This is a genomic window from Pandoraea apista (genome assembly GCF_001465595.2).
GTDB classification, from domain to species: Bacteria; Pseudomonadota; Gammaproteobacteria; order Burkholderiales; family Burkholderiaceae; genus Pandoraea; species Pandoraea apista.
In genome coordinates, this window is the sequence record NZ_CP013481.2 from 919,326 (window position 1) to 1,031,024 (window position 111,699).

The following is a 111,699-nucleotide window of genomic DNA, read 5'->3' on the forward strand; positions in this document are numbered from 1 at the left end:
GGCGTCAGCACCTCGACGCGCACGCCGCGCAACGCGGCCGTGCTCAGCGCCGCGATCATCGGCTGATCGGGCACGAAGTAAGGTGTCCAGATGCGCACCGAATGCTTCGCCGCGCTCAAAGCGCCCATGAAGGTCCAGCGCATCCTGTCCAGGGCCTCATCGGGACCGGCCTCGATGCCGCGCGCCCAAGAGGTTCCTTGCTCATCAGCCGTTGCGGGCGGTTCGCCCCAGAAACCCTTGCTGAGCCGCTCGCCCGTGGTATCGCACCAATCATCGGTGAAGCACCGCATCAGATGCGCAACCACCGGCCCGCGCAGACGAAAGTGCAAATCGTGACAGGCCTGCTCCGGCGCATCGGGCCGCCAATACGGGCTGAAGATGTTCATGCCGCCGGTGAAACCCGTCTCGCCATCGATCACCAGCAGCTTGCGGTGATTGCGCAGATGCGCGGCATGCAGGCGCGCGGGAATCAACGTCGGGTTGAACGTCGCCGCCGGAACGCCGGCGCGTTGCAAGGCGCGGTAAGCGCTGCGGGGCCTCCAGCGGGCATAGACGTCGTCGATCAGCACCCGCACTTGCACGCCGCGCTCATGAGCCCGGCGCAGCGCATCGACGAACTGCGCCCCGATGCCTTGGCTGTCGAAGATGTACGAAGCCAGCGCGACGCTGTGCCGCGCCGACTCGATGGCAGCGAGCATGGCCGGGTAGGCCTGCTCGCCATCGACGAGCGGCTCGATGCGGTTGCCGCTGGTCAGCGACTGGCCGGTGGCACGTCCCACCAGGTGCGCCAGGCCGGCAAACGGCGCCGATACGGCCTGGGGCATCGTAGGCGCGAGGTCCTGCCGAACAGCAGGATCTGCCCCCGGAAACAGCCGCCGCGCCCGCCGCTGGTAACGGTTGATGCCGAACAGCCCATACAGCAGCGAACCGCCCAGCGGCAACAGCGCGATCAGCAGCACCCACAGCGTGGCCGATCGAGGGTCACGCTTGTAGATGACCGCGTGCCCCGCTGTGGGGATAGCGACCGCCAGCGACACGAGGGTGGCTGCCCATGTCAGCCCGTTGGGGTCGGACACGACAGCCTCCCCATGACTCAAGATTCGCCGCCCGCTGACTTCTTCTTGCGCGCAGGCTTGCTCGCGTCGCTCGGCGGCGTCTCGGCCACGTTCGCGGCATCGGGCTTCTCAGGCTCGGCCGGCTTCGCGGGTGGCTCCTGGCGCTCGAAGACCACCCGTTCGGCCTTGTCGTCCCAGCGGGCGCTGGCGTGATCGGCCTTGCCGATACCGCCACCCAGCATCTCGCGCGCCAGAGCAGTTTCCAGCTCGCTGCGGATCAGCCGCTTGAGCTCACGCGCGCCGAACTCGGGCTTGTAGCCTTCCTCCGCGAAGTGATCGATCAAGGTCTGATCGAAGGTCAGCGTCACGCCCTGGCTGGCGGCGTTGCGGGCCACACGATCGAGCTGCAGGCCGACGATATGGCGGATCTCCTCCTTGCCCAGCGCATGGAAGACGATGATCTCGTCGATGCGGTTGAGGAACTCGGGGCGGAAGTGTCCGCGCAGCACGTCCATCACCTCGCCCTTGGTCTTCTCGTATTCCTCGCCGGCGGCGCCACGGGCCTTCAGCCGACGCTGGATGATGTCCGAGCCCAAGTTCGAGGTGGCGATGATGATGGTATTGGTGAAATCCACCACCCGGCCCTTGCCGTCGGTGAGCCGCCCGTCGTCGAACACCTGCAGCAGGATGTTGTAGACGTCGGGGTGAGCCTTCTCGATCTCGTCCAGCAGCAACACGCTGTAGGGCTTGCGACGCACCTTCTCGGTGAGCTGGCCGCCCTCGTCATAGCCCACATAACCCGGAGGCGCGCCCACCAGGCGTGCCACGGTATGGCGTTCCCCGTACTCGGACATGTCGATGCGCAGCAGCGCACCTTCATCGCCATAGATGGACTCGGCCAGCGCCTTGGCGAGCTCGGTCTTGCCCACGCCGGTCGGCCCGAGGAACAGAAAAGTCGCCACCGGCTTGCTGCCCTCGCGCAGGCCCGCGCGCGACAACCGCACGGCATCGGCCACCGCGCGCACCGCTTCGTCCTGGCCCACCAGGCGCTCGTGCAGCCGCTGCTCCAGATGCAGCAGCTTCTCGCGTTCTTCCACCGTCAGCTCGTTGACCGGAATGCCGGTCAGGCGCGAGACGATCTGCGCGACATGCTCGGCTTTGACTTCGGCACTGCCCGAGGCGCGCTCGCGTTCCCATTCCTCGACAAGCTTCTTGAGTTCGGCCTCTTTGGCCTCGATGTGCTTGCCCAGCTCGGCGGCCTTGTCGTACTGCTTGCGCGAGGCCACATAGTCCTGCTCACGCCGCAGCTGGTGCAGTTCGGACTCCAGCTCTTGCACCGCCACCGGGCGGGCCGTGGCCGACAGCTTCACGCGTGCGGCCGCCTGGTCGAGCAGGTCGATGGCCTTGTCAGGCAAAAAGCGCGCGGTGATGTAGCGGTCCGACAACTCGGCGGCGGCGATGATCGCATCCTCGGTGATGCTGACCTTGTGGTGTGCCTCGAAGGTGTCGCGCAGGCCGCGCAGGATCATCATGGTCTGCGCTACCGTCGGCTCGGGCACCATCACCGGCTGGAAGCGACGCTCCAGCGCGGCGTCCTTCTCGATGTACTTCTGGTACTCGTTGAGCGTGGTGGCGCCGATCAGGTTCAGTTCGCCGCGCGCCATCATCGGCTTGAACACGTTGGCCACGTCCAGCCCGCCTTCGCCGCCACCCTGGCCTGCACCGACGATGGTGTGCACCTCGTCGATGAAGAGAATCAGCTCGCCCTGGTGCTCGGTCACTTCCTTGAGCACCTTCTGCACGCGCTCCTCGAACTCGCCCCGGTACTTGGCGCCAGCCACCATGGCATTGATGTTGAGTTCCACCAGGCGCTTGTCGCGCAGCGTCTCAGGCACTTCGCCGGCCACCATGCGCTGCGCCAACCCTTCGACGATGGCGGTCTTGCCGACGCCGGGCTCGCCGATCAGCACCGGGTTGTTCTTCTTGCGCCGGGCCAGCACTTCGATGGTCGTCTCGATCTCCTGCGCGCGGCCGATGACCGGATCGAGCTTGCCCTCGCGCGCCATCTTGGTGAGGTCGCGCGAATACTTGTCGAGTTCCGGCGTGTTGGTCGGCGTCTCGGCGCGGCCATCCTCGGCCCCTTTGCCGACCACCTTGCTTACCTGCTGGCGCAGCGCTTGCGGCGTGAGGCCGTAACGGCGCAGCAGGTTGGCCGCCAAACCTTCGCCTTCCTCGGCGAGCCCGATCAGGAAATGCTCCGGCCCGACATAAGAGTGGCCGAGTTCGTTGGAGGCCACGAAAGCACGGCTGAGCGCGTCCTTGACCCGGGGCGACACGCCGATCTCGCCCTCGAACGGCTTATCGCCGCGCTTGGCTTCGGATTCGATCTGGCGCTTGAGGTCATCGACCTTGATCTTGAACTGCCCCAGGATGGTCTTGACCACGTCGCTGTCGGATAGCGCCAGCAGCAGGTGTTCGGTATCGACTTCGGCGCGCCCGAACTCTGCAGCGTGTCGGGCGGCCTCCTGCAATAGGGCCTCGGACTGTTCGCTGATACGGCTGGCGAGCCCACTGCCGCGACGGCGCGCGGTGCCCGTACCGGCCGGGGCGGGTTCGCCGAACGAGGCATCGACGACCTCGTCGGTATCGGCCGCCATGGACGGTGCGTCGTCACCGATGCGGAAGAAGTCGCTGCCAAGGAAGTCTTCGAACAGCCCGCTGCGCGAGCCGAACAAGGCTTCCAGCGGTGAGACGGTGCGCTTTTGCTGGCGCACCAGTTGGCGATAGTGATCGTCACACAACAGCATGGTGCTGTGGCGACCATTGAGATTGGCTTCCACCCGCACCGTGGCGGGCTGGCCGCAGACTTGGCATTGTTTTCTGGCCATGCTGATGCTCCTGTAAAGATTGATCTGACGAGGCACCGCCGATCGCGGTGCCTCATCTCTTTGTGGTTTTTGAGAAAAACGCGCTGCCCCGCGTCAGCCGTTGATCGGGATCGAGCGCCCCTGCTTGGGCGTACTGGCCTCGCGCTTTTCCATCGTGATCGTGAGCACGCCGTTCTTGAAAGCGGCCTTGATCGTGTCCTGGTTGGCATCGGCCGGCAGGTTCAGAGCGCGCTGAAAGCTGCCGTAGGAGCGCTCCACCCGGTGGAAACCGCCGTCTTTCGTTTCCTGCTCCTGACGCTTTTCACCGCGCACCAGCAGCACGTCGTTGTCGAGCGTGATCTGGATGTCTTTTTCCTCGATGCCGGGTACTTCCAGGGCGATCTTGTACTGCTTGTCGGTCTCCTGGATGTCCAGCGCCGGCTTCAGCATGCCCGGCCAGTCCGACGGCCAGCGTGGCATGGCCAGCGTCGGGAAACCGAAGCCTCGAAACGCGCCGTCGAACAGGCGGTCGATCTCGCGATGCAATTGCAGGATGGGACTGACGGGCCCACCCGCCACAGGCAGGTCATTGCGCTGCACCGGCAGCGAGGCAGTGCTCTGTTGTTCTTCCTGCTCCTTTTTGAACCAGTTCCAGGGAGCCAATTTCTTGAAATCAATGTCCATGTCATACCTCCAGAAATCAATTGAAGACTCACTCAATCCGCTTGCCTGCGGCTATGGATAGCGCGCCCAGGCAACACGGGATGTTTCGCTGACTTCGGCTGCTCATCTGTGCGTATCACCTCCTTCTTTCTGCCTGCTTGGATCTGATCATTGATCCATTGATCGATTTCACTTTGACGAAACCGCCACGTCCCGCCGACCTTGAAGGCCGGAATTTCCCCGTGCGCGGCGAGCCGGTAAAGCGTCCGCTTGCCGACCTTTAAGTAGGTAGCCAACTCGTCGAGTGTGAAGATCGCCTGCTGGCGCGCTGTCATACCACCCCCACAAGTTCCGTCGTCACGCGGCCTCGCTCGAGGAAATTCTTGCAAGACTTTGCAAGATATTGCGCCTAACATGCCGAAAGTCAAGAGTCAACATCCAGCGACCTGCTGGCCGATTGATGTGACTCAATCGTAAGCAGCCAGGAAACAAATGTTGGCTGCCGCCGCGATGGTGCTCCCCAAGTCATCAATCTGCAGCCATGTGAAAGGGGAAGTCCATGAACGAGATTGCCCGAGTCGGGGTGGATCTGGTCAAGCGGGTTATCTAGGTGCATGCGGTGGATGCGCGCGTGGTGGTTGCCAAGGCGCTGGCCGCTGACAAGTTTGCGGCCTGGTGCGTGGAGCTGCCTCCCGGCTGCCTGGTGGCCCTGGAGGCCTGCGGCGGTGCGCATCACTGGGCACGCAAGCTGCGCGGCTATGGGCTGGATGCGCGGCTGATTGCAGGCCACTTCGTCACGCCCTACCGCATGGCCGGCAAGGGACGCAAGAACGGTGCGGCCGATGCCGCAGCGATCTGCGAGGCGGCAACCCGCCCGCACATGCGCTTTCGTGCCGGTGAAGCCGCCGGCGCAGACGCTGCTGGCCAGCCATCAGCTACGCAAACCTCCCGATTCACTCACGCAGCTTATTCCTGCTTGCCTAGGGACGACCGTGTAAGCGGCAGATGGTCGGAGTCCTTTGCGACCAGCACCTACGCGAGCAGCCCGGAGGTGGGGATGCCCTTGGCGATGATCTCCGCCGGGACCGGCGCCTGGGTCAGCGTTCGGCACCTATGCGCAGGTCCACTTGCCGCGGATGTGGCACTCGACCGTGAACACGCCCGGCGTGTAGTCCAGCTTCTCGCTGATGCGCTTGAGCGCACAGCCGCACGCGCAGCGGGTGTTCTCGGGCTCGTGGTGGCAGTCCACGCGCGGCAGGTCCGCCGGCAAGGCGGTGCGCTTAGGCATCGCGCCAGGCGTAGCCGGCGGCTTCTTCTTGCCCAGCAGTTCCTGGAGCTGCGCCTCAGCCGCGGCAAGGTCGGCGTCCAGAGCCTCGTCGAACAGCGCGCGTTGTTCGGCATCGAGCTGCTCGCTCTTCTTGCCGAACTTCAGGCGTCGCAGCTGGGCGATCTCGAACGAGAGCTTCGCCGTAGGCGCTGACATGGGCGAAAAGCATCCGAGCATCACCCCCCATGATGGCTCTCATCTCGATACAGAGGTGAATCCTCCGCACTATTCGGCTCCCTACGATGATATGGACTGATCACATCGGTAGGGAGAAAGCATGAACTTACGCCATCTTCGCTGCTTCATCGCCGTAGCCGAGGAACTGCACTTCGGCCGGGCTGCTCGACGGCTGCACATCGAACAGTCTCCACTGTCGCGCACGATCCGCCAGATGGAGGCGGATTTAGGGGTGCCGCTGCTCAACCGCTTGCCACGCAGTGTTCGTCTCACACCGGCGGGACAGGTCTTCCTCGAAGAAGCCCGGCGCGTACTGCTGGCCTTCGAGCAAGCGCAGACCAAGGCACGCGCCGCAGCGAACCAGCGGAACACGCTGCGCATCGCACTATCTGGTGACATGGGGCAGGCCCGCTTGTCGGCGTTGCTTGCGCTTTGCCGCGAGGAGGCACCACAGGTCGGCATTCGGATATTTGAAACGCCACTGGCGCAGTCGGTGACTGGACTGCGCAACGACTTGTATGACGCAGGTTTTGCATTGGCTGGTGAAATGGACGCCGGCATCGTCGCCATGCCGGTGTGGCGAGACCCGCTGGTGGTGGCTTTGCCCGCCAGGCATCCGCTGCTGGCTTTCAAGGAAGTGCCGCTGGAGGAAGTGGCGAGCTATCCGCTGGTGCTGTGCGATCCCCAGGTCTGCGAAGGTTGCAGCCGGCAGCGCGAACGGCTGCTCCGCACGGTGGATGCGCAGCCGACGGTAGCCGAGTACGTCAAGACCCATTCCCTGATGCTGGCCCTCGTGGCCGCCGGCTACGGCGTGGGCTTTTCGAGCGCGGCGCATCTGGCGGGTTGCCATCAGGCCGATGTCGTCGTGCGGCCGCTGGCCGACGAGACCGCTTCGCTGACGACCTATCTACTGCGACCCGAAGGCGAAATCATGGAGCCGCTGCGGCAGTTCATCGACCGCGTGGAGCGTGTCGGACGCCCGCAAGGCACCGATCAACGCCCGATGTGACGCGGGGATTTTGGACGGTACGATTCCCTTTCGGTCTGGACCTTGACCCGCATTGCATCGGCGGCCGACCTTTTGCGTCACGGGCATGGATGGCGAATCGGGCCTATCCACCCGGCATCAAGCAAGGCACCTTCAAGCTGTCGAGGTCACAGCAGTGACGCAGAACGCATGAGCCCTTGCTGGATGCAAACCGGCTCAGCCGGAAGTCGCATTGGCGCTTTACCCCGCCCGTATTCCTACGAAAACTTTGCCCTGGTTTTCCGGTAAAGCGCAGCATCCCTTCCTGATCGAACTTGGATGCGCGGCTTTTCAGACCGTTGCGCCGGTAACAAGATTTTTCGCAGGTGCATTATGGTTGAGGTGTAGCGGGCACCGCAAGGAGGTTTGCCCCCTGCGTAACGCTCGGCGACATCGCCGCACCCAACGTCCACCACGATGCCGACCGGCTCGCGCTTCATCGGGTTCTTTGGGCAATCGCTGCGCCCATGTGGGCCGCGCGCGCTTGCCATGTGTCGATCCGACGATGGGAAGAGCGCGATATGCCGAAATCGAGCAGCCACGCCTTTGGCGCAAAGACGTACTACCGACCGATCGAGGCGGCCGTCCGCTGGTGCGGTCTCCTGCGCTTCGAGCAGCGTATTCTGGAAGCGCTGGAGCAGCGTGCCATGCCGGAGCCCGGCGAATTCCCGCGCTGGCCGCTGCTGCGCCTGTATGCCGAGCGCATCTTCGACGCGCTGACGCATGGCGAATTGCCCGGTGGCAAGGCCGGCATCGTGCTGGACTCGCAGCGGCCGGCGCTCGACGACCCCGAGCTGACCGTGCGCCACGTGGACTTGAAAGCGTGGATGTCGCAGTTCTACCCCGGCGATCGGCCGGGGTTTTTGTTTGACGGCATCGAACGCGCGGTGCATCCGGCGGTGAGCGTGGACACGCTCAACATTCTGCTGGCCGATCGCGAAGCAGCGAAGTCGCAACTTGCCGAACTTGCCCTGGTGCATGAAACGCTGCGCACCGCGCACGAAGCACTGGCGAAGGAACATGCCACGCGCGCGGCCAACGACGAACAGGCGCGCGAGCCTGGCCTGCGCAGCGAGACGACTTACCTCAACATCATCGGCGGACTGCTGACGCTGCTGCTGGGCAATTCGCCGTCAGGCGCGGCCTATTCGTCGTTCCGCAGCATGGATGCCGTGGTCAGCGCGCTGATCGCACACCATGAGGGGCGGCCGGGTCTCAGCGAGCGGACGCTGTGGAGCAAGCTCGCGCAGGCGCGGCGCCACCTGGAGGCGTCGCGCTGACGACGCGGCCAGCATGATGCCGATGCGGCGCACTGCAATTGCAGTCGCTGCTTCTGCAATTGCAGTGATTTCGGCGACCGCGGTGTATTGAATACGAGGCACTTTCCGAACAGCGCCAGTGAGCGTCAAGGAGTGTCTCTCATGTCTTCGCAGACCACCGCGCCGGCAGTGCCGGCCGAGCACCGCATCCTGCGTCGCGCCGAAGTCGAGGCCAAAACCGGCTTCAAGCGCGCGCACATCTACAGCCTGATGAAAGAAGGCAAGTTCCCCAAGGCGCTGCGCTTGGGCGTGCGCGCCGTGGGCTGGGACTCGGCGGAGGTCGAGCAATGGATCGCCGATCGCCTCGATGAGCGCGCCTGACGCTTTTCCTCGGTACATGCCATTCAACCGGGAGAGGCCCATGCAGGTGGTGTCCATCATTTCGACCAAGGGCGGCGTCGGCAAGACCACGACGGCGGCCAACCTGGGCGGCTTCGCAGCCGACACCGGGCTGCGCGTGCTGCTGCTGGACCTGGACGTGCAGCCCACGCTGTCGAGCTACTTCACGCTGGCCGAGCGCGCGCCGGCCGGGATCTACGAGATGCTGGCCTACAACGAGCAGCGCGCCGAGCAACTGGTGTCGCGCACCGCGATCGAGCGGCTTGACCTGGTGCTCTCGAACGACGACCGCGGCGAGCTGAACACGCTGCTGCTGCACGCGCCCGATGGCAGATTGCGGCTGCGCCACCTGCTGCCCACGCTGGCGCCGCACTACGACCTGCTGCTGATCGACACCCAGGGCGCGCGCAGCGTGCTGCTGGAGATGGCGGTGCTGGCCTCGAACTTGGCGCTTTCGCCGGTGACGCCGGAAATCCTCGCGGCGCGCGAGCTGCGGCGCGGCACGCTGCAACTCATCGAGGACATCGCGCCGTACCGCCACCTCGGCATCGAGCCGCCGCCGCTGCACCTGCTCATCAACCGCGTGCATCCGGTGTCGTCGAATGCGCGGCTGATCCAGCAGGCGCTGCGTCAGGTATTCCAGGAGCAGCCTGGCGTGCGCGTGCTGGACACCGACGTGCCGGCGATTGAAGCCTATCCGCGCGCCGCGACGCGCGGACTGCCGGTGCATCGGGTGGAATACCGCCAGCCGGCGGGCCGCACGGCACCTGCCGCATTGGAGACCATGCGCGCGCTGGCCGGCGAGCTGTTCCCGGCGTGGCAGGAGCGCTTTGCGCTCGTCACCGGCCGAGGCGACGCGGGAGGGGCCGGCCATGGCCAGCGCACATGACCTGGCCCGCGGCCACAAGCGGCTGCGAGGGCTGATCGAGTTCGCCCTGGGAGAAGGTTGGAAGGTGGTGCGCACCCGCGGCGGGCACCTGCTGTTCACGAAGCAAGGCTGCGCGCCGATCTACACCAGCTCGACGGCGAGCGACCACCGCGCCGAGCGCAACGCCCGTGCGCAGCTTCGCCGCGCCGACCGACAGGCGGCCCAGGGTGTTGCAGCATCTCAGGAGAATGGCCGTGGCTGACCTGACGCCGCAGGACATGGCCGCCAATCTGCTGGCCTCGGGCTTCGAGCGCAACGGCCCTTCGGTCGCGGCCCTGAGCGACCCCATCGCCGACACGCCGATGGTGGTGACGCTGGACCAGTTGCGCCCCTACGACCACGACCCGCGCGTGACGCGCAACCCGGCCTACGAGGACATCAAGGCCTCGATCCGCGAACGCGGGCTCGATGCGCCGCCCGCGATCACGCGCCGGCCCGGCGAACCGCACTACATCATCCGCAACGGCGGCAACACGCGCCTGGCGATCCTGCGCGAGCTGTGGAGCGAGACGAAAGACGAACGGTTCTTCCGCATCCCCTGCCTGTTCCGCCCGTGGCCGCAGCGCGGCGAAGTGGTGATGCTGACCGGGCACCTGGCCGAGAACGAGTTGCGCGGCGGGCTCAGCTTCATCGAGCGGGCCTTGGGCGTGGAGAAGGCGCGCGAGTTCTACGAGCAGGAAATGGGGCGGGACAGCGGCCAGCCGCTGTCGCAGAGCGAGCTGGCGCGGCGGCTTACGGCCGATGGCTTCCCGCTGCCGCAGTCGCACATCAGCCGCATGCAGGACGCCGTGCACTACCTGCTCCCGGCGATCCCCACGCTGCTGTACGGCGGGCTCGGCCGGCATCAGGTGGAACGGCTCGCGGTGCTGCGCAAGGCCTGCGAACGCACCTGGGAGCGGCATGCCCTGAGGCGCAACCTGTCGATGGACTTCGCTACGCTGTTCCAGGACCTGCTGGCGCAGTTCGACACGCAGCCCGACAACTTCTCACCGCAGCGGGTGCAGGACGAGCTGGTCGGCCAGATGGCCGAGCTGCTGGAAGCGGACTACGACACGCTGAGCCTGGAAATCGACGACAGCGAGAGCCGGCAGCGCGCATTGACCAGCGATCCTGCGCCGCTGCAGGCGGCAAGACCTGCGGTGCCGGCCGGGCCACCGCGACCACCGTCACCGCCTTCGCTGCCGCCCGGCCCCTCGGTGCAGTCGTCGGAGCCTGGCCCTGGCCAGGCTGCGCAGGCCGGTTCCACGCGGGCCGCCAGCGACAAGGGCATGCAGCAGGATGACGAACGCCTGCAGGGTCACATCGTGTCCCCGGCCCCGACCACCGAACGCCTGCAATCCATCCAGCGCATGGTGGCCGATCAGATGGGCGACAAGCTGCCCGACTTCGAGGCCGACGCGCTGCGCGCGATCCCTGTGCAGGCGGGCGGGCTCTACCCCATCTCGGATGTCTGGTACATCGAGCCCGGCCTGGATGTGCCGGATCGGCTGCGGGTGCACATCGCACAGTTCGCGCGCGAGATCGCCGAGGAAGCCGACGTGGCCGGGCAGGTCGAACCCAGCGAAGGCGGCATGGGCTTCGTCTGCGTGGCGCCCCCGGCGGTGCGCGCATTGCCTCCGTTCGCGTGTGCGGTGCTGACCTTGCTGCATGCGCTGTGCGCCGCGCCCCGACCCGCCCCCGGCTTCGATGGCGCCCGGCTGGCCGACGACCTAGCGGCCTTGCTGCATGGCGGCGGCGCATATCCGCGCCTGAGCGATGCCGGGCTGGTAAAGCTGTTCCGGCTGCTGCGCATGGCGCGCCGGCTGCTGGATCTGGAGACCGGCGCGGCCTCCAGCAACCCCGGCCACGGCGCCTGAGCAGAGGCCATCATGTCGGCACCGCATCCGCTCAACCAGGCCGTCATCGCACAGGCGCTGCACGACCTGCGCAATGGGCAACTGCGGCGCTGCAAGGCGATGGGCTTCGGCGAGGAGGAGCTGGACGCGCTCAAGCACCCCGAACTCGTGAGCATGCTGGTGAACGCCACGGTGTCGTGGTGTTCGGTGTCGGTGAACCGCGATGTGCTGAAGCGGCTGCTGAGCCAAGTGCACGACGTGGAGCGAGAGATCGCGACGGTCGACCGCATGCTGCGCCTGGGCGCCAGCACGGAGATGGTCAGCCGCTTCTACGGGCTTACGCACCAGGAGGTGGCCCTGCGCCGCGACATCCTCGGCCTGCCCAAGCGCAAGGGGCGGCATCCGGTGCTGGACGAGGCGCAGGACACGGCGCTGTGGAAGCAGTGGAAGGCCGGCGTCATGGAGCGCGGCATCGCGCTGGACGATGAGGTGGCGATGCTGACGCTGACCATGGACCTGGCCGAGACCTTGAACCTGCCGATGTCGGTGATCTGGTCGGCGATACGCAACTGGATCGACCAGGGGCTGGTGTAGGCCATGGCGACCGGCGGCGCACCCCGGCGCGATGGCCCCGTGGCGCTGTCGGCACTGTTCGACGACGCGCTGCGGGAACTGGTGCCACGGGCACCACCGACACCGCCAGCCCCGCGCGGCGCTGCTGCTGCATTGCCGGCCGCGCCGGTCAGCGACGGCTTCCTCTACAGCGGCAACCGGCACGAGAGCGTGCCGCGTGCGCTGTTCCTCGACCGGCGCCTGACGCCGCTGGAGCGCAACGCCTGGCAGGTGCTCCGCCTGCAGCTCCAGAGCGACGGCGTGACGGCGTTCCCGACCTACGACCAGCTTCGCCCCTACCTCGCCTCGATGCCCTGCGCGGCGCAGGCCTCGCACGAGACCGTGGCGCGCGCCTTGACGCTGCTGCGGCTGACGCGCTGGCTGAGCCTGGTGCGACGGCGCCGCGACCCGAAGACCGGGCGCATCCTGAGCAACCTCTACGTGCTGCACGACGAACCGCTGACACCCTTCGAGGCGATGCAGCTCGACCCCGACTACCTCGGCCTGGTCAGCCAGGCGCTGACCCATGCGGCGAAGGCGGTGCAGATCGTCGGCATGAACACCCTGCGCGAGATCGCCGAAGACCCGATGCTCAACGGCCGCACGCTGCCCACGCGGCTGCAGGTGCTGGCACAGCGCATGGCGCGCAACGAATGGGCGGACGCGAGTTATCCACAAGCGCCTGTGGATCACGAATCCGAAGAAGGCCAGGACGGCCTGCTTCGGAATCTCGAAGGCCCGTCTTCGGAATCCGAAGCAGGGCTGAAATCCGCGCCAGACGGCTCACTTCGGAATCCGAAGGAGGACCGTACTGTACGTATGGATCGTATAAATCAAGTACGTACAGTACCGCGCGCGAAGTCGTTGCAGCACCTGCGCCTGCCCGAGCGCCTGCTGCGCTTGAAGGACGAGCAGCAAAGCGGCGCGATGGTGGCCTTGCAGCAGGTGGACGAGTCGCTGCGGCAGGCGGTGTTGGACGAATGGGATGCGCGCTGCCGCAAAAGCGCGGTACGCAACCCGGCCGGCTATCTGTTCGGCATCATCCAGAAGGCGATGCGCGGCGAGTTCAAGGCCTGGGCCGGCGAAGGCGGTTCGCCATCGACGCCGCCTGCGCCGCCGCCACGGCCAGCCGCACCGGCACCGTCTGCACCGCCACCGCCCGCGCCGAACGGCCCTGGCCGCGAGGCAGCGCGGGCCTACCTGGCGAAACTGCGTTCAACCCTGGGCGATTCCTGAGCAGCTATCCCCAGGGGATAGCTGGGACACGAAGCCTTCCAGGCATCGGCTTCGGTTCTGTCATGCGTCGCACGGTCGCAGCCCGGCGCGGACCTATCCCCTGGGGATAGACGGAACACGCGACCTTCCGGGGCGACAACCGGGAGCGCACCCGCTGCGGTTTGTTGACTGACGCCCTTCCGGGCGATGCCGATGCTGGCGGCTCGTTCCCGTACCGCGAGTCGTCACCATGGCCAATGAATCCCAGCCGCCCCTGCAGTTGAATCTCGGATCGCTGCGCAGCGCGATGTCGCTGACGCTGCACACCCACCACGCTTCACGCATCTGGCATGGCCGAGCGCCTGCCGAGGGCCGGCCCGGGATCATCGGCCTGAACGGCTACATCAGCGTGATGAACAAGATGAAGCGCGGCGCCGAGCAGGACGATCCCTACTCGGATTTCTGGATGCTGCGCATCGAGGACAAGCTGACGCAGACCAAGGACAGCTTGCAGGCGCTGCGTGAGCAGGTGGACCAGGCGCTGGCCGACGTGCCGCCCGCGCTGTCGCTGGGCGAGAACATGAACGTGCAGCCCGTGAAGCTGCCGCTGTTCGTCAATGCGCAGCTCGGCTTCATAGCGGTGTACCTGCTGGCCGACTACGACGACCTGGCCCGCAAGCTGATCCTCGCCCACCACACCGCGCTGATCGACCGCAGCACGCTGGAACGCTGGCTCAACGACGGTGCGCATGCGCTGCGCAGCCTGTTCTCGCTGGCACAGCAGTACCGCTACTCCGGCGCGACGCGCGACGACTTCGCCTCGAAGAACGCGGTGGCGCGGGCGGCGCTGGAGAAGTTCGGCGAGTTGCCGCAGGACGTGCTCGAAGGCACGCGCCGCTCGCGCTTTGCGCCACCGATCGCACGGCGGTCGGGCAAGCCTGGTAAAGCCGCGGATGCCGCACCCAGCGCTGGCGCAGCCGACGTGGCGGACGACGACCACGACCATGACGGCGAAGGCACGAAGGCATGACAGCATCGTCTTCCAACGGCCAACCGGCGCGCTTCCTGCCGCTGGAACAGGCGGACTTCCAGCGCCTGGAACACGGCTCCTACCTAAAAGGCCTTTTACAGCCTTTTTTTTAAAGGTAAGGGGAGTCTGGAGGCCTGGGCCAACCAGTGCACGGCGCTGCGCGACGACTTAATCGGGCTGGCGCAGCGGCGCGTGCTGCAACAGGCGCGGGCCTACCCCTTCTCGCTGCTCGACGTGCAACTGGCCCAGCAGACCACTGGCGCAGGCACGACCTTCCTGCGCTGGCGCAACCACGACCGTTCTTCCATGGGCGTGGCGCTGTGGGAATCGCTGCTCGACCGCCCGGCGACGCCGGCCTCGCTGATCGACGACCTGTACGCGATGGAGCTGCAGCGCATCGCTTTGAACATGCAGATCAGCCTCCTTCACACGCTGGGCCGCCAGGCCCAGGAGTGCGCCAGCAAGGCCGCGCAGGCCGAAGCGGCTTACCTGCGACGTGTCCACGGGCATGCCGCGTCGGTTCCATCCACCACCCCCAAGGAGTCTCCATGAGCACGCACTTCGTCGGCGAGGGCAACATCGGTTCCGCGCCGGACTATCGCGAATTCCCTAACGGCAACGACGAGCCGCGCCGGCTGCTGCGCCTGAACGTCTACTTCGACAACCCGATCCCAAAGAAGGACGGTGAATTCGAGGACCGCGGCGGCTTCTGGGCGCCGGTGGAGCTGTGGCACCGCGACGCCGACCACTGGAAAGACCTGTACCAGAAGGGCATGCGCGTGCTGGTAGAAGGCCGCACGGTGAAGGACGAGTGGGAGGACGCCGACGACAACGAGCGCACGACCTTCAAGATCGAGGCCCGCCGCATCGGCATTCTGCCGTACCGCATCCAGGCCGTGACCCTCAGCGCCAGGACGCTGGAACCCGAGGCCGCAGTACCGCCGCCGAAGGAGACCAAGGGGACGAAGGCGTCGAAGGAAACCAAGGCCAAGGGCTGATTCCCCGCAGGGGGCGGCTGTAGCAACCGTCAGACGCCCGCCATGCACCAGCTATCCCCAGGGGATAGCTCCAGGGTGTTCCACCGGGTTCCAGCCGCCCTCCCGAAACGACGCTCCCGCTGCGCCAGCCGTTGCGGCTTCGCGCATGCCGCTGCGGCAACGCATCGCCTGCCGATCACAAAGCGGTGTCTGCGCCAATCGGCTTCCTTGCTGCCGTCATCCGCTGGCCCGGCCAAGCTGGGGCCATCCGATGACCGCACACTTCCAAGGAGGCTTCATGCGCGTGTTCCTGTGCGAGAAGCCGTCCCAGGGCAAGGACATCGCCCGTGTGCTGGGCGCCGGCCAACGCGGCAACGGCTGCTACAGCGGTGCGGGTGTCGTCGTGACCTGGTGCATCGGTCATCTGGTCGAAGCGGTTCCGCCCGAAGGCTACGGCGAGCAGTACAAGCGCTGGGGCATCGAGCAACTGCCTATTCTTCCCGAGCGTTGGCGTGTCGAGCCCAAGGCGGCGACCGCGGCGCAGTTCAAGGTCGTGCAGCAGCTCGTCGCCAAGGCGGGCGAACTGGTGATCGCGACCGACGCCGACCGCGAGGGCGAGATGATTGCCCGCGAGATCATCGAGCTGTGCGGCTACCGCGGCCCGATCCAGCGCCTGTGGCTGTCGGCGCTCAACGATGCGTCGATCCGCAAGGCCCTGGGCACGCTCAAGCCGTCCGCCGAGACGCTGCCGCTTTACTTCTCCGCGCTCGCCCGATCGCGTGCCGACTGGCTGATCGGGATGAACCTGAGCCGCCTGTTCACGTTGCTCGGGCGCCAGGCCGGCTACACCGGCGTCCTGTCGGTCGGGCGCGTGCAGACACCGACGCTCAAGCTGGTGGTGGACCGTGACCGCGAGATCGCGCGTTTCGTTTCGGTGCCGTTCTGGGCCATCGAGGTTGCACTCTCACATGCGGGCCAGTCCTTCGTCGCAAGCTGGACGCCGCCGCAGGGCAGCACCGACGACGCCGGCCGCTGCCTGCAACAGCCGGTGGCGCAGCAGGCTGCCGAGCGCCTGCGCGCGGCCGGTGCCGCCCAGGTGCTGTCGGTGGAAACAGAGCGCGTGCGCGAAGGGCCGCCGCTGCCGTTCGACCTCGGCACGCTGCAGGAGGTGTGCTCGAAGCAGTTGGGTCTGGACGTGCAGGAGACGCTGGACATTGCCCAGGCGCTGTACGAGACGCACAAGGCGACCACCTATCCGCGCTCGGACTCAGGCTACCTGCCCGAGAGCATGTTGGCCGAGGTGCCCACCGTACTCGACAGCCTGCTCAAGACCGACCCCGGCCTGCGCCCGCTGATCGACCGCCTGGATCGCCAGCAGCGTTCGCGGGCCTGGAACGACGGCAAGGTCACGGCGCACCACGGCATCATTCCCACGCTGGAACCGGCGAACCTCTCGGCGATGAGCGACAAGGAGCTGGCCGTCTACAGGCTGATCCGCGCCCACTACCTCGCGCAGTTCCTGCCGCACCACGAATTCGACCGGACGGTGGCGCAGCTTACGTGCGGCGGGCAGTCGCTGGTCGCGGTCGGTAAGCAGATCGCGGTGGCCGGATGGCGCCAGGTACTGGCGGCGCCGGAGCCCGACGACGCGGACGGCGAGGAAGCGCAGCGCGGCCAGGTGCTGCCGGCGCTGCGTGCTGGAGCTTCCTGCCAGGTCGGCCAGGTCGATCTGAAGGCGTTGAAGACGCTGCCGCCCAAGCCCTACACGCAGGGCGAGCTGGTCAAAGCCATGAAGGGCGTCGCCAAGCTCGTGACCGACCCACGCCTGAAGCAGAAGCTCAAGGACACCACGGGCATCGGCACCGAGGCCACGCGCGCCAACGTCATCAGCGCCTTACTGGCACGCGGCTATCTTGTGAAGAAGGGCCGTGCCATCCGCGCATCGGATGCGGCTTTCACGCTGATCGACGCGGTGCCGGCGGCCATCGCCGATCCGGGCACGACGGCGGTGTGGGAGCAGGCGCTGGACATGATCGAGGCCGGCCAGATGACGCTGGACACCTTCATCGCCAAGCAATCGGCCTGGGTCGCCCAGCTCGTGCAGCAGTACCGCGGCGCAACGCTCCCCCTCAAGCTGCCGCCCGCGCCGAGCTGCCCGCAGTGCGGCGCCCCGATGCGCCAGCGCACTGGCAAGAACGGCGCGTTCTGGTCGTGCAGCCGCTACCCGGACTGCAAGGGCACGGAGCCGGTCGAAACCGCGACAGGCAAGCCCGCAGCGCCAAGCCCGCGGCGTCGGTCTCCGAAGGCGAGCTGACGCCCACGTTTCCCTCTGCCACGCCGGCTGCTGCCGACGGCGGGGCAAACCTCCCGCACCCCGCGGGACTCCCCAGCGCGCGTTCCCTTCTGCAACGGTGTGCGCGTCCTGCAGGCCCATCACGGCCTGCTGGGCGAGAAGGTCATTTCTCCCCGGATCGCGTTCGCCGCGGTTCCCCTGATCGAGGTGCTTCCGCCGATACGCGAGCGGTCTCCTGACGCCTTGGTGTGCAAAACTGCGAGGCGCCAGGAGACCGCTTGCGGTCGACGGTATTCGGTGCCGGTGCCCGCCGGCGGAACAACGGGCTCCCTTTGTGTGTGGATGCACGCCAGAGGATTCCGGCCCCCAGCCACGAAACGGGCCGGGTGAGATTGCTGACGCAGCGAATGGCTTTGACGATGGCCTGGCCTGCTTGCAGCCCACAGGTGGATTGATTTCTCTCCAGCCGAAGCCTTGCGAGGCTTCGGCGCCTTTGTCGTGGGCGAACGGAATCGTGCATCGCTGCTCTTGCCAGCGCTCGGCCCAAACTGGACGGCGTTCGGTTCCGTTTGATCAGCGACGGAGTGCCGCCGCGCTTTCATTCTTCCCGCATGTGTCGCTGACGGTCGTCAGCACCATGCCCTGGCAGCCCCGGTCCTCAAGGCTGCAACGCGGTTCGCCGCGTTGACCGATCCAGTCCGCTTCGCACCGACCACCGCGGACGCGCGTCGCCACGACGCGGGTGCTTTTCATGTTCAACCCTTCGGGAGGTATCCGCTCCCGTCAGGGCGTGGTGCTCCCGGTCTTCAACCAACAGGAGAAAACCATGTCCCTTGCGCTCGCATCGGCACCTTTGAGTGCTGAACAGGCCCGAGCCGAATCCATCGGCTACCAGGCCCTGGCCTGCGTCGGCAAGCGCCTGCCCCTGCAAGTGCTGTGCAGCGCAGCCGGCCACTACATCGGCACCGCCGATGCGGACGGCCCGGTCTCGCGGGAGTCGGTCAGCTACTTCCGCTCGCACCACGCCGCCGAGCACGCCCTGCAAACGGGCCGCTGGCAGCAGCGCCTCCACCCGTGATGTCCAACCACCAGGAGCCCATGTCATGAACCGTGCCCTGCCTCAAGAGGTACTTGATCAGATCGAGCTGGAACACCAGCACTTCGCCGCCGCGCCCCAAGCCTTCTTCGAGGCGTGGAAACGCGGCGTCGACATCGCCGGAGCCGAATGGTTCGGCGACGGCACCCACGAAGGCCTGCAGCGTGCCACCACCAAGTGGGATCTGCGGCCGAAGCTGCTGATGCTCAACGATGCCCTCGGCGTCCTGAGCAGCGGCCAGCGGATGTTCCTGTCCGCGATGGTGAGCTTCTACAACGCCCGCGAGGGCGGTGCGATGCTCAAGCGTTGCGGCTTCGAGGGTCTGTCCGACCTGGGCGGCCTCGACCTGGAACGGCGCAAGGTCGTCGCCGACCTGACGCTGAACTACAACGGCTGGTGAGCCGCGCTGCGGCCTGCCGACGTTCTTCTTTTCTTCCCACCCCACGAGGGACATGCGTCCCTGCATGGGGCCATGTCCCTCCTTTTCTTGAAAGGAGTGATTCATGTCCCCTGACTTTTCCATCGGTCTGCTCGTGACCGACGACGACATCGATGCGGTCATCCTTGAAGGCTGGCCGGCCGACGTGCGCAAGCCGCGCATCGTGGTGTTCGACTACGCCGGCAATGATGTGCCCGACGAGTATGTGCTGCATGTCAGCAGCGGAACCCCGAATACCGGATTGACCGGGCGCGAGGTGTTCCCGGTCGAGTACGGACCCGACTGCCGCTACCCATCGCCCGCTGAAGTCCTTTCGGTGCTCGATGCACCTAAGCCGGCCGGAAAACCTTCCGCGCTGAGCATCGCCCGCAACGTGCACCAGAGCATCCTCAACCTGGATGCGCGGCTGGATCGCCTGGAGCAGGCGCCGACCGGCGACGACTACAACCGCCTGTACCAGCTTGCGAATGGCGGCCTGCTCGACCTGTTGAAGGCGCTGGGCGACCCGTCCTCTACCGCTGCCGGCTGACCGGCTGCCACTTCATCCACCCGCTGGGGTTCAATCCCCAGCAGGGGATTGCCTCGGCCATCCCCTGCTGGAGAAATCCCATGTCCTACTCGAACAACAATCCCTTTGTCCGCGGCTACGGCGGCCTGTCCGTCCAGCGGCTGCTCGCCATCTCCTACGACGACGACTGCCCGCTGACCTACCTGCCGCTGCATCCTTCGCAGTCGAATCTGCCGGACAGCCAGGTCGAACGGCGGGCCTGCATCTTCTCGGACGACTTCGTGCTGATCACCGAGGACCAGGTGGTCCCCAACGAGTTGCAGGCGCAATGCCGCAGCCACGGGCTCGCCCGCAACGTGGTCTATGCCGTGATGGCCGAGGAAGACGGCAAGCCACTGCACGTGGGCGACACTTACTCCGAAGAAGCGGCGCGGGAAGTCGTGCGGCGCCTGCGCTATGAAACCGGCTACTACAGCCGGTGCTGGGAAATCAGCAGCGCGCACCTCGACGCCGACGCACACCGCTTCCTCGCCGAACTGGCGGACATCGCCACGCCGACGCTGTTCCTGTTCGTCGCCTTCCGCATCCCGTACGGCCCGGCCATCGGGTTGAAGCTGATCGCCACGCCCTGGACCGACGAGAACCTGCGCGCGGTCGAAGGCATCACGGCCAAGCGGCTGATGCAGGAGCATCGCAAGAAGGGCATGCCGGAATCCCTCATGCACGTGCTGCACCTGGCCGCGCTCGCCGACGTGCGCATGCTGGTCTTCGATGCCGATGCGCAGGTGCTGGACGGCCTGCCGATCTACGACGACTGACACCACCTTTCGAGCCCCCACGCGGGGCTCGTATTCCTTCTGGACGAAGCCGGTGGACGCGCAGTGCCGATTCCCCCGCGTCGCTGGCCCACGCCTGACGCACGCTGCTCGCATGTTCGCTGGCGTTGCCGGCAAGCATGCCCAGGCAGTCGAGACCTTCGAGGCTGCGGCACGGTTCGCCGTGCTGGTTGCTATTCCTTCTCCGGGCGCATGTCGCGTCCATCCACCTCACCCCCAAGGGACACACCTCCCTTGCGGGCGGAAGTCCCTTGGTTGCCACAAGGAGTCTTCCATGGATACCCAAGCCATCCGCGCACAGATGCCGACGCTGGTTCGCGGCCACGTGCCTTCCAACGTCCGCAGCTTCAAGTTCAACATCTTCGACGGCCAGCCCAAGGTTTCGACGCTGGGCTTCCACGTTGATCCCAAGCCCTTCGAGGGCAAGGTCATCGCCACCACCGACGAGGCCATCGTCGTCAAGACGGGGCGGGCCGAGTTCGCGGTGCTCGACAAGGCCCTCGTCACCGACGTGCCCGACGAAGGCGCCAAGGTGCAGGTCGAACCGTATGCGCGGCGCCGCTTCGACGGCTTGCGCGCGGATACGCCCGAGGAGAGCACTGAGTTCACCGCCGACGGCCAGCCGTACACGGTGAAGCGGCTCATCCTGGGTTCCGCGCCGGCCAAGCTGCCGATCCCCGAGCCGCAGTGCCCCGAGCTGCAGGAGCTGATCCACCAACTGGAGCAGTTGCCCGCGCCCGATGGATTCCGCCGCATCACGCACCTGCTGGTGGATGCCGGCGCGCGGGACTTCACGGTGGTCGATCCGAGCCCCAGCAACATCATCGCCACGCCGCCGGCCATCGGCTTCACCGTCGCTTCGGCGAAGTTCCAGGGGCGCGTCACCGTGCTCTACGAACGCGGCCTCGACACCTACGCGGTGGAGCTGCATCGCGAAGGCGAGCTGGTCGAGCGGGTCGATGAAGTGTTCTTCGACACCTTGGGCCAGGTGCTGGAGCGGCTGATCGACGACGGGAGCTGGCGCCTCATCCGCGTACAGCGCCTGTCCGGTCGCAAGCCCGTCCAGCACTGATCCCCTCACGTCCCCAAGCGGCTTCCCGTCCTCGCGGCGGGAAACCTTCTTCCTTCACCGTTGGAGACCACTTCCATGACTGTTCGATTCAAAGGCACCGAGCTTCGGCCCGTGCTTGCCGAGGCGGCGGCCAACCAGTGCCGCGTCATCCTGGTCAAGGACCAGGGCGTGTATTTCATGGCCGAGCACGGCGAGAGCCGGCCCGATGGGCGGCGCAAGACCATCGCCTACGCCGTGGGCTGCAACCCCGATGTCGATGCGTTCGACGACTGGTGGGAACTGGCGCGCGCCGACTTCGGCGAGTTCTTCGCCCTGCAGGAACGGGTCCTCACCCGTATCCTGCACAGCGAGGACGACCTCGAAGTGTCGGCCACGGTCACGCACCTGTCGATGCAGGCGGTATCCGCTGCACCGGCCGGCCACTGACCGTACTGCTTCCCAGCCCCCTTCACGGGGGCTTCTCTTTATCTCGTGCCGCGGCCCATGGCCGCATCGCACGCGCTCGTCTCCAGTCCGGCTCGGGCCGCTCACGCCGGCATCTGCCGGTGCCACCGCCTGGTGACGCCTGCATGCGAGACCCGTTCAAGATCGAGCAACCGACCTGCATCAGCTTCAGCGGCGGCCGCACCAGCGCGTACATGCTCTGGCGCGTGCTGCAAGCCAACGGCGGCCTGCCCGCAGATGCCGTCGTCTGCTTCGCCAACACCGGAAAAGAAGTGGAAGCCACCTTGCGCTTCGTGCGCGACTGCGCCGAGCACTGGCAAGTGCCGATCCACTGGCTGGAGTACCGGCCCATCGAACCGGGCTTCGTGGTGGTGGACTTCGATACCGCCAGCCGCGCGGGCGAGCCCTTCGAGATGCTGGTCCGCAAGCGGCAGTACCTGCCCAACCCGGTGGCGAGAGGGTGCCACTAATGCGGACAGCCGCCGGTGCCGATTGCCGCTCGCGCGGGCGCGCGCCTGGCGCCACGCTGCCGCCATGTTCCGCTGACGCCCGTCAGCAGCATGCCCAGGCAGTCTCGATCTTCAAGACTGCGACGCGGTTCCGACCGCGTTGATCAACCAGTTCGCTCCGGCATCCCAGCGCGAACAGCCATCGGTTCTCCCGATGGTGATGCCACCCAAGCTGTTCCTTCAACCCACGCGGGGGTTCCACACCTTCCCCGCCTTGGGTCGGGTGTGTCTCCGCCTCATTGTTCTCAGGAGATTCACCATGACCACTTCCACCGACAAGTCCTACTTCGACCTGCACATCACCGGACTCGGGTATCTCAATCGCATCCGCGAAGTGAAGCCCAAGAAAGGCGATGCGTTCCTGGCCTGCGACATCGCGGCGCTCAACGGCCCCAGCGATGACGTGGCCTACGTGCGTTTCGACACGCGCGTCTCGGGCTCCGAAGCGCAGCACCTCGTGCGCCGCTGCATCCAAGCGGTCGATGCCGAGAAGAAAGTGATGATCGGCTTCCGTCTGGGCGACCTGTGGGCCGACACCTTCACCTACTCCAAGGGCAAGCGTGCCGGCGAGCAGGGGGTGAGCTTCAAGGCCCGCCTGCTGTTCGTCAGTTGGATCAAGGTCGACGGCAAGCTCGTCTACAAGGCCGAGCCCAAGCCGACCGATGCCGACCAGCGCGACGAACGCGACGTGCGTAACACGGATGTCCCCGCGACGTTCGCTGAGCCGCAAGCCGCTGCGTTCGAGCCCGCCAGGCCCGCCGCCGAAGCTGCCGACGAAGCCACTGCCGATGCGCCTGCATTGGAAGTTGCCGAGTCGTTCTGATCCGCAAGGCCCCGACTCTGAATTGAGTCCGGGGCCTTGTCTTCTCCCACTCGCGTGCGCATGCGACCGTCGCCATGACGGCCGTGTGCGTGATCGCAGCTTCGTCCGCAGGAGTTCTTCATGATCACCATTCCCGGCCAATTGGCCATCAAGACCATCCACGGCCGTAACGGCGACTTCAACGTCGGGCGCCTTGCGACCTCCATCGGCGAGTTCGTCGTGAAGAACGCCGAACTCGACCAGTACGCCGAAGGCAAGTACGAGGGCGATTTCGCCATCGCGGAGATTCGCCCGTCCACGTACACCGCCAACGGCCGCATGGTCATTGAGATCCGCGCCCTCCTGGGTGGGATGACTTTGTCCAACATCGACGCCCTGAGCCGTGACGACGCCCGCCGGCTGAGTCCGCAGGAAGTCGATCCGATCGACGAGGAAGCGCAGACCGCCACGCCGACGCCGACGACCGCCCCCAAGGCGGCCGGCCGGAAGAAGGCGCGCAGCTCGCGCGACCCGCTGGTCGATACCACGCCGTTCGGCAGCGAGCCGGCTGCTGCGTCTGCCGAGGCTACGGCCCATGCGGACGACGACGGCGACGCGGCGCTGTTCGGCACACTCTGGCCGCTGGGCGATGTCGTCAAGCTCGATGCCACCGTGGATCGGCGCGTGCTGCGTCAGCAGCGCGACCGCCTCGGCGACCTGGGCTACGAGTTCGCTCCGCTGTCCCAGGACTGGCACCTCACCAGGGTCTGATCCCATCGCCATTTCACGCCGCATGCCTGCGGCTTTCCACCACCCGCCGGGGCTCCTTCCCCGGCGGGAGGACTCCGGCCCTTTCTCACAGGAGTCATTCCATGGGCTGGACATTCGTTCGATTGACGCGCGATCAGTTGATCCGCGAGCTGACCGCAACCGAGGAAACCGAGCGGTCGCGCAGTGAGGTCATCGACCACACGCTGGTCGGCAACGTGCTGTGGACGGTGGCGCGCGTCACCGCCAAGCAGGCCGGCGTCCTGGGTCTCGCACCCGGCGAGTCGGCCACCTTGATCGGCTGCCATCTGCTGGAAAGCGAGGGCCGCGAATGGGGCTACAAGTTCCTGGTCGAGGCCGAGCACCCGTACTACTACTCGTGCCCGCTGCGCTATCTCGACATGGCGCCGCAGCGCTGCGCCACCTGGCGCGCAAGGGTGCATGCCTTCCACCAGCAGCCGACGCGCAAAGCGGCCGGCGATGCAGCCACCGACTGAGGCGAACATGGACACCCTCATGTCGTCCTTGCCGCCCGAGCTGCTTCGCTTCGTCGAAGACCAGTTGGCCAACAACGAGGTTTCCGACGACGACGAACTGCGCGAGCACTTCATCGCCAACGGCCTGAGCGAAGAACAGGCGTGGCAGGCACTGACCTACCGCGCGCTGTACCTGCGACACGTCTTTCTCGACGGCTTCACGCCGATCCTCAAAGGCCAGGAAGCGCTTTGCTTCAACCCGCACAGCCGCGGCTGGGAGCCGGTTCCGAACCCATAGGCCGGCCTTCACGCGGCGCACTTCTTCATCCCTTTCATCAGGCCCTGTTCAGCAGGGCTTTTCTTCGTCCTACGCAATCGCACGCATCCGGCCTCGGCCGCTGGATGCCGATTGCTCCATTCCGCAAGGAGATCATCATGCAACTCGCATCTCGCTTCGCCCCTCGTTCCCCGGTGCTGCGCGCCGACCATCCGTTGTCGGACGATCAGATTCGCACCGTGGCCCCATCCATCTTCGCGGACACCCCGCACGAAAGCCGCTCCGAACGGTACAGTTACATCCCCACGGCGGCTGTGCTGACCGAACTGCGCAGAGAAGGTTTCCAGCCGTTCATGGTGTGCCAGACCCGCGTGCGACACGAGGATCGCCGCGACTACACCAAGCACATGCTGCGCCTTCGCCACGCCAGCCAGATCAACGGCGCCGAGGCGAACGAGATCATCCTGCTCAACTCGCACGACGGCACCAGCAGCTACCAGATGCTCGCGGGCATGTTCAGATTCGTCTGCCACAACGGCCTGGTGTGCGGCGACACCTTCGCCGACGTGCGCGTGCCCCACAAGGGCAACGTCACCGATCACGTGATCGAAGGCGCCTACGAGGTGCTGCACGGCTTCGAGCGCGTGCAGGACTCGCGCGACGCCATGCGCGTCATCACCCTCGACGACGGCGAGGCCGAAGTCTTCGCCAGGTCGGCGCTGACCTTGAAGTACGACGAGTCGGGCAAGGCCTTGCCCATCACGGAGACGCAGATCCTGCGGCCTCGTCGTTTCGACGACAACCGTGCCGATCTTTGGTCGGTCTTCAACCGGGTTCAGGAGAACCTGGTCAAGGGCGGCCTGACTGGCCGTGCCGCCAACGGGCGCCAGCAGCGCACGCGACCCGTTCAGGGCATCGACCAGAACGTCCGGCTCAACCGGGCGCTTTGGCTGCTCGCGGATGGCCTGCGTCAGCTCAAAGCCTGACCCACAAGCGGATCGTGCCTCGCGGCATGGTCCGCTTTTTCTTTGGCGGCGCTGTGCTGCCAGCGCACCACGTTCAGTTTGGTTCGGTGTAACCCTAATGCGGCAATTCGCTGCCGCCGCGAAAATTGCGGTTCGACTGCATACCTCCCTGGCTTTTCCTCCCTGAGCCAAGCAGTCATCTTTGCCGCCTCGGTGTTCCCGGGGCGGTTTTCTTTTATGGCCGTCCTTCCAGGCCGCGGGCGATGCGCCAGCGCAAACAGGGTTGGACGCTGGGTCGGTTTTCCGCTCCCGCTGTAGGCGCACCTTGGCGCAGGCTATGTCCCATGTCCGTCGGCGTTGCCGACAACATGCCCAGGTAGTCCAGACCTTCAAGGCTACGGTGCGTTGCGACGCACGGTCTGATTCTTCACCACGACGCTCACCGCGTCTTCTTCCATCCCCCTGGGGCAGTGACTGCCCTCGCGGTTGGTGCTGTCTCCGCTCACTTCGAGGACATCACCATGCCTGCACCTTCTTCCCCCAAGACGCTCTATCGCATCGACGAATGCCCCGACCTGATGGCCGATGGCGTCGTCGGTGACGAGAACGGCAACCTGGTCTTCATCTCCCTCTGGGCGCGCGACACCGCCGTCCAGGAATTCCTGGCCCGCCTCACCCTGGGCCGGGACGAACAGGGACTGGATCAGTTCCACGTCATCACCGAGCAGGGCGCCAGCATCCCGGTCTTCGTCGGCAACGTCGAGAACCTGGAGAAACGCAGCGCACGCGCCTACCGGCGCACGCTGTTCGGCTCGCTGACCAACATCTGGCTGTTCGATCGGCGCTGCGTCAAACCCGACAAGGCCAACGCCAGCGCACTGGCGCTCCTGCCTCGCGATTCCACGCACCGGCTCGACCGGCTGTGGACGCTGGTGCGGGACACGTGCCCGCTGCCGCTTCTCGATCCCTGGCGCGACAGCGTACTGGAACTGCTGCAGGCGAAGTCGATGCTGACGCGCCTGCCGTTCGCCCTCGGGCCTCTGGAAGGCCATCGGCTCGCCATCGACGTGCCGACGCTGACCGAGGTGCTGGGCGGCCTGATCCGCAGCGGCGCGCTCGTCGGCGGCGCACCCGCCAGCCGCACCCCCTCGGCGCAACCGCTCGAAGCGGTGGCTTGAGGTTCCTTCACCGGACATGCACGCGCGCATGTCCGCATCCCTTCATCTTCAATGCCAGGAGATTCCCATGGCCCTCATGTTCCCGCGGCTCGCCCGCAACTTCGTCAAGAACGGGTACTTCCCCACGGATGAACCCACGCTCGAAAGAGCACTCACCGCACTGGCGCCCGCCGAGGCCTCGGCCGGGCCGCTGTGCATCCTCGATCCCTGCGCCGGCGAAGGCGTGGCGATCGCCGAAGCCGCGCACGCCCTCGGGCGCGAGCAGGTCCAGGCCTTCGCCGTCGAGTACGAGGCCGAGCGCGCACGCCATGCCCGGCAACTGGTCGATCGCTGCATCCACGGCGACCTGATGGACACACTGATCAGCCGGCAGAGCTTCGGCCTGCTGTGGCTCAACCCGCCGTATGGCGACCTGTCCAAGGACACCAACGGCAACGTCGGCTACCAGGGCCAGGGCCGCGCTCGGCTGGAAAAGCTGTTCTATCAGAAGGCGCTGCCGCTGTTGCAGTACGGCGGCGTGCTGATCTACATCGTCCCGCACTACGTGCTCGACGCCGAGCTGGTCGGATGGCTGACCCGGCACTTCGCCGAGTTGCGCATCTACCGCGCGGTGGACACGCAGTTCAAGCAGGTCGTGATCTTCGGTCGCAAGGTTCGCCAGCGCGACCAGGCATCGGAGTCTGTCAAGGCCACGCGCGCGCTGCTGCTGCAGATAGGTCTTGGCGACGCCGAAGCGGAAGAGCTGCCAGTCGAATGGCCGTTCCTGCCCTACACGGTGCCTGCCACGGCCGAGCCGGAGCACTTCTACCGCGTGACGATGGAGCCCGAGCAGTTCGCCGAGGAAGTCGGCCGACTGCAAGGGCTCTGGCCGACGCTCGACACGCACCTGGGCGCCGCGCAGCAGTCGCTGCGGTCCCCGGCGCGAGGTTTATCGCATTGGCATCTCGCCTTGGCACTCGCCGCAGGTGCGATCTCCGGAGTGGTGAAGTCCAAGACGGGCCGCGTGCTCGTCGTCAAAGGCGACACCCACAAGGAGAAGACCTTGCACACGGAGTACACCGAGCGCGACGACGGTTCCGTGGCCGAGACGCGCATCCTGACCGACAAGTTCGTGCCGGTCATCCGTGCCTGGGACATGACACCAGGCTCGCCGACCTGCGGCGAGGTGTTGACCATCCGCTGATCGCTGTTCCCTGACGGTCGCCGTCGATCTGTTCTTCCACTGCGGCTTCGCGCCGTTCTTCTCTTCCCACCCCGGGGCATGCCATCGCCCCGCAGGGGGAGGTGCATGCCCCATCTTCTTTGGAGCATCACCATGTCCCTCGATACCGAAGTCGTTCCCGCCGCTGATGGCACGCCCGTCCAGAGCGACGTGCTCGAAGCGACTGCTTCTCCCCTGGCGATGAGCCTTCAGGATTTCGTTGCCGAATTCGGCGACGAGCTGCTGGACTCGCTCAACCGCGCCAACCCTCCCGTCTACACCGGCCAGGCCCGGCCGCATCGCCAGCTCGTGCTGGCCAGTCTCAAGCGCAAGCTGTTCGGCGCGCAGGCCGAGGTGGTGCATGCCGTTACCGAGCTGCTGGCCGACCGCGGCGAACGCGCCGCGATCGTCAATGGCGAGATGGGCTGCGGCAAGACCACGGTCGGCATCGCCACGGCGGCCGTGCTGCACGCCGAAGGCTATCGCCGCACGCTGATCCTCTCGCCGCCTCACCTGGTCTACAAATGGCGCCGGGAAATCCAGGAGACGGTGGCCGGCGCCAAGGTCTGGGTGCTCAATGGCCCGGACACGCTGGTCAAGCTCATCAAACTGCGCGAGCAATTGGGCGTGCCGGTACGCGGCCAGGAGTTCTACGTTCTCGGTCGCGTGCGGATGCGCATGGGTTTCCACTGGAAGCCCGTCTTCAACGTGCGGCGCACGCGGCACGGCGAAGTGGGCGCATGCCCGGACTGCGGCCAGGTCATCACCAATCTCGACGGCGAGCCGATCAACCCGGTCGAACTCGAAGCCGAGGACTACCGCCGCCGGTGCAGCCATTGCGCCGCACCGCTGTGGACGCTGATGCGACCGCGGAGCCTGTCCGCCAGCGACCAGTCCACGGCCGTCTTCAAAGCCTTGCAGCGCATCCCGACCATCGGAGAGGTCACGGCGCATAAGCTGATGAAGAAGTTCGGCGACGGCTTCCTGGCCTCAATGCTGGGCGACAACATCCACGAGTTCATCAACCTCATGGATGCCAACGGTGAGCTGGTGTTCTCGGATCGTCAGGCGCACCGCATGGAGCGGGCGATGGCGAACATGGAGTTCGGCTTCGGCGAGGGCGGGTATCAGCCCAGCGAATTCATCAAAAGGTACTTGCCGCAAGGCACGTTCGACCTGCTCATCGCCGACGAGGCGCATGAGTACAAGAACGGCGGTAGCGCCCAAGGCCAGGCCATGGGCGTGCTCGCAGCGAAGGCGCGCAAGGCCTTGCTGCTCACTGGCACGCTGATGGGCGGCTACGGCGACGACCTGTTCCACCTGCTGTTCCGAGCCCTGCCTGGGCGAATGATCGAAGACGGCTACCGCCCGACCAAGAGCGGCAGCATGACCTCGGCCGCGATGGCGTTCATGAGGGATCACGGCATCCTCAAGGACATCTATTCCGAGAGCACGGGCACGGCGCACAAGACGGCCAAGGGCAGCAAGGTCTCGGTGCGCACGGTCAAGGCGCCGGGCTTCGGCCCGAAGGGCGTGCTGCGTTGCGTCCTGCCGTTCACGGTATTCCTCAAGTTGAAGGACATCGGCGGCAACGTGCTGCCGTCCTACGACGAGGAGTTCCGCGAGGTGGCGATGGACACGGCGCAAGCCGCGGCTTATCGCGATCTGTCGTTTCGTCTGACCTCGGCGCTGAAACAGGCGCTGGCCAAGCGCGACACGACGCTGCTCGGTGTGGTCCTCAACGTGCTGCTGGCCTGGCCGGATTGCTGCTTCCGGTCGGAGACGGTGGTGCACCCGCGCACACGCCAGACCTTGGCCTTCGTTCCGGCTCAGTTCAACGAGCTGGAGGTGATGCCCAAGGAGCGCGAGCTGATCGAGATCTGCAAGCAGGAGAAGGCTGCGGGTCGCAAGACGCTGGTCTATTCGGTCTACACCGGCACGCGCGACACCACGTCGCGCTTGAAGGTGCTGCTGGAGCAGGAAGGCTTCAAGGTGGCGGTGCTGCGCGCAAGCGTGGATGCCTCCCGCCGCGAGGACTGGATCGCCGAGCAGTTGGACCGCGGCATCGACGTGCTGATCACGAACCCCGAGCTGGTGAAAACCGGCCTGGACCTGTTGGAGTTTCCGACGATCGTGTTCATGCAGTCGGGCTACAACGTCTACAGCCTGCAGCAGGCGGCCCGGCGCTCATGGCGCATCGGCCAGAAGCTGCCGGTTCGCGTGATCTACCTCGGCTACGCGGCTTCCTCGCAGATGACCTGCCTGGGGCTGATGGCGCGAAAGATCATGGTCTCGCAGAGCACGTCGGGAGACGTGCCCGAGTCGGGATTGGACGTGCTGAACCAGGACGGTGATTCCGTCGAGGTGGCACTGGCCCGGCAACTCGTCGCGGCCTGATCCACCCACCCACGCCGGCTGCCCTTCGGGGCGCCGGCTTCTTTTTTCCGTGCATCGATGGCGCGCGATGAAGTCGGGCGCCTGCCAGTTCCCTTTGTTTGCTGCCCGAACGCTTCGCGGCGGCGATGGTGAGGGCTCCGTGTTCCAGGGAATTGCCCCATGCAACCACTCACCTGCGTCGCTCACCGCTTGGCTGTGCCTGCCTTGCTGGCCGGCTGCGTGCTCATCACCGGCTGCGCCGCCACGGGCACGACGAGCCCTCCCACTGTCCATGACTCGCTCCCCGAGCCTGCGGTGTTGGTCAGAACCATCGCCCCGGAGCCCGAGCCGGGCCTGATCCCGGTGGCCCGCTACGGGCGCTACACGCTGGTCGAGATGGTGCCGGAACCGGCACAGCGCGACCTGCTGCGACAGGTGATCGAGATTTCGATTCCGCCGATCTTGGACGCGAGCGTCGGCGATGCCCTTCGGCACGTGCTGCTGCGCACCGGCTACCGGCTCTGCGACGCGACGGAGGCGACCGCGCTGTACGCGTTGCCGCTGCCGGCGGCGCACCTGCGGCTCGGGCCGCTGCCGCTGCGCGATGCCTTGCTGGCACTCGCCGGCCCGGCCTGGGAGTTGTCCGTCGATGACGCTTCGCGCGCGGTGTGCTTCACGCGCGTGACGACTGCGCGTGCGCCGAGCGCAAGCCCGATTCCCGCGGCTCCGGCACCGAGCGCGCCGGCCGCCGAACCCGCCGATTCCCACGTGCCCCAGGAGGCCCAGCCATGACCATCCCGCAGCTTCCCGACGAGAACGCCGGCCGCGCGCGCTGGTTGAAGATCACAGCGGCCGCATGGCTGCTGCTCGTGAGCATCCTGGCCGTGGTCAACAGCGTGGGCCTGTCGCGCCTGAGCGAGCAAAGCCAGGCCAGCGCCCAGGATGCCCACGTGCAGGCGCTCAACACGCGCGTCGCCGAACTCGAACAGCAGGCGGCGGCCTCGAAGAACCAGCCCAAGCCCGTCACCCAACCCGACTTCGAGGCCGCCCGCAAGTTGCTGGACGAACGCCTGGCACAGGTGGAGTACACCCAGGGCGCAGACGCCCATGCCGGCGACTTGCAGGCGCTGCAGGCGCGCATGGGCGACCTCGAAGCTCGCATGAAGCGAACCGCCGCGCCTGCCGCGGCACCCCGGCGCACCGCCGAGCCGGCCAAGCCCAAGGTGCCCGAACCGCCGTTCAACGTCGTGGGCGTGGAGCTGCGCGGCGGCGAGCGCTTCCTGTCGGTGGCGGCACCCAAGGCGTCGTCGGTGCTGGACGTGTGGCTGCTGCGCGAAGGCGATGCCGTGGGCGCGTGGCATCTGCTGGCGATCGAGGCGCGCGCCGCCGTGTTCCGCGTGGATGGACAGACCCAGCGCCTCGCGCTGCCGTAGGAGCCGGCCATGAAGCACGCCGCGATCTGCTTCGCCGCCATCCTCGCCGCTGTCGCAGGAACGGCAGGCACGGCCTCGGCACAGTCGGCGCCGGTCGCGTCCTCGCGCACGGTGCCCGCCCAGATTCAGAACAGCAGCGACGCCGCGCTGGACGAACGGCTGGCGCGCGATTGGGGCCTGCGCTCCGATGAGTGGGCGCGCTACCGCCAACTGATGCAGGGGCCGCTGGGCATCTATTCCCCGAACCTCGATCCGCTCACGGCGCTGGGCATCGAGGCGCGCAGCGACGAGGAACGCAACCGCTATGCGGAGCTGCAGGTGCAGGCGGAATCGAAGCGCGTGGGCAAGACGCTGGCCTACCAGCGGGCCTACGACGCGGCGTGGAAGCGGCTCTATCCGGGACAGCAGCGCGTGAACATGCCGGGTGCGAAGGCGCCGGGCGCCGGCAACCGGGGCTCGGGCCGGCTGGCGGTTTTCGTGAAGGCCGAGTGCCCGTCGTGCGAGCAGCGCGTGCGCCAGCTGCAGGTGGCCGGCACCGCCTTCGACCTCTACATGGTCGGCAGCCGCCAGGAGGACGCCCGCATCCGCCAGTGGGCGACGCAGGCCGGCATCGACGCCGGCCGCGTGCGCTCCCGCACCATCACGCTCAACCATGACGCCGGGCGCTGGCTGTCGCTCGGCCTGCCCGGCGATCTGCCCGCCGTGGTGCGCGAGGTCAACGGCCAATGGCAGCGGCAGTAACCCGCCGTGCAGGCTGCGCGGCCTTGGTCCTCGGCCTCAGCGCCCATGCCGCCATCGTCTTCGGCCAGGAGGTGCCACCACCCGCCTACCAGCTCGCCGCCCAGCAGGCGGGCGTGCCGTCGCCGGTGCTGTATGCGGTGGCGCTGCAGGAGAGCGGCGCCCGGCTGCGCGGCCGGCTGATCCCGTGGCCGTGGACGCTCAACGTCGCCGGCCGCGCCGAACGCTATGCCACGCGGGCCGAGGCCTGCGCCGGCATCCGCCGGGCGCTCGCCCGCACGCCGGTCAACCGCATCGACGCCGGCCTCGGCCAGGTCAACCTCGGCTACCACGCGCACCGCTACGCGCATCCCTGCGAGCTGCTCGACCCATACCGCAACCTCGCCATCGCCGCGGAAATCCTGCAGGAGCAGCACACGCCGGGCGAGGACTGGCTGGTCGCCATCGGCCGCTACCACCGCCCCGCGGGCGGGGCGCCCGCCGCCCGTTACCGCCGCAGCGTCCACCAGCACCTGACCCGCGTGCTCGGGCCGGGAGCCTCACTTCCCTCTGCCCGGAGTCCCATGCCATGAACCGCATCCTCGTCGCCGCGACTGCGGCGCTGCTGGCCACCACCGCAGACGCGCAGGACCGCGGCCCCGTTACCAAGAACAGTTCCCCGCCGCTGATCGTGGTCGAGGACAAAGGCGGCACCTCGGCGCTGCCGTACTACCGGGCCTTGAATCCGCAGGATGCGCAGCCCGGTCAGCCAGCCACGCCGCAAACCAAGCCGCGCATTGGCGGCCCGGCCGAAGCCGAGGCGGCCATGCTGCCGGTGCGCTCGATGCGGCTGACACCCGGCGACGAGCCGCGCCGCGTGATCCGCGCGCCGGGCCTGACGCCGCTGTTCCTGATCGGCGACGACGACCGCTCACGAGCCTGGCTCCAACGACGGGGCAAGGACTTGCAGGCGCTACGCGCCGTGGGCTTGGTGGTCAACGTGGCGACGCCCGAAGCCCTGGCCGCGCTGCGTCGCCTCGCACCGGGCTTGATGCTGTCGCCGGCCTCGGGCGACGAGCTGGCGCAGCGCTTGGGGCTCAAGCACTACCCGGTGCTGATCACCGCCACCGGCATCGAGCCCTGACGTGACGTGAAGCACCTGCCATGCCCCAGTCCCAAGCCGTCGAAGTCTTGCTGCGGCCAGCGGTGGAGCTATACACCGTCGCGGTCTGTGCGGGCGCCGCGTTTCTGTGCCTGGTGGCCCCGTGGTCGCTCGCGCTGAGTCCCTTGCTGGGCCTGGGCAGCGCGCTCGCTTTCCTCACCTTCGGCGCGCTGCGCTTTCGCGACGCCTGGGCCATCCTGCGCTACCGGCGCAACATCCGGCGCCTGCCGCGCTACGTGATGACCAGCCGCGACGTGCCGGTCAGCCAGCAGCGGCTGTTCGTCGGCCGGGGCTTCCACTGGGACCAGCGTCACACGCACCGACTGATGCAGACGTATCGGTCGGAGTTCCGTCGCTACGTGGAGCCGACGGCAATCTATCGGATGGCACGGCGCATGGAAGAGCGCCTGGAGTTCGCGCCGTACCCGTTGTCCAAGATGGCGAAGGCCCTGGCCTGGGACAGCCCGCTGAACCCGGCGCGGCCGCTGCCGCCGGTGGGCGGCCTGCCGCGGCTGCACGGCATCGAGCCGCACGAGGTCGACGTCACCCTGCCGTTGGCCGAGCGCGTCGGCCACAGCTTGGTGTTAGGCACCACGCGCGTCGGCAAGACCCGCCTGGCCGAGCTGTTCATCACGCAGGACATCCGGCGCAAGGTCAATGGACAGCACGAGGTCGTGATCGTCTTCGATCCCAAGGGCGATGCGGATCTGTTGAAGCGCATGTACGTGGAGGCCAAGCGCGCCGGACGCGAAGGCGAGTTCTACGTTTTCCACCTGGGCTGGCCGGACATCAGCGCCCGCTACAACGCGGTGGGCCGCTTCGGACGCATCTCGGAAGTTGCCACGCGCATCGCCGGCCAGCTTTCCGGTGAAGGCAACAGCGCGGCGTTCCGCGAGTTCGCCTGGCGCTTCGTCAACATCATCGCGCGGGCGTTGGTCGAGCTGGGGCAGCGGCCCGACTACCTGCTGATCCAGCGCCATGTCATCAACATCGATGCGCTGTTCATCGAGTACGCCCAGCACTACTTCGCCCGGAACGAGCCCAAGGCCTGGGAGGTCATCGTCCAGCTCGAAGCCAAGCTGAACGACAAGAACATCCCGCGCAACATGATCGGCCGCGAGAAGCGCGTCGTCGCGCTGGAGCAGTACCTGTCGCAGGTGCGCATCTACGACCCTGTGCTCGACGGCCTGCGCAGCGCGGTGCGCTACGACAGGACGTACTTCGACAAGATCGTCGCATCGCTCCTACCGCTGCTGGAGAAGCTGACCACCGGCAAGATCGCGCAGTTGCTGGCGCCGAACTATTCGGACCTCGCCGACCCACGCCCGATCTTCGACTGGATGCAGATCATCAGGAAGCGGGCCGTGGTCTATGTCGGCCTCGATGCACTGTCGGACGCGGAAGTCGCGGCGGCGGTCGGCAATTCGATGTTCTCCGACCTCGTATCCGTCGCGGGTCACATCTACAAGTTCGGCATCGACGACGGCCTGCCGGGTGCCGCGACGGGCATCAAGGTGCCCATCAACGTCCATGCCGACGAGTTCAACGAACTCATGGGCGACGAGTTCATACCCATGGTCAACAAGGGCGGCGGCGCGGGCGTCCAGGTCACGGCCTACACGCAGACCCTCTCGGACATCGAGGCACGCATCGGCAACCGCGCGAAGGCGGGCCAGGTGGTGGGCAACTTCAACAACCTGTTCATGCTGCGCGTGCGCGAGACCGCCACGGCCGAACTGCTGACGCGGCAACTGCCCAAGGTCGAGGTCTACACGACGACGGTGATGAGCGGCGCCACCGACAGCTCGGACCCGACCGGCAACACCGCCTTCACCTCCAACACGCAGGACCGCATCAGCAGCAACAGCGTGCCGCTGATTGAACCGGCGCACGTGGTCGGGCTGCCCAAGGGCCAGTGCTTTGCACTGATCGAGGGCGGGCACCTCTGGAAGGTGCGCATGCCCTTGCCGGCGCCCGACCCCGACGAGGCCATGCCCAAGGATTTGCAGGAGCTGGCCGGCTACATGCGCCAGCACTACGTCGAGGCCGGCGATTGGTGGGACAACAATGGGCTTCCCGGACTGCAGGACCAAGCACTGCCCGACGACTTGCTCGCCGACTTCAAGCAGATGGCCAGCGCGGATGAAGGGGCCACGGCATGAGCGACCCCGCCGTCGCCGTCCAGCGCCAGCAGGTTCGCCAGCAGGGCCTGATCGCAGGCCTCATCACGCTGCCGTTCCGGCTGTTCGGGGTGTTGGCCGGTTCGCTGGTGCTGTGCATCGCGATCGAGTGCATCGGCATGCACTTCTTCTGGCCCGAGCAGGGCTGGCGCCATGCGCAGGGCATGCTGAACTACGAGCTGTCGCAGGTCTCGGAGCATTTCACGCAAAGCGTGCTGGTGCAGGAGCCGGGGCGCAGCGCCCTCCAGCTCGTCGAGTGGGCCTACCAAGGACTGTTCGTGAAAACGGGCCTGCTGGACTGGATACGCGACGCGGCGGCGCAATCGCGTGCCGGCGCGCGCAGCCAGGCGCAGGACTTCCGCTACTACATCGGTCAGCTCTACGTGCATGTCGAGAGCTACCTGATCGCCTCGGCGTACACAGTGCTGGTGTTCCTCGTGCGGCTGCTGGTGCTGGTCCTGACCTTGCCGCTGTTCCTGATGGCGGCCTTCACCGGCCTGGTGGACGGGCTCGTGCGCCGCGACGTGCGCGGCTTCGGCGCCGGCCGCGAATCGGGCTTCGTCTACCACCGGGCGAGAGCCAGCCTGATGCCGCTGGCGGTGCTGCCCTGGGTCACTTACCTCGCGCTGCCGGTCAGCGTGCATCCGCTGCTGATCCTGCTGCCCAGCGCGGCGCTGCTCGGCGTCGCGGTGTGCATCGCGTCGGCGACGTTCAAGAAGTATCTGTGAAAGCGGTTCAAGATAATCTCCGTCTCACTCTTCATGGCGACTCATCGACACCAAACATCTTTTGACCTTTGACACTGCATCCACCCTACATCTTCGAGGCCATGTGGCCACTCAGACACACGAACGCAAATGGCCTCAGCGGCGCCTGCTGCGTCCCGGCCACGGTAGCTGCCCAGTGAGTTCAGCCAAGCCACCGTCGTCCTCGACGCGTACACCGAAGCGGTTCACTTCGACCTCAGGTAAATCGTCGCTGTCGAACCAGAGCAGCGAGGTCGTGGTGTCAGTACGTGCGTAGTGCCTGGAGAGTTCCCAGAGATCGAGGCCCTTTTCCCAGTTGTCGAACCAGATGTCTTGTGCAACCTCATCTGTGTCGGCAGCACTGCTGCCTGAAGAACGGAGACGGTGAGCCACAGAGCCGACAGGAATGGCAGACCTGGGAGATATCCAAGCCCCAGCCTGTCGCAAACTGGTGGAGCGTGCCGCGTAGCGCACTGCACCGCGCTCCATGGTGACGAAGGCGCAAGGGATGTCGCTGAGGGAGGCGAACCGCGACGCAGCGGCGGGAAATGATGTGCTGAAAAGCGCCGCCATGCCCTGGATCAGCTCCAGCGAAGGTTCTTCCTTGGGCACAAGCGATAGCCATTGCTGATACGGCATCAGCAACTCGGCGGCGAAAGTGTCGCATGCGATTTCGTTCGGATGCCGCTTCGCATAGGACCAGGACGGCACCTCTTCGTGGCTCGATTCCAGCGCAAGGACGATATGCGCAATTTCGTGGCAGATGGTGAAGCGTTGGCGTTCTTCTGTCTCCAGCGAATTCACCGTGATCACGTGCTTGCCATTCGGCTTGGTGATCGTGTAGCCGGACTCCCCCTCACTAAGCTCCTCTTTCTTGACTTTGGCGTTGGCCGCGACCACATAGGGCGTCAGGTCTTCTCGGATGCCGGACACATCAACCTTCGCAACAAAGGCCCGTGCTTTCTGTGTGACATCCGCTTCATCCATATTCAGTCATCCTCGTCCTCGAATGCTCGCTGTATCCGGGCGATCAGTGTCGCGGGATCGGGCCTTGTATTTCCACGATGCCTCACGCCTGCTGCAGCCGAAAAGATGCCGATGCTGATGGAAGGATCGTTCAGCACGAATTCAACAAGGCGGGGATCGGCCTCCGCATGGTCGACAAGCCACATCACCAGCGCAGCATCTCTTTCACCTGGTTTGAGAACCTTCAGCAGCTTCTCGACTAAGTCCACTGACGGATTTGTCTTTTCGCCGGACTCCAGCCGGTGGACATAGGCATGGTCCACCGAAGACAGTTGACCGATTTCGCGCAATGAGAGGGTTCTGCGCTCGCGTAGCGTCTTGAGGGCGACGCCCAGGCCTGTTTGTGACATCCGTTCCGTTCCTTGTGGCTGCGGCGGACAACGGTGTGTGTCCGGTCCGAAGCAGTTGCGTTCTGCGGCACCAAGCCCACCATTTGCAGCTTGGCACCAAGTCTGATACATTGTTGTCCAGCCAGACAACAGAAGTGAGTTCTACGACTGCAGCAAGTTGATTTGGCTTGACTCGCCCGTTGTCTGCAAGAGCAACGAATTTTGCTTCAACCGGTGGTCATTGGCAACCCGGCCGGCTGGCCGGGGTCTCGATGGTTCAACTTTAGGAAATTCGCCATGACAGGCAAAAATCAGCATGTAGTTCCTCACCAGGACGGTTGGGCCGTCAAGGGTGCCGGCAATCAACGGGCAACCTCCGTGCACGATACGCAGCAGCAGGCCATTGACGCGGCGCGGGACATCGCACGCAACCAGCAGTCCGAACTGGTCATCCACCGTCCGGACGGTCGCATCCGTGACAAGGACAGCCACGGTAACGACTCCTTCCCGCCGAAGGGCTGAGTGCCATGATGGGCGTGCCCACCTACCATGTGCTCGCCCTATCTGGGGGCGGCTATCGCGGCTTGTACACAGCGACGGTTCTTGCCGAGCTTGAAGCCGTGCTAGGCCGCCCCATCGCTTCGCACTTCGACCTGATCTGCGGCACCTCTGCAGGCGGGATGCTGGCCTTGGGGCTGGCCGCGGAAATCCCCGCCATTGAACTCAAAGCCTTGTTCGAACGACAGGGCTCCCGCATCTTTGGTTGCCGAAGTCTCGCTCGGCGCCTTCTGGGCTTCTGGTTGACCGCCAAGCACGACTCCGCAGGGTTGCGGGGCGTGCTGACCGAGCGCTTTCAAGACGCCACGATCGGCAACTTGAAGCACCGCGTTCTCGTGCCAGCCGTCAACTACTCGACGGGGCGCGGCCAGTTCTTCAAAACGCCTCACCATCCCTCATTTGAGATGGACCACCGCATGAGGATCGTGGATGTGGCGTTGGCGACCGCCGCTGCGCCCGTTTACTTTCCGCTAACGCGCAACGATCGTGGCGTCTTTGCGGATGGAGGACTGGTCGGCAATGCGCCAGGACTGTTCGGGCTGCACGAAGTCAATACGTTCCTCGCGCCGAAACAGAATGCACTGGTCCGGGTGCTGTCCATCGGCACGATGACGATCGGTGCAACCGTCCGTGGCGGCGCCAGCCTCGACCGCGGATTCGGCAAGTGGCGCGGAGGGCTGTTCGATCTGGTGATCTCTGCCCAGGAGTCGTCGGTGGACTACATGCTGCGCCAGTCGTTGGGTAGCAACTACTTCCAGATCGACGACAAGGCCACGCCCGATCAAAGCAAGGACGTAAAGGCGCTGGACCGGGTTTCCATCGGCGCCACGAATACGCTGAAGGACCGCGGCAATCATGCAGCGCAGCGCGCGCTTGGCGACCCTCTTTTCCAACCGTTTCGAGCGCACCAGGCCGGCGCACCCACCTTCTATCACGGCCCCAACAAGAATGTGCCGGAGGCCGAATGCTGAACCTGAGCCCGCTTTTCTTTACCACCGTCGATGACGAATCCTGCATGCATGACGAGCTGGATCTGTCGCCCGAGCAACGAGCCTGGATCGCCAGCGCCCGAAATGATGTCAGGAACTGCCTTCGCACCGGAATTCCGCGCGTGCTGCGCGAACGCGGGTACACGGACGACGTGCCGCAGCCACGCTTCTTCACGCAAGGATCGTGGGCGTACAAGACCTTGAACGGCCCGGCACAACGGCCCCAGCAGGCGGATGTCGATGATGGTTGCTATCTGCCGTTGAGTTTTGTCTCGCAGACGAAGCGTCCCAGCAGGGCCACAACGGTGTTCTTTGCAGCTGCTGAAGAAGCCTTGAGGCTGTTGGTCGAGGAGAAGCACTGGAAGCTTGTCACCGACAAGCCGACATGCATCCGGATTGTCATTGCGGCCTATGCCCACATCGACATTCCGTTGTACGCCATCCCCGACGAAGAATTCGTCACGCTCGCGAAAGCCTCGATGGAGCGATACGGCTATGACTCGCTGACGGAGGCGGTGAACATGGCAGAGCGGGATGCCTGGACGGCATTGCCCGCTGATAAAGTGCTCCTGGCTCACCGCGAGTGCAACTGGATGCCCTCCGACCCCAGGCCTGTGAAGGAATGGTTTTTGGGCGAGGTGGAGGCCAAGGGCGAACAGTTCCGCCGCGTGATTCGCTACTTGAAGGCGTTTCGCGATTGGCGGTGGTCGAGCGGTGGACCGGCTTCGATTCTGTTGATGGCCGCTGCGGCTCCGCTATTCGAGAAGCGGGATCGGCGCGACGACCTGGCGTTGCTGGATGTCGTCGCGGCATTGCCGGCCCGGCTGCGCGCGGGGGTGAACAACCCCGTTGATGAGTCGGAGTCGCTTACTGCACGCCTTGGTAAAGAGGGCGTCGAAGAGGCTGCGAAAGCGTTCGAAGCATTCGAAAAAGTGCTGCGCGGAGCCACCAACGCCGGCAGCCCTTCACAGGCCTGCGTCTGGATGCAAGGCGAATTCGGTCCGCGTTTTCCGAACGAGCCGGACCGGGTCAAGGTGGTATCCGTTGTCGCCACCATTGCCGCAGCGCCGGCTACGGCTGGTCCGAGCGAATTGGTCGGGCGCACGAAGGCCGGATGAGCAGCGTCGCCGTGGTCTCCGATGTGGTCGAAGCCTTCAGGCTGCAAGGCTTCGAGTTTGTCGGCAAGACGGACGACGGCTGGTTCAAGCTGAGGGGGCCGTTGATCCCGTGCGGCGCGGACGATGGCATTCCATGTGAGGTTCAGCTCGACCCTACCTTCTTCGACCTGCCTCGCATTCGGCTGCTCGAAATTCCGCCTGAACTGCCCAATGCAGTTCCTCATCTTGGCGCGGAGGGCGGCCTTTGCTATCTGGCCAAGGGAACTGTCGTGCTGGACATCTACGATCCTGTAGGGCAGTCCTTGGCGTGCCTGCAACGGGCGGCAGCGGTGCTCGGGCAGATCTTGAAGGGCGAGATGATCGAAGATCTCGCCGAAGAGTTCTTTGCCTACTGGAACGGCTGGCTTTGTTTTGTGGACATGCAAGGCGAAGATCTGGGGCGACAAAACTGTATCGTTGCGCAAGCCAATGGGAATCCACTCTGGTTCATCACCGACAACGAAGATCGAACAACAAGAAAGTTGCATTCACTCGGCTACCAGGTCACTGATAAAACGGTGCTGACATACCGGGTCAAGACCACCGCGCAACCCCGCCCACTAACCAGCCACTGGCCCCCCGAAACGGTGGGGGACGTCTTGGCTTGGCAAAGCACCCTGGACCCACGGTGTCGGCGCAAGATTCACGAACGAATCAAGGAAGGGCAAAGCAAAAAAGCAAATGGCGTCCTGATCATCATCGAATCGCCACTGATGACCTACGGCTTTGCCGTGCTCTTTGACCACCAAGTGAGTCAAAAGACCAAGCTTGCTGATCGCAGGGATTCGAGTTTTGGGCTGAAGGTAATGCCCGTCTCAGTGATCAGGATCGATGACCGGTATCTGGCCCAGCGCAACATCCCCAAGTCGAAAACGTTGGCGGGGAAACGAATCGCACTTGTGGGTTGCGGCACGATCGGCGGATACCTCTCGGACATGCTGGTCAAGGCCGGGGCAGGATCATGCGGAGGGAAACTCACGCTGGTGGATTTTGATGGCCTCCTTCCACAGAACATCGGACGGCATCGGCTCGGCTTCCCGGACCTGTTGTCGAACAAGGCTGAGGCGATGGCGAAGGAACTCAAGCGCTTGTCGCCAGGCGTCGAGGTTCATGCGCTCCCCGTGGACGTGAGACAGGCCCAACTGGGAAAGCTGGACCTACTCATCGATGCCACCGGCGAAGAATCCCTCGGGCATTGGCTGTGCGGCCGCTACAGGGCTCCCACGCCCATGCTTTCTGTTTGGATCGAAGGGCCGGGAACGGCTGTGCGTGCGCTCCTGAGAACGAACGCATCGGGTGCGTGCTACCGATGCCTATGGCAGAGCCACAGAAGAGGCGAACTTCGCTCGACCATTGATGCTCTGCCTAACATCTTGGCAGGCCACGGGTGCGAGGGCTTGTATGTGCCATTTCCGGCTTCGGTGTCGGTGCAGGCAGCCAGCTTGGGTGCTGAGATGGCCCTTGATTGGGTCAAGGGCGTCCACTCTCCTGCATTGCGGACCCGGCTGATCGACCAGACCCATCATCCGGCCACGCCTGACTGCGATCCTCTGCGAGATCATGATTGCCCTCTATGCAATTCCTAGGGTCCTGGGCAACTGGCGACAAGAGCAGGTTGCTGCATTTTTCGACCCAGACGCTGGAGACATTCAGTCAGCATATCCAGGCTAGTGATGCCGACTGCGAAGCGGGCGGACTCTTGCTTGGTTCTGTACATGGAGCCCATTTGCTCATTGAGCAGGCGACGGTTCCTACCGCGTGGGACAAGCGGTTTCGCTATCTGTTCGAGCGGATGCCGTTTGGTCATGAGGCTATTGCGTTGTCGCGATGGACGGCGAGTCAGGGAACTGTCCGCTATTTAGGCGAATGGCATACCCACCCGGAAGACCATCCCCAGCCTTCTAGCCTTGACAGATCTGAATGGACTTTGTTGGCAGCGCAGCGTCGGGACAAGCGGCCAGTGCTCGCTGTCATCATCGGGCGTAGATCTCTGTATGCAGAGTTGGTGCCGAGATCAGGCGAAGGGTCGATATTCTTCCCCGTGGAGTAGAGCACTAGCGCAACAACCATCATCGTCTTGACTTGCACCTCCACTCAGACGGTAGTGCATTAAAGACGACGTCATCGGGGAAATTCCTTCCTCTGCAGCGGAGTTTGCCGCGGAAAGCGGTGGCTGGCCGGTTCCGATTGATTGCGGCGCCGGAAGACCGGCCGTTTGAGCATCGAGCCATCCGCATCCCTCGGAGAACGGCTCGATGGAAACCACTCGCAATCCCGCGCAGGTTCGGCGCTTCGCCGTCGAGGCACCCTGGGCCGTGCGTGTTGCCGCGCTGCTGCTTGCCGCTGCCGGATTGCAGCCCGCCATCGCCGCTGACGCCTCCGACAACGCTGCGGAGCGCGAGATGCTCGCCGCGGTAACGCGCCAGCTCGAACTGCTGGACCGCCTCGCCGAGCACGCCGCCACCACCGCGCCGCAGGAGCGCGCCCGCTACCACTTCGACTACGCGCGGCTGCGCGCCGACCTGGAGCGCGTGCGCACCGGCGTGCGCGACTACCTCGTTCCGCAACGCGCCCAGCCGCGTGATCCCGTGCCGCTGGCCGGTGACTACACGCGCAGTAACGCGGCGCCTGCGACGTCGCCCAAGGAGGCGCCGTCGTCATGACGCCTTCCGCCGATCAGGTCGCCGCCTTCACGGCCAACGGCGGCTTCGCGCCCGGGGCCGTCTCCACCGTCGTGCTCGGCTTCGTCTTCGCCATCCTGCTGCTGTGGGGCGTGTGGGCGATGCGCACTGCCTATGTCGGCTGGGCCGAGCACCACCTGACCCAACGCCAGTTCCTCGGCGTCATCGTGCGCTTCGTCGCGATGTACCTGGTGCTGGGCTTTTTCCTCCTGTCCTGACCCCATGAAAGGTACTTCGCCATGAACGCTCCCGCTACTTCTCGCCGTCCCACGTCGCGGCCCGCCGCGCGCATCGCCGCGCTGCTGATCCCGCTGGGCATCGCCGCCACGCCGCTGCCGTCGTTCGCCGACCTTCCCACGCTGGAAGACCCGTCGCGCGGCACCGGCAGCGGCATCATGCAGACGCTGCAAAACTACGGCTACGACATCGTGCTGCTGATCGCGCTGCTCGTCGTCGCCTCGATGTTCGTCGGCGTCTGCTACCACGCCTACACGCGCTACGCCGAGATCCACACCGGCCGCGCAACGTGGGGGCAGTTCGGGTTGACCGTCGCGGTGGGCGCGATCCTGCTGGTCGTCGGCATCTGGCTGCTGACCAAGGCTACCGGCGTCCTGTAAGGCCCGGCAACGATGGCCGGCGCCCTGGAGAGTCCGTCGCGCGACGGGCTCGTGACCTTCCTGCCGCACCGCCTCAACCGCCACCCGGTGGTCGTGCGCGGGCTCACGGCCGACGAGCTGTGGGTCTGCGCCGGGCTGTCCGGCGCGGCCGGTCTCGTGGCCGGCGTACCGCTGGCCTGGCTGACGCACAGCATCGCGATGGTGCCCACGCTGATCGTCGCCGGCATCGGTGTCGGTGTCTTCGTGGGCGGCGGCCTGCTGCGGCGGTGGAAGCGCGGCCGGCCCGACACCTGGCTGTACCGCCAGCTCCAGTGGCGCCTCGCGCTGCGCTACCCCGCGCTGGCTGCGCATGCGGGCGGGGGCCAGCTCATCACCCGGTCGGGCTGGTGGTCCACGCGGCGCCTGCGGCCCGATCCGTCCCTGCGTCGAGGTAGACCATGAGCCGATTCAAGAACGAGGTCGCGCACCTGCAGGCGCATGTGAAGACCTTGCGCCTGGCTGGCGCCGCACTGTTCGTCGTGGCGCTGCTGCTCGGCTTCGGCTGGTGGAGCGCACCCAAGAGCCTGACCATCCACGTGCCACCCGACCTGCGCTCGGGCAGCACGCGCAAGTGGTGGGACGTGCCGCCGGAGAGCGTCTACGCCTTCACCTTCTACATTTGGCAGCAGGCCCAGCGCTGGCCGACCAATGGCGAGCAGGACTACCCGCGCAACCTGCATGCACTGTCTGCGTACTTCACGCCGAGCTGCCGTGCCTTCCTGCAGCAGGACTACGAATTCCGGCGCAGCAACGGCGAGCTACGCCAGCGCGTGCGCGGCATCTACGAGATTCCCGGCCGCGGCTACGGCGACGAGCCGGCCATGCGCGTGCGCACCGTGTCGGCCAACAACTGGATCGTCACGCTGGACGTGAGCGCCGACGAGTACCTGGGCGCCGAGCAGGTCAAGCGCGCGCTCGTGCGCTATGCACTCAAGGTTGTGCGCATGGACGTGGACCCCGAGCGCAACCCCTTCGGCCTGGCGCTGGACTGCCATGCACGCGCGCCGGAGCGCATCGAGACCCCGCCGCCTGCGGCGCCGCCCGGCCGGGCCGCAAGCGCCGGCTCCAACTTGCAGGGAGACACCCCATGAAGTCCCTCGTGAAGCGTTCATCTGCGGCGGCCCTGGCTGGCCTGCTGCTGTGCCTGGCCTTCGTGCCTGCGGCCCATGCCGTCGAAATCCTGCGCTGGGAGCGCCTGCCGCTGGCGGTGCCGCTGGTGGTCGGCCAGGAGCGCGTGGTGTTCATCGAGCGCAACGTGCGCATCGGTGTGCCGCCCACGGTTGGCGAGCAGTTGCGCGTGCAGAGCGCTGGTGGCGCGATCTACCTGCGCGCGAGCGCGCCGATCCCGCCCACACGGCTGCAACTGCAGGACGTGGAGTCGGGCGCGCTGATCCTGCTGGACATCGCGGCCGAGCCGGCGAAGGCGGGCCAGCCTGCACTCGAACCCGTGCGCATCGTCGAAGGCGACGTGCCGGCGACGCGCTACGGCGAGCCGGCCAAGCCGGCAGACGACGATGCGGAGCGCACCGTACCCGCAGCGAAGCGCGCCACGCCGGTGGCGGTTGTGCTCACGCGCTATGCGGCGCAGAACCTCTACGCGCCGCTGCGCACCGTGGAGCCCGTTCCCGGCCTCGGCCGCGTCAATCTGCGCCGTGGGCTGGAGCTTTCCACCTTGCTGCCCACACTGCCGGTGCGTGCGCAGGCGCTGGCCGCTTGGCGGCTCGAAGACCAGTGGGTGACGGCGGTGAAGCTCACCAACGCCTCCGGGCGCTGGCTCGACCTCGATCCCCGCGCGCTGCAGGGCGACTTTCTCGCCGCGACCTTCCAGCACCCGAATCTGGCGCCGGCCGGCCGCGCCGCCGACACCACGGTGGTCTACCTCGTGACCCGTGGCCACGGCCTGGCCGAGTCGCTGCTGCCCAAGCTCTCACCGATCGACGCGACGGTGAACCTGCCGCCGGCCGCGGCGGCCGGCCAGGCCGAAGGAGGTGCCCGCCATGAAAAGTAACCCCCTCCTGAAGTGGCTGCTGATCCCGATGGCGCTGGTGCTGCTGTTCGTCGGCATCAAGATGTTCTCCGGGGATCGCGGCGCCAAGCCCGTTCCGGCCGGCAGCGCCAACTCGCTCACGCCCGAAGAGATGAAGGCGCTGGGCATCGAGGGCGACACGCCGCGCGATACCGTTGCCACACTGGTGGCCCAGGTCAAGCAGTTGCGCAACGAGCTGCAGACGGCGCTCAACGACAACAAGAACCAGAAGAGCGAGAACGAGCGTATGCGCGCGCGGGAAAGCGCGATCGACCAGCGCATCCAGTCCGCGCTGGATGGTGAACGCGGCCGCCTGCAGCAGGACCGCGAGCAGTTGGCCGGCGACCGCCAGCAGACCCAGGGCCTGCTGCAAGACCTGCAGCGGCGCCTGGATGGGCTTTCCGGCAAGGGCGGCCAGGCCGATCTGCCGGTCGGGCTCGGCCTGGAGGACGGCGACGGCAAGGGCTTCAGCGGCAGCCAGGGCGGCGCCGCGCGCAGCACCAGCGGCACGCGCTGGGTGGAACCGGACGATGCGAAGCCTTCGGCGAAGAACGGCAGCAGCGGCGGCCTGAACTTTCCGACCAGCTTCGGGCCGGCGCAGAAGACGCTTTCCGACACGGCCGACAACGTGGCCAGCACCGTCGCGGATGCAGGCAGCCGCGCCGTGGGCACGTCGTCCAAGCCGGTCTACACGGTGCCGTCGAACTCGACGCTGATGGGCTCCATCGCGATGACCGCGCTGATCGGCCGCGTGCCGATCGACGGCACGGTCAACGACCCGTACCCCTTCAAGGTGCTGATCGGCCCGGACAACCTCACCGCCAACGGCATCGACATTCCCGACGTGGCGGGCGCGGTGGTCAGCGGCACGGCCTCGGGCGACTGGACGCTTTCCTGCGTGCGCGGCCAGATTCGCTCGGTGACGTTCGTCTTCAACGACGGCACGGTGCGCACGATGCCGGAGGACGGCAACCGCAACCAGAGCGGCGGCGGCCAGGGCAATGGTGCAAACAGCACGACGCAAGGCGGCCTGGGCTGGATCAGCGATCCCTACGGCATCCCCTGCGTCAGCGGCGAACGGCGCAGCAACGCGCAGCAGTACCTGGGTTCGCAAGCCCTCATCACCGCGGCCGGCGCCGGCGCCGCTTCACTGATCAAGTCGGACAACGGAAGCGTGGCCGTGGTCGCTAACGGCAACGGCTCGCTTGGCACGGTAGGCATCAGCGGCAACGAGGCGATGGGCCGCATCCTGGCCGGGGGCGTCCGCGACATGGCCGATTGGGTCAACAAGCTTTACGGCCAAGCCTTCGCCGCCGTCTACGTGCGGCCCGGCGCCAAGGTCGCGGTGCATCTGGAGCAGCCGCTCAACATCGACTACGACGCCAAGGGGCGCCGGGTCAATCAACGCATCGGAGGCAAGCATGCGTCGGATTTGGATTGAATCGGCCGCGATCCTGTGCGCGGTCCTGGTGCTGGGCGGCTGCGCCACCAGCAAGGACAAGTTGCTGCCGCACGGCGATCACACCATGCTCGACGTGTGGAATCAGGAGACGGGCGGCAGCGCCGGTGGTGGGCAGGCAGCGCGGCAACTGCTCGATGCACGCCAGGACTTGCGCCGGCCGCTGACCGAGGCCGACGTGCAGGCGGTGCCCGCCGCCGCTGCCGCCTACACGCGCACCGCGGCCAACGAGATTTACCGCCAGTTCCGACGCCTGCCGAACCCGGACCTAGTGATGTACGTGTTCCCGCACCTGGCCGGCACCGACCCGGTGCCCGTGCCCGGCTACACCACCGTGTTCCCGCTCTACCAGCGCGTGCAGTACGCGATGCCTGGCGAGCGCCTGGAGGACTACTGATGGCTTGGTCGTTGCCCTGGGCACGCAAGGCCGTCACGCCCGCCGGCCCCGACCTGGATGCCGATGACGCCTGGTCGCAGCATGTCTCGACGCTGGCCGCGCACGGCATTCCCGAGCCCGGCAGCGCGATGGGCAGCCAGCCGCGCCCGCCGACCACCGAAGCGGACCTGCAGGCGCTCTACGGCGTGGCACCGTCCTTCGCCGACCTGTTGCCGTGGATGGAGTACCTGCCCGGCTCCAAGAGCATGTTGCTGGAAGACGGCCAGTCGGTTGCGGGCTTCTTCGAACTGGCCCCGGTCGGCACCGAAGGCCGTGAGATGGCCTGGCTGTGGCAGGCACGCGATGCACTGGAGAACGCGCTGCAGGACTCGTTCGACGAACTCGACGAGAACCCGTGGGTCGTGCAGCTCTACGCCCAGGACGAATCGACCTGGGACACCTACCTGCGCGGGCTGGCCGACTATGTGCGGCCGCGCGCCCAGGGCAGCGCCTTCACGGACTTCTACCTGCGTTTCTTTGGGCACCACCTGCGCGCCATTGCCAAGCCCGGCGGGCTGTTCGAGGACACCACGGTGACGCGGCTGCCGTGGCGCGGCCAGGTCCGGCGCGTGCGAATGGTGGTCTACCGGCGCGCGAACGCTACGACCGCATCGCGGCGCGGCCAGTCCCCCGAGCAGGCGTTGACGACGATCTGCGACCGGCTCGTGGGCGGCCTCGCCAACGCGGGCGTGAAATCCCGCCGCATGGAGGCGGCCGACATCCACGACTGGCTGCTGCGCTGGTTCAACCCGCACCCGACGCTGCTCGGCCCCAGCGCCGACGACCGCGAGCGCTTCTATGCGCTCACGCGCTACCCCGAGGCAGTCGAAGACGGCGAGATCGAGCTGGCCAGCGGAGACTTCGCGCAGCGCCTGTTCTTCGGCCAGCCGCGCTCGGACGTGGCGAACGGCACGTGGCTGCTCGACGGCATGCCGCACCGGATCATCGTGATGGACCGGTTGCGCATGCCGCCTGCGACCGGCCACGTCACCGGCGAAACGCGCAAGGGCGGCGATGCCGTCAACGCGCTGTTCGACCAGATGCCCGAGGACACGGTGATGTGCCTGACCGTCGTCGCGACGCCGCAGGACGTGCTCGAAGGGCACCTGAACCACCTGAGCAAGAAGTCGGTCGGCGAGACGCTGGCTTCGGAGCAGACGCGCCGCGACGTGCAGGAAGCGCGCGGGCTGATCGGCAGCGCGCACAAGCTCTACCGCGGTGCGCTTGCCTTCTATCTGCGCGGACGCGACCTCGCGCAGCTCGACGCCCGCGGCCTGCAACTGGTCAACGTCATGCTCAACGCCGGCCTGCAGCCGGTGCGCGAGGAAGACGAGGTGGCGCCGCTCAACAGCTACCTGCGCTGGCTCCCGTGCGTGTTCGATCCGGCCACCGACAAGCGCCAGTGGTACACGCAACTGATGTTCGCGCAGCACGCGGCGAACCTCGCGCCGGTGTGGGGCCGCAGCCAGGGCACCGGCAATCCGGGCATCACGTTCTTCAACCGCGGCGGCGGGCCGATCACCTTCGACCCGCTGAACCGGCTCGACCGGCAGATGAACGCTCACCTGTTCCTGTTCGGTCCCACCGGCTCGGGCAAAAGCGCCACGCTCAACAACATCCTGAACCAGGTGACGGCGATCTACCGGCCGCGGCTGTTCATCGTCGAGGCGGGCAACAGCTTCGGCCTGTTCGGCGACTTCGCGGCGCGGCTAGGCATGAAGGTGCATCGCGTTAAGCTGGCCCCCGGTGCCGGGGTGAGCCTCGCGCCGTTCGCCGACGCCCACCGGCTGGTGGAAACGCCCAGCCAGGTGCAGACGCTGGATGCCGACGCCCTGGACGAGGACCGCGACGAAGCGGCACAGGCAGCGGATGCCGACGAGCAGCGTGACGTGCTGGGGGAACTGGAAATCACCGCGCGGCTGATGATCACCGGCGGCGAGGACAAGGAAGAGGCGCGCATGACGCGCGCCGACCGCAGCCTGATCCGCCAGTGCATCCTCGATGCGGCCCAGCGTTGCGTGGCCAACCAGCGCACCGTCCTGACGCGCGACGTGCGCGATGCGCTGCGCGAGCGCGCCCGCGATACGGCACTACCCGAGGTGCGGCGCGCGCGGCTGCTGGAAATGGCCGACGCGATGGATATGTTCTGCCAGGGCGTGGACGGCGAGATGTTCGACCGGCCCGGCACGCCCTGGCCCGAGGCCGACATCACCATCGTCGATCTGGCGACCTTCGCACGCGAGGGCTACAACGCGCAGCTTTCCATCGCCTACATCAGCCTTATCAACACGGTCAACAACATCGCCGAGCGCGACCAGTTCCTCGGCCGGCCGATCATCAACGTGACGGACGAGGGGCACATCATCACCAAGAACCCGCTGCTTGCGCCCTACGTCGTCAAGATCACGAAGATGTGGCGCAAGCTCGGCGCCTGGTACTGGCTGGCGACGCAGAACATCGACGACCTGCCCAAGGCCGCCGAGCCCATGCTCAACATGATCGAGTGGTGGATCTGCCTCTCGATGCCGCCCGACGAGGTGGAGAAGATCGCGCGCTTTCGCGAGCTGAACGCGGCGCAGAAGGCGCTGATGCTGTCGGCCCGCAAGGAGGCCGGCAAGTTCAGCGAGGGCGTGATCCTTTCCAAGAGCATGGAAGTGCTATTCCGCGCGGTGCCGCCCAGCCTGTACCTGGCGCTGGCTCAGACCGAGCCGGAAGAGAAGGCCGAGCGTTTCCAGTTGATGCAGCAGTACGGCATCGGCGAACTGGACGCCGCTTTCAAGATCGCCGAGAAGATCGACCGCGCCCGCAGCATCGAGCCGCTGGTGCTCGATGCGCTGGCGTGACGGGGAGTCCACGATGCGCATCCCTCGCTTCGCGCCGTCCCGCACCGTCCTTGTCGTCGCGCTGCTGATGGCCGCGGCCCTGACAACGGCCGCATGGCTCGGCCTGCGGCCGCAGTCGCCGCCCGCCGAACCCGATTTTCCTTCGGCAGAAGCAACGCCTGCGCCGGCAACGGCACCAGCCGGCCCGCCCTGGCGCTATGGCCGCGCCGATGCGCGCTTCACGGTGGTCGAGTACGCCGACCTCGAATGCCCGTTCTGCCGCGCCTACTTCGCAGTGCTCAAGCGCTGGATCGACGCGCACCCGGACGTGAGCTGGCAATGGCATCACCTGCCGTTGCCGTTGCACGAGCCGGCCGCGTCTGCCGGTGCGCGCCTGGTGGAGTGCGTCGGCGAGGCCGGCGGCCAGGCCGCGTTCTGGCAGGCCGCCGAGTGGGTCTACACGCACACCCGCGGCGACGGTCAGGGCCTGCCCGAGGGCCTGCGCTATCCCGACCTCACGCCGGCCGCGCAGCAGTGCCTCGACAGCGACCGCCCCGATGCGCTGATCCGCGCACAGTCGGCGAGCGCGGCGCAGGAGGGCATCAAGGTCACGCCCACGCTGCGCCTGCAGGATCGCCAGTCCGGCAAGACGCTGCTGCTGCACGGCCCGGTCGAAGGAGATGCCTTGCTGTCCGCGATCGACCTGCTGGCGGCCAGTGCAGCGGCCGAGCCCGCATCGAAGGAAATGCCTGCCGAGTCTCTCGGAGACATGCCCAGGTAGCCACGATCTTCAAGGCTACGACGCGGCTTGGCCGTGCTGATCGACCCCGTTCGCTGCGCATCCCTGGACGCGAACAGCCACTGTGCATGCGGTGGCGGATGCCCGCTCTTCTGCCGCTTGTTCTTCATCGTCCCCGGAGGGTTTGTCCCTCCCGGGACAGGCGTCCTCCGACTTCATCCCGTGGAGGTTCGCCATGTCCTATGTCGTCGCCGACTCGCGTCCCGAGTCGCTCAGCCTGATCGCCGCCCAGCACGAAGACTGGATCATCCGCCAGGCCATCGCCTTGCTGGAACAACGCATCTTCAAGGCCGGCCCGATGCTGAACAGTCCCGCCGCCGTGCGCGACTACCTGCATCTGAAGCTGGTCGCGGAGCCCAACGAGGTCTTCGCCGTCGTGTTCCTCAACTCTCAGCACCAAGTCCTCGCCTACGAGCCGATGTTCAAGGGCACGGTCGATCAAACCTCGGTGTACCCGCGGGTGCTGGTGCAGCGCGCCCTGGCCCTCAACGCCTCGGCGGTCATCCTGGCCCACCAGCATCCATCTGGCATGACCGTGCCTTCGGCCGCCGATCAGGCGCTGACCGACCGGCTCAAAGCCGCCCTGGCGATAGTCGATGTCCGGGTGGTGGATTACTTCATCGTCGGCAAGGGCACGCCGTACTCCTTCGCCGAATCCGGCCTGCTGTAGCGCCGCTGACCGCCTGGTCCCCGCGGGAGCCTCGGCTGCCGCTTTTCTTTCGCCTGTCTGCCCAAAGCGGAGCGCGCGCGGTGCGCATTCCTTGTCGCGGTTGGACTGCCTTCGGCGTTCGACTAGAGCCTTGCTCTCATTCCCAGGACGCCCGCCATGACGGCTCCCTTCTTGAAACCCATCCCGCGGCTGCGGTGTACGCGCATCGCCTGCGCGGGAGGGCTGCTGCTGTGCCTGCTCGGCCAGGACGCATCCGCAGCCGACGTGCTGGTCGTGACCGACAGCCGCCATCCCGTGCAGTCCGCATCCGGCGCGCGCGTGATCGAGCTGGATCTGCCCGAGCGCATCGAGGCCGAACTGGCCGCGGGCCTGCCTGCCGATCCGGGCCGCGCGGCCGCGCTCGTGCAGCAACGCCTGCGCGATGGCAGCCAGGCACTACAGCGCCGCATCGGCAGCGCCTACCAGGGCGTCGCCGATGCCTGGGGCTTGGGGCTGGCCAAGGTGCCTGCCGTGGTGGTCGATCGCCGCTACGTGGTCTACGGCGAGCCCGATGTCGCGCGCGCCGTGGCACGCATCGAATCACATCGGAGGGCACAGCCATGAACCGCCTGCTGTCGGCGTCGTCGCGCCGGGCCCGCCTTGCCATCGCTTCGGTGCTGCTCGGCGGCGCCGCTTCGAGCTTCGCGCTGAACACGGCTACCATCGTGTCCTCGGCCCTGTCGCCCGACTGCCTGGAATATCGCGTCGTCGGCATCTGCTACTGGCTGTTCTGCACCTGGACGGGCTGCACGGTGCGCACCTCGGTGAAGGTGCGCCACTACATTCCCGACGCGGTGGTGTCGAGCTACAGCAACACCGGCGAGAACCCGTGGATCGAGGTGCGCGCCATGAGCATGCCCAATCCCACGGCGCAGGCCGGCGGCGACGGGACGACGAACCACGACAACGAGAACAACCTGGCGAAGTTCAAGAACGCCGACGTGATCGGGCATCCCGGCGGTTCGGTGTTCAGCCAGTTCGCCAGCGCGTCCGGCTACGCCTGCCAGGGCGCAGGCACGGCCTTCATGCCGTACCTGCTGAGCACCCTCGACACGCTGGCCTGGCGCTACAACGTCCCGGAGATGGTGTACCCCGAGGCGGTGATCCCCGGCATGCGCGAGATCGGCGGCCGCACGACGCTCAACCTGTGGGGCAACGTCTATCCGCGCGGCGGCTTCCTGCATCAGACCGACGACTACAAGAGCGGCGCCGTCGTCGCGCAGCGCGCGGGCGATGTCGTCACGCGGCGCATGCAGCCGCACGTCTACCAGCCGCTGCTCGCGAGTTCGAGCGACGGCTATTGGCCGGCCGGCGCCCTGGTGGAGAGCGATGCCTCCACCGGCAAGTGGCAGGAGCTGACGCCGACCCTCTCCAACTCCTGCGCCGTGTTCCCCCACTCCAACACGCGCGTGCAGGCCCAGCAAGGCGACTACGCCTGGGCGCTGTGGCGGCCCTATGCCTGCTGCCAGCGCCGCGGGCAGGTCTTCCTCGGCAGCGTCGATTTCCTCTGAGGTATTCCGATGAAAGCGTCTCTCTCCCGTTTCGCACAGCGCGCCAGGCCCTACGCGCTCAGCATCGCGCTCGCCTGCGCCGTCACGGCCGCAGCCGGCGTCGCGTGGGCGCAGACCCGCATCAGCCCCACCGGCGTCGGCGTGAGCGGCAGCGTCATCGGCGACGACGTGCTCTACAGCATCGGCGGCGGCCGGGCCGTGTCCATGGGCGGCGCCGGGAACATGCAGAGCATCGGCGTGGGCATCGGCTGGAACAGCAACCTGATCTGCGGAAACATGAGCATCACGACGACGCTGCAGAACCAGTTGAACGGCCTCACCAATGGCTTTCAGCAGATCATGTCCTCGGTGATCCAGAGCGCCACCAGCGCCGTGGCGTCGCTGCCGGCCCTGATCATCCAGCGCGCCGATCCGGGCCTCTACAACCTGCTGACCAACGGCGTGCTGCAGGCTCGGCTCGATTTCGACCGCAGCAAGTTGACGTGCAAGGCGATGGCCAACCGGATGGCGGACATGGCCGGCGGCCAGGCCGGGTGGGATCAGCTCGCCGAAGGTTTCGCGCTGCGCGATGCGGTGAGCAGCACCGATGCGGTGTCCGCCGTCGAGCAGGCCGAATCGAACAAGGGCAACAACGGCGTGCCCTGGGTGGGCGGCGGCAACGCGGGCGGCTCGGGCCAGGGTTCCATCAAGGTGGTCGGCGACGTGACCCGTGCCGGCTACAACCTGCTCAACAGCCGCGGCGTCAGCGACACCTCATCCATCCCGCGCGCGTCCTGCGGCAACCGGCTGACCTGCCAAACTTGGTCCTCGCCGCAGGCCGCAGCGGACTTCGCAACCCGCGTGCTCGGCGAGCGCGAGCAACGCACCTGCGAGACCTGCACCAAGACGCAGACCACGCCTGGCGTCGGCCTGACGCCGGTGATCCAGGAAGAGTACGAGACCAAGCTGCAGGCACTGCAGGGCCTCGTGACGGGCTCGACGCCGATGACGGTGGCAAACCTCGAAGCCGCCGGCAGCAACTCGCTGCCGATCACGCGCGGCGTGATCGAGGCGCTGCGCGACGAGCCCGATCAAGACCTGCTCGGCAAGCGCCTGGCGTCCGAAGCCGCGCTGTCGAGCGTGCTGGAGAAGGCCCTGCTGTTGCAGCGCACGCTGCTGACCGGCAAGAAGGAGCCGAACGTCGCCGCCAACGAGCTGGCCGTGAAGGCGGTCGATCAGGAGAACAACGCGCTGGAGCAGGAGATCAACAACCTCAAGACCGAGCTGGAGCTGCGGCGCACGCTGGCCGGCAATTCGGCGATGGCGATCGTGCAGCGCCACGGCACCCGCGCCGCGGGCTCGCGCGGCATCTTCGAGGGCGACACGACGCGCGACCGGCTCAAGGAAGTGCAGAAGCCGCGGAGCGGGCCATGACCAGCCGGGCCTGGCTGCGGCCGGCACGGCTGCTCGGCCGCCGCGTCGGCATCGTGCTGCTGTGGGTGCTGCTGGTGGCGGGCATCGCGGTCGGCGTGAACGTCGTCGGCCTCCACATCGTCGGCAGCATCGACGGCTGGGAGCAGTGGCTGCGCGAGCACTCGGGCCACTTCCTCGTCTGGCGGCTGCTGCTCTACGCGGCGACGGCCTACGGCTGGTGGTGGATGCGTCGGCGCCTGCGCGAACGCGAGCCATTGGCCGAGACCCATCAGCGCCTGCTGCGCGCCGAGATCGCGGCCGTCGCCACCCTCGTGCTGCTCGAAGGCAGCCAGCTACTGCGCAATGGCTGAGCCCTGGAGAACGCCATGACGCTCAACACAACGGACTACCTGGAGTATTACCTGACCCTGGTCGGGTGGATCGTCAGCAACGGCATCTGGAACATCCTCGTGGCCAGCGGCGTATTCGCGCTGCCCTTCGTGGTCATGGTGGTGCAGGAATGGCTGCGCGCGCGGGCCGAGGGTGCGGACGAGGGCAACAAGGGGGTGCTGTCATCGATGCGCATCGAGAACCGCGTGTGGGTGGCGATCGTCGTCATCCTGTTCGCCGGCATCCCCTTCATTCCGGTCGACCTCAGCACCATCAAGTTCGACACGACGCGCTCCGCGCAATGCCAGGTCAGCGTCCCGCAGCCCACCGACACGGGCTGGTCGAACGCCTACACCACGCTCAACAACCAGAGCGCGCTGGTGCCGGTGTGGTGGTTCTTCATGCACGCCATCTCGAAGGCGGTGACGGGCGGCGCGGTGGCGGCCATCCCCTGCGGAACGGATCTGCGTCAGATGCGCATGGACGTGGATGCCACGCGCATCGATGACCCGGTGCTGGCCCAGGAGGTCGGCGACTTCGTGCATGACTGCTACGGCCCCTCGCGCGCCAAGCTGTTCATGTCTCGGCCCACGCTCTCCGACGAGCAGATGAATGACGTGACCTGGATCGGTTCGAGCTACTTCCTGAACAACGCGGGCTTCTACGACACCTACCACTCGAACACGCCACGCACGGCCTGGCCCTACGACGCGACGCGCGATGCGGGGCTGGCCCAGGTGGATAGCGGCGGGGGCTACCCCACGTGCCGGCAGTGGTGGTCGGACGGCGGCAGCGGCCTGCGCGCGCGCCTGCTGGCCCAGGTCGATCCCGACCTGCTGACGCGCATCGGCCGCTGGGCGGGCTTCCTGTCGCAGAGCGAGGTGAACGACTCGGTGATCCGCGCCGTGGTCTCGCCGCGGCAGCAGAAGATGAACCAGGGCTCGGTCTACACCGACTACGGCGGCCAGATCGAGAAGACGCTGCCCAACGTCGTGACGCGCGGCGCCGGCGACCTGGGGCTGACCATGGGCTCGCTGGGCTTCTTTCCGGCGATGGACGTGGTACGCCAGGCGCTGCCGATGGTGCTGTCGCTGCTCAAGATGGCGCTGGTGATCTGCATCCCGCTGGTGCTGGTCTTCGGCACCTACGAGCTGAAGGCGCTGGTCGCGGTGAGCTGCGTGCAGTTCGCGCTGTTCTTCGTGGACTTCTGGTTCCAGCTCGCGCGCTGGCTGGACAGCACGATCCTCGACGCGCTCTACGGCTGGGGGTTCGGCGCGAACCGGCCGCACAGCAACTTCGATCCGCTGATCGGCCTGAACAACGCCTTCGGCGACATGCTGCTGAACTTCGTCATGGCGACGATGTTCATCGTGCTGCCTACCTTCTGGGTGGCTGCGCTGGGCTGGGTAGGCGTGCGCGCGGGAACGGCAATTCAAGGGCTGGCGGCAGGAACCAGGGATGCCCAAGCTGCTGGCGGCAGGGGTGCGGGTGTCGCTATGAAAGCAGCGAAGTAACGCCTCTAGGCTTGCTCGTCTTCTGGATCGTGGGGGTCGATCCGGTAATCGTCATGGGTGTAGAGGCCGTACCCGGCAGGGCCGTATCGCCATTCCGGCTTGTGTTCCTCGTCGTAGCTCCCATCGTCGTTGCGGACTACCCAGGCGCCGACCAGCGCGAACGCAAGCAGCAGTGCCAGCCAGAACGCGGTGTAGAGCAGGACACCGATCGCAGCGAGCTTGACGGCCAGCAGCGCGGCCTTGGCAATGCCAGGCGCCCATCCCTGCGCGAGCAGCCAGCCCTGCGCCCGCCGATCCAGACGCGCGCAGCCTCTCCACGCCCGGCCCAGTGTCCGGCCGAGGCGTTCTGCGAAGGTGGTCTGTGCGGCGGTCTTCATGGTGGCTACCTCATGTTCATCCTGTCGTGTGGCTGTGATCCCTGTCCGTGTCGCGATTGAAACCTGTGCTGTTCTTCAACCGCGGTCTAGTCCTTGTCTGCTGCGCGCCAGTCGGCCTGGCTTGCGGCCACCAGCGCCGCCCAATCGTCCGGCGGGTTGCCGCGTCCCAACATCTTCTCGAACACCGCATAGGGGTCGGACTTGCTGCCCGACGACCGCAAGGTCTGCTCGTCGTTGACCCAGGCGAACACGATCGCCTTGGCCTTGGAGTCGAAGCGGAAGAACAGCCGGAACCGCCTCCCGATCTTTGCGCGCCGCCAGTGCCGGTAGGCCGGCCCCAAGGTGTTGCCCTGGCGGAATTCGTCGCGCGCAGGATCGCTCGGCACGACATCCATGATCAACTGGCTCAACGCCCGGAACAGCTTGACGTTGGCGTTGCTCTCGAACCCCTGCGGGTCGTTCTGTTCGGCCCGTTCCGCGGCCGCGTGCAGCTTGCGCAACTGCTCGATCACGCCCTCGTGGAACAGGAGCGTCCAACCGTGCCGCTGCATCAGAGCGCCACTTCGCCTTCGATGTCTTCATCGAGGTTCACCGCGTGGTGCGCGTTGGCCAGCATGGCCCGCGCCAGATCGTCCGGCAGGGACTGGACGTGCCGCCCGGCCCGGATGTCCGCTTCCAGCAGCCCCAGGAAGGCGCCGATGGCCGGGTCTTCATGGTCGGCGTCGGCGCGGGTCACGACGACTTCGCCGCCGCGCAGGTCGAACGCCACCTTGCCGCCGGTGTCCACGCCCAGCGCTTGCCGGATGGACTTGGGCAGCGTGATCTGACCCTTGGAGGTCAGCGTCGCGACTTCGTGGATTTCGGGCATGGCGGCACTCCTGATGGCAATGCCTGGATGGTAAGGAAATTTCCTTACCTTGTCAATCTGGGTGTGCATGGTGCTCCGTCCGGTCGATGAAACGGCTCCATCGTAGGGGCGGCACAGCCAGCCTTCCCGCATCAATCCGACTTGGGCCAAACCCGCATTGGTTGTGGTTCGGCAGGCGTCGTTGCCCTATATCCAAAGGTTTCCGTAAAGGCCAAAGGGCTGGGGAAGGGGCAAGGGAATGGGGCCAAGGGGAAAGGCCCTACCCGAAAAGGCCAAAAGGCTCTCCCGACCGGCCCGCCGTCTGGGGTTCGCCATGCTCTCGCTGTTCCAACGCAAACGGGTGCCACCTGCCGCCAGTGCGCCACCGCCCAAACCTCCCGCCGAGCCCGGCAAAGGGCTGATGCGGCCGGAGCCGGCCGCATCGCTGCTGGCGACGCCGCGCCGGCAGAAGCTGCTGGAACACATCTGGCAGCGCACCTCGCTGTCGCGCCGGCAGTTCGCCACGCTGTACCTCGCCCCGCTGGAACGCTACGCCGAGCTGGTCCAGCAATTCCCCGCGTCGGAGGCCCATCACCACGCCTATCCGGGCGGCATGCTGGACCACGGCCTGGAGATCGTCGCCTACGCGCTCAAGCTGCGGCAGTCGCATCTGCTGCCCGCCGGCGCCACGCCGGAGGCGCAAGCCGCCCAGGCCGAGGCCTGGACCGCAGGCACCGCCTATGCTGCGCTGCTGCACGACATCGGCAAGATCGCGGTCGACCTGCACGTCGAGTACGCGGACGGCACGGTCTGGCATCCCTGGCACGGCCCGCTGCGGCGGCCGTACCGCTTCCGCTACCGCAGGGAGCGCGAATACCGGCTGCACAGCGCCGCCACCGGGCTGCTCTACGCCCGGCTGCTCGATCCGGGCATCTTCGACTGGCTCGCCGACTACCCCGACCTGTGGGCCGCGCTGCTGTACGTCCTGGCCGGCCAGTACGAGCACGCCGGCATGCTCGGCGAACTGGTCGTGCAGGCGGACCAGGCATCCGTCGCCCAGGAACTCGGCGGCGATCCGAGCAAGGCCCTGGCAGCGCCCCGGCACGCACTGCAGCGCAAGCTGCTCGATGGCCTGCGCTACCTCCTGAAGGAAGAATTCAAGCTGAACCAGCCCCAGGCCTCGGATGGCTGGCTGACCCAGGACGCGCTCTGGCTGGTGAGCAAGACCGTCTCGGACAAGCTGCGCGCGCATCTGCTGTCGCAGGGCATCGACGGCATCCCGGCCAGCAACACGGCGGTGTTCAACGTGCTGCAGGATCACGGCATCGCCTTGGCCACACCGGACGGCAAGGCGATCTGGAAGGCCACCGTCACCAGCGATGCCGGCTGGTCGCACAGCTTCACCTTCCTGAAACTGTCTCCGGCCATGGTCTGGGATGCGGCCGACCGGCCGGCGCCGTTCGCGGGTCGCGTGCAGGCCGACGAGGAACAAGGGGCGCCGACACCGCAGGCACCGGCATCCGAAGCGCCAGGCTTGGAAAGCGCCGATACGGCGCCACCAAGCATCGCGCCGACCGTCCCTATGCCCACCGACAACGGCGTGGCTGCGCTGCTCGATCTGCTGAGTGACACGGCCCCACCCGTAGCGCCGGAGGCCCCGAGCGAACCCGAGCCTGCCTCGCCACCGGCGCCTACGGTGCTGCCGCAGATAAGCCTCGCGCCATTTCAGGATCGGCCGGAGCCATCCGGCGAGCATTTCATGGCCTGGCTGCGTCAGGGCATCCAGACGCACAAGCTCATCATCAACGACGCCAAAGCCTTGGTGCACAGCGTCGCCGGAACGGCCTACCTGGTGAGCCCCGGCGTCTTCCAGCGCTATGCGCAGGAACATCTGCAAATCGCCGCACTGGCGAAACCGGAGAACCTGGAGGGATGGCAGTGGGTGCAGAAGCGTTTCGAGAAGCTAGGCCTGCACCGCAAGCAAGCCAGCGGGCTGAATATCTGGACCTGCGAAGTCACGGGGCCGCGCAAATCCAGGCGACTGCACGGCTACCTGCTGAGCGCTCCCGAAGCGCTGTTCCAGGAAATGCCTCCGGACAATCCATACCTGCGCCTCCTCACCGAGGCCGTAAAGCGCGAAAATTCAGCCGCCGGTAATAAGAACGACAACGAACAGGGGTAGACAAGGAGCCACGGCGCGGGCCGGCTTCAGTCCGCTGATTTAGGCGGAGCCGTCTCTGCCAGCTTGGCTTCAGTCAGCGCCATCAAGTGGGCAGAACTGCATTTCAGCGCACGGGCGATTTTGAGAATGAGGGGGAGCGTGGGGACATGCTCGCCACGCTCGATCTTTCCCATGTGCGAACGCTCGATTCCTGACAGATGAGCCAGCGTTTCCTGGGCGATGCCTTGACTGGTTCTTTCTTCGCGCACGGAGGCCCCAAACGCGATGGCTGGTTCCGCTTCGTAGGTTGTTGTCCCGGTGGGCCGGCCTCTTTGAATCGAACGCTTTTGCATTGCCAAAAGCGTCGAGGATTGACACGATATAAACCACGTTAAACTTAACTCAATAGAAGCGACTTCATCGGTCGCCGCGAGTTCACTGCCTGGAGGAACTGGACGTGAAATCGAGCGATGCCTCCACTGAAATCCGGGTGGCTGTGCTCGGCGAGTGGGTGCCTTCACCGCTTGCCGACTTGCTGGCGTTGCAGCGCGCCGAAGAGCCAGAGACCGCCACCGCCTTGATCGGATGCAGTTCCACAGCGCAGGCGCAGGAACTGCCGCACGATAACTTTGACTTGGCCCTGTCCACAGCCGCCTGGGAGTGGCCAGGCTGGGTGTGCGAGCCGTTGTGGCATGACACGCTGGCAGTCGCCGTCGCCAAGCGCTCGCACCTGCTGTCCTACCGTGAAGTGCCTCGCCAAGAGCTGCTCAAGCAGCCGTTGATCTGCGCGCAGTCAACGGCCGACGAGCCGTGGCGCGCGGTGGCGCATGGCCTGGTCGAGGATGCACCGCAGGGCCATGAGCAGACCGTCAGCACCTTCGACATGGCGATGACGCTCGTCTCCGCGGGCTACGGCATTGCCGTCGCACCCGCCGCGAGACTGACCTGCTACCTGCGTCGCGGCATCGCCGCGCGGCCATTGGCTGGCGCACCCATCATCGTGATGGCCTACCTGCTTCGCCCGTCCTCGTCCTTGACCGAGCCCCAGGAAAGATTCGCCCGCCGCGCGCGCTCCGTGTCCTGAGACAGGGGCGCGCACTGCTGGGCGCTGGCGCGCTACGCAAACGCCACCTGCTGCGGGGACCACTCGCTTTCCTTCACCGTCGTGCTCACCGCCATGATGATCTTGTCGAGATTTGTGGCACTGACGCTTTCCAGAGCCGAGCCGCCGCGCAGCTTCGCGCGCGGCTGCAGGAGCGCGTTGTAGATCTGCCAAGGGTCGGCGCCCCTGGTCAGCTTGAGGACCGCCTGGATCAGCGCGTGCTTGACCGGATCGAGATGCCAATCCGGCACGCGCTGACCACGGTTGCCCAGGTTCAGCGCCAGCAGGTTGCCGGCCTTGATCTCGTAGCTGATCCACCGGCGGGACTTGCCCGCCATCTTCGCGTACTCGGCGACTGGCAGGTTGTGTGGTGCCTCGAAGACATCGACCAGTTCCATCCGCTGGCGCTGTATGTCGGACAGCGGTTCCTCCATGACGGAACGCGGCAACGGCACTGCGGGCAGCCGATGCGTCTCGGCTGACACCAGTGGCATCGCGTCTCCCGGCCTGGTCACGATCAGGAGCGGCGCCGACGCGGCCGCTGGTTTGGGTGGCGCACTCGCGGCTTCCTCATCCGAGAGGACGGGCACGCCCTCCAAATGAATGGTGAGCGGCATGCTCGCTGCCTCGACCATGTTCTGCTCGAAGAGATCGAGCCGGTCGGCCCAATCCTGCATCATCCGCCGCCGCTGCTCGACGTACTCGGCGTGGTTGTAGGTGGCACTGACCTTGTTGGGATCGACGTGCGAGAGTTGCGCGTCCACCCACACCTTCGGGTAGCCGATCTCGTTGAGCGCGGTGGACATCGTGCCCCGGATGCCGTGCCCGGTCAGCAGGTCGCGATAGCCCATGCGCTTGAGCGCGCCGTTGAGCGTGTTCTCGCTCATGCGCTTCTTCAACTCGCTGTCGTGGCGGAACAGATAGTGCTGGGCCGGTTTGAGCTGTTCGAGCAGGTGCCGGACGATCTCGATGGCCTGCACCGACAGCGGCACGATGTAGGGTGGAATGTCCTTGGGCAACTGGCGCTTCCTGCGCATGTCCACCTGGAGCTGCTTCACGACCTCGGGCGGGATGATCCAGAGGCCCCGATCGAGGTCGAACTGATCCGGCGTCGCCAGGCGCAGCTCGCCCGTGCGCACGCCGGTGAATAGCAGCAGCCGCAGACCGAGCTGGGTCTGCAGCCGGCCACGATACTTGCGCAGGCGCTGCAACAGCTTCGGCAACTCGGCCATGCGCAGGAACGGGTTGTGGTTCACCGGGGGCAGCGGCAGCGCCACCACGTCGAGGTCGGAAGCCGGGTTCTGCTCCAGGCCCGGCACGACCACCAGCGCGTAGCGGAACATCTGGTTGAACCACGTCCTGACTTTCTCGGCGACGGAGAGCGCCTTGCGCCGCTCGATCCTGGCGATCACTTCCAGCAGGTCAGGGCGTTTGATGTCGTAGATCGAGCGCTTGCCCAGCAAGGGCAGCACATCCTTGGCGAAGACGCGAGGGAGGATCGAGAGGGTGGTCTGCCGGCCCTTCTTGAGGCCGCGTTCGCGGTGGGCAAGCCACTTCTTGTAGATCGCCTCGAAGGTGTTTTCACCGGCGAGTTTGACCGCGGCGCGCTTTTGCTTGCGGTGAAGGCGCGGGTTGATGTCCTTGGCCACCAAGGCGCGCGCCTCGTCACGCAGGGCGCGTGCCTCACGAAGGGACACCTCGGGATAGGTGCCCAGCGACATGCGCTTGGGCTCCTTCATCCAGTAGTAACGGAAGTGCCAGCTCTTGCTGCCCGTGGCCGTCACGGCCAGGGAGAGACCATCGATGTCTGGAAGTGTGTAGGCCTTGCCGGTGGCTTTGGCTTGGCGGACCACCAAGTCTGAGAGTGCCATGCTCTAGCTCCTGAACATGAGTCAGGAACCAGATGCTTAACCCATCGACCTCAGCGCCCTAGCAACAATCCGGAAGCCGTCGTGCCCGCAAAAATGGACACAAAAATGGACATAAACGTCGTGGCTTCAGGTGGATTTCCGTGGAGCCCACTGGAACATCGAGGTGTCGAAAACTCAACCAGAATCAACGACTTACGATGCCTCTTGGACTTCCTCAGAATTCCCTGGAACGATGCAGTGGAGCGGGCGATGGGAATCGAACCCACGGCTCTAGCTTGGGAAGCTAGGGTATTACCATTATACGACGCCCGCGAAGACCGACATTCTAAGCGGGGTTGGGGGAGTTTGGCAATCTGGGTGTTTCGTAGGTGGTTACGATTCTGGGGTAAGAGCCTTGGGATCGATTCCCATCGCAGGCGCATTTCCGGGTTCCCTTTGGTCCGGTTTCAGGCGGTGTTCGGGCTTCGTTGGTCGCTTAGATAAGAACTTTGATAGAGAAGCATTTCAAAGCAGTTATCTCGACCAAGTGGAAAAGGGCTTGGGCGGCGGCTAATAGGCTGGAATACTGGTGCATCCACCCGACAGCGCTCCGCCGCTAAGCCGGACATTGGGATAGAACGGTTTTTTGCAACTAAAGGATGCATACGTTCTCTTGGGCAGGAACCCACCTCCAAGTCCATACCTGGCATTGGGTTTGACTTGCGAATACTGGTGCGTGCAGGACTGCGATGTCGCCGCCACATCGCATACGACAACGACAATTGGATACGAGCAGGTGTTCTCGATGAACATATCGGCGTCGTTGTACGCCGGCTTGTATACCGGCACCAGTCGTGCGCAGCCATTGACAGGTGGGCTGGAATCAGCACTGGTTGCCCCCATGTTTGTCCCCGCCGAAGCCGAACGTGCCGGAGTACCGGCAGATGCCGTGCCCTGTAGCGCGGAGCCCACTGCTTGAAGCTGCGCCGAATTCTTACTGCCGCCGGCCGCAGCACCCAGAGCCACTGCACCAAGTAGGCTTGCCGTCATCGAACCGACCCCTGATGCGGACTCGCTTTTATCGGAGATATAGGTCGTACTGGAGTTTTCGCCATTCGAATAATTTCGAACGCTGTAGTTGTTCGTTTCCGCCCCGGTTAGAAGACTCCCGCGGGAAAAGCGTCCAGAGCGCGTGGTCGGGCCGCCATGAATCTTGTCGCCATTGATCCACATTTCGCCCATGCCGTCGCGAAGACCCGCCTTCATCTCGCCATCGTAGCGAAGCATCAACGTTGAGCCAGCGTAACCGAGCAGCGTACCCTGCCCGTTGGCGAATCCCCCTTGGCATTCGCCTGACCAAGTGTAGTGCTCCCAAACACCAAAGACGCTGCAATCGGGGCGGTTATCCAACGCGATCTGGGCGTTGCTCTTGTGCGTCGGTCCGGGCAGGCCGCAGCCCGCCAAAATAGCGGCAAGGCCTGTTACCGCGCTGATTTGAAGCCGTTGCAAACGGTTCTTTTTCATACGAATCACCGGCGTCTAGATTTTACGTTCGGGATCATACGATTCTGATCTTAGCGACAACATCATCTATTTGGTGGATGACTGCTTAGCTTGTCCCATGTCCCAAACGCTTTTGTCGCCCGCGATATCGAGGTACCGATTGTTCGCTATGCGCTTGTTGATTTTGTCCTGCACGGGGCAGTCACTTCAAGCTCAGACCGCAGGCACCCCACGTCGACGATAGACGATGAACGCGAGTTCGGATCGGAAGATGTGCTCATCGAGTATTCTCGTTTCAGGCTTGCGTAGCGAGCGCATGAATCTGGGCGATAACCTGTCCCAGTCATCATGCCCCGGCGATGTCGGTCGGAAGAAAACGCCACTGAATACGGGAATCTAACGATCTGGATTTGCAGCTAATCTATCTAAGGACGTACCTGCACCTATGATCACGCCGACCCAAACGGGGCGCATCACGGATGGACGTGTCCTGCGGGATAACGAGAAGTGAAAAATATCATAATTATGTGTTCTGTTATCCAATCCCGGTCTCTGGACGGGGCAGGTCAGATTCTTCGCTCATAAAGGTCGACGGGCTTAACCATGTCGATCCTGAGCGCGTCGTGCAGTCTGAAGAGCGCATTCCGAATTGACGTGACGCTGTTCGGACGTTTCGCGCAACGGCACTCGGGCGCGCCGGTACGTGTGCCCGAAGTCTTTGCGCGATGATCTGCCAGCAGGTGGAATGACCTACCTGCTTCGGGGCCGACAAACCCTTCAACCACGGGCTTTGCCGAGAACCCATTTATCTGCCAGGCATGAAAGTGCCAGACGGCAAGTTAGCCGCGATTGTCGATCCAGTCGCGTGCCCAAGTCGATGCGTGCCCCAACGCTTGCATTTCGTCTTCGAAATATTCGAGTGCATGGAATGCGTAAGAGGTGGACTCGGTGTTAGCGGCATCGCTACGCACAAGCAGCAAATTGGCGGCAAACCAACCGTCGGTCAATCGATATGCCGAAGGGGAAACGGAATACCCGTTGTACTGATGATGATAGTTATTATTTTTCATGGGCGAAGCGCGAGCAATGCGCTAGCGAAAAGCGAGCGAAGCACGTATGGCACATGCCATACAGGCGACCGAACACGGATGCGGGAGCGGGAGTGAGTTTGTCGAGAGGGCAAACGGAGCGCACGAAAAGGGTGCGATCAGATCGGGAGCGTTAAGCGCCGAGAGAGGATGCCAGACAAGTAAAGGGCCGGCGAACCGGCCCTTGAGCTGTGTTACTGCGGGGTAATGTTTGCTGCTTGCATACCCTTCGGGCCACGCTTCGTTTCGTACGTCACCTTCTGGTTTTCAGCGAGCGTCTTGAAACCATCGCCTCGAACTTCGGAGAAGTGAGCGAACAGGTCGTCGCCGCCAGCGTCAGGCGTGATGAAACCGAAGCCCTTGCTATCGTTGAACCACTTAACGGTACCGGTATCCATAATAATTCCTTGAAAATAAATCGATAGCCCCATTGCGGAGCGAGGGAAATTTCAAGGAGTAGGAGAGGACAGCGAATACTGCGCAGAACACGCAGAAAAGTGATGATCAGCAATCAAGCTTCTTGAATATTTCTGAACGCACAGTACGGCTATATACCGAGGCTGTCAATGTATTTCTTGAACCGACGCCGCTGCCGAGGGAGAAAGATTCAGCGGTCGCGTGATAATCGTCGCGTTGGCACATCGATGCGCCGACGCGACGCGTGCTACATCCTTTGATCTCCAGTACGCGCCCATCGCTCATTATGCGCAGACCCGTCGACAAGGCTCCAGATTTGCCGGTTTGCCCGTCGCCTTGTTTGTTCGTCCATCAATGAGCCGACTCGATATTTGCAGTATTGGCAGAGGTTGACTTAAGAATGGCAGGCAGGGCGCTTGTCGGGGAATTTTCATGATCTTACGATGGCGCTGAGTCCACATTCACGAGGAGAGCACCTCATGTTACAACTAAGGCCGAGCTGCGAACATTGCGAAGTCGCATTACCTCCCGAGTCGACGCAGGCGCGCATCTGCAGCTTCGAATGCACGTTCTGTACAACGTGTGTTGACGTTATCCTAGAGAACGTCTGTCCGAATTGCGGCGGAGGCTTTGCCCCTCGTCCCATACGGCCTGCGCACGACTGGAGGAATGGGAACAACGTGTCGGGTCATCCGCCAACGTCGGTTGTCACGCATAAGCCTGTGGATACCGAGAGGCACCGCGTGTTCGCATCGGAGATACGGGGCATCGCACCGCAGGATCGCTAGGCCGCCCTGAGCATTATTCGTTCTGATCGCACGCGCCGGATCTGTGGCTTTCGACTCATCGCCGCGCGTCTATGGGAATTAGGTTGCAGCCACTTGCATTTGTTGCGGCGGGAAATTCGAGAGCCTCGTAATTGCCTGCTTCGCACCCTGCGGGATAACGAAAAGAGAAAAATAGAATAATTTTGTGATCCGTTATCCCATTCAAATCCCGCGCGGGGTGGGTCAGATTCTCTGCTGGTAGAGATTGACGAGTTCAACCACGTCGATCACAAGGGCGTCAGCGATATCAACGAGTTCGGGAAAATCAAGCCGGTATTTGCCGGATTCGTAGTCGAGAGCGAATGCCTCAGGTTTGCCAAGTCGGGCGGCAAGCTGTTTGGGTGTCGAGTGTTTCGCTTGCCGAGTGGCGACGAGATTCCCTGCGAGGGCGTCGATGCAGCGTTGGTGATGGGGAAAGAAGTTCATGAGGTGCGATCTCCGTGGTGAAAGATTGCACCGTCCCCGATGCTGGTCATCGTGCCCAGTCATCCGCCGCATAAGAAGCAGGAACACGTCGCTATGCAAAGCAACAACTAACGGCTCGCTGGTATAGCGGCCTGGCACACCGATGGCCCCGCATCGGCCGGTAGCGAACCGTCTCTCAACGTACCTTCGCCACCTCGTGGACGGGCTCCACAACGTTGGCCCGGAGACGGATTGATGCGCCTTTCGCATGTGCGGTTGCGATCAGTATTTTTGCGTACCTTTCGCAAGTAGCATTGCGGATTTCCGTATGTTTTTGATCGGATATATCTAACCCTGTAATTCCAAAGGAGATGTGAAGTTAAACGAAATAAATAAGGGAGACGTAAATGATCGGAATTCCTTCGTACACCCGATGGCTGGCCACTGCCGGGATTGCAGCATTATGCTCTGCCGGTGTTATCGCTAATGCCGCCGAATCAACGGGAACGTATTGCGAGACAGCGTCGCAATGTATCAATCCGATGGCGGCCGGCGGCATGGTCACGTCGTCCAACTATCTGGCGACGCAGGCGGGATGGAAAGTCCTTCAACAAGGCGGAAACGCTGTCGACGCCGCGATTGCGGTCGCATCGACCATCTCGGTTGTCTACCCGCAAATGAACACGATTGGCGGTGACAATTTCTGGCTCATCTACAACGCGAAAACCAAAGAACTGCGTGCATTGAATGCGAGCGGCCGATCCGGCGAGCGCGCGACCCTTCAGTTCTATCGAGACAAGGGGCTAAGCACCATTCCGCCGCGCGGGTATCTGTCCGTCAATACGGTGCCAGGCGTTGTTTCAGGTTGGGACGAGGCGTACCGATACGCCCAGGCGACCATGGGACGGAGCTTGCCGTGGCGTGATTTGCTGCGCGATGCCGTTCACTATGCAGAAGACGGTTTCATTGTGACGTCCTCGCTGGCGAAGTGGGAGGCGATCAACGTAGATACCGCCGACAAGGTGTATCGCAATCTCCAGCAATTCGACGGCTTCAGACAAATATTCCTGAAGCCTGACGGTACGCCGTATCGGGTAGGCGAACGGCTCAGACAACCTGAACTGGCACAAACGCTCACGCAGATCGCCGAGAAGGGCGCTCAGGAATTCTACAAGGGTGAGATAGCGCGGAAGATCGTGGAGGACCTGCAAGCCAACGGCGGGCTGCTCACGCGTGCGGACTTTGCAAATCACCGCGCGGATTGGGTCAAGCCGATTACGGTGAAGTACCGTGGGTACGATGCCTACAATTTTCCACCGAATACCCAAGGATTCGCGTCGTTGGAAATCCTTAATATCCTCAATCAGTTCGACATCAGGTCGCTGGGCGAAGGATCCGCAGACTACTACCATTTGCTCGTCGAAGCCACTAAGCAGGCCTTCGCGGATCGGGACAGATATCTGTCGGATCCGGACTTCGTAGAAATCCCGCTGACCCAATTGCTCTCGGCGAAGCACGGCAAAGCGCAGGCCGGGCGCATCAATATGCGTCTCGCAAACCATCAGGTGGCGCCGATGGACCCGAAGGGCGATACCGTCTGGTTCGGCGTGGTGGATAGCGAAGGCAATGCCGTGTCGTTGATTCAGAGCATCTATTACGATTTCGGCTCCGGTATCGTGCCGAAGGGGACCGGGATTCTCCTTCAGAATCGCGGCGCTTTCTTCTCACTCGATCCGAACAACGTCAACCATCTGGCACCGCACAAGCGCACATTTCACACGCTGAATCCGGCAATGCTGCTAAAGGACGGCAAGCCGTATCTCGTTTATGGAACGATGGGCGGCGAAGGGCAGCCGCAGACGCAGGCGGCGATCGTGACGCGCATCGTCGATTTCGGCATGTCGCCGCAGGAGGCGATCAACGGGCCCCGCTGGCTGTACGGGCGGACATGGGGCGTTTCTTCTAACGATCTCAAGGTCGAAGGGCGCGTGCCACCCGCTGTCACGGATGAGCTGAAGCGCCGCGGTCATCCGGTCAAGGTCGTCGAGACGTACACGGACACGATGGGGCACGCGGGTGCGATTCTGATCGATCCGGTCACGGGCGTTCGTTACGGCGCGTCGGATCCGCGCGGCGACGGTTTGGCGGCGGGCGACTGATAACGCTGGTCACCGGGCCCTGCGATGGTGCCCGGTGTGCTCTGTTCTTCCACGAATGGAGGCGCCCCCCCACACAACGGAACCGAGTTCCCCCGATGAACGAGCCTTCGAGAAGGCAGGTAGCCGTCTGTCCATTCGATGGCAAAAAAACGACACTGATGACTGAAAATTCACATTCATGTCATTAGTACAACGAATACTCATCGGCTTCGAACAAGTTCCAGAGAGGACATCGGGGTATATGAAACCACTTGCCATTTTGGCCGGCATTGTTGCGCTCTTCGCCGAGCAGCAAGCCTTCGCCGCCAGCTTCGTTATTACCAACGGCCTGACAAGCACCATGGGGCAGACCTTGTCCAACGGGCAGTCCGGCACGATCCAGAACGGTGGTCTGCTATCAGTCGCCGGCAGCACCATCGGTGTGTCCATCACGGGTAACGCCACGCTGGTCAATAACGGCACGATCAGCATGTCGGGCACCGGCCGCGCGATTCGCGACAACACCGGGGGGCTCACGTTGACCGTCACCAACGGTGTCGATGCGATCATGATGACGTACGACGCCGACGTGATCCAGATGAACAAGGCGAACAGTAACGTCGTGTTCAACAACTACGGCACGTTGACCTCGAGGAACAATTCCGGCCAGGGCAATCAGGCGATCGACTTCAACGCGATCACCACGGGCACCAACGTTCTGAACAACTTCGCGGGCGGTGTCATCCAGGCGAACGAAGCAGACGCCGTTCGTCCCGGCGTGAATGGTGTCATTAACAACGCCGGTATCATCCGCTCGACCAACAATCCCGGCAGCACCAGCAGCAGCGATGGTGTCGACGCACAGGCGAACACCGGGGTCGTTGTCGTCAATGCCGGTACCGGGCTGATTCAAGGGGCGCGCCATGGCATCACAGGTGGGCCCGATACCTCGACCGACGGCACATTTACGCTCTCGGTCACGAACAATGCCGGCGGCACGATCCAGGGCATGAATGGTTCCGGGATCAACATCGACGGTTTCAATGCCAAGGAAGTCGTGACGATCAACAATGCCGGCGTGATCGTCGGCAATGGCGTGACGGGCGATGGCGACGGTGTGGACGTTGACGGCCTCGTCAATATCGTCAACTCGGGCACGATTCGCGGCGCGCAGGCGTTCAACGATGTGAGCGAAGGCGTGACCGCCGGTGGCGGCACGATCGTCAACAGCGGCACGATCGTTGGCGAGAACACGGCGGGCGGCGTTGGGCGTGGCATTACGCTCGCCGGTGTCGACAAGGATCCTGTCACCAAGCTACCCATTGCCACGCAGGGGATTTACGCCAATTCCACGATCGTCAACAGCGGTCTCATTCGCGGACAAAGCGACTCGGCGATCGCTGTGACCGGTGCTCGCAATGCGTTCACCGTCACCGTCATCAACCAGGCGAGCGGTGTGCTCGAAGGCGGCGGCGCGACAGCGGCCGTCGTGAACACCGGAGCGAACGACGCCACCGTCGTCAACTACGGAACGATTACCGCCGACCAGAGCGGCAAGGCGGTCGATCTGGGCAGCGGCAACAGCACGCTGCAAATTCTCGGTGGCTCCGCTGTCGTGAATGGCGACGTATCGGGCGGTACCGGCACGAGCACGCTGACCATTACACCGGGCGCCGGCAACGCATTCCACTACAACGGTGCGATCTCGAATTTCTCGGCGGTGACATTGGGCGCCGGCACTATCGCGCTCAATGGCGCGAGTACCTACGCGGGTACGACCGCGATTGCGAGCGGGGCGACGGTTGTGGTGGGCGACGCGACACACCAAAACGCAACGCTCGGCGCCGGCCTGACGACGGTAGCCGCAGGCGCCACGCTGGCAGGCTACGGCGGCACGCTGGGCAGTGTGACGAACGCCGGCATGATCGCGGCCGGCAGCGCGTCACCGGGCGCGGTTGCGGGCGCCACCGGTACGTTCACGATTGCGGGTAACTACATCGGCAACAACGGCACGGTATTGCTGAACGCCTCCCTCGGTAACAACGGCGCATCGGCGGCATCCGACAAGCTGGTGATCAACGGGAACGCCAGCGGTACCACCACGCTCAAGGTCAATATCACAGGCGCCGGCGCGGCAACGACCGGCAGCGGTATCCAACTCGTGCAGGTCAATGGCACATCGGCGCCGGGCACATTCACGCTGGCCGCGCCGGTGCAAGCGGGGGCTTATCAATACCTGCTGCGCGAGAGTGCGGCAGCGGGCACGGCGGGTTGGTATCTGTCGACGGCGTACAGCTCGGGCGCAACGGCGTACCGTGCGGCGAGCGTTGCCTATGCCATGACACCGCAACTCGTGACGGATTTCGGCTTTACCACGCTCGGCCGCTTCCAGGAGCGGGTGGGCAGCCTGCGCGGTAACGCCGGCGATGTTAGCGATAGCGGCAATGTCGGCAACAGTGGCAACAACGGGGTATGGGCGCGCGTGTTCGGCAAGACGATGGACGCCGGCATGTCGAGCCGTTTCAGCGCCGACGAGCGCATGTTCGCCGCCCAATTCGGGCGGGACTGGCGACTGGCTACCGACACCTCCGACATGGGCGGCAGCGCTCACGCGGGGGTGACGGCGACCTTCGGCACGGCGTCCGCATCGTTCTCCGATAGCGCACGAACGCTGGACCCGACACTCTCCGCAGCGACCGGCTCGGTCACCATGCAAGCGCAGTCGGTGGGCGCCTACTGGACGCGCATTCTGCCGCAGGGGGCTTATGTCGATGTGACGACGCAGGTTTCGCACTACCGCAACAAGTACAGCGACGTGGGCGGTATCGGGGCGACGCAAAACGGCGTCGGCGCGGCACTCTCGGGGGAGATCGGTCATCCGTTCGCGATCTTTGGATCGGGCGTCACCATTGAGCCGCAGGCACAGCTGGCCTATCAGTATTTACATCTGAACGGCTTCAGCGACAGCGTGTCCAGCGTGTCGGGCAACACGACGAATGCGTTGCGCGGTCGCGTCGGCTTCAAGCTGGGCGCGCCGGATCTTGCGAACGTCGCGGGCTTCGGCTCGGCGTCGCCCTATCTGACGTTCGACGTTGTGCACGATTTCCTGTCGCCGGGCCATACCAGTGTCGCGGGCGCGACGTTCGACAGCAGCCTGGCGAAGACATGGTACGAACTGGGGGCGGGCATGACCGCGACCTTGAGCCGTGCGTCGGCGCTGTATGCGAGCGTGAAGTACGCCCGCAACCTCGGCGGCGACTATCGCCGTAACGTCTACGGTCAGGTGGGATTCCGTTACCGTTGGTGACGCTGCTGACGCTGCTGACGCTGCTGACGCTGCTGACGCTGCTGACGCGGATGACCCGCGACGGCGGGCGAGCGCGCGGGGGGGGCTTCGGGTTATCGCTTCGATTCGACCAGAAGCGCTCTCGCCGCGTCGGTCGCGCGGTCCAGCGATTCGGCCACCGAGCGCACGTCGCGCTCGCGAAACTGGCTGAGGAATAGCTCCGACACCGTTGACTGATAGACCTTCCACATCTGTTTTCGCAATGCGCGGCCCTCGTCGGTGATCGTGGCGTAGGCCGCGCGTCCGTCGTCGGGATCGCGCGTGCGAGTCACCAGCCCTTCCTGCTCCAGCCGGTCGATCAGACGGGTGAGGTTGTAGCGCTCAATGGCGAGCACATCCGCCAGTTCATGCATGCGCCGCGTGCCCTGCGGGCCGCTCTCCAGCCCCCACAACGCGTCGTACCACGCATAAGCGGGCAACCCGGCCTGCGCCAGACGACGCTCGATCTCGCGAATCATCGTGCGGTGCGCACGCACGAAGGAAAACCAAAGATCGGGTTCGGTCGTACTCATGAATGTCCTCGTCGAATTCGCATGTCAGTTGCAGTTGCAATTGTACATGGTTAGAATGGCGGCCATTACGATTGCAATTGCAATTGATGCGTTGCCCTATCTCAAGGAGGCATGTCATGACTCAATCGCCCGTGGTGGCCGCCGCCGCCATGCAATCCCCCGCCGCTGCGACCGACATCGACATTCAGGAAACGCGTGAGTGGCTCGACGCGCTGGAAGGCGTCACCGTCGTAGAAGGCCGTTCGCGCGCACATTTCCTCATGGATCGGCTGGCCGCCTGGGATTTCGCGCGGCATGGCGACTTTCATGGGCGGGTAACGACCGACTACGTCAACACGATTCCGACGTCGCGGCAGCCGGCGTACCCAGGGGATCTCGTCATCGAAGGGCGGCTTAACGCATTTATCCGCTGGAACGCGATGGTGATGGTGCTGCGCGCAGGCAAGCACTCGAACGTGGGCGGTCACATCGCGACGTATCAGTCGGCTGCGGTGCTCTACGACGTTGGCTTCAACCACTTCTTCCGAGGCCGCACCGACACGTTCGATGGCGACATGATCTACATTCAGGGCCACTCCGCACCGGGCATTTATGCTCGTGCTTACCTGGATGGCCGTATCACGGAGGCGCAGCTCGATAATTTCCGCCGCGAGGCGGGACGTCAGGGCATTTCGTCGTATCCGCATCCGCGCCTGATGCCCGACTTCTGGCAATTTCCCACGGTGTCGATGGGGCTCGGCCCGCTGACTGCTGCGTATCAGGCGCGCTTCATGCGCTATCTCGAATATCGCGGTCTCAAGCCGCATCAGGGTCGCAAAGTGTGGGCATTTCTCGGCGATGGCGAAATGGATCAGCCCGAATCGCTTGCCGCGATTTCGTTGGGTGGGCGGGAGCAGCTCGACAACCTGATCTTTGTCGTGAACTGCAATCTGCAACGTCTGGACGGCCCCGTGCGTGGTAACGGCAAAGTCATTCAGGAGTTGGAGGGCACATTCCGCGCAGCCGGCTGGAACGTCGTCAAAGTGATCTGGGGCAGTGGCTGGGACACCTTGCTCGAGCGCGACACGCACGGCCTGCTGCGCGATCGCATGATGGCCTGTGTGGACGGCGACTACCAGACGTTCAAATCGCAAAGCGGCGCTTATGTGCGCGAACATTTCTTCGGCACGTCGCCCGAATTGCTGGCCATGGTCGCGCACCTGAGCGACGACGATATCTGGCAACTCGCCCGTGGCGGTCACGACGCGCTGAAGGTGTACGCCGCCTATGCGCAAGCGATGCGCACCGAAGGCCGGCCCACGGTGATTCTTGCGAAGACGGTCAAGGGTTTCGGCATGGGCGAAGCGGGCGAGGGACAGAACGTCAATCACCAGTTGAAGAAGATGAGCGCCGACGCCGTGCGTGCGTTCCGCGACCGCTTCGACTTGCCGGTGAGCGACGATGAACTGGCGGAGATGCCCTACCTCCGACCTGAGCCCGACAGCCCCGAAGGCCGCTACTTCGCAGCCAGGCGCGAGGCGCTGGGCGGGCACCTGCCTGCGCGCTTCGGCCTGCGTGCGCCGCTGGCCGTCCCTCCGCTCAGTACGTTTGCCGCCCAACTCAAGGACTCCGGCGAGCGCGAGTTGTCCACCACGATGGCGTTCGTGCGTATTCTCACGGCATTGCTCAAGGATCCGGAGATCGGCAAGCGCGTGATTCCCATCGTGCCCGATGAATCGCGCACGTTCGGCATGGAGCCGCTGTTCCGCCAGATCGGCATTCATTCCTTTATGGGGCAACGCTACACCCCGCAGGACGCCGGGCAGCTCAGCTACTACAAGGAGGCGCTGGACGGTCAGATCCTTCAGGAGGGTATCAACGAGTCGGGGGCGATGGCGTCGTGGATCGCGGCGGGAACGTCGTACAGCACGCACGATTTCGCCACGATTCCGTTCTACATCTTCTATTCGATGTTCGGCCTGCAACGCGTTGGGGATCTCGCCTGGGCCGCCGGCGACGCCCGCACACGCGGGTTCCTGCTCGGCGCGACGTCCGGGCGGACAACGCTCATGGGCGAGGGCCTGCAACACGATGACGGTCACAGCCATGTGCTGGCTTCGGTGGTGCCGAATTGTGTCGCGTTCGATCCCACGTTCCAGTACGAGTTGGCCGTCATCCTGCAAGATGGTATGCGCCGCATGTATGTCGATGACGAAGATGTCTACTACTACGTCACACTGCTCAACGAGAATTACGCACACCCTGCGATGCCGGAAGGCGCGGAGGCCGGGATTCTCAAAGGGTTGTACCTGCTGCGTGAAGGCGCCGGTGAAGGTGACGGCGAAGGGGCACAAGCGCCACGGGTGCAACTGATGGGCAGCGGCGCGATTCTGCGCGAGGTGATGGCCGCTGCCGATCTGCTGCGCGACGACTTTGGCGTGCAAAGCGACATCTGGAGCGCGACGAGTCTGACCGAGGTGCGGCGCGAAGGGCTGGTCGTCGAGCGATGGAATCTGTTGCATCCCGAGCAGACGCCGCGTGTGCCGTATGTGCAGCAGTGTCTTGCGGGTCGCAAGGGGCCTGTAGTGGTCGCAACCGACTACATGAAGATCGTTGGGGACCAGATCCGGCCGTTCGTGCCAAACCGTCGTTTCGTCACGCTGGGGACCGACGGCTTCGGATGTTCGGACACGCGCGAATCGTTGCGGACGTACTTCGAAGTGGACCGTCACTTCATCGTACTGGCCGCGCTGGGCGCGTTGGCGGACCTGGGAGAGGTACCACGCGAACGCGTTGCCGAAGCCATTCGCAAGTACGGAATCGATCCGGAGAAGCTTGACCCGGCGACGGTTTGAAGGGGCGGAGCGAGGGCGCGAGGGCCGCCCTTTGCGCCCTCGCTCGCGTTATCGGCAACTGTCAGCGACTGTCAGTGACCGCTTTTCCGATAGAGAGCGAGCCCGCCGGCGAGCGAGAACATGACGATTGCACAGACGCGATTCAGCCGTTGCAGGCCGCGCGCGGTCATCAGGCGCGCCGCCTGCACGCCACCGGTGGCGTACAGTGTCATCACCACAATGTCGACACCCGCCGATACGACGGCGAGCACGGCGTACTGCGGCACTAGCGGTAGCGACGTATCGACGAACTGCGGCAGAAAGGCGGAGAAGAACAACAGGATCTTAGGATTGGTCAACGCCACGCCGAAGCTGCGCAAGAAGACGCGTCGTGCGCTCAGGTCCGACTTGATTCGCACCTGACTCAGATCCTGCGGATGGCTGCGCCACAACTGAACAGCCAGCCAGACGAGATAGGCCACACCGATCCATTTGACCGTTGCGAACAACGTCGCCGAGGCCATGAGCAATGCCCCTAGCCCCGCGCCCACGGCGGTCACGACCAGCATGTCGGAGAGCGCCGCGCCGCACATTCCCACGATCACCACTCGCCAGTTACCCGATATGCCGTTCGCGAGCGCAAGCAAGGTAGTGGGGCCAGGAATCAGGCCGCCGATCAGGGCGGCAGTGGCGTAAATCGCGAGCGTGGAGAGTTGCATGACGACATACCGGTGACTGGGACAAGCGCCAGTCTTGCAGATACCGTTGAGGGCGGCAAGCGGACGGTCAGCCGATATGCGCGGCGAATCCCGTCTGCCCGGGAGCGATGTCGTCGTTGAGCGTGAGCGCCGGAATGGCGTACGCCCCGTGATTCTGCCGGCGATACGGAATCGGTGCAGTTGTGGCGAGCGTGTCGAGACGTTTGCCAAGTTCGCGCTCGATTTCCGCAAAACGTTCGGCATCGACCCGGCCGGTACGGAAGGCAACGAACGGTGGCAAGACGTCGAACCCCGGATAGAACAGCATGCCGTGCTGAATCGGAAACAACACGTCGTCGATCGGCCCGTTGATGCCACGCGCGCTGTAGTGCGAGTCCCAGCCACCGGTCGTCACGATCAGCATCGCACGCTTACCCGCCATCGATCCTTCGCCATAGCGGTCGCCCCAGTGCGCGTCCGAGTGCTCGCCCACGCCGTATGCGAAGCCATAGGCGTATACGCGGTCGATCCATCCTTTCATGATCGCGGGCATCGAAAACCACCACAGCGGGAATTGCAGAATGACGGTGTCCGCCCAGCGCAGCTTCTCTTGCTCGTTTGCAATATCGGCGCGCTGTGTGCCGCTCTCGAACGCCAGCTTCGAGTCGAGCGACGCATGAAACGGCTCGCTCGTGTCGCGCCCGGGGGCGTCGTGCTCGTCGATGGTGGTCTTCCACTGCATGGCATACAGATCGGAAACCTGCACATGGTGCCCGGCGGCTTCCAGACGTTTCACGGCGAAATCGCGGATCGCGCCATTGAGCGATTGGGGTTGCGGGTGGGCATAGACGATCAGCACGTTCATTGTCAGACTCCGTTGCCATTGGGCGCATTGGGTTCAGGGAATGCCTGCAGAGTAGGCGTGCGGAAGGTATATTGGAAATGAATTCCTGATATGCCAGGTATAACAATGATTAATTTGCGCCGCATCGATCTGAATCTGCTTGTCACGCTCGACGTCCTGCTGGCCGAGCAGAACGTAACGCGCGCCGCGGAGCGCCTGTTCATGTCGCAACCGGCCGTGAGCGTGCATCTCGCGAAGTTGCGAGACTTGCTGGGCGATCCGTTATTGCTGCCGGGGCCCCGCGGCATGCGTCCGACCGCGCGCGCCGAGGCGCTGCGCGAGCCGTTGCGCGACGCCCTCGAATCGCTCTCGCGTGCTGTGGCGCCCGCTACGCCGTTCGATCCGGCGAAGGCCGATCTGACCTGGCGCATCGCCGCTACCGATTACACCGAGTCGACGATCGTGCTGCCGCTGCTGAAGCGGCTGCGAGCTGACGCGCCGCACACGCGGCTTGCGGCATTCGATCTGACGCCGTCGCGCCTCGCCCGGCAGGCGGAGCAGGGCGTTATCGACATCGCCTTTCATACAACGCAAGATGGCCCGGAAGGGCTGCGCCGCAAAGCGTTGTTCACGGAGCGTTATGTGTTGGTGGGGCGTCGGGGGCATCCGAAATTGAAACGGCGGCCGAGCCTCAGGCAGTTCTGCGAACTGGAGCATGCCATCGTTTCGCAAGATGGCGGAGGCTTTCACGCGAGCACGGACGACGCGCTCGCACGGCTTGATGCGACGAGGCGTGTCGTACTCTCGGTGCCGCATTTTCTGTTTCTGCGCTCGGCGCTCGCCAACACCGATCTGGTCGCGATGGCCCCGGAGCGGCTGGTTCGCGACGATCCCGCCTTGCAGGTGACGACCCCGCCCGTCGAGGTCGCCGGTTTCGAGATTTCGATGTACTGGCACGAGCGCGTGCATCGAGATCCGGCACATCGCTGGCTGCGCGAATGCATCGCGAGCGTGGTGTAGCGGCGTTGGCTTGCGTATTGCGCTACGGCGTAGCGCGTATCGCGTATCTCGGATAGCCTCAGCGAGGACGAATGAGCGTGCGCCGTTCGTAATCGAGCGATCCCATCTCTGCGAGACGACTGATGGTGCGCGACAGATCGCGCCAGTCGCTCAGGGCATCGAGCGCCGGAATGAGCGGTGCATCCGAGGCGATCAGCAACGTGCGTCGACGGTCGTAGCAGATGTCGATCAGCCACAGAAAGCGTTGCAGCGTATCGGGGCGTTGCAGGCGCTCGACATGCAGGTCGTCGACGATCAGCGATGACCAGTGCTCCGCGAGTGCGAGGTAATCCAGATGCGAGCGATGCGCAACGCAAAGGTCGTCGAAGCCTGCCCAGAGCACACGATTTCCCGCGCTTCGCGCAGTCAGTGCTCGGCCGGCCACCCTCACCTCCGACGGGGCCGACGCGGGCATGCCTTCCAACGCCATGTACCGCATCGGCAAGACGTCGCGGGCGGCGCTCAGCGGGGCAATCCAGCGCGTGAGTCGTGCCGCTTCGCCACCCATGCGGTAATCGGTCTCGCCGTCGAAATGAATGATCGCAAAGCGTTGCAGAATCACGGCGATGGTCGGCTCGAAGCGCTCGTGAAACTCGGGGTCGGGCAGCAATTGCTGCGGCGCGTAGTTCGAAGTCAGCACGAGCCGCACGCTGCGGGCCAGTGCAATGTCGAGAAAGCGGCCGATCAGGAACGCATCGGCAATGTCGTGCACGTGAAACTCGTCGAAGCAGAGCAGTTCCACACCGTCGAGCCAGCGATTGGCGACGGCGGCGAGCCGGTCGTCGCATTTCGGTTCGCGGACTAGCTGGCGATGAATGTCGCGCAGAAATTCGTGAAAATGCACGCGCCGCTTCTCGCATACCGCGACAGCGAACGCCGCGTCGACCACGAGGCTCTTGCCGCGTCCGGGCCGGCCGTAGCAATACACACCGTCGAACCCATTCTGGCTCGCACCCGCGCTCGTTAGCCGCGTGAGCGCCGCGATGGTGTCGCGTTGTCGAGGATCGGGGGAAAGATGGCGCTCGGCCAGCGCTTGCGCGATGCGCGCGGCGTCGATCATGAAAGGGAAACTCCGGGTAACAGAGGCGGACGCATGGCCCGCCGACGAGCGCCACTATACCGGTGCGAAGTGTTACCGGCCAATACGGAATTCGGCGCGCTGCCATCGCATTTCGGCATCGCCAACCGGCATTTCGACGTCCGCCGATTGCTGCTAGAATCGCCGCAAGGCCGATGTTGCCTGCCGCTCGCACCCGGATCCCGGGCACGGTGAAAGCATCGCAGCAATCGCATGTCCGTCCCGTTCATCAGGCGACGCGCATCAGCAACGCGAGCACTGATCGAAGTTGTCGCCGCCGAACGCTATCAAGGATGGCAAACATGCGAACCTATCTCGACGCCAAGATCATGGCCAAGTCCCTGCGCGAGCGTCTCGCGCGCGAGGGCATCGACATCACCCACGCACAGGCGCTGGAATCCGTCGCCGCACAGTTCGGCTTTGCCGACTGGAACGTGCTCGCCGCCAAGCTCGCGTCGGCCCCGGCCGACGGCATCGTCTTCGATACCGTTGCGCCGATTCATCGCATCTTCGACGAAACGAAGGCCCGCGAATTCTATGTGGACTTTCTGGGCTTCCGGCTCGATTGGGAGCACCGCTTCGCAGAGGGCATGCCGCTGTATTGCCAGGTCTCGCGCGCCGGGATGACGCTGCACCTGTCGGGGCATTTCGGCGATGCCAGCCCGGGCGCGACGACATTCGTTTTTATGCGCGGTGTCGAAGCGTATCAACGCGATCTGTCCGGCAAGCGCTATCCCAATATGAATCCCGGCATCGAAGTGCTCGACTGGGGCAAGCAGATGACGGTGACGGATCCGTTCAACAACCGCATTCGCTTCTGCGAAAGCAGCGACTGAGCGCGCTGGCGCTGTCGAATGGTCGTCGCAGTGGATTGCGGCGGCCGTTGCGACCTTCCTCTCTCATTCCGTGTAAAGCGGACCGTCCCAGCCGTCGAGGTACTTGGGCAGATCGTCCAGCACGTCCAGCACGCGGTGTCGATAGAACAGGTGCATGGCCGGTTGCAGGCTGACGGGGAGCCTGGCGTCGTGCGCGCGTGCCAGCAGCGCGTTCGGCACGACACACATTGCCAGACGATTGGTGCCATGGAGGGTCTCGCCGCATTCGGCGCAGAAGCGCCGCGTCATTTTGCGCGACGGATGCGAGAACGTGCGCGTGGCGCCCGTGATCGAGATTTGCGAGGGCGGCCAGGCGGTCGCCGCCAGCACCGGGCTGCCATAGAAGTCGCGGCAAGCGTTGCAGTGGCACAGGGCGCGTGCGGCGGGCTCGCCGGTGAGTGACATCGAGACGCTGCCGCACTGACAGGCCACAGTGATCGTTGTGTTGTTCGGGGTGTTCTGGACTGTCATGGAGGCCTTGTATGTCCGGCTATCATCGGGATAGGTCGCAAGGATACGACGAATGCGCTAACGTATGGGCTCTGCGAATGTCCGCATCCCGAAAGAGGAAGTCAGGCATGTCTCATCCCTTCGATCCGGAACGCTATTTCCGGCGCATTGGCTATACCGGTCCACGTGAAGCCACGCTCGACGTGCTGCGTGCCGTGCACTCGCTGCATCCGCTGGCGATTCCGTTTGAAAATCTCGATCCGATTCGCGGTCGGCCGGTCTCGGTCGAGTTGCCGGCGATCATCGCCAAATTGCTGGACGGCGGACGCGGTGGCTACTGCTTCGAGCAGAACGCATTGTTCGCCAACGCGCTGAGGCATCTGGGGTTCGCGGTGACACCGTTGATCGGACGCGTTGCGTGGGGACGCTCGTTCGATGTGGAAGCGCCCCTGACCCACATGCTGTTGCGCGTGGATCTGGATGGCGAGGCGTGGCTGGCCGATGTTGGCTTCGGCTCCGTCACCCTCACGGCGCCGCTGCGCCTGCACTCGAACGAACCGCAGTCGACGATGCTGGAAACGTTTCGGCTGGAGACGATCGATGCGGGCGAGGGCGCGCCGCCGGGCGAATACCGTCTGAGCGTGCGTTCGGCACAGCGGTGGTTGCCCGTGTATCGCTTCTCGCCGAAGCCTGCCGAGTGGATCGATTACAAGCTGGGCAATTGGTACACGTCGAGCGCGCCGGATTCGATCTTCCTGAATCAACTCATCGCATGCCGCGTGCTGCCGCAGGGACGGATCGCGTTGCTCAACACTACGCTCACCGAACGTTCCGCCCAAGGCGAACTTGTGGCAGAAACGAGCGTTGCGTCGGGCGCGCAACTGGCGCAGATTCTGCGGGAGCGATTCGGTCTCTCGATGGACGGCATCGACGCCGACGCCTTGTATGCGCGTGCGAGCGCGTGTGCCGCCAAGGCCGCTGGCTGAGCATTGCTGTCGTTGGGCTCTGGGTCAAAAGCAAAGGCCGCCTCCCGAGGGACGCGGCCTTTCTTGTTTGCGCGACTTCGAATTCCGGCCGCGCATCAGTGCATCAGGAGGTCAGTGCGCCGAGGTCGTGCCCGGCCACATCCGTACCGTCAGTGCGCCGAGGGCGGCAAGCGTGGCGAGCGATGCAACGCCGGTCCAGCCCCAACGGGCCAGCGCCTGAGCCCCGAGGGCGGCGCCAATCGACATGCCGATGAACACGCCGACGAACAGCACCGCGTTCAGACGGCTGCGGGCGGGGGGCTCAATGCCGTACACGATGGTCTGATGCGAAACCAACGCCACCTGTACCCCAAGATCGAAGCCGATCGCGCCAAGACCGATCAGCCACAACTGCGCATGGGTACCGAGCATGGGGGCGAACAGCATGGCTGCGAACGAGACTGCCACCAGAGCGGCACCGAGACGCGTCACGATTTGCGGCCCCTTGCGGTCTGCGATGCGGCCAGCCAGCGGTGCGCCCAGCGCACCCGCAGCGCCCGCCAGACCGAAGGCGCCCGCCGCAGCGGCGCCGAGATGGAACGGCGCCCCGTGGAGCATCACGGCAAGCGTCGACCAGAAAGCGCTAAAGCCGACCGAGAGCAAACCCTGCGCCAAAGCGGCGCGGCGCAGCGCCGGATGACGGCGCCACAGGCTGGCGACCGACCCGATCAATTGGCGATAGGTCATTTGCGTCGTCGGATGGAACGACGGCAGACTGCGCCATGCCACCACGCCGAAGCCGGCCACGCTAATGGCAGCCAGAACATACATCGCGCGCCATCCGAAATTCTGTGCGACGAAGCCGGATACGACCCGTGAGAGCAGAATGCCCAGCAATAACCCGGTCATCACCGTGCCGACCACGCGGCCCCGCACCGATTCCGGGGCGATCGCGGCAGCGGCGGGCACGATGTCCTGTGCCATCGTGGCGGTCAGACCGATGGCCAGACTCGCGGCGAGCAGCGTGCCGATGCCCGGCGCAAACGCGGCCAGCAATAGCGCGAGCGTAAGAATCGCCCCTTTGATCAGCACGATGCGGCGACGGTCGACGATGTCGCCCAGCGGCACCAGCAGCAGAATGCCCAGCGCGTAGCCGAGTTGCGTGAGCGTGGGCACCCACCCGACGGTCGTGTTGGCCGCGTGAATGTCGTCGGTCATGATGCCGAGCATCGGCTGCGCATAGTACAGCGAGGCCACGGTCAGGCCGGTGCCCGTGGCCAGCAACAGGATCAGCCGGGCGGACAACTCGGGCTGAGGCCGGGCGGCCGCCTGCGTGGGGCTGTTCGTGCCGGCCGCACCGCAAGTTTGGGTGGAACTCATGAGAGGAACTCCGGTAGCAATGTGTGGGGCGTAGTGTCGCGCTTGGTGCGGTGCAGCGGTAGACCTATAATCCGTACAACCTTTATACGCGTGACGTATGACAGAACCTCTTCACCCCCAGCCATCCGCCGTCGACGCCTCCGCCAATCGGGGCGGTGGCGCCGATCGCGTCGAGCTGATGCAGACGTTCGTGCGCATCGTCGAAGCCGGCAGTCTGTCGGCGGCAGCGGTGCTGCTCGGCACCACGCAGCCGACCGTCAGCCGGCGTTTGCAGATGCTTGAGCGCTCGCTGGGGCTGCGGTTGCTTCAGCGCTCGACGCACCGCATGAAGCTGACGGAAGACGGCGAGCGTTGCTTCGCGCGAGCGAAAGAGCTGGTGACGAGCTGGGAAGCGTTCGAAGCCGATCTGCGTGGTACCGGCGAGGACCCGGAGGGCACGCTTCGCGTACTTGTGCCGCACGCGTTCGGGCAGGAAATGATGGTGGGACCGCTGGCCGATTTTCTCGAGCGTTATCCGGGTATGAAGGTGCAATGGTTCTTGCAGGACCGCGAGCCGGATTTCATTGCGGAAGGTCTCGATTGTGCGATTCACGTGGGTGAGCTGCGAGATCCGTCGAATGTGGCGATTTCGTTGATCGATGTGCCGCGAATTGCCGTGGCGTCGCCCGCCTTGCTTGGCGAGCGCGCGCCGCCGGCCCATCCGTCCGATCTGACCGCGTTTCCCTGGCTCTCGCACTCGACGTTCTATCGCAACGAGATCACGCTCACGCATGAGACAACGCGAGAATCGGTTCGTGTCGCATTCGATCCGCGCATGAGTACGGACAATCTCTACGCGTTGCGCAGCGCCGCAATTCGAGGGCTCGGTGTGTGCGTGTGCTCCGCATGGGTCATGGCCGAGGATGTGGCGCAAGGGCGGCTGATCCAGCTTGTGCCGCAATGGCGGCCCACGCCGTTGCCCATGTACCTCATCTATCCCTACGCGAAGTATTACCCGGCGCGTCTACGCCGCTTCATTGAAGCGATGCGCTACGCCATTCCCCCCGTGATCGACATCGAGCAGCGCAAGGTTCGCTGATCAGGTCAACTGAAGTTGCCCGGCGTTGCCTTGCAGCAAGGCGTCGTTACGTTGCGCGGCGCTGCGCAGATAGTCCCACAGCACGGTAATGCGCTTGAGCGTGCGCAACTCTTCGTGGCAGTAGATCCAGAAGCTGCGCGTGACGACCACGTCGTTGACCAGCAACGGCACTAGGCGAGGGTCTTGTGCGGCCATGAAGCAGGGCAGGATCGCCAGCGCTTCGCCCTGCAACGCTGCCTGATATTGTGCGATCACGCTCGTGCTGCGCAGCACAACGTGGCACCCGGGCACGATGTCTTCCAGATAGCGCAGTTCGTTGCTGAAGCTGAGTTCGTCGACATAGCTGATGAATCGGCGCCCGCGCAGATCGGAAAACTTGGCGATGTTGCCGTATTGCTTGAGATAGCCGGGGGTCGCATACAACAGCAAGCGGTAGTCGCATAGCTTGCTGCACACGTACGGGCCGCGTTGCGGACGCTCGATGGTGATCGCCAGATCCGCCTCGCGCTTCGAGAGGCTCACGAAGCGCGGCACCGGCAGCACGTCGAAATCGATGGCGGGGTACTCGCGTTGAAAGCGCGAGAGTACGGGCGTCACGAAATAGGTGCCGAACGCTTCGGTCGACCCGATGCGAACATGGCCCGAGAGCGTTTGTCCCAGCCCGGCGACCTGCTCGCACGCCGATTGCAATGTGGTTTCCATTTGCTCGGCGTGTACGAGGAGCTGCTGACCCTCGGGCGTCAGCGCAAAGCCCGCGTTGCGCGATTTGTCGAACAACAACGTGCCCAGCGCCTGCTCCAGCGCGCGTACGCGCCGCGAGACCGTTGTGTGATCGACCCCGAGACGTTGCGCCGCAGCACTCACCCGCTGCGTTCGCGCGACCTCCAGAAAGTACCGAAGATCGTCCCAGTCGGGACGCGGCTCCGGACTCGAAGCGCCCGCGATCCCTGACAGCCGTGTTGTTGCGGTGCGAGCCATCGCCCGGTCTCCTATGTGTATTTATGCACAAAGTAGATGCAGATATTCGCTATGTAAAGCAAATTCGCACAAATACAATTTATGAGCGCTGCGCATAGACGACGGCGACAAAAGCATAAGAAACCTGAAGGAGACAAAGCGATGAAGATCAAGCCGTGGCTGCTCGCGCTGGGACTCGGCGCGGGCTTGGGGTTGACGTCGGTATCGGGTATGGCGGAGTTGCCGAACCGTCCGGTGAAGGTGGGCGTGCTGACCGATATGTCCGGCACGTATTCCGCGATGGGCGGGGCAGGGTCGGTCGTGGCGGCGCAAATGGCCATCGACGATTGTCTGGCGGCCGAATGCAAGGGCATGAAGATCGATCTGGTCTCGGCCGACAATCAGAACAAGGCCGACGTTGCCGCCAACAAGGCGCGCGAATGGTTCGATCGTGACAACGTCGACGCGATTGCCGACCTGACGAACTCTGCTGCCGCACTGGCCGTGCAGAAGCTCGCGATGGACAAGCAGCGGGTTGTGCTGTTCTCGGGCCCGGCGACCACACGGCTGACGAATGAAGATTGCTCGCCCACGGGCTTTCACTGGATGTTCGACACGTATTCCCAGTCGGCGGCTACCGCGCGTGCCGTGGTCGGCGACGGCGGCAAGTCGTGGTACTTCATCACCGTCGACTACGCATTCGGGCACTCGCTGGAGAAAGACGCCGCCGATATCGTGAAGGCGCTCGGCGGCACGGTGGTGGGCCAGTCGCGGCACCCGCTCAATGCCTCCGACTATGCGTCGTTCCTGTTGCAGGCGCAAAGCTCGAAGGCGCAGGTCGTGGCGTTGGCGAACGGCGGGCAGGACACTGTCAACGTACTCAAGCAGGCGCGTGAATTCGGCATCGTGCAACGAGGGCAGAAACTCGCTGCACTACTGGTGTTTCTGTCGGACGTTCATGCACTCGGCCTGAACACGGCGCAAGGCCTGATGTTCACCGATGGCTTCTACTGGGACTTCGACGACGCCTCGCGCACCTGGTCGGCCCGCTTCCAGAAGAAATACAAGGATCTGAAGCCGACGATGGTGCAGGCCGGCGTGTATTCGAGCGTGTTGCATTACCTGCGCGCGGTCGCGGCGTCGAAGAGTGTGGATGCGAAGGTGGTCGCGCAAAAAATGCGGGAAATGCCGATTCGCGATCCGATCATGCACAACGCGTCGATTCGCCCGGACGGCCGTGTGATCCACGACATGTACCTGTTCCGCGTGAAGTCGCCCGCCGAGTCGAAAGGCCCGTGGGACTACTACACCAAGGTCGCCACCGTGCCCGCGACAGAAGCCTTCCAGCCGTTGTCGAAATCGACCTGCTCGCTCGTGAAGACGAGCACGGCGGCCAAGTGAGCGCCGGCTGATCGCCGTGGCGCAGGCTTTGCCCCGATTGCCTATCTTGTAAGTGCCGGCGGCGCTGCGTGCCGACTTGCCGCAGCCCGCCATCCCCCCAACCCCGAATTCGTCCATTCGTTTCGATCTGGAGAGCCTGTCATGTCCCTACCTACCATTCCGCTGCTCATCGACGGCAAGCGTGTCGAGTCGAAGTCCTCGCAGTGGCGCGACGTTGTGAACCCGGCCACGCAGGAAGTCGTTGCCCGCGTGCCCTTCGCAACGACCGAGGAACTCGACGCGGCCGTGGCGTCGTCCAAGGCGGCTTACAAGAGCTGGCGCAATACCTCGCAAGCGAACCGCATGCGAGTGATGCTGCGCTTCCAGCAACTGCTGCGCGATCACACGGGCGAACTCGCCGAACTGATTACGCGTGAGCACGGCAAGACGCTGCCCGACGCCGAAGGCGAAGTCGGACGCGGTCTGGAGGTCGTTGAGCACGCCTGCTCGATCGCGTCGCTGCAATTGGGCGAGTACGCACAGAATGCCGCCGGTGGCGTCGACGTCTACACGCTGATCGAACCGCTGGGCGTTTGCGCAGGCATCACGGCCTTCAACTTCCCGGTGATGCTGCCGTGCTTCATGTTCCCGCTGGCCGTGGCAACGGGCAACACGTTCGTGCTCAAGCCGTCGGAGCAAGATCCGAGTGCCTCGCTGCGTCTGGCCGAACTGGCGCTCGAGGCCGGATTGCCGCCGGGGGTGCTCAACGTGGTGCACGGCGGCCCGGATATTGCCAATGCCATTTGCGATCATCCGGACATCAAGGCCGTGTCGTTCATTGGCTCCACCCATGTCGGCACGCACATTTATCGTCGCGCGTCGGACGCGGGCAAGCGTTGCCAGGCGATGATGGGCGCGAAGAACCATTGCGTGATTCTGCCGGACGCAGACCGTGAGCAGGCTATCAACCATTTGCTGGGCGCGGCGTTCGGTGCGGCGGGACAGCGTTGCATGGCAACGTCCGTGGCCGTGCTCGTGGGCGAGGCGCGCGAGTGGGTGCCCGAGTTGGTCGAGCGTGCGCGTGCGCTCAAGGTCGGTCCGGGCACTGATCGCAAGGCGGATCTCGGCCCGGTGGTGTCGAAGCAGGCGCGTGCCCGCATCGAGAAACTGATCGGCGCCGGCGTGGAAGAGGGCGCGAAACTGCTGCTCGACGGTCGCGGTCACGCGGTCAAGGAGGCGCCGGAAGGCAACTTCGTCGGCCCGACGATTTTCGATGGCGTGACGGCCGATATGTCGATCTATCGCGACGAGATTTTCGGCCCCGTGCTGTGCATGACCGGGGTTGATACGCTCGACGAAGCGATTGCCTTCGTCAACGCGAACCCGAACGGCAACGGCGTGGCGCTTTTCACGCAGGACGGCGGGGCGGCGCGACAGTTCCAGAACGAGATCGATGTCGGTCAGGTCGGGATCAACCTGCCGATTCCGGTGCCGGTAGCGTGGTTCAGTTTCACCGGTTCGCGTGGCTCGAAGCTTGGCGATCTGGGACCGAACGGCAAGCAGGCGATTCTGTTCTGGACGCAGACCAAGACCGTGACGGCGCGCTGGCAAGCGCGGGGTACCGGCCCGTCGGGCGTGAACACCACGATCACGCTGAAGTAATACGCCCCTTCTCACGGATTTCGGAGACAGACGATGGCTACGGAAACTCAACAAGGCGCCTTGCGTGTCGCGTTCATCGGCCTCGGCAACATGGGCGGGCCGATGGCGGCCAAACTGGTCAAAGCGGGGCATGCGGTGCGCGGCTTCGATTTGTCCGGTGCTGCCGTGGAGCGGCTTGCGGGCGCCGGTGGTCGTGCGGCAACGTCGATTGCCGACGCCGTGCGCGACGCACAGGTGGTCATCACGATGCTGCCGGCCGGCGAGCATGTGCTGGCGGCGTATGACGGCCCGGACGGTGTGCTGGCGAATGCTGCGCCAGACGCCGTGCTGATCGACAGCAGCACGGTGCCGCCGGAAATCCCCCGGCAGTTGGCGAAGCTCGCGCGCCCGGGCACGTTGCTGCTCGACGCACCGGTCTCGGGCGGTACGGCGGGCGCGGCGGCGGGCACCCTCACCTTCATGGTGGGAGGCGATGCGGCGCTTGTGGAGCGCATGCGCCCGTTGCTCGGCAATATGGGGCGTGCGATCCATCACGGTGGCCCGCTTGGCGCCGGGCAGACCCTCAAGTTGTGCAACAACATGCTGCTGGGCATTCTGATGGCCGGCACGAGCGAAGCGCTGCGTCTGGGCATCGCCAACGGGCTCGATCCGAAGGTGCTCTCGGCGGTCATGCAGCAAAGCTCGGGCCGCAACTGGACGCTGGAGGTTTATAACCCGTGTCCGGGCGTGATGGAGAATGCGGCGTCGTCGCGCGGGTACACGGGGGGCTTTGCCACCGATCTGATGGCGAAGGACTTGCGGCTGGCTCACGGGGCGGCCGAAGCCAGCAACGTAGCTACGCCATTAGGCGATCTCGCGCGGCGCATCTTCGAGGTGCATCGCGCGAATGGCCACGGGGCGCTCGATTTTTCGAGCATTTTTCAGGACCCCGTTACGCTGGTGCAGGCGCTGGACGTGAAGTAATTTGCGGCCGGCAAGACAGACGCCCGTCGGCTTTACGGCCGACGGGCGTTATTTTTTGCGCATGACGGTGGCTGACCGCCACGAGGTGGCGGGAGCCGCAATGCGGCACTCGCCGGAACCGGCCTGCGAGCGCCGGCCCGGAAAGCGTCAGCCAGCGATCATGTGGTGCAACTGATCGAGTTCCTGATTGAGCGCACGTTGTTCCTCGCCCGACAGGCCGCCACCATGTTGCGCTGCCATGTCGCGGGTTTCCTGTGCAATGGCGTCAAGGCGGCGGTGCAACTCGTAGCCACGCGGCGGCGGGTAATAGCCCTGATTCACATGATTGTCGATCTCGCGGGACTCGTTGCCGATTCGGCGCTCGATCTGCTCGCGCCGTTGCACGGCGACCGTGTGCGGGTCCGGCTCCACGACGATTCGTGCGGCGGGAGCCGGGCGGGGCGGCTCGACCACGCAACCGGACAGGCTGCCAATGACGCCCGCGAGGCCGGCGATTAGCGCGACGGCGGCCAGTCCGCGAGTCTTGCCGGGCGTGCCGGCGGGTTGAGTGCGAGAAGGGGTGCGTGGGACGTTCATGATCGTTATTGGCCCTGATGTACGCCAAGACGGCGTATTGGCATTCTCGCCACCCGTACCCGCGACGAATAGCAATGTTTCAATCGGTTGCAACCATTTCAAACCCGTCAATATGGGCGTATCATCCCGCCGCAGCGGCTCCCCCCCACAGCCTGTTCTTGCGCTCGCGAGCGCCATTTGTTGCCATGATCGTCCGCCCCAATCTGCACTGGCTGCGCATGCTTTTCGTCGTGCGCGGTTCGATCTTGCCCAAGATCGCCCCGCAGCTCATCTTCACTACGATCATTTCGATAGTTGTCACGCTTGCCCACGGGCGCGTCTTCGAATGGAAGATTCCGCTCACGTTCATTCCGTTCTCGCTGATCGGGATTACGCTTGCGATCTTTCTCGGTTTTCGTAACACCACCAGCTACGCCCGCTACTGGGAAGCGCGCATGCTCTGGGGCAGCGTGCTCAACGAGACGCGCGCACTGGCGCGTCAGTCGATGACGCTGGTATCGGACACCTCGGATTCGCCGCGCTTCGTCGCGTATCTCATCGCTTTCGTGCACGGTATGCGCCATCAGTTGCGTGGCACCGATCCCCGCGCCGACTTCGAACGGCTGCTCGGCAAGGAAGACCTGGCATGCCTCGCGCGCAAGCAGTTCAAGCCGATCACGATTCTGCTCATGGCGGGCGAGTGGCTGCGCGAGCGCCGGATGCAAGGGCAGATCGAGGCGCCGCTCGCGCAGGTCATGGAAATGCATCTGGACCGCCTCGGCGAGGCGATCGGCGGCTGCGAGCGGATCGCGACCACGCCGATCCCGTTCACCTACGGCGTGATCCTCCACCGCGTAACGTACCTCTACAGCCTGTTGCTGCCATTCGGGCTGGTCGACTCCATCGGCCCGATGACCCCGGTGATCGTGGCCTTCATCTCGTACACCTTCTTCGCGCTCGAAGCGGTTAGTGCCGAGATCGAGGAACCGTTCGGGCTGGAGCCGAACGACCTCGCACTCGACGCCATGTCCGAGACTATCGAGCAATCGTTGCGCGAGATCATTCACCGCCAGCACACCGCCCGGGTGCGCGCGCGCGACCATCACATCATTACTTGATGCTCCGATACTAAAGTACTTGCTTTAGTTTATTAAATGCCTATACTCAAGCACATGCTTGACCATGACAACGCCCTCGATCTGACCTTCCAGGCACTGGCCGATGTGTCGCGCCGCGCAATGCTCGCGCGGCTGGCGCAGGGGCCGGCGTCGGTCAGTGCGCTGGCACAGCCGCTGGCGATGTCGTTGCAGGCGGTCATGCAGCACCTGGCCGTGCTTGAGAGTGCGGGGCTGGTGCGAACGGAGAAGGCCGGCCGTGTGCGAACGTGCCGGATCGAACCCCAGGCGCTGAGTCTTGCCGAGCGGTGGATTAACCAGCGCCGTCACGAGTGGGAAGGTCATCTCGACCGATTGGGCGAGTATCTGGCCAGCCTGCCCCCCGAAGGAGCGTTTCATGAGGACAGCAAGTGAAGCAAGGGTTGAGGCACAGCCGAAGCCGCTAACGGTCGGCCGGACATACGCCACCACGCGGGAAACGGTATTTCGTGCCTGGACAACGACCGAGGCGGTGAAGCGCTGGTTTTGCCCGACCGGCTACACCGTTCCCGAAGCGGAGATCGACGCCCGCGTAGGCGGCGCTTTCGATTTGAAAATGCAATCGCCGGAAGGCGAAGCGCACTGGATTCGCGGACGCTTCATGGAGATCGACGCCCCCCGGCGTCTCGTGATCGACATGGAAGTGACCGACGCCAAGGGGCTGGCGCTGTTCGGCGCGCTCACGACGGCGTTGTTCACGGATGTGGCGCAGGGCACGCGCCTCGATGTCGAGCAACGTTATACCGTGCATGATCCTGCCTATGCCTGGATGCCCGAAGGGGCCGGCGCCGGTTGGGCTCAGACCTTGGACAAGCTCGGACGCGAGGTCATGCACGAGGCCGACGCGCCAACGCAGCGCAGCGTGGTGCATGCGACCTTCCGGATCGAGCGGCAGTACCCTGCCTCACCCGCGCGGGTCTTTCGTGCGCTGACCGAGCGAGAAGCCAAGGATCGCTGGTTCGCCACCAGTGAAGGCCTCACGGTGCTGGAGCGGTCGATGGACGCGCGACCGGGCGGTCGCGAAAGCGTGAGCGGGCGCTGGCCGAACGGCATGGTGTCTACCTTCGACGCAGTGTATTTCGATGTGGTGCCCGATACGCGGGTTGTCTATTCCTACGAAATGCATCTCGATACCCGCAAGATCTCGGTATCGCTCGCGACCATCGATTTGCGAGCAAAAGACGGCGGCACCCATCTTGTCATGACCGAGCAGGGGGCCTTTCTCGACGGTTACGACGATGCCGGTTCGCGCGAGCGCGGCACGCAGTTTCTGCTGGACGCCCTCGGTGCGTCGCTCACAGATTAAGCCGTTTCCGCCTCGTTCCCTTTCTTGCGCAACGCCGCTTTTCCTCGGCACAACGAGGGTGAGCGGCGTTTTTCATGAGCGCGTGCACCGATATGGTGCCATCGATTCTTATCGAATGACGCAATAGTTCCTCGACAAATATCGCGTTTTTCATCACGGCGGCGAGTTCTAGACTTCCTTCCATCGACGGCGCAATTCAAAACAAAGTCGTCGCAACTAGACAGGAGTTAGGAAAATGAACCGCAAGAACATCGCAATCGCCCTTATCGCCGCCGTGGCTTCGCTCGGTGCCGTTGCCAGCAACGCTGCAGAAAATGGCAACAACTATCCTGAAGTCGCCTCGCAAGGTCAGCCGCTCACGCGTGCCGACGTGCTGGCCGATCTGGCACAGGCCCGCGCTCAGGGCGTGATCCCGCACGGCGACGCCGACTATCCGGTGTATGTCGCCTCGGGCCCGGCCAAGAGCCGTACCGAAGTGAAGGCCGAACTGGCTCAGGCGCGCGCCGAAGGCCTGATGGCGCAAAACGACGTCGACTACCCGATCGTCGCCTCGCAAGGCGCGACCGCGTCGCGCGCCGACGTGAAGCAGGAACTGGCCCGCGCCCGTGCCGCTGGCGAGCTGAACGTCAGCCAAGGCAGCTAATCGTTCGCCGGCAGTCGCAGCAAACTAAAAAAGCCGCCCCGGGTGAGAAACCCGGGGCGGCTTTTTGACGTCTGGGCCTCCCTGTGGCCGGGCGCCGGTCGCGGCGCTCAGGCTTTCATGAAGCGTAGCGCGATGCGCGCGAGTCTGGGCACGAAGGTCGGGCGCAACAGGCGCTGGTCGTAGCCGCCCATGCGTCGCGCATCTTCTTCCAGACACAGCGCGATCAGCTCGCGAGGTTTGAGCGATTCGCCGATATCGGCAGTGCCGGTCGCGGGGAAGTTGGCGTCTCGCGCCACGCCGTCGGTATCGATGCCGCGTGCAATCGCCAGGCGATCCCAGATCAAGGTGACCCAGACGGCCACAACGCGTGCATAGAACCACGGGCGCTTCCAGAAGGGCAGATTGCGCCGGTGCCAGGCCACCCAGTTCGCGAAGAACAGAATGTGCCGCGCTTCTTCCTGAATGACGGGCTCGAACGTTTCGACCAGCGCTTCGGGAAAGTAGCCGGAGCGTTGGGCCGAGCGGAACAGGCCGAAGGCGACGAAGCTGTCGATGCATTCGCTGAAGCCCGTTTTCATCCATGCCCATTCGGCGTCTTTGGGCGGCGGGTAAGCCGGTTCGGGCGCGAGTTCAATGCCGTACGCCTCGACCAGTCTGGATAGCACGACCTTGTGGCGGGCTTCTTCCTCGCCGTCCATGACCAGCGCTTCGCGCAGTAACGGGTCCTGAATCGTGTTGGCGTAGGTCGCCACGCGTATCGACGCGCGACCTTCGGTCTGAACGGCAATGTCCCAGATCGGTAAGGCTGTCAGACGCCGGAGGGCGTCGGGGGCCAGCGTTGGCCAGTCGATAACGGAGGGCTTGTAAGGGTTGTGGGACTCGAGCAGCATGCGGCAAAACATGCGTTTGTGGGAGTCCGAACCAATAGGTATGGCGCCATCGACATCGTATTGCCAATGGCGCATGACATGGTCGGCCTGTGCGACGGCAACGGCTAGCGTGTCGGACATCTGGTCGGGATATCGCATGAGATATGGATCTTGTCAGCGTCTGCAAAAATCATATCACCAAGCGACGGCCGGGCGCCGTGCAGGATGCACTGCCCGGCGCGTCCGGCATGCGCTTGCGAGGCGTCAGAAAAGATACATTCCGGCAATGAAAATCACACCCGAGAACAGCAGCGCCGTCACGCAATAGCCCATGATGTCGCGCACGCCCAGACCGGCAATGGCGAGTGCGGGCAGCGCCCAGAACGGCTGCGCCATGTTTGTCCACGCTTCGCCGTAGGCAATCGCCATGGCGGCTTTGCCCATATCTGCCCCCAGGGCTTGCGCAGCGGGCATGACGAACGGACCTTGCACGACCCAGTGGCCGCCGCCCGACGGCACGGCGAAGTTGATGACGGCAGAACTGAGGAAGGCAAGCAGCGGGAATGTGTGCACGTTGGCGATTTCAATGAACCAGTTCGTGATGACGCCCGCGAGACCCGAGTGATCCATCGTTGCCTGAATGCCGGCATAGAAGGGGAACTGGATCATGATGCCGGATGCGCCGCGTGCCGCATTCGCCACGGCGCGTGCATAGGCCATTGGCGTGCGGTGCAGCAGAATGCCGATGCCGAGAAACGCAATGTTCACGGTGTCGATATCGAGCGAAAAGCCCTTGGTGATGGTGCGCAGTATGAGATATCCGGCAATCAGCGCGAACACCAGCAGCGAGAGCAGGCGGCTTTCTTCAAGCTTCTCGGCGAGCGTGGCGTCGGGGCCGAGCACGCGCTCATGGGTGGGTTCGTCGACCAGCAGCTTCGGATCGACCGTAACCACTTCGCTCGGGCGCGGCATCATCGCGCGGGCGAGCAACGGCAGCATGACGATCAGGCCGATCGTGATGAAAGCGTTGTAACCGGTAAAGAGCGTTTGCGAGACGGGAATCAGGCCGACGACCTTTTCCATCGGATTACCATGCGTTGCCGCCACGAGCGGCACCGACCCGGACAATCCGCCATGCCACGTCAGAAACCCCATGTAGGCGCACGCGACGAGCAGACGATAATCGGTGCCCTTCACCTGACGCGCGACTTCGCGCGCGAACATGGCCCCGAGCACAAGACCGAAGCCCCAGTTGATCGCACATGCCACGCCGGCGAGCAGCGCAACCATCATCGTGGCCTGTGCCGGGGAGCGGGCCGAACCGGCCAGTGCCGCCATGGCGCGCTTCATCGGTGCAGAGCTGGCAAGGGCGTGGCCCGTTACCAGAATCATTGCCATCTGCATTGAAAATGCGAGCAGATTCCAGAATCCCGAGCCCCACAACAGCACGAGATCACCCGGCGTCTTGGGCGTGAAACCCAAGGCCAGTGCGAAGGTAATGATGGTGAGGAAAATGGCGAAGATGAGCGGGTCGGGCAAAAAGCGATGCACTACCTGCGTGAAAAAACGGGAAATACTCTTGACCACAGTTGCCTCTTCCTTATTGTTAACATATTAATTTCGGCATTCTGCCACGCGTTCACGGCAAGGGCATGACGTAAAACTGCGTAATGTCAAAGCGGCGGCGCGTGTGGCATGCGCGGGGCGGCGTGGTGCGCCCGGTTGTGAAATATTTGGTAATTGTTGCAGCGCGTGCAACGCAGGTATTCGCCGACGCAGGTATATCGGCGACACACAGATGCTTACACTGTGGAGTCCGCTGTGGCTGTTTCGCAGCTTTTTGCACTGGACTCATCATGACGCTGACCCTTGAGCAACTCTTCCCGCAGCATCGTCCCGAAGGTGACGCCGTAGCGACGGCGCTCGACAGCCACGCCGTAGTACAGGCGCTGTCGCTGGCCTGCGCCGAGCATCCGCTCGTCTTGCTGCGCATGATGTACCCGGCCACCGATGCGAACACGCACCGCAGCCGCGACGAACTCGCGGAGGTGCTGCACCGCCACGGGCTGCATCAGGTCGCGGGGTTGATCGAAGAGGAATCGCCGTATCTGATGTTCACGTCGGCCGAGCATGCGCATCTCACGCTCGTGGAGATTCGCCGCTACTCGGCGGCTATCGCCGTGCATCTCTACTACCGCGGGCTCGCGGGCAGCGATGCCGAGGCGCGGTTGCGTGCCGATGCGACCGCACCGGCCGAAGGGCATTTCCGTCCGTTCGACGGTTTCGCCCGCGCCATGTAACGGCGTTGGCAACGCGCCCCCGGGGACGCTGCCGGCCGGAGGTTCAGGCGCGGTCGTCTTCGCGGGCGGATGTGTCGCCGGCCGGCGGGGGCTTCGTGGCGGACGACGGGGTTGGCGAAGGTGTCATGTCGGGCGCCGTCTCGCCGTCCCAGCCGAAGGTGACCTGCCGCTGCGCGCGACGCTGTTCGCGCTCGCGCGTCATCTGCTCTTCGAACTGGCGGCGGCCCTCCTTCGCCGTGGCGATCATCTTGTTGCGATCCTGATACGAAGGATACATTTCGTCGGTCAGCTGGAGATTGGCACGACGAAATGCCATCGTCGCCTCGCGCGCTTCCGCTGCCGGCCAGCCCAGCGCTTCAAGGACCGAGCGCGCGCTGCGCAGCGACGACTCGAAGACTTCCCGCTCGATGTGCTTCACACCGCGATCGCGAAGCTGGAACAGGTGGCCGACATTCCGTGCCCGGGCCACGACCGGAACGTCGGGAAAGTTCTCGCGCATCAGATCGACGATCTCGAGCGATTGATCGACGTCGTCGACCGCCACGACAACGGCTCGCGCTTGTGCGACTCCCGCAATACGCAGCAGATCGAGACGCGTGGCGTCGCCATAGAACACGCGAAAGCCGATCTGGCGCAGGCTCTCGATGGTGTCGGGGTCGTGATCGAGCACAGTAATCGACACGCCTTGCGGCACTAACGCGCGGCCGACGATCTGACCGTAGCGGCCGAAGCCGCAGATCACGACGCTGGCCGATTGCGGCTCGGCAATTTCCTTCATACGCGGCGATCCCTTCAGGCTGTAGCGCGGCAACAGCCATTTGTCGATGGCCACGAGCAGCAGCGGCGAGATCAGCATTGACAGCGCGACGGCACCGATCAGAAACGACGACACCGCCGGCGGCAACACCTGCGGTCCTGCCGACTGAAACACCACAAACGCGAATTCGCCGCCCTGCGCGAGCAGTAGTGTGAAGATCGGCCGCTCCTGATAAGGCAGTTGCATCAATCGCGACACACCGTAGATGGCAAGACCCTTCAGCGCCATAAAGCCGACGACGACGGCGATCATGCGCAGCGGTTGCGCGAGCAGAACGCCGAAGTCGATGCTCATGCCGACCGCGATGAAGAACAGCCCGAGCAGCAGGCCCTTGAACGGTTCGATATCGGTTTCCAGCTCGCGGCGGTATTCGCTCTCGGCGAGCAGCACGCCGGCCAGGAAGGCACCGAGCGCCATCGACAGGCCGACCCACTGCATTAACGCGGCGATGGCCACGACCAGCAGCAGCGATGCTGCCGTGAAAATTTCGGGTGTGCGGCTGTTGGCGATCCAGCGTAGCAGCGGGCGCAACGCGAGGCGGCCGCCGAGAATGATCGCGGCAATCACGCCCACGATCTTCAGCGCTTCGAGCGCGCGCGCCGTGCCCGTCATGACATGGCTGTCGACGGAATTGGCGAGCAGGGGCAGCAACGCGAGAATCGGAATGGCGGCCACGTCCTGAAACAGCAGGATCGAGAAGCCGGCCTGACCGCTGGGGGTGGCGAGAAGGTTGCGCTCTGCCATGACCTGCAAGGCGATCGCTGTGGATGACAACGCGAGACCGAGCGCCGCAACGAGTGCAATGCGCCACGGCGCGCCTAATGCAATGCCCACCCCGAAGAGCAGCACGGCGCAGCCCAGCACCTGTGCGGAACCCCATCCGAAGATCGGTCGTCGCAGATTCCACAGACGCCGCGGTTCCAGTTCAAGGCCCACGAGGAACAACATCAGCACCACGCCGAACTCGGCGAAGTGCAGCACGTCTTCCACGCGCGAGACGAGACCGAGGCCCCACGGGCCGATGGCGATCCCGGCGGCGAGATAACCGATGATCGCGCCAAGCCCCAACGCACGAGACAGCGGCACGACGATGACCGCTGCTGCCAGGTAAATCAGGCTGGCGAGCAGCCAGGCGGGCACATGTTCCATCAGGCGGCGCTCCCGGTTGCGGCGTTTGAGGGGGTGTCACTGCCCGATGCGCCGCGCGGGCGATCCGTGGCCGGAATGTCCTGACATTCGGCGGCGTCTGCCATCGAGAGCAGCTCCGGCCACTGCGGGTACGTTGCCAACCGTCCGGCGAATTCGCTCACGTGAGCGTCGAGGGTGGCATCGTTGCTGCGCCGTGCGCCGTAAAACACATGGGGCGGAAGGAATCGCATGCCGCACAGGCGCGCCGTTTGTTCGTAGGCCGGCAGGAACGCCGAGAAGTCATGCTGGTTGTAGCCCTCGGGACGGTAGCTCGTGGCCGGGCCGCCGGTGCTGGCCACGAGCCACAAATCCTTGTTGGCGAGCGCGTGGCCGTCGTGGCCATAGGCCCAGCCCCACGACAGCACGTCGTCGAGCCAGAGCTTTTGCAATGGCGGCATGCTGTACCAATAGATCGGATGCACCAGCACGATCAGGTCGGCGCGGGCGACGCGTCGTTGTTCGGCTGCGACATCGATGCTGAAGTCGGGATACGTCGAGTACAGATCGTTGACGTCGACACCGGCGATGCTGCGCGCGGCGTCGAGCAGGCGGCGATTCACGCGCGAGTCGCGCCAGCGCGGGTGCGCCACGATGACATAGACGGCGCGCTCCGGCACACCGGCGCGGGTCGCGGCATCGGAGTCCTGGGAGGCGAGCGAGAGACGGGTGGATGCGGGGGCGGTCATGCGGGGGAGGATACCGCATTCATATGACGCGCTGCATCGCCGCGTTGAGTGTGGCAAAGGGGGCAAATGCCGTGCCCGGTTAAAGACTGCGGTAGCGAAAGCCGTTAAGTGTGGATAAGCTCAGTTCAGCACGATTCAGCTTTCGAGAGACGCGATGCGCCGCCGGGCGTGCCGCGCTCAAAAGGACAGATAACAAGAACTTTCGCGTCAGCGCGGCTTCAACGCACGCGCCTGCGCCATACCGACATGTCGCCGCAAGCCTTTCGTACTACCGTCAATCTGATCTATCACGGCCGCAACGTGGCACTCGCGCTGTTGCTCGTGGCGTTGCTCTACAACCAGACGTTCTGGGTCTTCGCGAGTGCCGTTGCGGCGGCACTGTGCACCGGCGCGCTGCGTGAAGCCGCCCGTATGCCGCAAGAGGAGGAGTTGCCACCGCGTCCGCTCGTCATTCAGGTGTTGCGCATTTCCGTGCCGCTGTTGCTCACCATGTTCGCGATCGGCTACGGCGCGGTGTGGCTCAATCGCAATTTCGGCTGACCCCCGTTTGACGGCGGGCAGACCATGAGGAGCGGTATCGAACGGTGACCAATGCTGGCCAACGGGTGCGGTTTCCCGGCCCGTCGGCCACGCGCGCGTTACATCATTTGACGAACTGGATATCGTTCGGCGCCTGAGGCGGAAGCTTCACCGCCAGCACCTTGAATTCCCCACTGGTGTTCTGCGACCCCGCGTGCACCGTGCCGCGCGGAATGACGATCAGGTCGCCCGGATGCACCTCGCGTTGCTGGTCGCCCAGCCAGAAGGTGCCACTACCGGAAATCACATATTGAATTTCATCGGTGTCCTGATGGGTGTGACGCGGCACGTTGCCGCTCTGCACGGCGATCGTGCCGTTGGGCGTGGCGACCAGGGTACGGGTTCGCAGCGTGCCGACATTGGGCACGAGCTTGCCGATCTGTTCGTCGGTCATGGCGCCAACGTCGATGATCTGGGCAGTCAGCGCGGTGGCTTGTGCCATCGCGCCGGGCATCAGGTGGGAAGAGAGGAAGCCCGCGGCGAACGCGGCGGGTACGGCGGCAAGCAGGACATAGCGACGCATGTTTTTTTCCTTTGCAGGGACGTGATGAAACGACAGCAAGGGGAGTCACGGACGAACGACTTGCGTGATGCGGGAAAGACGGAACCCGCCGTGACGGCGGGGAAGGCTCGCGGCACATTGGCGTGTGCCGCGAGCCTTGTGACGGACTATACGCGTTCCCGCGCCGTGGCGCGAGACGGTACCACCGGTGCGAGGGCGATCAGGATTGCGTGTGCGGGGCTTCGCCATGCTTGTGCAGCAGGGCGTTGCGACGGGCGTATGTGAAGTAGATCACCATGCCGATCACGAGCCACACGACGAAGGCGATCCAGGTGGCCGCTTGCAGGTGCGCCATCAGGAACAGGCACAGACCGGCGGAGATAAGCGGCACGACGGGGGCGCCCGGCACACGGAACGCGCGCGGCAGGTCCGGACGCGTGCGGCGCAGCACCAGTACGGCCACCGAAACCAGCGCGAATGCCGACAGCGTGCCGATATTGATCAACTCGGCGAGAACGCCCAGCGGCACGAAGCCGGCAATGACGGCGAACACCACGCCGATGATCCACGTGCCCGCAAACGGCGTTTTGTGCTTCGGGTGGATGCTTGAGAGCATCGGCGGCAGCAGGCCGTCGCGCGACATGGCGTAGGTAATGCGCGTCTGGCCGTAGGTCATCACCAGGATCACGGTTGTCATGCCGAGAATCGCACCCAGATCGACGAAGCCTGCGACCCAGTTCTGCCCGGCGAACTGCAAAGCCAGCGACACCGGATGGTCAACGCCTGCGAACTGCGCGAAGGGCACGATGCCGGTCATGATCGCAGCGACCGACACGTACAACAGCGTACAGACAATGAGCGAGCCGATGATGCCGATCGGCAGGTCGCGCCCCGGATTGCGAACTTCTTCGGCGGCCGACGTCACGGCGTCGAAGCCGATGAAGGCGAAGAACACGAGGGCCGCCGCGTTGAACATGCCGCTCGTGCCGAATGGCATGAACGGGGTCCAGTTGGCCGGCTTCACATGCCACACGCCCACGGCGATGAACAGCAGCACCACGCCGATCTTGATCGCCACCATCACGTTGTTGATACGGGCGGATTCGCGCACCCCGTACGACAGCACCCATGTGATGAGCAGCATGATGACGACGGCCGGCAGATTGATGAACGTCGAGACACCCGGCACACTGCCCGGCGCCGCCGTAATGGCCGCCGGCAGGTGCAGACCGAAGCCTGCCGCGAGCGACTGGAAGTAGCCCGACCAGCCGACCGACACGGCGGACGACGCCAGCCCGTACTCGAGCATCAGATCCCAGCCGATGATCCACGCGACGATTTCGCCGAGCGTGGCGTAGCTGTACGTGTAGATCGAGCCGGAGACGGGAATCGTCGAGGCGAACTCGGCGTAGCACAGCGCGGCGAAGCCGCATGCCATGGCCGCGATGATGAACGAGACGGTGAGGGCAGGGCCCGCAGTGAGGGCGCCGGTTCCTGTGAGGACGAAAATGCCGGTGCCGATGATGGCACCGATGCCCATCAGGACGAGATCGACCGGGCCCAGCACTTTCTTGAGACTGCCGGTACGGCTGGCGACCAGCATGTTCTCGATGTTTTTGGTTCTAAAAAGACTCATGACCTGCAAAAGGTTCCTGCAACGTGTACCTCTGGCGTTCGCGTTGTGCGCACCATTGGGGGAATACGCGGAAGACATGTTCCGCGACCTGGCTGCAAGGGCACCCCGGGCTTGTGGCCGCTCGTTCCCATGCCTGGCGGATCGCCACAGGGCTTCACGAACCACGTCACTGCGCTAACGCCGCCGGTGCGTCGGGCACAGGCGTTCGGGCCGTCAACGGCGTGCGCGGATAGCGCGCGCCGAATGCGGCGTGGCGATAGGCAACCACGACGTGCGAAGCGCACGCCGGGGCGGGACAAACACGATCGAGACTTACGGAGGATCCTGCCGGACTGCCGTGACCGTCGCGGTTTTCGCAACGGCACACCGGAGAAAGTGGGTCTGCAATGTGAGAGCCACGTCGACGCGGGGCATCGGACGGGGCAAGGGCTCGCTGTCCTGCGGTCCGGCCATCGGTACCTGATCGGCACCTCCGCCTGGCCGGAATTGCTCGCATTTTAAGCGTATTTCCTTACGCTCGTGCAGCGGTTGCTGAATTTGGGGTCACATCGGTGGGGGAACGACGGAGAAACGGGACGCAACGGGGGAGCGCATCGGCCGAACGCGCTGTCTGACGGGCAGCGCCTCCGGCCGGCGTGTCGTGACGATGTCAGCGATTCGGCCCACCGGGGCCCCCGCCGCCATGATTGCCGCCGGGCGGACGGCCTCCATGTCCGCCCCCGTGGCCGCTCCCATGTCCGCCGCTATGTGCGCCCCCATGTCCGCCCCCATGTCCGCCCCCATGTCCGCCGCCGCCGGGGGGACGCGGGCCGTGACCTCCACCGCCGCCCGGCGGGCGAGGGCCAGGACCGGCCCCATGGCCCGGAGGACGCGGTCCCGGCCCATGACCCGCGCCGTGCCCGGGGGGACGCGGCCCCGGGCCTGGGGAGTGCCCGGGAGGCCGGCCCCCTCCCCACGACGGCGGGCGAGGGCCGGGTGGCGGGCGATGCCAGTAGCGCTGATCGTGGTACCACGGGCGATTGCGGTAATAGTTGCCCCAATACGCCCCGATGGAGAAGGTCACAACCGGCAGACCGATCATCGTGCCGTAGTTGAGCACTGGCACCGGATTACCTTGATACGGATAGCTGAGCAGTGCTGCATAGATCCAGCCGCGTGTGCCGGGCAGACCGATGTCGCACCACGAGTAATCGGATAAGCAGCCATAGACCGTTACCGGCATCCCCGACCCCGCCTGGGCGACGACCGGATAGTCCACCGCCGGGCCCGCCCGCACATTGGCCGACGAATTGATCACCGCTTGTCCCGACTGCGCCGACGCCATGTCAGGCAGCGCAACCAGCGTTGTTGCGCCCGCGAGCACGAGCGGCAAAGTCCATTTGTTCATGTTCGTCTCCCTGTCATGACCATGCTTCGGTGCAGCAAGGCATCGATGAGCGTGCCCGGCAATCCTGCTGCGCGGGCAAACGCAGGGCATCCCTGCCTGCATGTCGATTCGACCGGACGTATCGGCAGTTGGTTTGCCGTCACGCGTAACGAAACACGCCGGCAATATTTGCTGGCGTTACGAGACTTACAAATTGCACCGCCCCGCAGCGTTGGAGCACCTGACGGAAGACCCGTGCGGGCGGCTTGCGAGCGCAATGGCCGCGGGCAGCATCCGTGCCCGGGTCAGTAACAAGTTGTGCGGCGTGTTCGCCGGGCATCGCCTGATTGAGCGTGCGCGCCGATCACGCCGCCTTGCGTCACGCGATCAGTACAGCACGACCGAGCGAATCGACTCGCCGCGCTTCATCAGATCGAAGCCTTCGTTGATCTGATCGAGACGCAGGGTGTGCGTAATGAGATCGTCGATGTTGATCTTCCCTTCCATGTACCAGTCGACGATCTTCGGCACATCGGTGCGCCCGCGCGCGCCGCCAAACGCCGAGCCCTTCCACTCGCGGCCCGTCACCAGTTGGAACGGACGCGTGCTGATTTCCTGACCGGCAGCGGCCACGCCGATGATGAACGACTGGCCCCAGCCTTTGTGGCAGCACTCCAGCGCCTGACGCATGGTCGTTACGTTGCCGATGCACTCGAACGAGTAATCGGCGCCGCCGTCGGTCAGTTGCACGATGGTGTCGACAACGTTTTCGACATCCTTCGGGTTGATGAAATGAGTCATGCCGAACTTCTTGGCGAGTTCCACCCGTCCCGGGTTGATGTCGACACCGATGATCTTGTCGGCGCCGACCATCTTGGCGCCCTGAATCACGTTCAGGCCAATGCCGCCGAGGCCGAACACCACCACGTTGGCGCCCGCTTCGACCTTCGCCGAGTAGACGACGGCGCCCACGCCGGTCGTTACGCCGCAGCCGATGTAGCAGACTTTGTCGAAGGGGGCGTCGGAGCGCACCTTGGCGACGGCGATCTCCGGCACGACGATGTAGTTCGAGAACGTAGACGTGCCCATGTAGTGGAAGATGGGCTTGCCGTCGAGCGAGAAGCGCGAGGTGGCGTCGGGCATCAGGCCGCGGCCCTGCGTGCTGCGGATCGCCTGACACAGGTTGGTCTTGCGCGACAGGCAGAACTTGCATTGACGGCATTCCGGCGTGTACAGCGGAATGACGTGATCGTCTTTCTTCAGCGTGGTCACGCCCGGGCCGACATCGACGATCACACCGGCACCCTCGTGGCCGAGAATGGCCGGAAAGATGCCTTCCGGATCGGCGCCGGAGAGTGTGTAGTAGTCCGTATGGCAGATGCCGGTGGCCTTGACCTCGATCAGTACCTCGCCGGCGCGCGGCCCTTCCAGATCGACTTCCTCGATGGTCAGGGGTTTGCCCGCTTCCCAGGCAATGGCGGCTTTGGTTTTCATGGCGATATTCCTCGTTGCAACGTCGTTCGGGGGAATCCCTTCGCGACGTACCATACCGCGTTCTAAAGTCGCGCGCGAGTCTTGACACGCCATGTCGACGGAAAAAGCGGGGCCGGACCCAAAAATTACCGGCCTTCCGCTGACGAGGGGTTGGCCGTCGGCTCGTAGATCGTGAGAGGCCCGCAGTTCTCCTCGGTCACGAAAAACGCCAGCAGACGTGCCGGATGCACCGGATCGGGGTTCTCGGTCATGGTGTGCAGCGTGCCCGGCGGTTCGAACCACGTCTGATTGGCGTGATACGTGACCGGGGCTTCGGCATTCAACTGAGAGCGAATGGTGCCTTCCAGCACGACCGCCGTCACTGTCCCGGGATGGCGATGCGCAGGCGTGAAGGCGAGCGGCGGAAACGCTACGATGGCGGTGGTCACCGATTTACCCGGGGCGTTGGCAAGCGGCTCGCACGACAGCGGCTGGACGATCGTGGATGGGCGGACCGCGGCGCCGCCGCCATTGGCGACCGTGGCCATCGGGGCGGGCTGAGACGATGCACTGGACGGCGAGAAGCGCTCCGAGAGCGTGTGGTTGGCGCTGATCGTCAATGAGCACAGGGCGTCGAACCAGCCGGGCAGGGCGCGTTGTGCGGGCGGGGTGAGTGCGAGACCGATGGCGGCCACGGCCAGTGCGGCAAGTGTGGCGGCGGTGCGGTTGGCCGAAGGGCTGGCAGATCGCCGCGGACGCGGCAGTTTGGACAAGGGCAGCATGGCGGTTTCTCTGGACGGGACTTCAGCTTAGGGAAGCGATGTCCCGTCCGGTAGCGCCAAAATTTGGCAATTCAACTAGGCCATCAAGTGCCCCTCAGTCTGCGCATCAGCGGCGGGCGCCGCTGCCCAGCGGTGCCAGGATGTGATAGAAGCCGTGAATGTCGACAGGGCGTGCGAACCAATAGCCTTGCGCCTCGTCGCAGCCCAGTTCCGTGAGCCGTTGCGCCTGCGCCGGAGTCTCCACGCCCTCGGCCGTCACGCGTAGCCCGAGGGAGTGGGCCATGGCGATGACCGCACTGACGATGGCATGGCTTGGTGCGTGCGTCAGCATGTTGCGCACGAAGGTCTGATCGATCTTCAGGCGATGGACGGGGAAGCGCGTCAGGTACGCAAGGCTGGCGTAGCCGGTGCCGAAGTCGTCGACGGCGATTTCCACCCCCATGTCGTGCAGCGAGCGCAGGCAGCCGACGGCGGCGCTGGAGTCCCCGAGCAGTAAGGTCTCCGTGATTTCGATCTCCAGATAGCGTGGCTCGAGCGCGTGAGTGTTCAGGGCGCGCTCGATCAGGCCGACGACGTCCTGACGTGCGAACTGTTGTGCCGACACGTTCACCGAGATACGCGGCAGTTGCCCGCAACGCCGCAGCAGTCGGCTGGCTTCGCGACAGGCCGTATCGATGACCCACTCGCCCAGCGGCAAAATCAGCCCGGCGGTTTCTGCAATCGGTATGAATTCGGCCGGACCGACAGGACCCAGGGACGGGTGGCGCCAGCGCAACAACGCTTCGGCATTACGAATTTCACCGTTGGCCAGACTGACTTGGGGTTGGTAGACGAGATGGAGTTGCGAATGCGCTTGCTCATGCACCGCGACGCGCAGCAGGCTCTCGAGTTCGTTGCGGCGCTGCGCTTGCGCGTCCATCTCGCTGCTGAAGAAACGTAATCCGCCGCCGGCGGCGCTGGCAATGCCGAGCGCGACATGGGCCCGGCGCAACAGCGTTTCGGGCGTGTCGCCGTGTTCGGGGTAGCTGACCGCCCCGATGCTCGCGTCGAGCGCGACGGAATTTGGCTCGACGTCCACCCATTGGGCGAGCCGGGCCTGAATCCGCGACGCCAGCAAACGGGCATCATCGCCCGTTTCATTGGTGACGATCACGAACTGACTGCCGCCCAGGCAGGCGAGTGCGTCTTCGGGGCCGCTCGCTTCGCGCAACCGTTCCGCAGCGATGCGCAGCGCCAACTCGGCGGTCGGCGGGCCAAAGGTGCTTCGGAGTTTGCGCAGGTGATCGAGTTCGAGCAATAAAACCGTCAGCCCGACCTTTTGATGAGCGCAACGATGAATCGCCAGTTCGAGTCGTTCGTTGAGCAAGGTCTGGTTGGGGAGGCGGGTGACCGGGTCGTGATGCGTGACGTACCAAAGCCGCGACGCCACCTGTACCTGTTGCGAGAGGTCGAGCACGATGCCGACCCAGCGCCGTTCGCCCGGGGCGTGTTCGACGCAGGAAAGCGCCAACCGGATCGGCAGCCAACTACGCAGGTGGGTCAGCAGATGCCATTCGTCGTCATACGGTACGGCTTCGCTGGCCGACAGGCTGGCCAGTGCGGGCAGACGGCGGCGGGCGAGCTCTGAAGGGTCGAGCAACGAGAGGAAGCTGCGCTTGCCCAGCAGGTCGGCCGGCCGGTAGCCCGTCAGGCGAGTGAATGCGGTGTTCATGCGCTCGATCATGCCGTCGTCGGTACAGACGAACATGGCATACGGTGCGCTGTCGAGCGCGGCACGGCTCAACTCGACCTGGATGTCGGGTACCCGACGAGGCACCGGATCGTTCATGCCGGTGTCTCCCGAAAGCCGGTCTGGCCGGAATTCAGGAACGTCATGCAACACCTCCCTGGCGTCGCGATTTTTATCTCGATAATCGAGCGATCGGCTCGCGCGATTCCCTTTGTTTATCAATTGGTTATAAGCGCAATTCTGCCACGGGGAAAGGAGGTGCGGACAAGGGAAAACGCGGGGGGGTGAAGGGGTTCCGAAAACGCCTCGGTACGCGCATGCTGTGCATGGTTGCCCGGCAACGAAAGGTGTTGAACCGCAGTCGCAAGCGACAGCAAACTATCCGCTCACTCCGGTTCCGGCCATCTCGTTCATATGGCCTGCGGGCGGCCCGTTCGGTATGATGCGGCCTGATTCAAGCGGGGGACTGTGCGAACGCGTGCACGGGACAGGGTGTGCATGTCCGCCCCCGATTCACTTTTCGGCAAAGGAAGACAGCGTTGCATTGCGTCTGGACATCGACAAGCGGTATGGCACGAAGCAACTGGCGCGAGCGCCGGTCGCCTCACCGTCTGCATGTGCGTTTTGCGTGCCTGCTGCTGCTCGTTTGCTGGGCAGCACTCGGCAATGCCGTCGCGCAGACGCCCGAGCTCACCACACCCGCTGCGGCGAATACCGCCAATACAGCCAGCACGCGGGACGCCAACGTGCGACAAGTGGTGCTCGGCATTATCAGCTTTACCCGCTGGCCGACACCCCCGGCCAAAGTGCGCCTGTGCGTGAGCGGTAACACCGAATACGCGCGCGACCTGCTCTCGGGATCGTTGCCGAGCAGTGGTCTGCCGGTCGAGGCGCAACGCATGTCGGTTGCCGAACCCGCAATTGGTTCGCAGTGCGACGTGTTATATCTCGGTACCATGACGGACGCCGAGCGCCGGCAAGTGCTGGCGAATATTGCCGGTCACCCTGTTTTGACCATCAGCGAGCGAAACGACTCGTGTACGGCGGGGGCGATGTTCTGTCTGAACGTCGACCCCGATCGGGTGACCTTCGACATTAACCTCGACACCGTCGCGCGCAGCGGTGTACGTGTCCACCCCAACGTGCTGAAGCTGGCGCGAAAGCCGGGGACACCATGACGACTCCACGCCCCCCAACCCCCCCTATGCCTCCTGGTCAAGGCGAACCCGTCGCCGGGTTGCTGCCGCCCCTCATTTCCTCCGACATGCCGGCCGATGGCGATCATGAGCCGCCGCCTGCCGCGCGGCCAGCCATGATGCAAGCGTCGGGTCGCCACCGTCGACCGTCGTTGCAGCGCGTGTTGCGCCGCACGCATTTGCGCCTGGCCGTCTCCGCAGTGGTGCTGGCGGCCGTTGCGCTCTCGCTGGTTGCGTGGCTCGCATTGCGCGCGTATGCCGAAAACAACCTGATGCTTATCGGGCGCTCGCTTGCCTATACCGCAGAGGCGGCGGTCGTGTTCGGAGACCGCGTCGCCGCGCAAGAGGCGATTGCGACGATCGCCAACGATGAAGATGTCTTTCAGGTGCGCGTGCTCGACGCGAGCAATGCGCAGTTTGCGCTGTGGCGCAGGCGCGATGGCAGTACGCTTGCACAAGTCGAACGCATGGTGGCCGATATTGCGCTGCCCGGCCCGGTTACGCTGCCGATACGTCACGACGCCAAGGTTGTCGGCTATGTCGAAGTGCAGGGCGAGGGGCATCAGTTCTTCGTTTTCCTGCTTAGTGGTGTGGGCGGGATGCTGGCCTGCCTGCTGGTAACGTTTGCGGTGTCGAACGTGCTGGCAAAGCGAATGCATCGCGATATCGTCAAGCCGTTGCGCGCACTTGCCGAAGTGGCGCACGCGGTGCGCCGCGAGCGGGCGTTCCACCAGCTCGTGGCCGCCACGCCGCTGGCCGAACTCAAGGAACTTGGCGATGACTTCAACGCGCTGCTCGACGAATTCGAGGGATGGCAAAATCACTTACGCGCGCAGAACGCCACGCTTGCGCATCAGGCAAATCACGATCCGCTGACGGGGCTGCCGAACCGGTCGTATTTCGAATCGAAACTTGCGCAAGCGCTGGCCGATGCGCACGACCTTGGGACACACGTTGCGTTGTTGTATCTCGATAGCGACCGCTTCAAGGAAATCAACGACCAGCTGGGGCACGGTGCCGGCGACGCCGTGCTCGTGGCGATTGCCGAGCGTTTGCGCCAGCCGTTGCGCGAGGGCGATCTGGTGGCGCGTCTGGGCGGCGACGAATTCGCCGTCATGCTGCCGGGGGTGCGACAGACCTCGAATGCGGTGCGGCTCGCGCAAAGCCTGCTGGTGGCAATGGAAAAGCCGGTGACGCTGCCCGATGGCGGCGAAATCGTGACATCGATGAGTATCGGCGTGGCGTTGTACCCGACCCACGCCAACGACGCGCCCGCACTATTACGCGTAGCGGACGCGGCAATGTATCAGGCCAAGCGTGCCGGCGTAGGCACATGGCATGTTGCGGAAAGCCCCAAGAGATAAGGTGGCGCGCAGCACGTAAGCTGAAAGACACCATCAACATAAATGACGGCCGGATTACACAACGCAATGGGGAATTGGTATTGGACTTCGCTGTTGATACACACGATTCACACTCACGCCCGCTGAGCCACGCGCTCGCGGCCGCTTTCGTTCGCGCCTTGGCCCGCGGGATACCCCTGGCGCGCAGGTTCCTCGGGATCGTTTGCCTGCTGGGCTTCGGTGCGCTGGCCGGTTGTCAGACCACGCCCGTCCACGGACTGACCCCCGAGCAGATCGCGGCGCTGAAGGCCGAAGGTTTCAAACAGACCGACGAAGGCTGGGAGTTCGGTATGTCCGACACCGTGCTCTTCGATTCCGATCAGTTCATGGTGCGTGAGTCTGCACGGCAGACCGTCTCGCGTATCGGTAAAACGTTGGTGAAGGTCGGGCTGAACGAGGTTCGCATCTATGGCTATACCGACTCGTTGGGAAGCGACACGTACAACGAACAGCTCTCGGCACGCCGTGCCGACGCCGTTGCCGGTGTGCTGGTCGAGGCGGGCATGCAACGCGCGGGCATTCAGACGATCGGCGCCGGCAAGCGTAATCCGGTCGCGGATAACAGCACGCCCGCGGGCCGTGCGCAGAACCGGCGCGTCGCGATCGTCATTTCCACGCGCTGAGTGTTTTCGGGATGCCGGGTTTCGACACGCCAAACCGCGTGTCGCCCGGTGCACACGAGCAGTACGTCAGCGTTTGGCACGGGCCACAATCAGGCACAATGGCGGCTGTCGCCGGTCGAATCCGGCCGAATTGCCTACGTTGTCCCGATGCTCCCGACGTCTCTGATCCACCGGTCCTCTTCCGCCGACGGTATGCGCCGAACGCTTCGTGCATCCTGTGCATCCCGTGCCCTTCGCGCACTGAGGGCGACGCTGAGCGGCGCGTGCTTCGCGCTCGCGATCATGGGCGTGCCGTCGTCGGTCCTCGCGCAGAACGCCCGCGTCGGCGCGTGGGCGACGGCGCCGCAAGCGGTAGCGCAGCATCCGGCAGCCCCGTCGTTCAATCGGGCGCCGGCCGCAGGCGGACGCACCGTCCGTCAGATCGTCTATCCCACCCTCTCCGGCAACGACGTTCGGGTGCGTTTCTCTAACGCCTATGGCACGCAGCCGCTGATGATCGAGCGTGCGAGCCTCGCGATATCTTCGCGGGGCGCGGCCATTAACGCCGACAGCGTCCGGCTGTTGACGTTCGGGGGGCAGCCGACGGCGAAGATCGCGCCCGGCGCGTCGCTCGAAAGCGACCCGCTGCCGTTCGCCGTGCGTGCCGGAACGCCACTGGCGGTCAGCCTCTTTACACGTGAGTCCCAGCCGCCGACGACGTGGCACAAGATCGCGCAGCAGACTGCATTTCTGAGCGGCACAGGCGATTTCGTCGACGCGGCGCAGGCGTCGGTATTTCCCACTCGTTTCACGAACACGCTATGGCTCGCCGGGC

At 64.8% G+C, this 111,699-nt stretch carries 110 protein-coding genes, 1 tRNA gene and 3 pseudogenes (2 of these 114 running past the window's edge); 79 read left to right on the top strand and 35 right to left on the bottom strand.

Going from position 1 to position 111,699, the window contains the following annotated elements; all coding sequences use genetic code 11:
• The 4 genes from cls to mads1 all read right to left on the bottom strand — a co-directional run.
• A protein-coding gene (cls, locus tag AT395_RS04230) for a cardiolipin synthase (protein ID WP_034050559.1) crosses the window boundary here: on the bottom strand, positions 1–1,076 show its 5' portion. It extends 355 nt beyond the left edge of the window; the window shows 1,076 of its 1,431 coding nt (coding positions 1–1,076); its start codon is at positions 1,074–1,076; its stop codon lies beyond the left edge, outside the window.
• A gap of 17 nt (positions 1,077–1,093) precedes the next feature.
• Complete coding sequence (gene clpK / locus AT395_RS04235) at positions 1,094–3,943, bottom strand: heat shock survival AAA family ATPase ClpK (protein ID WP_023115022.1); 2,850 nt, start codon at positions 3,941–3,943, stop codon at positions 1,094–1,096.
• Between the two features lie 93 nt (positions 3,944–4,036).
• Positions 4,037–4,606 carry an Hsp20/alpha crystallin family protein gene (locus AT395_RS04240; protein ID WP_048627981.1) on the bottom strand — a complete coding sequence of 190 codons (570 nt, stop codon included), beginning with the start codon at positions 4,604–4,606 and terminating at the stop codon, positions 4,037–4,039.
• Between the two features lie 32 nt (positions 4,607–4,638).
• Entirely contained in the window at positions 4,639–4,920 is a 282-nt protein-coding gene (gene mads1, locus AT395_RS04245; protein ID WP_003454941.1) for a methylation-associated defense system helix-turn-helix domain-containing protein MAD1, read from the bottom strand.
• Positions 4,921–5,195: 275 nt separating this feature from the next.
• Between mads1 and AT395_RS26450 the strand changes: the two are divergent.
• Positions 5,196–5,529 (top strand): annotated as a pseudogene (locus tag AT395_RS26450) (IS110 family transposase); the annotation flags it as partial.
• A gap of 91 nt (positions 5,530–5,620) precedes the next feature.
• Here AT395_RS26450 and AT395_RS04255 read toward each other — a convergent pair.
• A pseudogene (locus AT395_RS04255) lies at positions 5,621–6,050 on the bottom strand (transposase domain-containing protein); the annotation flags it as partial.
• Positions 6,051–6,189: 139 nt separating this feature from the next.
• Here AT395_RS04255 and AT395_RS04260 point away from each other — a divergent pair.
• From AT395_RS04260 to AT395_RS04430, 34 genes and pseudogenes are all read left to right on the top strand, one after another.
• Positions 6,190–7,098 (top strand): LysR family transcriptional regulator, encoded by a 909-nt coding sequence (locus AT395_RS04260; RefSeq protein ID WP_048627980.1) that lies wholly within the window; start codon positions 6,190–6,192, stop codon positions 7,096–7,098.
• A gap of 539 nt (positions 7,099–7,637) precedes the next feature.
• The gene (locus tag AT395_RS04265; protein ID WP_003454930.1) at positions 7,638–8,396 is read left to right on the top strand and encodes a hypothetical protein; all 759 of its coding nucleotides are present in this window, start codon (positions 7,638–7,640) and stop codon (positions 8,394–8,396) included.
• Positions 8,397–8,537: 141 nt separating this feature from the next.
• Positions 8,538–8,756, top strand: coding sequence for an AlpA family transcriptional regulator (locus tag AT395_RS04270; protein WP_003454927.1), 219 nt, complete (start codon positions 8,538–8,540; stop codon positions 8,754–8,756).
• A gap of 40 nt (positions 8,757–8,796) precedes the next feature.
• The gene (locus tag AT395_RS04275; protein WP_004265510.1) at positions 8,797–9,663 is read left to right on the top strand and encodes a ParA family protein; all 867 of its coding nucleotides are present in this window, start codon (positions 8,797–8,799) and stop codon (positions 9,661–9,663) included.
• The gene (locus AT395_RS04280) at positions 9,647–9,904 is read left to right on the top strand and encodes a hypothetical protein (RefSeq protein WP_003454921.1); all 258 of its coding nucleotides are present in this window, start codon (positions 9,647–9,649) and stop codon (positions 9,902–9,904) included. Before AT395_RS04275 ends, AT395_RS04280 begins: the two co-directional genes overlap by 17 nt.
• Positions 9,897–11,558, top strand: coding sequence for a ParB family protein (locus tag AT395_RS04285; protein ID WP_048628071.1), 1,662 nt, complete (start codon positions 9,897–9,899; stop codon positions 11,556–11,558). The genes AT395_RS04280 and AT395_RS04285 overlap by 8 nt, the downstream gene beginning before the upstream one ends.
• 12 nt (positions 11,559–11,570) lie before the next feature.
• On the top strand, positions 11,571–12,131 hold the full coding sequence (locus AT395_RS04290) for a DUF2857 domain-containing protein (protein ID WP_003454899.1): 561 nt from the start codon (positions 11,571–11,573) through the stop codon (positions 12,129–12,131).
• 3 nt (positions 12,132–12,134) lie between these two features.
• Positions 12,135–13,385: an STY4528 family pathogenicity island replication protein gene (locus tag AT395_RS04295; RefSeq protein WP_020306388.1), complete on the top strand. Its 1,251-nt coding sequence runs from the start codon at positions 12,135–12,137 to the stop codon at positions 13,383–13,385.
• Between the two features lie 229 nt (positions 13,386–13,614).
• Positions 13,615–14,394, top strand: coding sequence for a PFL_4669 family integrating conjugative element protein (locus AT395_RS04300; protein ID WP_004265522.1), 780 nt, complete (start codon positions 13,615–13,617; stop codon positions 14,392–14,394).
• Positions 14,391–14,946: pseudogene (locus tag AT395_RS04305) on the top strand (DUF3158 family protein). The gene AT395_RS04300 and the pseudogene AT395_RS04305 overlap by 4 nt, the downstream one beginning before the upstream one ends.
• Positions 14,943–15,392 carry a single-stranded DNA-binding protein gene (locus AT395_RS04310; RefSeq protein ID WP_003454893.1) on the top strand — a complete coding sequence of 150 codons (450 nt, stop codon included), beginning with the start codon at positions 14,943–14,945 and terminating at the stop codon, positions 15,390–15,392. Before AT395_RS04305 ends, AT395_RS04310 begins: the two are co-directional and overlap by 4 nt.
• A gap of 277 nt (positions 15,393–15,669) precedes the next feature.
• A complete protein-coding gene (locus AT395_RS04315) occupies positions 15,670–17,685 on the top strand; it encodes a DNA topoisomerase III (RefSeq protein WP_004265528.1) in 2,016 nt (671 codons plus the stop codon).
• Positions 17,686–18,490: 805 nt separating this feature from the next.
• The gene (locus tag AT395_RS04325) at positions 18,491–18,742 is read left to right on the top strand and encodes a hypothetical protein (protein ID WP_003454891.1); all 252 of its coding nucleotides are present in this window, start codon (positions 18,491–18,493) and stop codon (positions 18,740–18,742) included.
• A gap of 25 nt (positions 18,743–18,767) precedes the next feature.
• Positions 18,768–19,160, top strand: a complete 393-nt coding sequence (locus tag AT395_RS04330) for a hypothetical protein (RefSeq protein WP_048627979.1) — start codon at positions 18,768–18,770, stop codon at positions 19,158–19,160.
• A gap of 103 nt (positions 19,161–19,263) precedes the next feature.
• A complete protein-coding gene (locus tag AT395_RS04335) occupies positions 19,264–19,728 on the top strand; it encodes a hypothetical protein (RefSeq protein WP_004265538.1) in 465 nt (154 codons plus the stop codon).
• A gap of 80 nt (positions 19,729–19,808) precedes the next feature.
• Entirely contained in the window at positions 19,809–20,525 is a 717-nt protein-coding gene (locus AT395_RS04340; RefSeq protein WP_048627978.1) for a DUF5983 family protein, read from the top strand.
• 292 nt (positions 20,526–20,817) lie between these two features.
• Positions 20,818–21,615: a hypothetical protein gene (locus AT395_RS04345; RefSeq protein ID WP_003454887.1), complete on the top strand. Its 798-nt coding sequence runs from the start codon at positions 20,818–20,820 to the stop codon at positions 21,613–21,615.
• A gap of 75 nt (positions 21,616–21,690) precedes the next feature.
• Positions 21,691–22,041, top strand: a complete 351-nt coding sequence (locus AT395_RS04350; protein ID WP_048627977.1) for a DUF3085 domain-containing protein — start codon at positions 21,691–21,693, stop codon at positions 22,039–22,041.
• Between the two features lie 143 nt (positions 22,042–22,184).
• Entirely contained in the window at positions 22,185–22,529 is a 345-nt protein-coding gene (locus tag AT395_RS04355) for a hypothetical protein (protein ID WP_003454883.1), read from the top strand.
• A gap of 298 nt (positions 22,530–22,827) precedes the next feature.
• Positions 22,828–23,391, top strand: a complete 564-nt coding sequence (locus tag AT395_RS04360; RefSeq protein WP_003454879.1) for an STY4534 family ICE replication protein — start codon at positions 22,828–22,830, stop codon at positions 23,389–23,391.
• Between the two features lie 120 nt (positions 23,392–23,511).
• Positions 23,512–24,141 carry a DUF3275 family protein gene (locus AT395_RS04365; protein WP_003454876.1) on the top strand — a complete coding sequence of 210 codons (630 nt, stop codon included), beginning with the start codon at positions 23,512–23,514 and terminating at the stop codon, positions 24,139–24,141.
• A 101-nt stretch (positions 24,142–24,242) separates the two neighbouring features.
• Positions 24,243–24,635 carry a hypothetical protein gene (locus AT395_RS04370; RefSeq protein ID WP_003454873.1) on the top strand — a complete coding sequence of 131 codons (393 nt, stop codon included), beginning with the start codon at positions 24,243–24,245 and terminating at the stop codon, positions 24,633–24,635.
• 7 nt (positions 24,636–24,642) lie between these two features.
• Positions 24,643–24,912, top strand: coding sequence for a hypothetical protein (locus tag AT395_RS04375; protein ID WP_003454871.1), 270 nt, complete (start codon positions 24,643–24,645; stop codon positions 24,910–24,912).
• A gap of 137 nt (positions 24,913–25,049) precedes the next feature.
• Positions 25,050–25,877 (top strand): DUF932 domain-containing protein, encoded by an 828-nt coding sequence (locus AT395_RS04380; RefSeq protein ID WP_004265548.1) that lies wholly within the window; start codon positions 25,050–25,052, stop codon positions 25,875–25,877.
• Between the two features lie 500 nt (positions 25,878–26,377).
• Positions 26,378–27,034 carry a hypothetical protein gene (locus AT395_RS04385; protein ID WP_004265557.1) on the top strand — a complete coding sequence of 219 codons (657 nt, stop codon included), beginning with the start codon at positions 26,378–26,380 and terminating at the stop codon, positions 27,032–27,034.
• A gap of 67 nt (positions 27,035–27,101) precedes the next feature.
• Entirely contained in the window at positions 27,102–28,217 is a 1,116-nt protein-coding gene (locus tag AT395_RS04390; protein ID WP_004265560.1) for a DUF6094 domain-containing protein, read from the top strand.
• A gap of 132 nt (positions 28,218–28,349) precedes the next feature.
• Positions 28,350–30,632: a helicase-related protein gene (locus AT395_RS04395; RefSeq protein WP_016451645.1), complete on the top strand. Its 2,283-nt coding sequence runs from the start codon at positions 28,350–28,352 to the stop codon at positions 30,630–30,632.
• Positions 30,633–30,791: 159 nt separating this feature from the next.
• Positions 30,792–31,403 carry a PFGI-1 class ICE element type IV pilus protein PilL2 gene (gene pilL2, locus AT395_RS04400; RefSeq protein WP_016451646.1) on the top strand — a complete coding sequence of 204 codons (612 nt, stop codon included), beginning with the start codon at positions 30,792–30,794 and terminating at the stop codon, positions 31,401–31,403.
• On the top strand, positions 31,400–32,044 hold the full coding sequence (locus AT395_RS04405) for a hypothetical protein (protein WP_048627975.1): 645 nt from the start codon (positions 31,400–31,402) through the stop codon (positions 32,042–32,044). Before pilL2 ends, AT395_RS04405 begins: the two co-directional genes overlap by 4 nt.
• A 9-nt stretch (positions 32,045–32,053) precedes the next feature.
• Entirely contained in the window at positions 32,054–32,785 is a 732-nt protein-coding gene (locus AT395_RS04410; RefSeq protein ID WP_004265574.1) for a TIGR03759 family integrating conjugative element protein, read from the top strand.
• Positions 32,770–33,354, top strand: coding sequence for a lysozyme family protein (locus AT395_RS04415; protein ID WP_016451647.1), 585 nt, complete (start codon positions 32,770–32,772; stop codon positions 33,352–33,354). Before AT395_RS04410 ends, AT395_RS04415 begins: the two co-directional genes overlap by 16 nt.
• Entirely contained in the window at positions 33,351–33,905 is a 555-nt protein-coding gene (locus AT395_RS04420) for an integrating conjugative element protein (RefSeq protein ID WP_004265578.1), read from the top strand. Before AT395_RS04415 ends, AT395_RS04420 begins: the two co-directional genes overlap by 4 nt.
• Positions 33,906–33,925: 20 nt before the next feature.
• A complete protein-coding gene (gene traD / locus AT395_RS04425; protein ID WP_004265579.1) occupies positions 33,926–36,085 on the top strand; it encodes a type IV conjugative transfer system coupling protein TraD in 2,160 nt (719 codons plus the stop codon).
• Entirely contained in the window at positions 36,082–36,831 is a 750-nt protein-coding gene (locus AT395_RS04430; RefSeq protein WP_004265580.1) for a TIGR03747 family integrating conjugative element membrane protein, read from the top strand. The genes traD and AT395_RS04430 overlap by 4 nt, the downstream gene beginning before the upstream one ends.
• A 135-nt stretch (positions 36,832–36,966) precedes the next feature.
• On the opposite strand, the gene AT395_RS04435 is transcribed toward AT395_RS04430, so the two are convergent.
• Positions 36,967–37,836 (bottom strand): ImmA/IrrE family metallo-endopeptidase, encoded by an 870-nt coding sequence (locus tag AT395_RS04435; RefSeq protein WP_003454806.1) that lies wholly within the window; start codon positions 37,834–37,836, stop codon positions 36,967–36,969.
• Between the two features lie 2 nt (positions 37,837–37,838).
• Complete coding sequence (locus tag AT395_RS04440; RefSeq protein WP_048627973.1) at positions 37,839–38,225, bottom strand: helix-turn-helix domain-containing protein; 387 nt, start codon at positions 38,223–38,225, stop codon at positions 37,839–37,841.
• Positions 38,226–38,501: 276 nt separating this feature from the next.
• Between AT395_RS04440 and AT395_RS04445 the strand changes: the two genes are divergently transcribed.
• From AT395_RS04445 to AT395_RS04545, 21 genes are all read left to right on the top strand, one after another.
• The gene (locus AT395_RS04445) at positions 38,502–38,726 is read left to right on the top strand and encodes a DUF2188 domain-containing protein (RefSeq protein WP_003454802.1); all 225 of its coding nucleotides are present in this window, start codon (positions 38,502–38,504) and stop codon (positions 38,724–38,726) included.
• Positions 38,727–38,731: 5 nt separating this feature from the next.
• Entirely contained in the window at positions 38,732–39,733 is a 1,002-nt protein-coding gene (locus AT395_RS04450; RefSeq protein WP_048627972.1) for a CBASS cGAMP-activated phospholipase, read from the top strand.
• Complete coding sequence (locus AT395_RS04455) at positions 39,727–40,869, top strand: CBASS cGAMP synthase (protein ID WP_003454798.1); 1,143 nt, start codon at positions 39,727–39,729, stop codon at positions 40,867–40,869. Before AT395_RS04450 ends, AT395_RS04455 begins: the two co-directional genes overlap by 7 nt.
• On the top strand, positions 40,866–42,494 hold the full coding sequence (locus AT395_RS04460) for a ThiF family adenylyltransferase (RefSeq protein WP_048627971.1): 1,629 nt from the start codon (positions 40,866–40,868) through the stop codon (positions 42,492–42,494). The genes AT395_RS04455 and AT395_RS04460 overlap by 4 nt, the downstream gene beginning before the upstream one ends.
• Complete coding sequence (locus tag AT395_RS04465) at positions 42,482–42,958, top strand: Mov34/MPN/PAD-1 family protein (RefSeq protein ID WP_003454794.1); 477 nt, start codon at positions 42,482–42,484, stop codon at positions 42,956–42,958. The genes AT395_RS04460 and AT395_RS04465 overlap by 13 nt, the downstream gene beginning before the upstream one ends.
• A gap of 205 nt (positions 42,959–43,163) precedes the next feature.
• Positions 43,164–43,571: an integrative conjugative element protein, RAQPRD family gene (locus AT395_RS04470; protein ID WP_004265602.1), complete on the top strand. Its 408-nt coding sequence runs from the start codon at positions 43,164–43,166 to the stop codon at positions 43,569–43,571.
• Positions 43,568–43,807: a TIGR03758 family integrating conjugative element protein gene (locus AT395_RS04475; RefSeq protein WP_003454790.1), complete on the top strand. Its 240-nt coding sequence runs from the start codon at positions 43,568–43,570 to the stop codon at positions 43,805–43,807. The genes AT395_RS04470 and AT395_RS04475 overlap by 4 nt, the downstream gene beginning before the upstream one ends.
• A gap of 21 nt (positions 43,808–43,828) precedes the next feature.
• On the top strand, positions 43,829–44,206 hold the full coding sequence (locus AT395_RS04480) for a TIGR03745 family integrating conjugative element membrane protein (protein WP_003454787.1): 378 nt from the start codon (positions 43,829–43,831) through the stop codon (positions 44,204–44,206).
• A gap of 12 nt (positions 44,207–44,218) precedes the next feature.
• Positions 44,219–44,647 (top strand): TIGR03750 family conjugal transfer protein, encoded by a 429-nt coding sequence (locus tag AT395_RS04485; RefSeq protein WP_003454784.1) that lies wholly within the window; start codon positions 44,219–44,221, stop codon positions 44,645–44,647.
• Positions 44,644–45,336, top strand: a complete 693-nt coding sequence (locus tag AT395_RS04490) for a PFL_4703 family integrating conjugative element protein (RefSeq protein WP_003454780.1) — start codon at positions 44,644–44,646, stop codon at positions 45,334–45,336. The genes AT395_RS04485 and AT395_RS04490 overlap by 4 nt, the downstream gene beginning before the upstream one ends.
• Complete coding sequence (locus tag AT395_RS04495; protein ID WP_003454777.1) at positions 45,333–46,253, top strand: TIGR03749 family integrating conjugative element protein; 921 nt, start codon at positions 45,333–45,335, stop codon at positions 46,251–46,253. The genes AT395_RS04490 and AT395_RS04495 overlap by 4 nt, the downstream gene beginning before the upstream one ends.
• On the top strand, positions 46,243–47,712 hold the full coding sequence (locus AT395_RS04500; protein WP_048627970.1) for a TIGR03752 family integrating conjugative element protein: 1,470 nt from the start codon (positions 46,243–46,245) through the stop codon (positions 47,710–47,712). The genes AT395_RS04495 and AT395_RS04500 overlap by 11 nt, the downstream gene beginning before the upstream one ends.
• Positions 47,693–48,127 carry a TIGR03751 family conjugal transfer lipoprotein gene (locus AT395_RS04505; RefSeq protein WP_004265606.1) on the top strand — a complete coding sequence of 145 codons (435 nt, stop codon included), beginning with the start codon at positions 47,693–47,695 and terminating at the stop codon, positions 48,125–48,127. The genes AT395_RS04500 and AT395_RS04505 overlap by 20 nt, the downstream gene beginning before the upstream one ends.
• Entirely contained in the window at positions 48,127–51,009 is a 2,883-nt protein-coding gene (locus AT395_RS04510) for a conjugative transfer ATPase (RefSeq protein ID WP_004265608.1), read from the top strand. Before AT395_RS04505 ends, AT395_RS04510 begins: the two co-directional genes overlap by 1 nt.
• Positions 51,010–51,022: 13 nt before the next feature.
• Positions 51,023–51,769, top strand: coding sequence for a DsbA family protein (locus AT395_RS04515; protein ID WP_003454752.1), 747 nt, complete (start codon positions 51,023–51,025; stop codon positions 51,767–51,769).
• A 193-nt stretch (positions 51,770–51,962) separates the two neighbouring features.
• On the top strand, positions 51,963–52,457 hold the full coding sequence (locus AT395_RS04520) for a JAB domain-containing protein (protein WP_004265610.1): 495 nt from the start codon (positions 51,963–51,965) through the stop codon (positions 52,455–52,457).
• Positions 52,458–52,613: 156 nt separating this feature from the next.
• Positions 52,614–53,060 carry a TIGR03757 family integrating conjugative element protein gene (locus AT395_RS04525; protein WP_003454745.1) on the top strand — a complete coding sequence of 149 codons (447 nt, stop codon included), beginning with the start codon at positions 52,614–52,616 and terminating at the stop codon, positions 53,058–53,060.
• Entirely contained in the window at positions 53,057–54,007 is a 951-nt protein-coding gene (locus AT395_RS04530) for a TIGR03756 family integrating conjugative element protein (RefSeq protein WP_003454742.1), read from the top strand. The genes AT395_RS04525 and AT395_RS04530 overlap by 4 nt, the downstream gene beginning before the upstream one ends.
• 9 nt (positions 54,008–54,016) lie before the next feature.
• Positions 54,017–55,420: an integrating conjugative element protein gene (locus AT395_RS04535; protein ID WP_003454739.1), complete on the top strand. Its 1,404-nt coding sequence runs from the start codon at positions 54,017–54,019 to the stop codon at positions 55,418–55,420.
• Positions 55,417–55,770, top strand: a complete 354-nt coding sequence (locus AT395_RS04540) for a hypothetical protein (protein WP_004265620.1) — start codon at positions 55,417–55,419, stop codon at positions 55,768–55,770. Before AT395_RS04535 ends, AT395_RS04540 begins: the two co-directional genes overlap by 4 nt.
• Before the next feature lie 15 nt (positions 55,771–55,785).
• Positions 55,786–57,303: a conjugal transfer protein TraG N-terminal domain-containing protein gene (locus AT395_RS04545; RefSeq protein WP_003454733.1), complete on the top strand. Its 1,518-nt coding sequence runs from the start codon at positions 55,786–55,788 to the stop codon at positions 57,301–57,303.
• Between the two features lie 5 nt (positions 57,304–57,308).
• Here AT395_RS04545 and AT395_RS04550 read toward each other — a convergent pair whose 3' ends face one another.
• The 3 genes from AT395_RS04550 to AT395_RS04560 all read right to left on the bottom strand — a co-directional run bounded on the left by AT395_RS04550 (position 57,309) and on the right by AT395_RS04560 (position 58,548).
• On the bottom strand, positions 57,309–57,680 hold the full coding sequence (locus AT395_RS04550; protein WP_003454730.1) for a DUF3742 family protein: 372 nt from the start codon (positions 57,678–57,680) through the stop codon (positions 57,309–57,311).
• A gap of 86 nt (positions 57,681–57,766) precedes the next feature.
• On the bottom strand, positions 57,767–58,231 hold the full coding sequence (locus AT395_RS04555; RefSeq protein ID WP_003454727.1) for a type II toxin-antitoxin system YhaV family toxin: 465 nt from the start codon (positions 58,229–58,231) through the stop codon (positions 57,767–57,769).
• Positions 58,231–58,548 (bottom strand): type II toxin-antitoxin system PrlF family antitoxin, encoded by a 318-nt coding sequence (locus tag AT395_RS04560; protein WP_003454724.1) that lies wholly within the window; start codon positions 58,546–58,548, stop codon positions 58,231–58,233. Before AT395_RS04560 ends, AT395_RS04555 begins: the two co-directional genes overlap by 1 nt.
• 313 nt (positions 58,549–58,861) lie before the next feature.
• Between AT395_RS04560 and mobH the strand changes: the two genes are divergently transcribed.
• The gene (gene mobH / locus AT395_RS04565) at positions 58,862–60,709 is read left to right on the top strand and encodes a MobH family relaxase (protein WP_031329115.1); all 1,848 of its coding nucleotides are present in this window, start codon (positions 58,862–58,864) and stop codon (positions 60,707–60,709) included.
• A 26-nt stretch (positions 60,710–60,735) separates the two neighbouring features.
• Here mobH and AT395_RS04570 read toward each other — a convergent pair whose 3' ends face one another.
• Positions 60,736–61,041: a helix-turn-helix domain-containing protein gene (locus AT395_RS04570; RefSeq protein WP_003454714.1), complete on the bottom strand. Its 306-nt coding sequence runs from the start codon at positions 61,039–61,041 to the stop codon at positions 60,736–60,738.
• Between the two features lie 104 nt (positions 61,042–61,145).
• Here AT395_RS04570 and AT395_RS04575 point away from each other — a divergent pair, with 104 nt between their 5' ends.
• Complete coding sequence (locus tag AT395_RS04575) at positions 61,146–61,772, top strand: LysR substrate-binding domain-containing protein (protein WP_003454711.1); 627 nt, start codon at positions 61,146–61,148, stop codon at positions 61,770–61,772.
• Positions 61,773–61,804: 32 nt separating this feature from the next.
• Here the strand turns inward: AT395_RS04575 and AT395_RS04580 are convergent, their stop codons facing one another.
• The 5 genes from AT395_RS04580 to AT395_RS04595 all read right to left on the bottom strand — a co-directional run bounded on the left by AT395_RS04580 (position 61,805) and on the right by AT395_RS04595 (position 66,629).
• Positions 61,805–63,661, bottom strand: coding sequence for a tyrosine-type recombinase/integrase (locus tag AT395_RS04580; protein ID WP_004265627.1), 1,857 nt, complete (start codon positions 63,659–63,661; stop codon positions 61,805–61,807).
• Between the two features lie 238 nt (positions 63,662–63,899).
• Positions 63,900–63,973, bottom strand: a tRNA-Gly gene (locus AT395_RS04585).
• 237 nt (positions 63,974–64,210) lie between these two features.
• Positions 64,211–65,164, bottom strand: a complete 954-nt coding sequence (locus tag AT395_RS25470) for a hypothetical protein (protein ID WP_125347486.1) — start codon at positions 65,162–65,164, stop codon at positions 64,211–64,213.
• A gap of 818 nt (positions 65,165–65,982) precedes the next feature.
• Entirely contained in the window at positions 65,983–66,213 is a 231-nt protein-coding gene (locus AT395_RS04590; RefSeq protein WP_048627969.1) for a hypothetical protein, read from the bottom strand.
• Positions 66,214–66,425: 212 nt separating this feature from the next.
• Positions 66,426–66,629, bottom strand: a complete 204-nt coding sequence (locus AT395_RS04595) for a cold-shock protein (protein ID WP_010805203.1) — start codon at positions 66,627–66,629, stop codon at positions 66,426–66,428.
• 498 nt (positions 66,630–67,127) lie between these two features.
• Here AT395_RS04595 and AT395_RS04600 point away from each other — a divergent pair, with 498 nt between their 5' ends.
• On the top strand, positions 67,128–67,436 hold the full coding sequence (locus AT395_RS04600; RefSeq protein WP_072632774.1) for a DUF1272 domain-containing protein: 309 nt from the start codon (positions 67,128–67,130) through the stop codon (positions 67,434–67,436).
• 222 nt (positions 67,437–67,658) lie between these two features.
• Here the strand turns inward: AT395_RS04600 and AT395_RS04605 are convergent, their stop codons facing one another.
• Complete coding sequence (locus AT395_RS04605; protein ID WP_048627968.1) at positions 67,659–67,901, bottom strand: helix-turn-helix domain-containing protein; 243 nt, start codon at positions 67,899–67,901, stop codon at positions 67,659–67,661.
• A 386-nt stretch (positions 67,902–68,287) separates the two neighbouring features.
• Here AT395_RS04605 and ggt point away from each other — a divergent pair, with 386 nt between their 5' ends.
• Both ggt and AT395_RS04615 read left to right on the top strand, forming a co-directional pair.
• Positions 68,288–70,039, top strand: a complete 1,752-nt coding sequence (gene ggt, locus AT395_RS04610) for a gamma-glutamyltransferase (RefSeq protein WP_048627967.1) — start codon at positions 68,288–68,290, stop codon at positions 70,037–70,039.
• Between the two features lie 241 nt (positions 70,040–70,280).
• Positions 70,281–73,325: an autotransporter family protein gene (locus AT395_RS04615; RefSeq protein WP_048627966.1), complete on the top strand. Its 3,045-nt coding sequence runs from the start codon at positions 70,281–70,283 to the stop codon at positions 73,323–73,325.
• Positions 73,326–73,417: 92 nt separating this feature from the next.
• On the opposite strand, the gene AT395_RS04620 is transcribed toward AT395_RS04615, so the two are convergent.
• Positions 73,418–73,876: a MarR family winged helix-turn-helix transcriptional regulator gene (locus tag AT395_RS04620; protein WP_048627965.1), complete on the bottom strand. Its 459-nt coding sequence runs from the start codon at positions 73,874–73,876 to the stop codon at positions 73,418–73,420.
• A 149-nt stretch (positions 73,877–74,025) separates the two neighbouring features.
• Between AT395_RS04620 and aceE the strand changes: the two genes are divergently transcribed.
• Positions 74,026–76,710: a pyruvate dehydrogenase (acetyl-transferring), homodimeric type gene (aceE, locus tag AT395_RS04625; RefSeq protein ID WP_048628070.1), complete on the top strand. Its 2,685-nt coding sequence runs from the start codon at positions 74,026–74,028 to the stop codon at positions 76,708–76,710.
• Between the two features lie 71 nt (positions 76,711–76,781).
• On the opposite strand, the gene AT395_RS04630 is transcribed toward aceE, so the two are convergent.
• Both AT395_RS04630 and AT395_RS04635 read right to left on the bottom strand, forming a co-directional pair.
• On the bottom strand, positions 76,782–77,408 hold the full coding sequence (locus AT395_RS04630; protein ID WP_042112941.1) for a LysE family translocator: 627 nt from the start codon (positions 77,406–77,408) through the stop codon (positions 76,782–76,784).
• Positions 77,409–77,475: 67 nt separating this feature from the next.
• Positions 77,476–78,252, bottom strand: a complete 777-nt coding sequence (locus AT395_RS04635; protein WP_042112940.1) for an NAD(P)H-dependent oxidoreductase — start codon at positions 78,250–78,252, stop codon at positions 77,476–77,478.
• A 105-nt stretch (positions 78,253–78,357) separates the two neighbouring features.
• Here AT395_RS04635 and AT395_RS04640 point away from each other — a divergent pair, with 105 nt between their 5' ends.
• Entirely contained in the window at positions 78,358–79,251 is an 894-nt protein-coding gene (locus AT395_RS04640; protein WP_042112938.1) for a LysR family transcriptional regulator, read from the top strand.
• A 58-nt stretch (positions 79,252–79,309) separates the two neighbouring features.
• Here AT395_RS04640 and zapE read toward each other — a convergent pair whose 3' ends face one another.
• The gene (gene zapE / locus AT395_RS04645) at positions 79,310–80,350 is read right to left on the bottom strand and encodes a cell division protein ZapE (RefSeq protein ID WP_048627964.1); all 1,041 of its coding nucleotides are present in this window, start codon (positions 80,348–80,350) and stop codon (positions 79,310–79,312) included.
• A 320-nt stretch (positions 80,351–80,670) separates the two neighbouring features.
• Here zapE and AT395_RS04650 point away from each other — a divergent pair, with 320 nt between their 5' ends.
• Complete coding sequence (locus tag AT395_RS04650; protein WP_042117380.1) at positions 80,671–81,204, top strand: glyoxalase superfamily protein; 534 nt, start codon at positions 80,671–80,673, stop codon at positions 81,202–81,204.
• A 63-nt stretch (positions 81,205–81,267) separates the two neighbouring features.
• On the opposite strand, the gene AT395_RS04655 is transcribed toward AT395_RS04650, so the two are convergent.
• Positions 81,268–81,714: a GFA family protein gene (locus AT395_RS04655; protein WP_072632776.1), complete on the bottom strand. Its 447-nt coding sequence runs from the start codon at positions 81,712–81,714 to the stop codon at positions 81,268–81,270.
• Positions 81,715–81,821: 107 nt separating this feature from the next.
• Between AT395_RS04655 and AT395_RS04660 the strand changes: the two genes are divergently transcribed.
• The gene (locus AT395_RS04660; protein ID WP_048627963.1) at positions 81,822–82,679 is read left to right on the top strand and encodes an arylamine N-acetyltransferase family protein; all 858 of its coding nucleotides are present in this window, start codon (positions 81,822–81,824) and stop codon (positions 82,677–82,679) included.
• Positions 82,680–82,790: 111 nt separating this feature from the next.
• Here the strand turns inward: AT395_RS04660 and AT395_RS04665 are convergent, their stop codons facing one another.
• Positions 82,791–84,038 (bottom strand): MFS transporter, encoded by a 1,248-nt coding sequence (locus AT395_RS04665; RefSeq protein WP_048627962.1) that lies wholly within the window; start codon positions 84,036–84,038, stop codon positions 82,791–82,793.
• Positions 84,039–84,135: 97 nt separating this feature from the next.
• Here AT395_RS04665 and AT395_RS04670 point away from each other — a divergent pair, with 97 nt between their 5' ends.
• On the top strand, positions 84,136–85,116 hold the full coding sequence (locus AT395_RS04670) for a LysR family transcriptional regulator (RefSeq protein ID WP_082164659.1): 981 nt from the start codon (positions 84,136–84,138) through the stop codon (positions 85,114–85,116).
• Here AT395_RS04670 and AT395_RS04675 read toward each other — a convergent pair whose 3' ends face one another.
• Entirely contained in the window at positions 85,117–86,094 is a 978-nt protein-coding gene (locus AT395_RS04675) for a LysR family transcriptional regulator (protein ID WP_094067561.1), read from the bottom strand.
• Between the two features lie 141 nt (positions 86,095–86,235).
• Between AT395_RS04675 and AT395_RS04680 the strand changes: the two genes are divergently transcribed.
• From AT395_RS04680 to mmsB, 3 genes are all read left to right on the top strand, one after another.
• On the top strand, positions 86,236–87,474 hold the full coding sequence (locus tag AT395_RS04680; protein WP_042112932.1) for an ABC transporter substrate-binding protein: 1,239 nt from the start codon (positions 86,236–86,238) through the stop codon (positions 87,472–87,474).
• A gap of 141 nt (positions 87,475–87,615) precedes the next feature.
• On the top strand, positions 87,616–89,115 hold the full coding sequence (locus AT395_RS04685; protein WP_048627961.1) for a CoA-acylating methylmalonate-semialdehyde dehydrogenase: 1,500 nt from the start codon (positions 87,616–87,618) through the stop codon (positions 89,113–89,115).
• 33 nt (positions 89,116–89,148) lie between these two features.
• Positions 89,149–90,078: a 3-hydroxyisobutyrate dehydrogenase gene (gene mmsB, locus AT395_RS04690; protein ID WP_048627960.1), complete on the top strand. Its 930-nt coding sequence runs from the start codon at positions 89,149–89,151 to the stop codon at positions 90,076–90,078.
• Between the two features lie 147 nt (positions 90,079–90,225).
• Here the strand turns inward: mmsB and AT395_RS04695 are convergent, their stop codons facing one another.
• The gene (locus AT395_RS04695) at positions 90,226–90,654 is read right to left on the bottom strand and encodes a hypothetical protein (RefSeq protein WP_231586145.1); all 429 of its coding nucleotides are present in this window, start codon (positions 90,652–90,654) and stop codon (positions 90,226–90,228) included.
• A 185-nt stretch (positions 90,655–90,839) separates the two neighbouring features.
• Here AT395_RS04695 and AT395_RS04700 point away from each other — a divergent pair, with 185 nt between their 5' ends.
• The 4 genes from AT395_RS04700 (at position 90,840) to AT395_RS04715 (ending at position 93,736) form a co-directional block, all read left to right on the top strand.
• Positions 90,840–91,751, top strand: coding sequence for a bestrophin family protein (locus AT395_RS04700; RefSeq protein WP_042112927.1), 912 nt, complete (start codon positions 90,840–90,842; stop codon positions 91,749–91,751).
• Positions 91,752–91,805: 54 nt separating this feature from the next.
• A complete protein-coding gene (locus AT395_RS04705; protein ID WP_042112926.1) occupies positions 91,806–92,162 on the top strand; it encodes an ArsR/SmtB family transcription factor in 357 nt (118 codons plus the stop codon).
• Positions 92,146–93,093, top strand: a complete 948-nt coding sequence (locus AT395_RS04710; RefSeq protein WP_048627959.1) for an SRPBCC family protein — start codon at positions 92,146–92,148, stop codon at positions 93,091–93,093. The genes AT395_RS04705 and AT395_RS04710 overlap by 17 nt, the downstream gene beginning before the upstream one ends.
• Positions 93,094–93,328: 235 nt before the next feature.
• The gene (locus AT395_RS04715) at positions 93,329–93,736 is read left to right on the top strand and encodes a DUF4148 domain-containing protein (RefSeq protein WP_048627958.1); all 408 of its coding nucleotides are present in this window, start codon (positions 93,329–93,331) and stop codon (positions 93,734–93,736) included.
• A gap of 107 nt (positions 93,737–93,843) precedes the next feature.
• Here the strand turns inward: AT395_RS04715 and AT395_RS04720 are convergent, their stop codons facing one another.
• Positions 93,844–94,746, bottom strand: coding sequence for a hypothetical protein (locus AT395_RS04720; RefSeq protein WP_048628067.1), 903 nt, complete (start codon positions 94,744–94,746; stop codon positions 93,844–93,846).
• Positions 94,747–94,869: 123 nt separating this feature from the next.
• Positions 94,870–96,192 carry a TIGR00366 family protein gene (locus AT395_RS04725; protein WP_042112921.1) on the bottom strand — a complete coding sequence of 441 codons (1,323 nt, stop codon included), beginning with the start codon at positions 96,190–96,192 and terminating at the stop codon, positions 94,870–94,872.
• Positions 96,193–96,461: 269 nt separating this feature from the next.
• Here AT395_RS04725 and AT395_RS04730 point away from each other — a divergent pair, with 269 nt between their 5' ends.
• A complete protein-coding gene (locus tag AT395_RS04730) occupies positions 96,462–96,905 on the top strand; it encodes a hypothetical protein (RefSeq protein WP_042112920.1) in 444 nt (147 codons plus the stop codon).
• Between the two features lie 43 nt (positions 96,906–96,948).
• On the opposite strand, the gene kefC is transcribed toward AT395_RS04730, so the two are convergent.
• The gene (kefC, locus tag AT395_RS04735) at positions 96,949–98,871 is read right to left on the bottom strand and encodes a glutathione-regulated potassium-efflux system protein KefC (protein ID WP_048627957.1); all 1,923 of its coding nucleotides are present in this window, start codon (positions 98,869–98,871) and stop codon (positions 96,949–96,951) included.
• The gene (gene kefF, locus AT395_RS04740; protein WP_082117654.1) at positions 98,871–99,596 is read right to left on the bottom strand and encodes a glutathione-regulated potassium-efflux system oxidoreductase KefF; all 726 of its coding nucleotides are present in this window, start codon (positions 99,594–99,596) and stop codon (positions 98,871–98,873) included. The genes kefC and kefF overlap by 1 nt, the downstream gene beginning before the upstream one ends.
• 246 nt (positions 99,597–99,842) lie before the next feature.
• Here kefF and AT395_RS04745 point away from each other — a divergent pair, with 246 nt between their 5' ends.
• The gene (locus tag AT395_RS04745; RefSeq protein WP_042112916.1) at positions 99,843–100,136 is read left to right on the top strand and encodes a hypothetical protein; all 294 of its coding nucleotides are present in this window, start codon (positions 99,843–99,845) and stop codon (positions 100,134–100,136) included.
• Positions 100,137–100,239: 103 nt separating this feature from the next.
• Here AT395_RS04745 and AT395_RS04750 read toward each other — a convergent pair whose 3' ends face one another.
• The 6 genes from AT395_RS04750 to AT395_RS04775 all read right to left on the bottom strand — a co-directional run bounded on the left by AT395_RS04750 (position 100,240) and on the right by AT395_RS04775 (position 107,762).
• A complete protein-coding gene (locus AT395_RS04750) occupies positions 100,240–100,698 on the bottom strand; it encodes a cupin domain-containing protein (protein ID WP_042112914.1) in 459 nt (152 codons plus the stop codon).
• Positions 100,699–100,897: 199 nt separating this feature from the next.
• Entirely contained in the window at positions 100,898–102,313 is a 1,416-nt protein-coding gene (locus tag AT395_RS04755) for an amino acid permease (protein ID WP_042112912.1), read from the bottom strand.
• A 649-nt stretch (positions 102,314–102,962) separates the two neighbouring features.
• A complete protein-coding gene (locus AT395_RS04760; protein ID WP_072632777.1) occupies positions 102,963–103,700 on the bottom strand; it encodes an SH3 domain-containing protein in 738 nt (245 codons plus the stop codon).
• A 366-nt stretch (positions 103,701–104,066) separates the two neighbouring features.
• On the bottom strand, positions 104,067–105,173 hold the full coding sequence (locus tag AT395_RS04765) for an S-(hydroxymethyl)glutathione dehydrogenase/class III alcohol dehydrogenase (RefSeq protein WP_042112910.1): 1,107 nt from the start codon (positions 105,171–105,173) through the stop codon (positions 104,067–104,069).
• Between the two features lie 125 nt (positions 105,174–105,298).
• A complete protein-coding gene (locus tag AT395_RS04770; protein WP_048627950.1) occupies positions 105,299–105,934 on the bottom strand; it encodes a cupin domain-containing protein in 636 nt (211 codons plus the stop codon).
• A 106-nt stretch (positions 105,935–106,040) separates the two neighbouring features.
• Positions 106,041–107,762, bottom strand: a complete 1,722-nt coding sequence (locus AT395_RS04775; RefSeq protein WP_048627949.1) for a putative bifunctional diguanylate cyclase/phosphodiesterase — start codon at positions 107,760–107,762, stop codon at positions 106,041–106,043.
• A gap of 470 nt (positions 107,763–108,232) precedes the next feature.
• Between AT395_RS04775 and yfiR the strand changes: the two genes are divergently transcribed.
• The 4 genes from yfiR to AT395_RS04795 form a co-directional block, all read left to right on the top strand.
• Positions 108,233–108,841 (top strand): regulatory sequestration protein YfiR, encoded by a 609-nt coding sequence (gene yfiR / locus AT395_RS04780; protein WP_048627948.1) that lies wholly within the window; start codon positions 108,233–108,235, stop codon positions 108,839–108,841.
• An 86-nt stretch (positions 108,842–108,927) separates the two neighbouring features.
• Positions 108,928–110,223, top strand: coding sequence for a diguanylate cyclase DgcN/YfiN (dgcN, locus tag AT395_RS04785; protein WP_414813076.1), 1,296 nt, complete (start codon positions 108,928–108,930; stop codon positions 110,221–110,223).
• A 158-nt stretch (positions 110,224–110,381) separates the two neighbouring features.
• Positions 110,382–110,885, top strand: a complete 504-nt coding sequence (gene yfiB / locus AT395_RS04790; protein WP_231606060.1) for an outer membrane lipoprotein YfiB — start codon at positions 110,382–110,384, stop codon at positions 110,883–110,885.
• Between the two features lie 192 nt (positions 110,886–111,077).
• A protein-coding gene (locus AT395_RS04795; RefSeq protein WP_082164657.1) for an SGNH/GDSL hydrolase family protein crosses the window boundary here: on the top strand, positions 111,078–111,699 show its start. Its footprint extends 677 nt past the window's final position; 622 of the gene's 1,299 nt are visible here — the first part of the coding sequence; it begins with the start codon at positions 111,078–111,080; the stop codon falls past the right edge of the window.

What these genes read in the sequence shown, in the direction of transcription:
- AT395_RS04670 (WP_082164659.1), top strand. Translation starts at nt 84,136, where the DNA reads ATGACAGAACCTCTTCACCCCCAGCCATCCGCCGTCGACGCCTCCGCC.
- AT395_RS04750 (WP_042112914.1), bottom strand. Translation starts at nt 100,698, where the DNA reads ATGCGTCGCTATGTCCTGCTTGCCGCCGTACCCGCCGCGTTCGCCGCG.
- AT395_RS04730 (WP_042112920.1), top strand. Translation starts at nt 96,462, where the DNA reads ATGACGCTGACCCTTGAGCAACTCTTCCCGCAGCATCGTCCCGAAGGT.
- AT395_RS04475 (WP_003454790.1), top strand. Translation starts at nt 43,568, where the DNA reads ATGACGCCTTCCGCCGATCAGGTCGCCGCCTTCACGGCCAACGGCGGC.
- AT395_RS04590 (WP_048627969.1), bottom strand. Translation starts at nt 66,213, where the DNA reads ATGAAAAATAATAACTATCATCATCAGTACAACGGGTATTCCGTTTCC.
- mobH (WP_031329115.1), top strand. Translation starts at nt 58,862, where the DNA reads ATGCTCTCGCTGTTCCAACGCAAACGGGTGCCACCTGCCGCCAGTGCG.
- AT395_RS04775 (WP_048627949.1), bottom strand. Translation starts at nt 107,762, where the DNA reads ATGAACGATCCGGTGCCTCGTCGGGTACCCGACATCCAGGTCGAGTTG.
- ggt (WP_048627967.1), top strand. Translation starts at nt 68,288, where the DNA reads ATGATCGGAATTCCTTCGTACACCCGATGGCTGGCCACTGCCGGGATT.
- AT395_RS04660 (WP_048627963.1), top strand. Translation starts at nt 81,822, where the DNA reads ATGTCTCATCCCTTCGATCCGGAACGCTATTTCCGGCGCATTGGCTAT.
- AT395_RS04375 (WP_003454871.1), top strand. Translation starts at nt 24,643, where the DNA reads ATGGACACCCTCATGTCGTCCTTGCCGCCCGAGCTGCTTCGCTTCGTC.
- AT395_RS04350 (WP_048627977.1), top strand. Translation starts at nt 21,691, where the DNA reads ATGACTGTTCGATTCAAAGGCACCGAGCTTCGGCCCGTGCTTGCCGAG.
- AT395_RS04290 (WP_003454899.1), top strand. Translation starts at nt 11,571, where the DNA reads ATGTCGGCACCGCATCCGCTCAACCAGGCCGTCATCGCACAGGCGCTG.
- AT395_RS04755 (WP_042112912.1), bottom strand. Translation starts at nt 102,313, where the DNA reads ATGAGTCTTTTTAGAACCAAAAACATCGAGAACATGCTGGTCGCCAGC.
- AT395_RS04665 (WP_048627962.1), bottom strand. Translation starts at nt 84,038, where the DNA reads ATGAGTTCCACCCAAACTTGCGGTGCGGCCGGCACGAACAGCCCCACG.
- AT395_RS04680 (WP_042112932.1), top strand. Translation starts at nt 86,236, where the DNA reads ATGAAGATCAAGCCGTGGCTGCTCGCGCTGGGACTCGGCGCGGGCTTG.
- AT395_RS04535 (WP_003454739.1), top strand. Translation starts at nt 54,017, where the DNA reads ATGAAAGCGTCTCTCTCCCGTTTCGCACAGCGCGCCAGGCCCTACGCG.
- AT395_RS04440 (WP_048627973.1), bottom strand. Translation starts at nt 38,225, where the DNA reads ATGTCACAAACAGGCCTGGGCGTCGCCCTCAAGACGCTACGCGAGCGC.
- AT395_RS04570 (WP_003454714.1), bottom strand. Translation starts at nt 61,041, where the DNA reads ATGCAAAAGCGTTCGATTCAAAGAGGCCGGCCCACCGGGACAACAACC.
- AT395_RS04705 (WP_042112926.1), top strand. Translation starts at nt 91,806, where the DNA reads ATGCTTGACCATGACAACGCCCTCGATCTGACCTTCCAGGCACTGGCC.
- AT395_RS04595 (WP_010805203.1), bottom strand. Translation starts at nt 66,629, where the DNA reads ATGGATACCGGTACCGTTAAGTGGTTCAACGATAGCAAGGGCTTCGGT.
- clpK (WP_023115022.1), bottom strand. Translation starts at nt 3,943, where the DNA reads ATGGCCAGAAAACAATGCCAAGTCTGCGGCCAGCCCGCCACGGTGCGG.
- AT395_RS04555 (WP_003454727.1), bottom strand. Translation starts at nt 58,231, where the DNA reads ATGCAGCGGCACGGTTGGACGCTCCTGTTCCACGAGGGCGTGATCGAG.
- AT395_RS04655 (WP_072632776.1), bottom strand. Translation starts at nt 81,714, where the DNA reads ATGACAGTCCAGAACACCCCGAACAACACAACGATCACTGTGGCCTGT.
- AT395_RS04430 (WP_004265580.1), top strand. Translation starts at nt 36,082, where the DNA reads ATGAGCGACCCCGCCGTCGCCGTCCAGCGCCAGCAGGTTCGCCAGCAG.
- AT395_RS04500 (WP_048627970.1), top strand. Translation starts at nt 46,243, where the DNA reads ATGAAAAGTAACCCCCTCCTGAAGTGGCTGCTGATCCCGATGGCGCTG.
- AT395_RS04540 (WP_004265620.1), top strand. Translation starts at nt 55,417, where the DNA reads ATGACCAGCCGGGCCTGGCTGCGGCCGGCACGGCTGCTCGGCCGCCGC.
- AT395_RS04480 (WP_003454787.1), top strand. Translation starts at nt 43,829, where the DNA reads ATGAACGCTCCCGCTACTTCTCGCCGTCCCACGTCGCGGCCCGCCGCG.
- kefC (WP_048627957.1), bottom strand. Translation starts at nt 98,871, where the DNA reads ATGGAACATGTGCCCGCCTGGCTGCTCGCCAGCCTGATTTACCTGGCA.
- AT395_RS04260 (WP_048627980.1), top strand. Translation starts at nt 6,190, where the DNA reads ATGAACTTACGCCATCTTCGCTGCTTCATCGCCGTAGCCGAGGAACTG.
- AT395_RS04335 (WP_004265538.1), top strand. Translation starts at nt 19,264, where the DNA reads ATGTCCCCTGACTTTTCCATCGGTCTGCTCGTGACCGACGACGACATC.
- AT395_RS04650 (WP_042117380.1), top strand. Translation starts at nt 80,671, where the DNA reads ATGCGAACCTATCTCGACGCCAAGATCATGGCCAAGTCCCTGCGCGAG.
- dgcN (WP_414813076.1), top strand. Translation starts at nt 108,928, where the DNA reads ATGCCGGCCGATGGCGATCATGAGCCGCCGCCTGCCGCGCGGCCAGCC.
- AT395_RS04720 (WP_048628067.1), bottom strand. Translation starts at nt 94,746, where the DNA reads ATGTCCGACACGCTAGCCGTTGCCGTCGCACAGGCCGACCATGTCATG.
- traD (WP_004265579.1), top strand. Translation starts at nt 33,926, where the DNA reads ATGCCCCAGTCCCAAGCCGTCGAAGTCTTGCTGCGGCCAGCGGTGGAG.
- AT395_RS04550 (WP_003454730.1), bottom strand. Translation starts at nt 57,680, where the DNA reads ATGAAGACCGCCGCACAGACCACCTTCGCAGAACGCCTCGGCCGGACA.
- AT395_RS04395 (WP_016451645.1), top strand. Translation starts at nt 28,350, where the DNA reads ATGTCCCTCGATACCGAAGTCGTTCCCGCCGCTGATGGCACGCCCGTC.
- AT395_RS25470 (WP_125347486.1), bottom strand. Translation starts at nt 65,164, where the DNA reads ATGAAAAAGAACCGTTTGCAACGGCTTCAAATCAGCGCGGTAACAGGC.
- AT395_RS04370 (WP_003454873.1), top strand. Translation starts at nt 24,243, where the DNA reads ATGGGCTGGACATTCGTTCGATTGACGCGCGATCAGTTGATCCGCGAG.
- AT395_RS04580 (WP_004265627.1), bottom strand. Translation starts at nt 63,661, where the DNA reads ATGGCACTCTCAGACTTGGTGGTCCGCCAAGCCAAAGCCACCGGCAAG.
- AT395_RS04615 (WP_048627966.1), top strand. Translation starts at nt 70,281, where the DNA reads ATGAAACCACTTGCCATTTTGGCCGGCATTGTTGCGCTCTTCGCCGAG.
- AT395_RS04700 (WP_042112927.1), top strand. Translation starts at nt 90,840, where the DNA reads ATGATCGTCCGCCCCAATCTGCACTGGCTGCGCATGCTTTTCGTCGTG.
- AT395_RS04765 (WP_042112910.1), bottom strand. Translation starts at nt 105,173, where the DNA reads ATGAAAACCAAAGCCGCCATTGCCTGGGAAGCGGGCAAACCCCTGACC.
- AT395_RS04435 (WP_003454806.1), bottom strand. Translation starts at nt 37,836, where the DNA reads ATGGATGAAGCGGATGTCACACAGAAAGCACGGGCCTTTGTTGCGAAG.
- AT395_RS04340 (WP_048627978.1), top strand. Translation starts at nt 19,809, where the DNA reads ATGTCCTACTCGAACAACAATCCCTTTGTCCGCGGCTACGGCGGCCTG.
- AT395_RS04330 (WP_048627979.1), top strand. Translation starts at nt 18,768, where the DNA reads ATGAACCGTGCCCTGCCTCAAGAGGTACTTGATCAGATCGAGCTGGAA.
- AT395_RS04385 (WP_004265557.1), top strand. Translation starts at nt 26,378, where the DNA reads ATGCCTGCACCTTCTTCCCCCAAGACGCTCTATCGCATCGACGAATGC.
- aceE (WP_048628070.1), top strand. Translation starts at nt 74,026, where the DNA reads ATGCAATCCCCCGCCGCTGCGACCGACATCGACATTCAGGAAACGCGT.
- AT395_RS04460 (WP_048627971.1), top strand. Translation starts at nt 40,866, where the DNA reads ATGAGCAGCGTCGCCGTGGTCTCCGATGTGGTCGAAGCCTTCAGGCTG.
- AT395_RS04310 (WP_003454893.1), top strand. Translation starts at nt 14,943, where the DNA reads ATGAGCACGCACTTCGTCGGCGAGGGCAACATCGGTTCCGCGCCGGAC.
- AT395_RS04315 (WP_004265528.1), top strand. Translation starts at nt 15,670, where the DNA reads ATGCGCGTGTTCCTGTGCGAGAAGCCGTCCCAGGGCAAGGACATCGCC.
- AT395_RS04745 (WP_042112916.1), top strand. Translation starts at nt 99,843, where the DNA reads ATGTCGCCGCAAGCCTTTCGTACTACCGTCAATCTGATCTATCACGGC.
- AT395_RS04360 (WP_003454879.1), top strand. Translation starts at nt 22,828, where the DNA reads ATGACCACTTCCACCGACAAGTCCTACTTCGACCTGCACATCACCGGA.
- yfiR (WP_048627948.1), top strand. Translation starts at nt 108,233, where the DNA reads ATGGCACGAAGCAACTGGCGCGAGCGCCGGTCGCCTCACCGTCTGCAT.
- AT395_RS04560 (WP_003454724.1), bottom strand. Translation starts at nt 58,548, where the DNA reads ATGCCCGAAATCCACGAAGTCGCGACGCTGACCTCCAAGGGTCAGATC.
- AT395_RS04520 (WP_004265610.1), top strand. Translation starts at nt 51,963, where the DNA reads ATGTCCTATGTCGTCGCCGACTCGCGTCCCGAGTCGCTCAGCCTGATC.
- AT395_RS04450 (WP_048627972.1), top strand. Translation starts at nt 38,732, where the DNA reads ATGATGGGCGTGCCCACCTACCATGTGCTCGCCCTATCTGGGGGCGGC.
- AT395_RS04295 (WP_020306388.1), top strand. Translation starts at nt 12,135, where the DNA reads ATGGCGACCGGCGGCGCACCCCGGCGCGATGGCCCCGTGGCGCTGTCG.
- AT395_RS04685 (WP_048627961.1), top strand. Translation starts at nt 87,616, where the DNA reads ATGTCCCTACCTACCATTCCGCTGCTCATCGACGGCAAGCGTGTCGAG.
- AT395_RS04770 (WP_048627950.1), bottom strand. Translation starts at nt 105,934, where the DNA reads ATGCTGCCCTTGTCCAAACTGCCGCGTCCGCGGCGATCTGCCAGCCCT.
- AT395_RS04620 (WP_048627965.1), bottom strand. Translation starts at nt 73,876, where the DNA reads ATGAGTACGACCGAACCCGATCTTTGGTTTTCCTTCGTGCGTGCGCAC.
- AT395_RS04640 (WP_042112938.1), top strand. Translation starts at nt 78,358, where the DNA reads ATGATTAATTTGCGCCGCATCGATCTGAATCTGCTTGTCACGCTCGAC.
- AT395_RS04275 (WP_004265510.1), top strand. Translation starts at nt 8,797, where the DNA reads ATGCAGGTGGTGTCCATCATTTCGACCAAGGGCGGCGTCGGCAAGACC.
- AT395_RS04760 (WP_072632777.1), bottom strand. Translation starts at nt 103,700, where the DNA reads ATGAACAAATGGACTTTGCCGCTCGTGCTCGCGGGCGCAACAACGCTG.
- AT395_RS04465 (WP_003454794.1), top strand. Translation starts at nt 42,482, where the DNA reads ATGCAATTCCTAGGGTCCTGGGCAACTGGCGACAAGAGCAGGTTGCTG.
- mads1 (WP_003454941.1), bottom strand. Translation starts at nt 4,920, where the DNA reads ATGACAGCGCGCCAGCAGGCGATCTTCACACTCGACGAGTTGGCTACC.
- AT395_RS04265 (WP_003454930.1), top strand. Translation starts at nt 7,638, where the DNA reads ATGCCGAAATCGAGCAGCCACGCCTTTGGCGCAAAGACGTACTACCGA.
- AT395_RS04710 (WP_048627959.1), top strand. Translation starts at nt 92,146, where the DNA reads ATGAGGACAGCAAGTGAAGCAAGGGTTGAGGCACAGCCGAAGCCGCTA.
- AT395_RS04410 (WP_004265574.1), top strand. Translation starts at nt 32,054, where the DNA reads ATGAAGCACGCCGCGATCTGCTTCGCCGCCATCCTCGCCGCTGTCGCA.
- AT395_RS04490 (WP_003454780.1), top strand. Translation starts at nt 44,644, where the DNA reads ATGAGCCGATTCAAGAACGAGGTCGCGCACCTGCAGGCGCATGTGAAG.
- AT395_RS04695 (WP_231586145.1), bottom strand. Translation starts at nt 90,654, where the DNA reads ATGAACGTCCCACGCACCCCTTCTCGCACTCAACCCGCCGGCACGCCC.
- AT395_RS04635 (WP_042112940.1), bottom strand. Translation starts at nt 78,252, where the DNA reads ATGAACGTGCTGATCGTCTATGCCCACCCGCAACCCCAATCGCTCAAT.
- AT395_RS04600 (WP_072632774.1), top strand. Translation starts at nt 67,128, where the DNA reads ATGTTACAACTAAGGCCGAGCTGCGAACATTGCGAAGTCGCATTACCT.
- AT395_RS04240 (WP_048627981.1), bottom strand. Translation starts at nt 4,606, where the DNA reads ATGGACATTGATTTCAAGAAATTGGCTCCCTGGAACTGGTTCAAAAAG.
- mmsB (WP_048627960.1), top strand. Translation starts at nt 89,149, where the DNA reads ATGGCTACGGAAACTCAACAAGGCGCCTTGCGTGTCGCGTTCATCGGC.
- AT395_RS04280 (WP_003454921.1), top strand. Translation starts at nt 9,647, where the DNA reads ATGGCCAGCGCACATGACCTGGCCCGCGGCCACAAGCGGCTGCGAGGG.
- AT395_RS04525 (WP_003454745.1), top strand. Translation starts at nt 52,614, where the DNA reads ATGACGGCTCCCTTCTTGAAACCCATCCCGCGGCTGCGGTGTACGCGC.
- pilL2 (WP_016451646.1), top strand. Translation starts at nt 30,792, where the DNA reads ATGCAACCACTCACCTGCGTCGCTCACCGCTTGGCTGTGCCTGCCTTG.
- AT395_RS04485 (WP_003454784.1), top strand. Translation starts at nt 44,219, where the DNA reads ATGGCCGGCGCCCTGGAGAGTCCGTCGCGCGACGGGCTCGTGACCTTC.
- AT395_RS04715 (WP_048627958.1), top strand. Translation starts at nt 93,329, where the DNA reads ATGAACCGCAAGAACATCGCAATCGCCCTTATCGCCGCCGTGGCTTCG.
- AT395_RS04530 (WP_003454742.1), top strand. Translation starts at nt 53,057, where the DNA reads ATGAACCGCCTGCTGTCGGCGTCGTCGCGCCGGGCCCGCCTTGCCATC.
- AT395_RS04390 (WP_004265560.1), top strand. Translation starts at nt 27,102, where the DNA reads ATGGCCCTCATGTTCCCGCGGCTCGCCCGCAACTTCGTCAAGAACGGG.
- AT395_RS04345 (WP_003454887.1), top strand. Translation starts at nt 20,818, where the DNA reads ATGGATACCCAAGCCATCCGCGCACAGATGCCGACGCTGGTTCGCGGC.
- AT395_RS04355 (WP_003454883.1), top strand. Translation starts at nt 22,185, where the DNA reads ATGCGAGACCCGTTCAAGATCGAGCAACCGACCTGCATCAGCTTCAGC.
- AT395_RS04495 (WP_003454777.1), top strand. Translation starts at nt 45,333, where the DNA reads ATGAAGTCCCTCGTGAAGCGTTCATCTGCGGCGGCCCTGGCTGGCCTG.
- AT395_RS04605 (WP_048627968.1), bottom strand. Translation starts at nt 67,901, where the DNA reads ATGAACTTCTTTCCCCATCACCAACGCTGCATCGACGCCCTCGCAGGG.
- AT395_RS04420 (WP_004265578.1), top strand. Translation starts at nt 33,351, where the DNA reads ATGAACCGCATCCTCGTCGCCGCGACTGCGGCGCTGCTGGCCACCACC.
- AT395_RS04325 (WP_003454891.1), top strand. Translation starts at nt 18,491, where the DNA reads ATGTCCCTTGCGCTCGCATCGGCACCTTTGAGTGCTGAACAGGCCCGA.
- AT395_RS04405 (WP_048627975.1), top strand. Translation starts at nt 31,400, where the DNA reads ATGACCATCCCGCAGCTTCCCGACGAGAACGCCGGCCGCGCGCGCTGG.
- AT395_RS04505 (WP_004265606.1), top strand. Translation starts at nt 47,693, where the DNA reads ATGCGTCGGATTTGGATTGAATCGGCCGCGATCCTGTGCGCGGTCCTG.
- AT395_RS04510 (WP_004265608.1), top strand. Translation starts at nt 48,127, where the DNA reads ATGGCTTGGTCGTTGCCCTGGGCACGCAAGGCCGTCACGCCCGCCGGC.
- kefF (WP_082117654.1), bottom strand. Translation starts at nt 99,596, where the DNA reads ATGACCGCCCCCGCATCCACCCGTCTCTCGCTCGCCTCCCAGGACTCC.
- AT395_RS04365 (WP_003454876.1), top strand. Translation starts at nt 23,512, where the DNA reads ATGATCACCATTCCCGGCCAATTGGCCATCAAGACCATCCACGGCCGT.
- AT395_RS04300 (WP_004265522.1), top strand. Translation starts at nt 13,615, where the DNA reads ATGGCCAATGAATCCCAGCCGCCCCTGCAGTTGAATCTCGGATCGCTG.
- AT395_RS04380 (WP_004265548.1), top strand. Translation starts at nt 25,050, where the DNA reads ATGCAACTCGCATCTCGCTTCGCCCCTCGTTCCCCGGTGCTGCGCGCC.
- AT395_RS04515 (WP_003454752.1), top strand. Translation starts at nt 51,023, where the DNA reads ATGCGCATCCCTCGCTTCGCGCCGTCCCGCACCGTCCTTGTCGTCGCG.
- AT395_RS04445 (WP_003454802.1), top strand. Translation starts at nt 38,502, where the DNA reads ATGACAGGCAAAAATCAGCATGTAGTTCCTCACCAGGACGGTTGGGCC.
- AT395_RS04455 (WP_003454798.1), top strand. Translation starts at nt 39,727, where the DNA reads ATGCTGAACCTGAGCCCGCTTTTCTTTACCACCGTCGATGACGAATCC.
- AT395_RS04415 (WP_016451647.1), top strand. Translation starts at nt 32,770, where the DNA reads ATGGCAGCGGCAGTAACCCGCCGTGCAGGCTGCGCGGCCTTGGTCCTC.
- AT395_RS04675 (WP_094067561.1), bottom strand. Translation starts at nt 86,094, where the DNA reads ATGGCTCGCACCGCAACAACACGGCTGTCAGGGATCGCGGGCGCTTCG.
- AT395_RS04545 (WP_003454733.1), top strand. Translation starts at nt 55,786, where the DNA reads ATGACGCTCAACACAACGGACTACCTGGAGTATTACCTGACCCTGGTC.
- zapE (WP_048627964.1), bottom strand. Translation starts at nt 80,350, where the DNA reads ATGATCGACGCCGCGCGCATCGCGCAAGCGCTGGCCGAGCGCCATCTT.
- AT395_RS04630 (WP_042112941.1), bottom strand. Translation starts at nt 77,408, where the DNA reads ATGCAACTCTCCACGCTCGCGATTTACGCCACTGCCGCCCTGATCGGC.
- AT395_RS04270 (WP_003454927.1), top strand. Translation starts at nt 8,538, where the DNA reads ATGTCTTCGCAGACCACCGCGCCGGCAGTGCCGGCCGAGCACCGCATC.
- AT395_RS04470 (WP_004265602.1), top strand. Translation starts at nt 43,164, where the DNA reads ATGGAAACCACTCGCAATCCCGCGCAGGTTCGGCGCTTCGCCGTCGAG.